General features: G+C 63.0%; 90 protein-coding genes, 1 tRNA gene, 1 pseudogene and 1 riboswitch (1 of these 93 only partly in view). Of the genes and pseudogenes, 46 read left to right on the plus strand and 46 right to left on the minus strand.

What is annotated here, in order from left to right:
- Both NKJ84_RS01765 and NKJ84_RS01770 read left to right on the plus strand, forming a co-directional pair.
- Nucleotides 1–167, plus strand: partial view of an ABC transporter ATP-binding protein/permease gene (locus NKJ84_RS01765; RefSeq protein WP_352505081.1) — the final stretch only. It extends 1,666 nt beyond the left edge of the window; 167 of the gene's 1,833 nt are visible here — the last part of the coding sequence; the start codon falls outside the window, past its left edge; its stop codon occupies nt 165–167.
- Between the two features lie 76 nt (nt 168–243).
- On the plus strand, nt 244–1,050 hold the full coding sequence (locus NKJ84_RS01770; RefSeq protein WP_352505082.1) for a DUF1194 domain-containing protein: 807 nt from the start codon (nt 244–246) through the stop codon (nt 1,048–1,050).
- A gap of 18 nt (nt 1,051–1,068) precedes the next feature.
- On the opposite strand, the gene NKJ84_RS01775 is transcribed toward NKJ84_RS01770, so the two are convergent.
- A complete protein-coding gene (locus tag NKJ84_RS01775) occupies nt 1,069–2,094 on the minus strand; it encodes an RNA polymerase subunit sigma-70 (protein ID WP_352505083.1) in 1,026 nt (341 codons plus the stop codon).
- Between the two features lie 42 nt (nt 2,095–2,136).
- On the minus strand, nt 2,137–2,883 hold the full coding sequence (locus NKJ84_RS01780) for an SDR family NAD(P)-dependent oxidoreductase (protein WP_352505084.1): 747 nt from the start codon (nt 2,881–2,883) through the stop codon (nt 2,137–2,139).
- A 345-nt stretch (nt 2,884–3,228) separates the two neighbouring features.
- Between NKJ84_RS01780 and NKJ84_RS01785 the strand changes: the two genes are divergently transcribed.
- Nucleotides 3,229–3,477, plus strand: coding sequence for a DUF1330 domain-containing protein (locus tag NKJ84_RS01785; protein ID WP_352505156.1), 249 nt, complete (start codon nt 3,229–3,231; stop codon nt 3,475–3,477).
- Nucleotides 3,478–3,502: 25 nt separating this feature from the next.
- On the opposite strand, the gene metW is transcribed toward NKJ84_RS01785, so the two are convergent.
- Both metW and metX read right to left on the minus strand, forming a co-directional pair.
- Complete coding sequence (metW, locus tag NKJ84_RS01790; protein WP_352505157.1) at nt 3,503–4,117, minus strand: methionine biosynthesis protein MetW; 615 nt, start codon at nt 4,115–4,117, stop codon at nt 3,503–3,505.
- A 115-nt stretch (nt 4,118–4,232) separates the two neighbouring features.
- The gene (gene metX / locus NKJ84_RS01795; protein ID WP_254816640.1) at nt 4,233–5,402 is read right to left on the minus strand and encodes a homoserine O-acetyltransferase MetX; all 1,170 of its coding nucleotides are present in this window, start codon (nt 5,400–5,402) and stop codon (nt 4,233–4,235) included.
- A gap of 92 nt (nt 5,403–5,494) precedes the next feature.
- Nucleotides 5,495–5,572: riboswitch (SAM riboswitch) on the minus strand.
- Nucleotides 5,573–5,710: 138 nt separating this feature from the next.
- Between metX and hisC the strand changes: the two genes are divergently transcribed.
- Together hisC and NKJ84_RS01805 are read left to right on the plus strand one after the other, a co-directional pair.
- Nucleotides 5,711–6,820, plus strand: coding sequence for a histidinol-phosphate transaminase (gene hisC / locus NKJ84_RS01800; protein WP_352505085.1), 1,110 nt, complete (start codon nt 5,711–5,713; stop codon nt 6,818–6,820).
- Between the two features lie 6 nt (nt 6,821–6,826).
- Nucleotides 6,827–7,762, plus strand: a complete 936-nt coding sequence (locus NKJ84_RS01805; RefSeq protein ID WP_352505086.1) for a prephenate/arogenate dehydrogenase family protein — start codon at nt 6,827–6,829, stop codon at nt 7,760–7,762.
- Between the two features lie 134 nt (nt 7,763–7,896).
- On the opposite strand, the gene NKJ84_RS01810 is transcribed toward NKJ84_RS01805, so the two are convergent.
- Nucleotides 7,897–8,898 carry a DUF2125 domain-containing protein gene (locus NKJ84_RS01810; RefSeq protein WP_352505087.1) on the minus strand — a complete coding sequence of 334 codons (1,002 nt, stop codon included), beginning with the start codon at nt 8,896–8,898 and terminating at the stop codon, nt 7,897–7,899.
- 114 nt (nt 8,899–9,012) lie between these two features.
- Between NKJ84_RS01810 and NKJ84_RS01815 the strand changes: the two genes are divergently transcribed.
- Nucleotides 9,013–9,546 (plus strand): gamma-glutamylcyclotransferase, encoded by a 534-nt coding sequence (locus NKJ84_RS01815; protein ID WP_352505088.1) that lies wholly within the window; start codon nt 9,013–9,015, stop codon nt 9,544–9,546.
- 20 nt (nt 9,547–9,566) lie between these two features.
- Here NKJ84_RS01815 and NKJ84_RS01820 read toward each other — a convergent pair whose 3' ends face one another.
- On the minus strand, nt 9,567–10,547 hold the full coding sequence (locus NKJ84_RS01820) for a zinc-binding dehydrogenase (protein ID WP_352505089.1): 981 nt from the start codon (nt 10,545–10,547) through the stop codon (nt 9,567–9,569).
- A 331-nt stretch (nt 10,548–10,878) separates the two neighbouring features.
- Here NKJ84_RS01820 and NKJ84_RS01825 point away from each other — a divergent pair, with 331 nt between their 5' ends.
- Together NKJ84_RS01825 and NKJ84_RS01830 are read left to right on the plus strand one after the other, a co-directional pair.
- Complete coding sequence (locus tag NKJ84_RS01825; RefSeq protein WP_352505090.1) at nt 10,879–11,826, plus strand: aldo/keto reductase; 948 nt, start codon at nt 10,879–10,881, stop codon at nt 11,824–11,826.
- A gap of 78 nt (nt 11,827–11,904) precedes the next feature.
- Nucleotides 11,905–12,525, plus strand: a complete 621-nt coding sequence (locus tag NKJ84_RS01830) for a LysE family translocator (RefSeq protein WP_352476268.1) — start codon at nt 11,905–11,907, stop codon at nt 12,523–12,525.
- 28 nt (nt 12,526–12,553) lie between these two features.
- Here the strand turns inward: NKJ84_RS01830 and NKJ84_RS01835 are convergent, their stop codons facing one another.
- Together NKJ84_RS01835 and NKJ84_RS01840 are read right to left on the minus strand one after the other, a co-directional pair.
- Complete coding sequence (locus NKJ84_RS01835) at nt 12,554–13,354, minus strand: lysophospholipid acyltransferase family protein (RefSeq protein WP_352505091.1); 801 nt, start codon at nt 13,352–13,354, stop codon at nt 12,554–12,556.
- 105 nt (nt 13,355–13,459) lie between these two features.
- Nucleotides 13,460–14,368 (minus strand): LysR family transcriptional regulator, encoded by a 909-nt coding sequence (locus tag NKJ84_RS01840; protein ID WP_352505092.1) that lies wholly within the window; start codon nt 14,366–14,368, stop codon nt 13,460–13,462.
- A gap of 132 nt (nt 14,369–14,500) precedes the next feature.
- Here NKJ84_RS01840 and NKJ84_RS01845 point away from each other — a divergent pair, with 132 nt between their 5' ends.
- A complete protein-coding gene (locus NKJ84_RS01845) occupies nt 14,501–15,121 on the plus strand; it encodes a pyridoxamine 5'-phosphate oxidase family protein (RefSeq protein WP_352476270.1) in 621 nt (206 codons plus the stop codon).
- A 30-nt stretch (nt 15,122–15,151) separates the two neighbouring features.
- On the opposite strand, the gene NKJ84_RS01850 is transcribed toward NKJ84_RS01845, so the two are convergent.
- The 3 genes from NKJ84_RS01850 to ftsE all read right to left on the minus strand — a co-directional run bounded on the left by NKJ84_RS01850 (nt 15,152) and on the right by ftsE (nt 17,652).
- Nucleotides 15,152–15,928, minus strand: a complete 777-nt coding sequence (locus NKJ84_RS01850; protein ID WP_352505093.1) for a YdcF family protein — start codon at nt 15,926–15,928, stop codon at nt 15,152–15,154.
- 88 nt (nt 15,929–16,016) lie between these two features.
- On the minus strand, nt 16,017–17,000 hold the full coding sequence (locus tag NKJ84_RS01855) for a cell division protein FtsX (protein ID WP_352505094.1): 984 nt from the start codon (nt 16,998–17,000) through the stop codon (nt 16,017–16,019).
- Nucleotides 16,993–17,652 (minus strand): cell division ATP-binding protein FtsE, encoded by a 660-nt coding sequence (gene ftsE, locus NKJ84_RS01860; RefSeq protein ID WP_023677923.1) that lies wholly within the window; start codon nt 17,650–17,652, stop codon nt 16,993–16,995. Before ftsE ends, NKJ84_RS01855 begins: the two co-directional genes overlap by 8 nt.
- 236 nt (nt 17,653–17,888) lie before the next feature.
- Between ftsE and NKJ84_RS01865 the strand changes: the two genes are divergently transcribed.
- The 3 genes from NKJ84_RS01865 (at nt 17,889) to NKJ84_RS01875 (ending at nt 19,341) form a co-directional block, all read left to right on the plus strand.
- On the plus strand, nt 17,889–18,179 hold the full coding sequence (locus tag NKJ84_RS01865; protein WP_254816653.1) for a hypothetical protein: 291 nt from the start codon (nt 17,889–17,891) through the stop codon (nt 18,177–18,179).
- 186 nt (nt 18,180–18,365) lie between these two features.
- Nucleotides 18,366–18,908, plus strand: coding sequence for a hypoxanthine phosphoribosyltransferase (gene hpt / locus NKJ84_RS01870; RefSeq protein ID WP_254816654.1), 543 nt, complete (start codon nt 18,366–18,368; stop codon nt 18,906–18,908).
- A 61-nt stretch (nt 18,909–18,969) separates the two neighbouring features.
- Nucleotides 18,970–19,341: a response regulator gene (locus NKJ84_RS01875; RefSeq protein ID WP_352505095.1), complete on the plus strand. Its 372-nt coding sequence runs from the start codon at nt 18,970–18,972 to the stop codon at nt 19,339–19,341.
- Nucleotides 19,342–19,360: 19 nt separating this feature from the next.
- Here NKJ84_RS01875 and NKJ84_RS01880 read toward each other — a convergent pair whose 3' ends face one another.
- Nucleotides 19,361–20,311: a DMT family transporter gene (locus NKJ84_RS01880; RefSeq protein ID WP_352505096.1), complete on the minus strand. Its 951-nt coding sequence runs from the start codon at nt 20,309–20,311 to the stop codon at nt 19,361–19,363.
- Nucleotides 20,312–20,534: 223 nt separating this feature from the next.
- Here NKJ84_RS01880 and NKJ84_RS01885 point away from each other — a divergent pair, with 223 nt between their 5' ends.
- The gene (locus tag NKJ84_RS01885; RefSeq protein ID WP_352505097.1) at nt 20,535–21,392 is read left to right on the plus strand and encodes a LysR family transcriptional regulator; all 858 of its coding nucleotides are present in this window, start codon (nt 20,535–20,537) and stop codon (nt 21,390–21,392) included.
- 71 nt (nt 21,393–21,463) lie between these two features.
- On the opposite strand, the gene NKJ84_RS01890 is transcribed toward NKJ84_RS01885, so the two are convergent.
- Together NKJ84_RS01890 and NKJ84_RS01895 are read right to left on the minus strand one after the other, a co-directional pair.
- The gene (locus tag NKJ84_RS01890) at nt 21,464–24,079 is read right to left on the minus strand and encodes a TIGR02302 family protein (protein ID WP_352505098.1); all 2,616 of its coding nucleotides are present in this window, start codon (nt 24,077–24,079) and stop codon (nt 21,464–21,466) included.
- A 212-nt stretch (nt 24,080–24,291) separates the two neighbouring features.
- Nucleotides 24,292–25,233, minus strand: coding sequence for a threonine/serine dehydratase (locus tag NKJ84_RS01895; protein WP_352505099.1), 942 nt, complete (start codon nt 25,231–25,233; stop codon nt 24,292–24,294).
- 63 nt (nt 25,234–25,296) lie between these two features.
- Here NKJ84_RS01895 and NKJ84_RS01900 point away from each other — a divergent pair, with 63 nt between their 5' ends.
- On the plus strand, nt 25,297–25,599 hold the full coding sequence (locus NKJ84_RS01900; protein ID WP_254816660.1) for an ArsR/SmtB family transcription factor: 303 nt from the start codon (nt 25,297–25,299) through the stop codon (nt 25,597–25,599).
- Nucleotides 25,600–25,609: 10 nt separating this feature from the next.
- On the opposite strand, the gene lysA is transcribed toward NKJ84_RS01900, so the two are convergent.
- The 3 genes from lysA to argH form a co-directional block, all read right to left on the minus strand.
- The gene (gene lysA / locus NKJ84_RS01905) at nt 25,610–26,878 is read right to left on the minus strand and encodes a diaminopimelate decarboxylase (protein WP_352505100.1); all 1,269 of its coding nucleotides are present in this window, start codon (nt 26,876–26,878) and stop codon (nt 25,610–25,612) included.
- A 17-nt stretch (nt 26,879–26,895) separates the two neighbouring features.
- Nucleotides 26,896–27,102, minus strand: a complete 207-nt coding sequence (locus NKJ84_RS01910; RefSeq protein ID WP_023677931.1) for a hypothetical protein — start codon at nt 27,100–27,102, stop codon at nt 26,896–26,898.
- A gap of 71 nt (nt 27,103–27,173) precedes the next feature.
- Complete coding sequence (gene argH / locus NKJ84_RS01915; RefSeq protein ID WP_352505101.1) at nt 27,174–28,574, minus strand: argininosuccinate lyase; 1,401 nt, start codon at nt 28,572–28,574, stop codon at nt 27,174–27,176.
- 35 nt (nt 28,575–28,609) lie between these two features.
- Between argH and tlpA the strand changes: the two genes are divergently transcribed.
- Nucleotides 28,610–29,293 (plus strand): thiol:disulfide interchange protein TlpA, encoded by a 684-nt coding sequence (gene tlpA, locus NKJ84_RS01920; protein ID WP_352505102.1) that lies wholly within the window; start codon nt 28,610–28,612, stop codon nt 29,291–29,293.
- Nucleotides 29,294–29,295: 2 nt separating this feature from the next.
- On the opposite strand, the gene NKJ84_RS01925 is transcribed toward tlpA, so the two are convergent.
- Complete coding sequence (locus NKJ84_RS01925; protein ID WP_352505103.1) at nt 29,296–31,728, minus strand: bifunctional diguanylate cyclase/phosphodiesterase; 2,433 nt, start codon at nt 31,726–31,728, stop codon at nt 29,296–29,298.
- Nucleotides 31,729–32,009: 281 nt separating this feature from the next.
- Here NKJ84_RS01925 and ugpB point away from each other — a divergent pair, with 281 nt between their 5' ends.
- The 4 genes from ugpB (at nt 32,010) to ugpC (ending at nt 36,218) form a co-directional block, all read left to right on the plus strand.
- Nucleotides 32,010–33,320: a sn-glycerol-3-phosphate ABC transporter substrate-binding protein UgpB gene (gene ugpB, locus NKJ84_RS01930; protein WP_352505104.1), complete on the plus strand. Its 1,311-nt coding sequence runs from the start codon at nt 32,010–32,012 to the stop codon at nt 33,318–33,320.
- 81 nt (nt 33,321–33,401) lie between these two features.
- Nucleotides 33,402–34,286, plus strand: a complete 885-nt coding sequence (gene ugpA, locus NKJ84_RS01935) for a sn-glycerol-3-phosphate ABC transporter permease UgpA (RefSeq protein WP_352505158.1) — start codon at nt 33,402–33,404, stop codon at nt 34,284–34,286.
- Between the two features lie 8 nt (nt 34,287–34,294).
- Complete coding sequence (gene ugpE, locus NKJ84_RS01940) at nt 34,295–35,143, plus strand: sn-glycerol-3-phosphate ABC transporter permease UgpE (RefSeq protein WP_254816666.1); 849 nt, start codon at nt 34,295–34,297, stop codon at nt 35,141–35,143.
- A gap of 7 nt (nt 35,144–35,150) precedes the next feature.
- The gene (gene ugpC, locus NKJ84_RS01945; protein WP_352505105.1) at nt 35,151–36,218 is read left to right on the plus strand and encodes a sn-glycerol-3-phosphate ABC transporter ATP-binding protein UgpC; all 1,068 of its coding nucleotides are present in this window, start codon (nt 35,151–35,153) and stop codon (nt 36,216–36,218) included.
- 22 nt (nt 36,219–36,240) lie between these two features.
- On the opposite strand, the gene NKJ84_RS01950 is transcribed toward ugpC, so the two are convergent.
- The 3 genes from NKJ84_RS01950 to NKJ84_RS01960 all read right to left on the minus strand — a co-directional run bounded on the left by NKJ84_RS01950 (nt 36,241) and on the right by NKJ84_RS01960 (nt 40,076).
- Nucleotides 36,241–37,323, minus strand: coding sequence for an ABC transporter ATP-binding protein (locus tag NKJ84_RS01950; RefSeq protein ID WP_352505106.1), 1,083 nt, complete (start codon nt 37,321–37,323; stop codon nt 36,241–36,243).
- On the minus strand, nt 37,320–38,903 hold the full coding sequence (locus NKJ84_RS01955) for an ABC transporter permease (protein ID WP_352505107.1): 1,584 nt from the start codon (nt 38,901–38,903) through the stop codon (nt 37,320–37,322). Before NKJ84_RS01955 ends, NKJ84_RS01950 begins: the two co-directional genes overlap by 4 nt.
- A gap of 165 nt (nt 38,904–39,068) precedes the next feature.
- Nucleotides 39,069–40,076 (minus strand): iron ABC transporter substrate-binding protein, encoded by a 1,008-nt coding sequence (locus NKJ84_RS01960; RefSeq protein ID WP_352505108.1) that lies wholly within the window; start codon nt 40,074–40,076, stop codon nt 39,069–39,071.
- A 201-nt stretch (nt 40,077–40,277) separates the two neighbouring features.
- Between NKJ84_RS01960 and NKJ84_RS01965 the strand changes: the two genes are divergently transcribed.
- Together NKJ84_RS01965 and NKJ84_RS01970 are read left to right on the plus strand one after the other, a co-directional pair.
- Nucleotides 40,278–40,820 carry a sigma-70 family RNA polymerase sigma factor gene (locus NKJ84_RS01965; RefSeq protein WP_352476289.1) on the plus strand — a complete coding sequence of 181 codons (543 nt, stop codon included), beginning with the start codon at nt 40,278–40,280 and terminating at the stop codon, nt 40,818–40,820.
- A gap of 2 nt (nt 40,821–40,822) precedes the next feature.
- A complete protein-coding gene (locus tag NKJ84_RS01970; protein ID WP_352505109.1) occupies nt 40,823–41,461 on the plus strand; it encodes an NrsF family protein in 639 nt (212 codons plus the stop codon).
- Between the two features lie 9 nt (nt 41,462–41,470).
- Here NKJ84_RS01970 and NKJ84_RS01975 read toward each other — a convergent pair whose 3' ends face one another.
- The 7 genes from NKJ84_RS01975 to NKJ84_RS02005 form a co-directional block, all read right to left on the minus strand.
- A complete protein-coding gene (locus tag NKJ84_RS01975) occupies nt 41,471–42,349 on the minus strand; it encodes a 3-hydroxybutyryl-CoA dehydrogenase (RefSeq protein ID WP_352505110.1) in 879 nt (292 codons plus the stop codon).
- Between the two features lie 114 nt (nt 42,350–42,463).
- A complete protein-coding gene (locus NKJ84_RS01980; RefSeq protein ID WP_352505111.1) occupies nt 42,464–43,393 on the minus strand; it encodes an electron transfer flavoprotein subunit alpha/FixB family protein in 930 nt (309 codons plus the stop codon).
- A gap of 18 nt (nt 43,394–43,411) precedes the next feature.
- Complete coding sequence (locus tag NKJ84_RS01985) at nt 43,412–44,161, minus strand: electron transfer flavoprotein subunit beta/FixA family protein (protein WP_352476294.1); 750 nt, start codon at nt 44,159–44,161, stop codon at nt 43,412–43,414.
- A 206-nt stretch (nt 44,162–44,367) separates the two neighbouring features.
- Nucleotides 44,368–45,171 (minus strand): rhomboid family intramembrane serine protease, encoded by an 804-nt coding sequence (locus NKJ84_RS01990; RefSeq protein WP_352505112.1) that lies wholly within the window; start codon nt 45,169–45,171, stop codon nt 44,368–44,370.
- A 22-nt stretch (nt 45,172–45,193) separates the two neighbouring features.
- Nucleotides 45,194–45,775, minus strand: a complete 582-nt coding sequence (locus NKJ84_RS01995; RefSeq protein WP_254816675.1) for a cob(I)yrinic acid a,c-diamide adenosyltransferase — start codon at nt 45,773–45,775, stop codon at nt 45,194–45,196.
- Nucleotides 45,776–45,800: 25 nt separating this feature from the next.
- Nucleotides 45,801–45,992: a twin transmembrane helix small protein gene (locus NKJ84_RS02000; protein ID WP_352505113.1), complete on the minus strand. Its 192-nt coding sequence runs from the start codon at nt 45,990–45,992 to the stop codon at nt 45,801–45,803.
- Nucleotides 45,993–46,015: 23 nt separating this feature from the next.
- A complete protein-coding gene (locus NKJ84_RS02005; RefSeq protein ID WP_352505114.1) occupies nt 46,016–46,882 on the minus strand; it encodes an SDR family oxidoreductase in 867 nt (288 codons plus the stop codon).
- A 57-nt stretch (nt 46,883–46,939) separates the two neighbouring features.
- Between NKJ84_RS02005 and NKJ84_RS02010 the strand changes: the two genes are divergently transcribed.
- Nucleotides 46,940–47,794: a YihY/virulence factor BrkB family protein gene (locus NKJ84_RS02010; RefSeq protein WP_352505115.1), complete on the plus strand. Its 855-nt coding sequence runs from the start codon at nt 46,940–46,942 to the stop codon at nt 47,792–47,794.
- Here NKJ84_RS02010 and NKJ84_RS02015 read toward each other — a convergent pair.
- Nucleotides 47,761–48,651 carry a DMT family transporter gene (locus NKJ84_RS02015; protein ID WP_352505116.1) on the minus strand — a complete coding sequence of 297 codons (891 nt, stop codon included), beginning with the start codon at nt 48,649–48,651 and terminating at the stop codon, nt 47,761–47,763. The genes NKJ84_RS02010 and NKJ84_RS02015 overlap by 34 nt on opposite strands.
- A gap of 149 nt (nt 48,652–48,800) precedes the next feature.
- Complete coding sequence (gene gluQRS / locus NKJ84_RS02020) at nt 48,801–49,676, minus strand: tRNA glutamyl-Q(34) synthetase GluQRS (RefSeq protein ID WP_352505117.1); 876 nt, start codon at nt 49,674–49,676, stop codon at nt 48,801–48,803.
- Nucleotides 49,677–49,799: 123 nt separating this feature from the next.
- On the opposite strand from gluQRS, the gene NKJ84_RS02025 reads away from it, so the two are divergent.
- Together NKJ84_RS02025 and NKJ84_RS02030 are read left to right on the plus strand one after the other, a co-directional pair.
- Nucleotides 49,800–50,441: a DNA-3-methyladenine glycosylase family protein gene (locus NKJ84_RS02025; protein ID WP_254816680.1), complete on the plus strand. Its 642-nt coding sequence runs from the start codon at nt 49,800–49,802 to the stop codon at nt 50,439–50,441.
- A 129-nt stretch (nt 50,442–50,570) separates the two neighbouring features.
- The gene (locus tag NKJ84_RS02030; protein ID WP_254816681.1) at nt 50,571–51,128 is read left to right on the plus strand and encodes an HNH endonuclease; all 558 of its coding nucleotides are present in this window, start codon (nt 50,571–50,573) and stop codon (nt 51,126–51,128) included.
- A 219-nt stretch (nt 51,129–51,347) separates the two neighbouring features.
- On the opposite strand, the gene NKJ84_RS02035 is transcribed toward NKJ84_RS02030, so the two are convergent.
- On the minus strand, nt 51,348–51,866 hold the full coding sequence (locus tag NKJ84_RS02035) for a disulfide bond formation protein B (RefSeq protein ID WP_352505118.1): 519 nt from the start codon (nt 51,864–51,866) through the stop codon (nt 51,348–51,350).
- A 19-nt stretch (nt 51,867–51,885) separates the two neighbouring features.
- Nucleotides 51,886–52,473: a YqaA family protein gene (locus tag NKJ84_RS02040; RefSeq protein ID WP_023721063.1), complete on the minus strand. Its 588-nt coding sequence runs from the start codon at nt 52,471–52,473 to the stop codon at nt 51,886–51,888.
- A 274-nt stretch (nt 52,474–52,747) separates the two neighbouring features.
- Here NKJ84_RS02040 and NKJ84_RS02045 point away from each other — a divergent pair.
- Together NKJ84_RS02045 and NKJ84_RS02050 are read left to right on the plus strand one after the other, a co-directional pair.
- Nucleotides 52,748–52,832, plus strand: a tRNA-Leu gene (locus NKJ84_RS02045).
- A gap of 89 nt (nt 52,833–52,921) precedes the next feature.
- The gene (locus NKJ84_RS02050) at nt 52,922–54,463 is read left to right on the plus strand and encodes a tyrosine-type recombinase/integrase (protein WP_352505119.1); all 1,542 of its coding nucleotides are present in this window, start codon (nt 52,922–52,924) and stop codon (nt 54,461–54,463) included.
- Nucleotides 54,464–54,484: 21 nt separating this feature from the next.
- Here NKJ84_RS02050 and NKJ84_RS02055 read toward each other — a convergent pair whose 3' ends face one another.
- Together NKJ84_RS02055 and NKJ84_RS02060 are read right to left on the minus strand one after the other, a co-directional pair.
- Nucleotides 54,485–55,003, minus strand: a complete 519-nt coding sequence (locus tag NKJ84_RS02055; protein ID WP_352505120.1) for a hypothetical protein — start codon at nt 55,001–55,003, stop codon at nt 54,485–54,487.
- Nucleotides 55,003–55,626, minus strand: coding sequence for a DUF5343 domain-containing protein (locus NKJ84_RS02060; protein WP_352505121.1), 624 nt, complete (start codon nt 55,624–55,626; stop codon nt 55,003–55,005). Before NKJ84_RS02060 ends, NKJ84_RS02055 begins: the two co-directional genes overlap by 1 nt.
- 358 nt (nt 55,627–55,984) lie before the next feature.
- On the opposite strand from NKJ84_RS02060, the gene NKJ84_RS02065 reads away from it, so the two are divergent.
- From NKJ84_RS02065 to NKJ84_RS02080, 4 genes are all read left to right on the plus strand, one after another.
- Nucleotides 55,985–56,647 carry a recombinase family protein gene (locus NKJ84_RS02065; RefSeq protein ID WP_352505122.1) on the plus strand — a complete coding sequence of 221 codons (663 nt, stop codon included), beginning with the start codon at nt 55,985–55,987 and terminating at the stop codon, nt 56,645–56,647.
- 330 nt (nt 56,648–56,977) lie between these two features.
- Nucleotides 56,978–57,805, plus strand: coding sequence for a ParB/RepB/Spo0J family partition protein (locus tag NKJ84_RS02070; RefSeq protein ID WP_352505123.1), 828 nt, complete (start codon nt 56,978–56,980; stop codon nt 57,803–57,805).
- Between the two features lie 91 nt (nt 57,806–57,896).
- On the plus strand, nt 57,897–58,676 hold the full coding sequence (locus NKJ84_RS02075; RefSeq protein ID WP_352505124.1) for a hypothetical protein: 780 nt from the start codon (nt 57,897–57,899) through the stop codon (nt 58,674–58,676).
- Between the two features lie 466 nt (nt 58,677–59,142).
- A complete protein-coding gene (locus tag NKJ84_RS02080) occupies nt 59,143–59,577 on the plus strand; it encodes a hypothetical protein (protein ID WP_352505125.1) in 435 nt (144 codons plus the stop codon).
- Here NKJ84_RS02080 and NKJ84_RS02085 read toward each other — a convergent pair.
- Nucleotides 59,550–59,999 (minus strand): hypothetical protein, encoded by a 450-nt coding sequence (locus NKJ84_RS02085; RefSeq protein WP_352505126.1) that lies wholly within the window; start codon nt 59,997–59,999, stop codon nt 59,550–59,552. The genes NKJ84_RS02080 and NKJ84_RS02085 overlap by 28 nt on opposite strands.
- Nucleotides 60,000–60,907: 908 nt before the next feature.
- Nucleotides 60,908–61,339, minus strand: coding sequence for a winged helix-turn-helix transcriptional regulator (locus tag NKJ84_RS02090; RefSeq protein WP_352456668.1), 432 nt, complete (start codon nt 61,337–61,339; stop codon nt 60,908–60,910).
- A 150-nt stretch (nt 61,340–61,489) separates the two neighbouring features.
- Between NKJ84_RS02090 and NKJ84_RS02095 the strand changes: the two genes are divergently transcribed.
- On the plus strand, nt 61,490–62,308 hold the full coding sequence (locus NKJ84_RS02095; RefSeq protein ID WP_352505127.1) for an antibiotic biosynthesis monooxygenase: 819 nt from the start codon (nt 61,490–61,492) through the stop codon (nt 62,306–62,308).
- A gap of 148 nt (nt 62,309–62,456) precedes the next feature.
- Entirely contained in the window at nt 62,457–63,194 is a 738-nt protein-coding gene (locus NKJ84_RS02100) for an SDR family NAD(P)-dependent oxidoreductase (RefSeq protein WP_352505128.1), read from the plus strand.
- Between the two features lie 94 nt (nt 63,195–63,288).
- Here the strand turns inward: NKJ84_RS02100 and NKJ84_RS02105 are convergent, their stop codons facing one another.
- From NKJ84_RS02105 to NKJ84_RS02125, 5 genes are all read right to left on the minus strand, one after another.
- The gene (locus NKJ84_RS02105; RefSeq protein WP_352505129.1) at nt 63,289–63,495 is read right to left on the minus strand and encodes a sugar phosphorylase; all 207 of its coding nucleotides are present in this window, start codon (nt 63,493–63,495) and stop codon (nt 63,289–63,291) included.
- A gap of 182 nt (nt 63,496–63,677) precedes the next feature.
- The gene (locus NKJ84_RS02110) at nt 63,678–64,154 is read right to left on the minus strand and encodes a hypothetical protein (RefSeq protein ID WP_352505130.1); all 477 of its coding nucleotides are present in this window, start codon (nt 64,152–64,154) and stop codon (nt 63,678–63,680) included.
- A 210-nt stretch (nt 64,155–64,364) separates the two neighbouring features.
- Nucleotides 64,365–64,973, minus strand: a complete 609-nt coding sequence (locus NKJ84_RS02115; RefSeq protein WP_352505131.1) for a hypothetical protein — start codon at nt 64,971–64,973, stop codon at nt 64,365–64,367.
- Nucleotides 64,974–65,189: 216 nt separating this feature from the next.
- The gene (locus tag NKJ84_RS02120; protein ID WP_352505132.1) at nt 65,190–66,470 is read right to left on the minus strand and encodes a GNAT family N-acetyltransferase; all 1,281 of its coding nucleotides are present in this window, start codon (nt 66,468–66,470) and stop codon (nt 65,190–65,192) included.
- On the minus strand, nt 66,470–67,870 hold the full coding sequence (locus tag NKJ84_RS02125; RefSeq protein ID WP_352505133.1) for a lipopolysaccharide biosynthesis protein: 1,401 nt from the start codon (nt 67,868–67,870) through the stop codon (nt 66,470–66,472). Before NKJ84_RS02125 ends, NKJ84_RS02120 begins: the two co-directional genes overlap by 1 nt.
- A 276-nt stretch (nt 67,871–68,146) precedes the next feature.
- On the opposite strand from NKJ84_RS02125, the gene NKJ84_RS02130 reads away from it, so the two are divergent.
- The gene (locus NKJ84_RS02130; RefSeq protein ID WP_031194557.1) at nt 68,147–68,332 is read left to right on the plus strand and encodes a hypothetical protein; all 186 of its coding nucleotides are present in this window, start codon (nt 68,147–68,149) and stop codon (nt 68,330–68,332) included.
- A gap of 340 nt (nt 68,333–68,672) precedes the next feature.
- On the opposite strand, the gene secA is transcribed toward NKJ84_RS02130, so the two are convergent.
- The gene (gene secA, locus NKJ84_RS02135; RefSeq protein WP_352505134.1) at nt 68,673–71,405 is read right to left on the minus strand and encodes a preprotein translocase subunit SecA; all 2,733 of its coding nucleotides are present in this window, start codon (nt 71,403–71,405) and stop codon (nt 68,673–68,675) included.
- 252 nt (nt 71,406–71,657) lie between these two features.
- Between secA and NKJ84_RS02140 the strand changes: the two genes are divergently transcribed.
- Nucleotides 71,658–72,575: a peptidylprolyl isomerase gene (locus NKJ84_RS02140; RefSeq protein WP_352505135.1), complete on the plus strand. Its 918-nt coding sequence runs from the start codon at nt 71,658–71,660 to the stop codon at nt 72,573–72,575.
- A gap of 43 nt (nt 72,576–72,618) precedes the next feature.
- On the opposite strand, the gene NKJ84_RS02145 is transcribed toward NKJ84_RS02140, so the two are convergent.
- Entirely contained in the window at nt 72,619–73,275 is a 657-nt protein-coding gene (locus tag NKJ84_RS02145; protein ID WP_352505136.1) for a TetR/AcrR family transcriptional regulator, read from the minus strand.
- Between the two features lie 110 nt (nt 73,276–73,385).
- Here NKJ84_RS02145 and NKJ84_RS02150 point away from each other — a divergent pair, with 110 nt between their 5' ends.
- On the plus strand, nt 73,386–73,622 hold the full coding sequence (locus tag NKJ84_RS02150; RefSeq protein ID WP_352505137.1) for a putative antibiotic biosynthesis monooxygenase: 237 nt from the start codon (nt 73,386–73,388) through the stop codon (nt 73,620–73,622).
- A gap of 3 nt (nt 73,623–73,625) precedes the next feature.
- Here the strand turns inward: NKJ84_RS02150 and NKJ84_RS02155 are convergent, their stop codons facing one another.
- Nucleotides 73,626–74,852: a caspase family protein gene (locus NKJ84_RS02155; RefSeq protein WP_352505138.1), complete on the minus strand. Its 1,227-nt coding sequence runs from the start codon at nt 74,850–74,852 to the stop codon at nt 73,626–73,628.
- A gap of 179 nt (nt 74,853–75,031) precedes the next feature.
- Between NKJ84_RS02155 and argJ the strand changes: the two genes are divergently transcribed.
- From argJ to NKJ84_RS02180, 5 genes are all read left to right on the plus strand, one after another.
- The gene (gene argJ, locus NKJ84_RS02160; protein WP_352505139.1) at nt 75,032–76,273 is read left to right on the plus strand and encodes a bifunctional glutamate N-acetyltransferase/amino-acid acetyltransferase ArgJ; all 1,242 of its coding nucleotides are present in this window, start codon (nt 75,032–75,034) and stop codon (nt 76,271–76,273) included.
- Entirely contained in the window at nt 76,273–77,052 is a 780-nt protein-coding gene (locus NKJ84_RS02165) for a GNAT family N-acetyltransferase (RefSeq protein ID WP_352505140.1), read from the plus strand. Before argJ ends, NKJ84_RS02165 begins: the two co-directional genes overlap by 1 nt.
- Complete coding sequence (locus NKJ84_RS02170; RefSeq protein WP_352491816.1) at nt 77,049–77,471, plus strand: (deoxy)nucleoside triphosphate pyrophosphohydrolase; 423 nt, start codon at nt 77,049–77,051, stop codon at nt 77,469–77,471. The genes NKJ84_RS02165 and NKJ84_RS02170 overlap by 4 nt, the downstream gene beginning before the upstream one ends.
- 125 nt (nt 77,472–77,596) lie before the next feature.
- Entirely contained in the window at nt 77,597–77,902 is a 306-nt protein-coding gene (locus NKJ84_RS02175) for a hypothetical protein (RefSeq protein ID WP_352505141.1), read from the plus strand.
- A 126-nt stretch (nt 77,903–78,028) separates the two neighbouring features.
- Nucleotides 78,029–78,208, plus strand: a complete 180-nt coding sequence (locus NKJ84_RS02180; protein ID WP_352505142.1) for a Flp family type IVb pilin — start codon at nt 78,029–78,031, stop codon at nt 78,206–78,208.
- Between the two features lie 48 nt (nt 78,209–78,256).
- On the opposite strand, the gene NKJ84_RS02185 is transcribed toward NKJ84_RS02180, so the two are convergent.
- Entirely contained in the window at nt 78,257–79,129 is an 873-nt protein-coding gene (locus NKJ84_RS02185; protein ID WP_352505143.1) for a methyltransferase domain-containing protein, read from the minus strand.
- Nucleotides 79,130–79,183: 54 nt separating this feature from the next.
- Here NKJ84_RS02185 and NKJ84_RS02190 point away from each other — a divergent pair, with 54 nt between their 5' ends.
- The 5 genes from NKJ84_RS02190 to NKJ84_RS02210 are packed head-to-tail and all read left to right on the plus strand — an operon-like array spanning nt 79,184 to nt 82,285.
- Entirely contained in the window at nt 79,184–79,984 is an 801-nt protein-coding gene (locus NKJ84_RS02190) for a ComF family protein (RefSeq protein WP_352505144.1), read from the plus strand.
- A gap of 28 nt (nt 79,985–80,012) precedes the next feature.
- Complete coding sequence (gene grxC / locus NKJ84_RS02195) at nt 80,013–80,282, plus strand: glutaredoxin 3 (protein WP_352471328.1); 270 nt, start codon at nt 80,013–80,015, stop codon at nt 80,280–80,282.
- 10 nt (nt 80,283–80,292) lie between these two features.
- Nucleotides 80,293–81,159 (plus strand): carbon-nitrogen hydrolase family protein, encoded by an 867-nt coding sequence (locus NKJ84_RS02200; RefSeq protein ID WP_352505145.1) that lies wholly within the window; start codon nt 80,293–80,295, stop codon nt 81,157–81,159.
- Complete coding sequence (locus tag NKJ84_RS02205; protein WP_352471325.1) at nt 81,156–81,581, plus strand: DUF1178 family protein; 426 nt, start codon at nt 81,156–81,158, stop codon at nt 81,579–81,581. Before NKJ84_RS02200 ends, NKJ84_RS02205 begins: the two co-directional genes overlap by 4 nt.
- 8 nt (nt 81,582–81,589) lie before the next feature.
- Complete coding sequence (locus NKJ84_RS02210) at nt 81,590–82,285, plus strand: hypothetical protein (protein WP_352505146.1); 696 nt, start codon at nt 81,590–81,592, stop codon at nt 82,283–82,285.
- A 77-nt stretch (nt 82,286–82,362) separates the two neighbouring features.
- Here NKJ84_RS02210 and NKJ84_RS02215 read toward each other — a convergent pair whose 3' ends face one another.
- On the minus strand, nt 82,363–83,145 hold the full coding sequence (locus NKJ84_RS02215) for an SDR family NAD(P)-dependent oxidoreductase (RefSeq protein ID WP_352505147.1): 783 nt from the start codon (nt 83,143–83,145) through the stop codon (nt 82,363–82,365).
- Nucleotides 83,146–83,297: 152 nt separating this feature from the next.
- Here NKJ84_RS02215 and NKJ84_RS02220 point away from each other — a divergent pair.
- Nucleotides 83,298–83,896: pseudogene (locus NKJ84_RS02220) on the plus strand (helix-turn-helix domain-containing protein); the annotation flags it as partial.

Raw genomic sequence — 83,896 nt, forward strand, 5'->3', positions numbered from 1 at the left:
ACGCCGCGATCCTCAATATCGGCCGCGGCCAGCACAATGCCCGCTTCTTCCGGCGGGCTTTGACCATCGTCAAAGATGCCGGCCAACCGCCACTCAAGCCGGCCCGTATCAGGGCAGGTGCCATCGAACCGCCCCCGGCGATCGCCTCGGCTGGCCGAAAGAAATAGAAGGCAAGCTTTATTTCGCCGCGATCGCGGCGAAAAACTGTCGCGATCGTTTCAGATGGGAACGTTCCGATCGGCCATGCTTGACGCTCTCGCCCTGCTCGCCTGCCTTGCCTGCACCCCGGCGGCACCTGCGGCCGCGCCGGCCAATCCAATTGCCGTCGATGTCGAGCTGGTGCTGGCCGTCGACATCTCGCAGTCAATGGATGAAAGGGAGTTTGCCCTGCAGCGCGCCGGCTATGTCGCGGCGCTGCGCCACCCCGACTTCATCAACGCCGTGCGTGCCGGCACCTTCGGCCGCATCGCCATCGCCTATTTCGAATGGGCCGGCACCGTCCGCGACGATGCGGTCATTGCCTGGCAGGTCGTCGACAGCAAGGAGAGCGCCAACGCTTTCGCCGACAAGATCGCGGCCCGCCCGTTCAGGAGCTTTCGCGGCACCTCGATTTCCGGTGCTGTGGCTTTCGGCGCCGAGCTTTTCAACGGCACGGCCTTCACCGGCAAACGCCGCGTCATCGACGTCTCGGGGGACGGCCCAAACAACACCGGCTTGCCGGTCACAACGGAGCGCGATGCGGCGCTGGCGAAGGGCATCGTCATCAACGGGCTGCCGATCCTGATCAGCCCGTCACCCACCTTCAGCCATCTCGACCGGTATTATGCCGAATGCGTCACCGGCGGGCCGGGCTCGTTCGTGCTGCCGATCTATGCTGCTTCCGAATTCGCCACCGCCACTCGCCGCAAACTGATCCTCGAGGTCAGCGGCATCGAGTATCCCAAGCTGGATCCGAGGACGATCCGCATCGACGCACCGATCGACTGCCTGCAAGGCGAGCGCGACCGAAGGTTTTTCTCGGACCCGTATTTCCCGGAACTTGACCGATAAGGCTGGCCCAGGGGTAGGTTAGGCTGGTGGCAGGCCGAAGACCGGGAACAGAGATGGCCCGAGCGGCCCTATGAAGATCGTCAAGGAAGCGATCCCGCCCTCGGCTGCGTCGAACACATGCAGGGAATGGGCCCGCCATTCAGGGCCATCGTGGCTGCGGGAATAAACCCCGACCGCCGGCTGGGCATTGGCCCGAGTGGCCAGCGTGCGGAAGCCGCCAAACCTCGGCCAGACGGTCTCGAAAAAACCGCGGATCGCTTCGCGGCCTTGATACCATTCGCGCCAAGGCGGCATTGTGTAGATGGCGTCCTCACGCAGCAGCTCGATCAAGCTGTCGAGATTGGCGGCCTGCCAGGCCTGCATGTAACGTTCGAGCAGCAGGCCTTCTTCGGGGCTGGGTCGTGATCGGCTGGCCGGCCGTCCCTGAGGATAGCGCGCCGCCAGCGTTGCGCGGGCGCGCTGCAACGCGCTGTTGATCGAAGCCGTCGATCCACCCAGCAAACGCGCCGTCTCGACAGCCGACCATCCCAGGACGTCGGCAAGCAGCAGCGCGGCGCGCTGCCTGGGTGGCAGATCCTGGATCGCGGCGACGAAGGCGAGCTGGACGGCCTCGCGGCTCTCGTAACGGGCTTCCGGACCTGGCTCGCTGCCGGCAATGTCTGGAAGCTCGGCGTCGGGGTAGGGCTCCAGCCAGGCGATGTCGGCTACGGGCCCGCCTATGGCCGCCCCGTGCGAGGGCGGCCGTCCGGGTTCCCGGAGAATGCGATGCGCCCTCGACCTCGCCTTGATGGCGTTGAGGCAAGCGTTGGTCGCGATCATGTAGAGCCAACCACGAACCGAACCTCGCCCGTCGAACTCCGACCTGGCACGCCAGGCGCGAAGCAACGTGTCCTGGACGAGGTCGTCGGCCTCGTGCAGCGAACCCATCATGCGATAGCAATGCAGCTTGAGCTCGCGGCGATGGGCGGCCGTGACCTTCTCGAAGGCCAGCCGATCGAGGATCGGCTGGCGTGCTGGTTCCAGGGGTGGTTGAGCGTCTGTCATGCGGGCTGTGCGGTTACGAGTGAGCTTTGCATTACGCGCGCCTCAGGCGGCCGGTGCAAGCCCGCTACCGCTGACCATGAAGGAACTGCCTTGCGGCTGGCCGGTGGCGAGCGCGACCACCGCCCGTCCGACGTCGGCCGGGGTTTGCATGTCGGTCATGGCGGCGATGAAGTCCGCCGGCTGGATGCCCATATAGGCAGCGACGCTGTCGACGCCGGCCTTGCCCACGCCGGTTTCCGGCATGATGCGCATCGGCGCGAGCGCCATGAAGCGAAGGCCGAGGCCGAGCCGGTCGGCCTCCTTCTGGCTATGACCGGCCAGGAACATCTGCATGCGTTTTGCGCCGGCATAGCCGCCGGCATTCGGTGGCCCGCCGGTTAAGGCCGCGCCGCTGGAGATCAGAACGATCCGGGTTCCCGGCTTGAGCGGACGCCGCAGAGCGGCCCGGCAAAACAGGAACGATGCCTTGACGTCCGTGTCCCAATTTGCCGAGAACGCCTTCCAGTTCTGTTCGTGCACCGGCGCGGAAGGGGCCAGCGCGCCTGCGCAGATCACCAGCACGTCCGGCTCAAGCGCGGCGAAGACCTTGTCGGGGGCGGAGTCCACCGTCGCATCGACGGCGAGCGTCGTCACGCCCGAGACCTCCCAGGCAAATTGCGCCAGGGCTTGTTTCCCGCGGGCGACGGCCAGCACCGTCGCTCTCTCCTTGAGGGCGGCCTCCGCGATGGAGCGGCCGACCCCACGGCTGCCTCCTACGACTACAACATTCTGACCTTGCAACGATCCCATGGATCACCTCTCTGTTCCCGGCCGCCGGACCATCCAGGCGCGCTCATCGATAAGGACAGCGCAGGCGTGCGGAAATCATCGGCGCCAGGCGGAAATATTTTTCAGGTGACAGCAGGGCTCGCCCACGGCCCTGTTCGGAGCAGCAACGGCAGAGGCGCGTCGGTTTTGTATTCAGTGTCATTACCGCGGCGGTAATCGACCAGTGTGCAAGGTCTCGGCAAACTGCTCCCATCAAGCCGGTTGTCCGGCTTCGACCACCAGGGGAGTACAGCCATGACCGCCTAGGCCGTCGCCCATATACGCCAGGTCACGCCGGGGCCGCAGATCATCGAGTACCTGCACAAGATCGATGCGACGCTGGAGCCGTTTGGCGGGCGCTTCATCGTGCATGGCAGCGAGGCAGAAGTCGTTGAAAACACCTGGCCGGGCCACCTCGTCATGATCGAATTTCCAGACATGCAGCAGGCGCGCGCATGGTACCGCTCGCCCGCCTATCAGGAGATATTGCCGCTGCGCACCGAGAATTCTCAGTCCGACGTGGTCCTGGTCGATGGCGTCCAGCACCCGCACAAGGCCACCGACGTTCTCGAATAAGGGGACGATCTGCGACGATTGGCTCTTATCGTTTCAGCAGAAACACCGCCTGCTGGCCGAAAAAATTCCAGAACCACCACGGCATCGAGAAGCCGATCCGCTGGCCATTGGCGTCGAGCGCGGTCGCCTTTTCCACGGTCGCGCCAAGCTCGTCGCACAGATTGACGAAATCGCGAATGGTGCAGAAATGGATGTTGGGGGTGTCATACCAGGAATAGGGCAGGTCCTTGGTCACCGGCATGCGGCCGTTGAACAGTAGCGAAAAGCGCACCCGCCAGTGGCCGAAATTCGGGAATGAGACGATGGCGCGGTTGCCGATCCTGAGCAGTTCGTCGAGCACCAATTTCGGATTGCGGGTCGCCTGCAAGGTCTGCGACAAGACGACGAAGTCGAAGCCCTTATTGGGATAGAATTGGAGATCCTTGTCGGCATCGCCCTGGATGACCGACAGGCCGCGCGCCACGCATTCGTTGACGCCGCGCTGCGACAGTTCCAGCCCGCGACCGTCGACCTTCTTGGTCGCCTGCAGCAATTCGAGCAGCAGGCCGTCGCCGGAACCGACGTCCAGCACCCGCGACTGCGGCGGGATGAGATCGGCGACGACCTCGAGGTCGACGCGCTGGGCGCGGTTGACGCTCATGGGCTCGTCACTTGCCTGGCGCGTGATCCTGATCCGAAAAGTCTGCAACTTTTCGGGGTCATGCGCTGATGCCTGGCGCATGATCCTGATCCGAACAGCCTGCAACCTTTCAGGGTCATGCGCCGAGCCCTCTGGCCCGCGCCGCCGAGGCGATGAAGCCTTTGATGGCGGCGAACAGTTCCGGCTCGTCGAGCAGGAAGGCGTCGTGGCCACGGTCGGTTTCGATCTCGACGAACGATACCGAGGCGCCGGCCGCGTTCAGCGCGTGCACGACCGAGCGGCTCTCCTCGGTCGGGAACAGCCAGTCGCTGGTGAAAGAAACCAGGCAGAAGCGCGTCTTGGTGCCGGCGAAGGCATCGGCCAGCCGGCCGCCATGGTCGGCGGCGAGATCGAAATAGTCCATCGCCCGCGTCATGTAGAGATAGGAGTTGGCATCGAAGCGATCGACGAAGGTCATGCCCTGATGGCGCAGATAGCTCTCGATCTGGAAGTCGGCATCGAAGCCGAAGGTCAGGGCTTCGCGATCCTGCAGGTTGCGGCCGAACTTGCGGTGCAGCGCTGCTTCCGACAGATAGGTGATGTGAGCCGCCATGCGCGCCACCGCCAGCCCCTTTTCCGGCCGCTTGCCGTGCTCGAAATATTTGCCGCCATGCCAGTCCGGGTCGGCCATCACTGCCTGCCTGCCGACCTCGTGGAAAGCGATGTTCTGCGAGGAATGGCGGGCGCCGGTGGCGATCGGCAGCGCGGAGAAAACGCGCTCGGGATAGCTCGAGGCCCATTGCAGCACCTGCATGCCGCCCATCGAGCCGCCCAGCACGCTGAACAGCTGTTCGATGCCGAAATGCTCGACCAGCATCAGCTGCGCGCGCACCATGTCGCGGATGGTGATGATCGGCAGGTCGAGCCCGTAGGGCTTGGCGGTGGCGGGATTGGTCGAGGCGGGGCCGGTGGAGCCGAGACAGCCGCCGATGACGTTGGACGAGATAACGAAGAAACGATCGGTGTCGATGATCTTGCCGGGGCCGATCAGCACTTCCCACCAGCCCGGCTTGCCGGTCACGGGATTGGTGTTGGCGACATGCTGGTCGCCGGTCAGCGCATGGCAGACGAGGATGGCGTTGGAGCGCTCGTCGTTGAGCGTGCCATAGGTCTGGTAGGCGATCTGGAACGGCGACAGCAGCGTGCCGGCGTCGAGCTTGAGCGGCTTGTCGGCGCCGAAACGCAACACCGGGCTCGACGGCTGGTCGGCCTCGTTGTTGGTTTTTCGCGCGCGCAAAGCGACCATCACATCTCCTTGCCCGGCCTTCAGTTGTCCACCGGTCTGGGCAACAGCCAGTCAGGGCAACAAAAAACCGGCCATGCCTTCGCAAAGCCGGTTACAAGATGCAAACGGCCCTTTAGCAAGTTGTTTAACGTGGCTGCAAGCCGACCGGCCAAATCACCACGGAACTGTCGATGCTCTTCTATGACTCGCGCGTGGGTTCGTCAACGGCAAGTTCTTGATCCCGAATTGCCGCCCCTCGACATTCCGGGCCACGGCTTGTATTTCCGCTGCGGCTTCCGGATGGAGGCATCCTCGACGGATTTCATGGAATGAGCCAGACACCGGATCAGACACGTCCAAGGCCCCGCGCCGGCATCATGGATATCGAAGCCTATGTGCCCGGCAAGAGCACGGCGCCTGAAGGTGTCGCCAAGGTCCATAAATTGTCGGCGAACGAGAACCCGCTCGGCCCTTCGCCAAAGGCGATAGAGGCCGCGCGCGCGGTCGCCGACAAGCTCGCGGTCTATCCCGACGGCAGCGCCAGGCGCCTGAGGGAAGCGATCGCCGAGGTGCACGGGCTCAACCCGGCGAACATCGTCTGCTCCAACGGCTCCGACGAGATTCTGGGCCTGCTGGCGCAGACCTACCTCGCGCCTGGCGACGAAGCCATCATCACCGAACACGGCTTCATGGTCTACAAGATCTACATACAATCGGCCGGTGCCGTCCCGGTTACGGTCAAGGAGACCGATGAACGCGCCGACATCGATGCGATCCTCGCCGCGGTGACGCCGCGCACCAGGATCATCTTCCTTGCCAATCCCAACAATCCAACCGGCACCTACGTGCCGTTCCAGGAGGTGCGCCGCCTGCATGCCGGCCTGCCGCGAAACGTGCTTCTGGTGCTGGATGCAGCTTACGCCGAATATGTCCGGCGCAACGACTATGAAGCCGGCGTCGAGTTGGTGGGCAGCGCGGAAAACGTGGTCATGACCCGCACTTTCTCCAAATTGGGCCTAGGCGGGGCGCGGATCGGCTGGATGTATGCGCCAATGCATATCATCGACGCGATCAACCGCGTGCGCGGGCCTTTCAACGTCAATGCGACTGCTATCGAGGCCGGTATCGCGGCGATCCGCGACCGCGTCCATATCGAGCGCAGCGTGGCGCATAACGAGACCTGGCTGGCATGGCTGACCGAGCAACTAAGCGGGCTTGGGCTGCGGGTGACACCGAGCGTCGGCAATTTCATCCTTATCCACTTTCCCGAGGACAAAAAGCATTCGGCGGCGGCTGCCGACGACTACCTCAGTGCGCGCGGCTACATATTGAGGCGCGTTTCCGGCTACGGCTTTCCGAACGCGCTGCGCATGAGCATCGGCACCGAAGAGGCCAATTGCGGCGTTGTCGCCGCACTCGCGACATTCCTGAAAAGCTAGAACACCATGACCTCACCGATGTTCGAAAAGATCGCGCTGGTCGGCATCGGCCTGATCGGCTCGTCGCTGGCCCGCGTCATCCGCCGTGAGGGCCTCGCCGGCCAAGTCGCGATTTCGACGCGCAGCGAAGCGACGCTGGCGCGGGCGAGCCTACTCGCCCTCGGCGACACCTACACGACGGATGCGAAAGAGGCGGTTCGCGATGCCGATCTGGTCGTCGTTTCGGTGCCGGTCGGCTCTTCGGGTACCGTCGCCGCAGAGATCGCACCGGCGTTGAAAAAAGGCGCCATCCTCACCGATGTCGGCTCGACCAAAGCATCGGTGATCGCGCAGATGCAGCCGCATGTGCCTGATGGCGTGCACTTCATTCCCGGCCATCCTTTGGCCGGCACCGAAAAGTCGGGACCGGATGCCGGTTTTGCCGAACTGTTCGAGAACCGCTGGTGCATCTTCACGCCGCTGCCCGGCACCGATCCCGCGGCACTGGAAAGGCTCTCGGAATTCTGGCGCCGCTGCGGCTCCAACATCGACACGATGGACCCGCAGCATCACGACATGACGCTGGCCATCGTTTCGCATCTGCCGCACATCATCGCCTATAACATCGTCGGTACCGCCGACGATCTGGAGTCGGTGACCAAGTCCGAGGTCATCAAATACTCGGCTTCCGGCTTTCGCGACTTCACCCGTCTCGCCGCGTCCGACCCGACCATGTGGCGTGACGTCTGCCTGCACAACAAGGATGCCATCCTCGAAATGCTGGCGCGATTCTCGGAAGATCTGTCCTCGCTGCAGCGGGCGATCCGCTGGGGCGACGGCGAAAAGCTGTTCGACCTGTTCACCCGCACCCGCGCCGTCCGCCGCTCGATCATCGAGGCCGGCCAGGACATCGACGTACCGGATTTCGGTCGCCAGGCAGTCGAACACCCGCCGAAGGGATAAGCCGCGGCAGGCCGATCGCAGGCCAGACAGGCTTGGAGCGGTTTATCGTTTCACGGAAACGCCGAACCGCTCTGTCTCTTTGTTTTCTGCGCAATTCCGGACGGAAGACCGTTCACACTTTTCCTGGAATTACTCTAATCGAGCGGCTTGATCTTGCCGAGCGGGATGAAGCCAAGCGAGGCCTTGCCCTTGACGATCTTCAGCGGCATCGACGGCTGGTTGCCGAGCATCGCCAGTCCGGCAAAGCCGGTTTGGATCTCTTTCTTCTGCTCGGGGATGGCGGTGGCAAGGATCGCCGCCACGGCCTTTGGATCATTGAGCTTGATCATCAAGTCGGCATTTATGAGACCGTCGTCATCGACCGACAGCGGTCCGGAAACGGTGACGCGCGCAGTTCCGGACGACAGATCGAGCTCGTGGATTTCGGCCGCGAGGCCGCGCAGGCTCTTCGAGTTTGCCTTGATCAGCGTCACGCCGTTCTTCAGCGTCACATCGCCGCTGCCATCGAGCGGCGGCAAGACGCGCCCGTCGATGGCCGCCGCGTCGATTTCGAGATCGGTGAAATTGCCGGCATAGTCGATGTCCGGGCCGTTTGGGCGCAATTGCCCGCTGGCAGTTCCGGCGCTGAACAGCGAGACGGGATCGGCATCGTCTGCCGGATCGGTCTGGCCGGACAGGCCTTCTGCCTGCAGCGAGAGGCGTCTCGGCAGCGGCCAGGACAGCTTTATGTCGGCCCGCAGATCATCCCAGTCGATCCACAGCGGGGTCATGCCGGGAACGGAGGTCCTGAGTGGCCCCCTGAGCTCGGCGGCAGGCGACAGAAGCCGCGTGATCTGGGTGGCAGCGTTGATCTTGCCTGTCGATGCCGCGACATTGCGGCTGTCGTCCTCGTAAGCCAGACTGTCGCAGGAAAGGGTGAAGCTGAAGGGATAGCCGCTGACCGCGAGATTGGCACAGTCGGCCTTGATGCCCTTGTCATCGAGATCGGCGACCGCCTTATCGGTGGCGCTCTCGACCAGATCCGCCAGGTAGAACCAGCCCGCGCTGTAGATGCCGAACAGCACGAGAATGAAAGCGGCAAGCCACAACAGGCGGCGACGCTGGCTGGGCGGCGGGCGCTCGTCACTTGACGTCATGCTGCGGCTTTCGTTAACGCGGGTGGCACGGGCGGGCTGTCGCTTGCGGCAACAACAGGTAGACGGACTGAAACACCACCGGTGGAGTGGTTCGTTACAATCAGGCTTGGCGATATGGGCGATTTTTGGGTTTTTGGCTACGGCTCACTGATTTGGCGGCCGGGATTTGCGCATGTCGAGACGCGGCGTGCCCGCCTGCATGGCTACCGCCGTTCGCTCTGCGTCTATTCTTTCGTGCATCGCGGCACGCGCGAACGGCCGGGCCTGGTGCTCGGACTCGACCGCGGCGGCTCCTGCATCGGGCTGGCGTTCCGGGTTCCAGGCGAGCTGCGCAACGAGGCCATCACCTATCTGCGCGAACGCGAGCTGGTCACCAACGTCTATCTCGAACGTGTGCTCAGCGTTCGCCTCGACAAGAGTGAAACGGATGGGGGCGGGACGGTCGAAGCCATCGCCTATGTCGTGGACCGCAGCCATGAGCAATATGCCGGTGCGCTCGACCCGGCCGAGGCGGCGGCCGTCGTTCGCGGCGCCGTCGGCCAGTCGGGGAGGAATGAGGATTACGTGCTCAGCACGCTGGAGCACCTCGAAGCACTGGGTATAAGCGATCACTGGCTGGAAGACGTGACGAGACGGATCGCGACGTAGCTTCGGTGTCGTGGCCTGGGCTACATCCTGAAAATCTGTTTTCCAAGATCGGCGCGATCCAGGCTGTTTGCCACGGCAAGCTTGAACTCGGTCAGCGGGTGGAGACCGCCGACAGGAACGTGGAAGCCGGGCTGGCCGAAGGTGTCGATGATCTCGCGTAGGACAGGCCGGTCGGCTTCGACAGGCGGCGAAAAGAAATAGCGATAGATATTCGCCCTGATCTCGACGCCGCTCAGCAAGACATCGAAATTGTGCAGTTCGAAGCGCTCAGCACTCATTCCGCAATTGATCACCATCTGCCCGCCGAGCGCCAGGGTGCGGATCAATTCGCCGCTGACAGGTCCGCCGACATTGTCGACAATCCCGTTCAATCCGGCGCCGCCGGTGATATCCATCACCGCTTCCCGGATACTTGCCTTCAAGTCCGAAAGGTCAAGAATGGCGGAGGCGCCAAGCGTCTTCAGGTCGAAGCTCTGGTGCGAGCGCCGCACAAGCGCGATGACGTTGATGCCGCGTCGTTGGGCGAACTGCATCACCATTGCTGAAATCGACGAATAACCGGCCGTGACAGCCAGCCACTGCCCGGGCCGGACACGGGAATCCGTCAGCAGATCCCACGCGGTAATGGGGTTCACCATCTGCCCGGCGCGTTCGACCGGATAGTCCGCAGGCAACGGGATCAGCCATTCGGCGGGAATGGCCGCGTACTCGGCCCAGCTGCCATAATAGCTGAACGCGACAAGCGTGCCCGGTTCCAGGAAGACGTTCGCGCCAACGGCTTCGACGATGCCGGCACCGTGGTTCCCCGCGATCTGCCTGGGAAAATGCGGCTTCTTCGGTTCGGGATAGAGGTCCTGGATAAACAGGAAGTCGCCCGGATTGATCGAGGCCGAGACCATCCTGACCAGCACCTCGCCGTCGCCGATGCGCGGCGTCGGCAGGTCGTCCATGTAGAGCACGTCGCGCGGCGAACCGATGGCGTCAAATACGATTGCTTTCATGCCGTTCTCCATAACAAATGATCCCAGGCCAACAGTCTGGGCCCGGCCCGACCGCGTCGGCGCGGCGGAACCTACGGTCGGCCGGCAAAAGTCAGAATTGGCAGATTTGACAATCTATGTGCCAAATTTGCCAGATCGTTTCTTCAGAGGCTGCTGGTTTGGTATCCGGGACCAGCGCCTTGAGCCGGACACGGCGCGGCGGGTCGCGGCTTTGTGAAGCGCCGGCGGGTTGGCAAAGAGGCTATGCGTTTGACGTTGCCACGGCGCGACATAGGTTAGCCCGGTCGGCGGCTCCCATCCGCCCCAGCATGAATCACCATGGAGATCAGCCTTGCAGAAACGTCGTCTCGGTCGCACCGACCTATCCATCGCGCCATTGGTTCTGGGCGGCAATGTGTTTGGCTGGACCGCCGATGAGAAAACCTCGTTCGACCTACTCGATGCCTTCACTGAGGCCGGTTTCAACGCCATCGACACGGCGGATTCCTATTCGCGCTGGATTGCCGGCCACCAGGGCGGCGAATCGGAAACCATCATCGGCAGATGGATGAAGAGCCGTGGCAACCGCGACAAGGTCGTCGTCATCACCAAGGTCGGTTCGGACATGGGGCAGGGCAAGAGGGACCTCTCCGCCGCCTATATCGAAAAGGCCATCGACGCCTCCCTGAAGCGGCTGCAGGTCGATACCGTCGATCTCTATCTGTCGCATTGGCCCGACCCGGCGACGCCGTATGAGGAAACGCTCGGCGCTTACCAGAAACTGCTCGACAAGGGCAAAATCCGCTATGCCGGTGCCTCCAACCTCGACGCCGCCCAACTGCGCGCCGCACTCGACGTAGCAAGCCTGCGCGGCCTGCCGCGCTACGACGTGCTGCAGCCGGAATACAACCTCTACGACCGCTCGTCCTTCGATGGTCCGCTGCGCGATCTGTGCGTAGCCGAGGACATTGGCGTCATCACCTATTTCAGCCTCGCCAAGGGATTTTTGAGCGGCAAGTACCGCAGCGAGTCCGACCTCGGCAAAAGCCCGCGCGGTGGCGGTGTGAAAGGCTATCTCAACACGCGCGGCATGCGCATCCTCTCAGCGCTCGATGCCGTGTCGGCCAGACATTCGGCCAAGCCGGCAGAAGTGGCGCTGGCCTGGGTGATGGCGCGGCCCGGCGTCACCGCTCCGATCGCCAGCGCGACGACGCTCGACCAGCTCTACAGCCTGGTGCGGGCCGCGTCGTTGCAGCTCAGCCCGGACGATATCGCCGAGCTCGACAAGGGCAGCGCATAGCCGCGCACGATCGTTCAAGACCGGCGCCGCTGCCTTGCCCTACCGTCCCTGCATCGTCACAGGATGCAGGGACGTCGCATGGCCGGACAGGGTCTTCTCGATCAGCAGCTATGGCAGCAATTGCTGGCGCTTGTGCTGGCATCGGCCATCGTTATGGGCAGCCCGGGGCCGGCGACGATAAGTGTCACCGCGATCGGCGCCGCGTTCGGCCTGCGCGATTCGCTCCGTTATGCCTCGGGAATCGTTGTCGGCACGGTCCTCGTGCTTTTGGTGGTGGCGACGGGCATCATGGCCGTTCTCACCGCGCTGCCGAAGCTCGCAGCGCTGTTGGCGGTCGCCTCGGCAGCCTACATCCTCTATCTGGCGTTCAAGATAGCGACGGCGCCGCCACTGGCGGCACGCGTCGGTAGGGCAGCGCTTCCCACTTTCCTTGGCGGGTTCCTTCTGGCCGTTGCCAATCCGAAAGCCTATGTGGCGATTGCCGCCGTGTTTGCCGGCGCGTCTTCCGGCACCGGCGGTCTTGCTATTTCAGCCAAGCTGGCGGTCCTCGCCTTGATGATCGTTGCCATTCATCTCTTGTGGCTTCTCGCCGGCGCGGCTTTTGCACGTTTGCTGCGCAAACCGCTGGCGTCGCGGATCATCAATCTGGTGTTTGCCGTGACGCTGATTGCAACAGCCGCCCTGGCTGTCTTGCCGTGAGCCCTTCTGGCGTTCGCGGCGGGGTGTCTCAGCCTTTCAATTCACGTTTCGCGTCCAGCTCACCAAGCCTTTTCACCGCCGTCGGCGGCATCGGCGGCGGGTTCGGCGTCTGCGACGCCTCGACGAGGAGCTGGTCGCAGGCGGCTTCCGTCTCGCCGATCAGCCGGTGCATGAATTCTTCCTTGCCGAGGCCCGGCGGAATCGGCGGCAGGAAGCGCGCCTTGATCGTACCGGGATAGCGCAGGAATTTGCGGCGCGGCCAATAGAGGCCGGCGACGTGAGCGACGGGCACCACTGGAATGCCAAGTTGCGCATAAAGTTCGACGATGCCGTATTTGTAGACCGGTTCGTCACCCGGCGCACGGCGCGTGCCCTCGGGATAGATGATGAGCTGGCGCGGATTGCGCGCCAATTCCTGTTTGGTCGCGGCGATCACCATCTTCAATGCCTTCGAGCGGCTGCCGCGATCGACCGGAATCATCCGCATCTTCAAGATGTACCAACCGAAGAACGGGATCCAGGTCAGCTCCCGCTTCAATATGTAAACGGGATCGTCGAGATACGGCAGGAAAGCGATCGTGTCCCAGAAGGACTGATGCTTCGGCGCCAGGATGAAGGAGCCTTCAGGCAGGTTTTCCTGGCCGGTGATCTCACTTCTGGTGCCGGCGACCTTGTCGTAGAGCCACATGCTGGTGCGCGACCAGAATTTCGGCACAAACCAGGCGCGATGGCGCGGCGACAGGAAATAATACGGAGTCCAGAGGATCATCTGGACGATCAAGTTGAGGTAGAAGGCGAGATTGAACGCCAGCGAGCGGAAATAGAGCATACAGCAAGTGCCCGGTGAGGAGGTGTGCGTTGGTACACCAAGCGCCGGCAAAAAGGAAACGCTGCGAGGCGGGCGATCGGCCGCTCTTGCGATGGACCGTCTTCGTCACATTTGCCACGTCGCCTGCAGCAGGCGCTGTCTCAGGCGCGGGGCGGCGAAGTCGAGGAATGCACGCAGCTTCACCGGCAGAAGCCCCTGGCCGGCATGGACGAGGCTCACCGGCCATGGGTCCGGCTCAAACTCCTGCAACACCGGGCGCAGCGTACCCGACCGGACGGCGGGGGCGATCTGGTAGGAAAGCAGCCTCGTCACGCCGACGCCGGCAATCGCCGCATCGATTGCTGCCTCAGCCGTGTTGACCCGTAACCTGGAGCGGACCGGCACGCTGAATTCAGTCTTGCCGGTGGCGAAGCTCCAACTGGCGGCGGTGAGCCCTTCGAAGGTGATTGCACTGTGTCCTGCAAGGTCTTGCGGCGTTTTCGGTGTGCCGTGCTCGGCGAGATAGGCCGGGCTCGCGCAAACGACGCGGCGGATTGAACCCAGGCGGGTGGCGATCAGGCTCGAATCGGCAAGCTCGCCGATGCGGATGGCGAGGTCGATGTGCTCTTCGACCAGCTGGGTTATCCGGTCGGCGAGTGTAAGCCGCACACTTACCTCGGGATAGACGGAGAGAAAGCCGGTGACGACCGGCAGCACATGCAGGCGGCCGAAGACGATCGGCGCAGTGACGATCAGTTCGCCGGTCGGGGCGCTGTATTCGCCGGCGGCCATTCGCTCGGCCTCGCCGATCTCATCGAGAATGCGACGACAGGCGGCGAGATAGGCGTGGCCCGCATCGGTCAGCGACAGCTGCCGCGCCGAGCGGTTCAACAGCCGTGTCTTCAGGTGCCTTTCCAGGTCCGAAACCTTGCGGCTGACCGTCGTCAGCGGAATGCCGAAGCGACGCCCGGCAGCCGAGAGGCTGCCTGTCTCCGCCGCGGCAACGAAAAGCGACATGGACTGGAGGCGATCCATAGCTCTACCGAAAATTTGCCCTTCCGAAAAACGGAAGGATAGGTTGCAGATATGGCATCTGCATCTCGAAGACGGAAGGCCCTATTCTCGTAAGCGAACAATGCAGCGCACCCGGCGCCTAAGGAGATCTTCATGAACGCTCACACCAGCGATGTCGCCTTCACCCCGACGGTGAAGGCGATCCAGGCCCGCAAGGGCTCGCGCCAGGCCTATGCCCGTGTCGAGGAGCGTGGCGGCTGGCAGGCGGCAATCACGCCCGATCTCGCCGCCTTCATCGAGGCGCAGACCAGCGTCTTTCTGTCGACCGCCAATGCGGACGGGCAGCCTTACATCCAGCATCGCGGCGGGCCTGCCGGTTTCCTCAAGGTGCTCGACGAATGGACGATCGGCTTTGCCGATTTTTCCGGCAACAGGCAGTTCATCACCCAGGGCAACCTCAGCGACAACCCACAGGCTTTCCTGTTTCTGATCGATTATGCGCACCGGCAGCGCATCAAGATCTGGGGCAAAGCGCAAGTCGTCGAGGGCGATGCCGAGCTGACGGCAAAGCTGATGCCGCAAGACTATAGGGCGCGACCCGAGCAGGTTATCCTGTTTACGGTTTCGGCTTGGGATTCAAATTGTTCGCAGCACATCCCGCAGCGTTTCGAAGCGGCCGACGTGGCGGCGGCGCTGGGCGAACGCGACAAGCGCATCGAACGGCTCGAACAGGAGATCGCACGCTTGCGATCGGATGCAGCAGCCAGGGGATAAGAGCCAGGGGATAAAAAGTGCCGGTGCCGTTCAGCTTCCGCCTGCGGCGTCGGCCAGCGCGACGCTCTCGGTTTGCTTCACCGGCATGATGCCGCGCGCCAGCGCCAGCAGGTATTTGTTATATTCGGTGAACAGTACACGCAGCGCTTCCGGCTTGGTCAGCCAGCCGCCATTCTCGAGGTTGGTGTTGACCACCGGATAGGGCTCGAGCCTTGCGCCGTGCAGCAGCCGGCCCATTTCCAGCAGGCTGCGCGGCATGTGATAATTGTTGGTGACGAGAATGACGGTGCCGTAGGCATGGTCCTCGACCCATTTGGCGCTTTCCTCGGCATTGCCGATCGTGTCGAGCGCAGCGCGGTCGATGTCGACACAGCATGAAAACAGCCTCTTGTCGCCGCCGGTCGCGGCTTGAAGCTGGCGGCGGCTGGCGGAAGGATGGACGCCGCTGATCAGCAGCCGCTCGCCCTTGCCTGACGCAAGCAGGCCCATAGCAGCGTCGAGTCGCGACTGGCCGCCGGTCAGCACGATGATAGCGTCGGCCCTTGCCGGATTGGCGGGCGTCGTCAGACGGCTGACGGTATTGGCGAACCAGCCGAAGCCGGCAACAAACAACGCCACAAGGGCGAGCAGAAGGAGAGCCGAGAGGCGCAAGGAGCGGGCTGCCAGCAGCCGCCCATGTTTGGCGGATTGATGTTTGGCGGATTGATCCGGCTTGGCAAATTCATCAGGCCCGGCGAATTCATGCGGACGCGCAACCAGCACTGGCATGCACCCAGCGGTATCGGTCGAGTCCCGAACGTCCATCATGAAATGGTTAATCCCGAAATACGGCCTTTGGTAGGAAAAAAATGCAATTTTCGTGACGATGCGTTTTCATCCGTGATCGATCTTTCCTTTAGCCGGCGTCCGGCTGGCGAATATCGATGTCGCTGAGATAGGTAACCACGGTAAAATGGGAGGTTGCCGCCGTCAGCGCGCCGATCACCAGCACCATGACAGCGACCCCGAGATAACCCGCCGAGCCGATGGCGAAATTGCCGAACAGGGCGGTCGCCTGGTCGGCCTGCGGTGTCGCCATATTGCGTGACGACCACCAGGAGAAGACGATGAAGACGAGGATCGCCGCGGCGCCGCCTGCCGCGGCGCCCTTCATGCCGGTGACCAGAAAATGCCGGCGGAATTCGCGCGCGATGAAGCGCGCCTCGGCGCCGACGAAATGCAGCACCTCGATGATGTGGCCATTGCCGGCCATGGCGCCGCGCGTCGCGAATACAACGGTCAGCACCGTCGCAGACAGCATCAGCGCCAGCACTGCGATACCGATCGTTACCGTGGTGCGGGCCATAGCAACCAGCCGGTCGACCCAGGTGCGATGATCGTCGAGCGAGGCGCTCGGCAGCTTCGGCGTGATTGCCGCACGCAGTGCGGCGAAATCGGGCGGACTGTTCTCGTCAATGGTGATGATGATCAGGCGCGGCACCGGCAGCTCATCGATGTTCAGGCCCGAGCCCAGCCAAGGCTCGAGCAGTCGGGCCGTTGCTTCGCGATCGACGATCCTGGCGCTTTTCACGCCAGGGAATTCGCCGGCGATCTGCGAGGCAAGCGCAAGTGCGGCCTCCATGTCGAGGCCGTCGACCGGCTTGATCTGGATGGTCGCTTCGCGCGAGATCTGGTTCTCCCAGACGGAGGCGGTGTCACGCACCAGCGTGACTGCGCCAAACGTCAGGCAGGACAGAAACGTCATGATGGCGATGACCAGCACCAGCGCCCGGCCGGCGATGTTCTGCGCCGGCACGATCGGCGCCATCTTGCGCTGGACGCGGGGCTTTGCCGCCGCGGCGTCCTGACCCTCGAAATGTTCGACGGAGAGCTCAGTCATAGATGTCCAGCCTTCCGCCGGCCAGGATCATTCGCCGTGCGTCGACCTGTTCCATCAGGCCGAGGTCGTGTGTGGCGATCACCACGGCGGTCCCCAGCCGGTTGAGCTCGATGAACAATCGCAGCAAGCGTCGCGCCAGCGGCGGGTCGACATTGCCGGTCGGCTCGTCGGCGAGCAGGATCTCGGGCTGCTCGATCAACGCGCGGGCGATGGCGGCGCGCTGCTTCTCGCCGCCAGACAGCACCGGCGGCAGCACATGCATGCGCTCGCCGAGGCCGACCCATTTCAGCAGCTCGGTGACGTCGGTGCGGTAGGTCGCTTCCTCGCGGCCGCGTACGCGTAGCGGCAAGGCCACGTTCTCATAGGTGGTCATATGGTCGAGCAGACGAAAATCCTGGAACACCACGCCGATGCGCCGTCTCAGATGCGGCAATTCGGTGCGCGAGATGCGCGAACGGTCCTTGCCGAAAATGGTGATCAGGCCGCGCGTCGGCTTCAGCGACATGAACAAAAGCCGCAGCAACGTCGTCTTGCCGGCGCCTGAAGGTCCGCTCAGGAACTGAAAGGAGCGCTCCGGAATGTGCAAGGAGATGTCGCGGAGAATCTCCGGACCCATGCCATAGCGGAGGCCGACATTTTCGAAGCGGATCACTTTCGACGACCTGAAATTCTTGGCGGCAAGATGCCAGCCCTTTCTGTGGTAAGACCATCGGCCGGCATGGTTAACCGACGGTTAATTTGGCGGCTTTTCGAGCGAGTCACAGGGGTTCCGGTGGGGAAGCGTTAACCATTTCCGTTTACCCAAAAGAAACGAACAGCGAACAGGTGCTGTAGTGTCAGGCCATGATGGCTGAGGATCGAACCGCGCGCCCGGTTTCCGGCGAAATCATGACCGATCCGGCCGCCGGGCCGGAACGCATCATGCATGACGTGACCGCCGACGTCATCGATGCCGACTATGAGGTGCTGCCCCGCCATTTTACACGTCCAGACTTTGCGCCGCCGCCTGCCCGCATGATTTCCACGCCTTCCATCGAAGGCATGGACATGTTGCGCAAGCCCGAAACCGCCGTCGAACGGCCGTTGTGGGTGCACGGTGGGCCGATCTTCTGGATTGTCGGCGTCGGTGCCGCCTTTGCCGCCTTCTGGATGTCGGGCGGCCATGCGCTGGTTCGTTAGAACGGCGCCGGAAAATCAACAGGTCACCAGGTAAACGATTCGCGACGCGCTGGGAGCATCAGACGGTTCGCGGGCGTCGTGCGAAAGATTTGGCCTTGCCAGCCGGCTCGACATGCCTAGAAACGGGGTTGAAGACCGTTTCGGTCGGCTTCGCCTACATGGCGATCATTTCTGGAAGGGCAGCCAATGCCAGTTGTGCGCGGCAAGGACATCGAAGTCCTGTTTTCAGCGTCCGCCATTGCGCGGCGGAACCTGGAACTTGCCAAGGAGATCGCCGGGCACGACTACCACGACCTTCTGGTAATCTCGGTGCTGAAGGGATCATTCATCTTCGCCGCCGATCTTATCCGTGCCATGCACGATGTCGGCCTGTCGCCGGAGGTCGAGTTCATCTTCATCTCCAGCTATGGCGCCGGCACGACCAGCGGTGAGGTGAGGGTGCTGCGCGACATCGACAACGAGGTCGCCGGTCGCGACGTGCTTCTCATCGACGACATTCTGGAATCCGGCAAAACGCTGAGTTTCACCCGCGACCTCATGCTGTCGCGCGGCGCCAGGAGCTGTGCCATCGCCGTGCTGCTCGACAAGCGCATGCGCCGCCAGACCACGCTCAACGCCGACTATGTCGGCTTCGACTGCCCCGATTATTTCGTCGTCGGCTATGGCATGGACGTCGCCCACGCGTTTCGCGAATTGCCGTTCGTCGGCATCGTCAAGGGCGACGCCTAGTTGGGTTGTCGCCGCTCGCGGTTCAGGAAACATCAACTTTTCCTCGCCAAATATCCTGCCCATGGCAAAGCTCCTGATTGTCGAGGACGATGAATCCGTCCGCAGCCTCGCCGCCCGTGCGCTCGAACGCGCCGGGCATAATGTCACTGTTGCCGCCGATGGCGCGCACGGTCTTTCTTTGATCGGGGCGGCGCAGGGGGGCTACGACCTTGTGCTGTCCGACATCCGCATGCCGGAGATGGACGGCATCGAGATGGCCAAGGCGGCAGCGGCGCTGTTCCCGGCGGTGAAGATCGTGCTGATGACCGGCTATGCCGACCAACGCGAGCGCGCCGAGGAATTGGACGGCATTATTCTCGACGTCGTGCAAAAACCGTTCGCGCTGGCTGAAATCCGCGCCCGCGTCGAACAGGCGCTCGCCTGCTTCGCCTAAAGCCCAAGGCCGACCGCCTTCAGGCAGGGTCGCAGGTCGCCGCAATGGCTGGCTCGCCGCTCCGGCGCCGGCCGGCATTGAGCGCAAAAAGCCCGGCGCCGATGATGAGGGCTGCGCCGGCCGCCGTCGCTGGTCGCGGCATTTCGGCAAAGAACAGAAAACCCCATAGCGGCGACCAGATGATACCGGTGTATTCGAAGGTGGCGACGCTGTTGGCGGGCGCCAGCCGGTAGGCCTGCGACAACAGGATCATTCCGGCCGAGGCAACGAAGCCGCATGCCCCCATCTTGAGGAGATCCGGCGTCGCCGGCCAGGCCCATGGCCGGACGAGGAACTCGAGGCTCGGATGCACGGCGTGGTCAATGCCTGCCAGCCAAAACAATGCCCCCACCAAGGCGGCGCCGACCAGATAGGCGCCGTTCTGATAGAACGCCATGACGGTCGAGGATTCGGTGTCTCCGATCTTGCGTGCCATCAGCTGCGAGAAACCGTAGAGCAGGGCCGAACCTAGCGACAGCAGCGCCGCCCAGTCGAACAAGCCGGCACCTGGGCGCACCATCACCAGCACCCCGAGCATGCCGACCAGGACGGTGGCGAGCGCCTGCCAGGACACGCGTTCGCCGAGATAGGGGCCGGCCAGCGCCATGATGAACAGCGGCGCCATGAAATAGAGCGCCACCGCGTCAGCCAGCGGCAGGGCGGCGATTGCCAGATAGTAGGCCGTGTAGGAGGTGAACTGGATGAAGGCGCGCATCGTCAGCATGCCGAACCGCTTCGACAGGATTGCCTGCAATCCGACATCGGCGTGGACGAGGAAAACCAGGATCGGCAAGGCGACGATCGAGCGGATCGCCATCACCTCGGTGACCGGATAGTGGCTCGACACCGCCTTGACCAGCGGGTCCTGCAGCGAAAAGACCAGTACGCCGAGACAGAGGCTGAGGATGCCGAGCACAAGCCGATTCTGCATAGGCGCTCCTGTCCCCGCGTGCGCGGCCGAACGCAGGCCTGCATCCGGGTAAAAAGAACCCGCCGCCATTTCGGGCAGCGGGTACGAGTGAGGACTTTTGATTGGTCCGCGGCCGATTTCGCGGCCGCATATCCAATGGGTAAGGCGAACTATCGTCCGCCGTTTGACATGTTGCAAACGAATTGGAATGATGCCAGCAATCAGATTTTCTTATGGCGGGCACATGCGACCCAATCTCGACAGCGACCTGTTGCGAACCTTCGTGGCGGTCGCCGACAGTGGCAATTTCACCAAGGCGGCGGAGCGGGCCGGCCGCACCCAGTCGGCGGTCTCGATGCAGATGAAGAAGCTTGAAGGCATGATCGGCGACAGCCTGTTCGAGCGCGGCTCGCGCGGTGTGGCGCTGACACGGCGCGGCGGCGAGCTCATCGCCAACGCCAGGCGCATCGTTTCACTGCTCGACGAGACGGCGGCATCGATGGTCGCGGCGCCGCTTGGCGGGCCGGTGCGCATCGGTATCCCGGAGGAATATGGCCACGCGATCCTGTCGCGCGCGCTCGGCGCCTTTGCCAAGCGCCATCCTCAGGTCGACATCACCGTCCGCTACGCGCATTCCGGTGCGCAGATCGCGGCGCTCGCCGCTGGCGAGCTCGATCTGGCGGTGGTGTTCGAATGGCAGGATCTGTTGGGCGGTGAGGTGCTGATGCATGACCCGACCGTATGGGTGACGTCAGAGCTGCATCACATGCATGAGGAGCGGCCGGTGCCGATCGCGCTCTACAACCGTGCCGGTTGGTGCAAGGATTTCGCGATAAAGTCGCTGGAACAGCGCGATCTCGCCTATCGTGTCGCCTACACCAGCGATACCAATGGCGGCCTGCGGCTCGCCGTCACCTCCGGGCTGGCGATTGCGCCGATCTCGCGCAGCAACATCCCGGCCGGCTGCCGCGAGCTTACGACCGCCGACGGGTTCGGCGACATCGATTCCTCGAACGTGGTGCTGCGGCGCAACCCGAACGCTTCCGGCGAGGCCATCGACGGCATGGAAGAGGCGATCCGCGAGGCTTTCACCAACCGTTAAAGAATGCCGCTCGGTCCGGCGGTGGCGGCCACCACGGACCGCGCGCGGCGATCTTCCGAATACAGGCAGCCTTACTTCAGCTCCAGCAGCCGCTCCAGATAGCTGCGCTCGATATCGGGGCTGAGTGCATTGCCGAGCCGCTTGCGGATCGCTTCGAGGATTTGGCGGGCACGCTGCACGTCGATCTCGTCAGGCACTCTCACCGAACTCCCGTCATCGGGACCCTCGCTGGTGCGGGGCCGCCCGAGCGGGTCACGGTCGGCATTCTGCTGTCGTCCGCCCTGGCCGTTGCCGCCCTGGTCGCCTTGCATCCCCTGCAATTGCTTCATCATGTCCTTGGCGCCCCTGCGCAAGGCTTCCAATGCGCGGCCCTGGTGGCCGACGGCCTGGTCGCCTTCGCCCTCGCCGAGCGCCTGTTCGGCATTGCCCATGGATTTGCCGGCCTCGCCAAACCCCTCATTGGGGTCGAGGCCCATGCCTTCGAGGCTCTTCCTCAATTGATCGAGCTCGCTCTGCAGCTTGCCCTGGCCTTCCTGCAACTGCTTCATCGCATCGGCGAATTCCTGCGGCGTCATCTGCCCCGGCCGGCCGAGCGGATCGCGGTCGTCGCCCAGGCCGGGCTTGCCCTGTTCGTCCATCGGGCCCGGCTCACCGTTCTCGCCGAGCTGCTCGTCGCGGTTCTGCCCGCGCTGTTGCTGGCCACGCTGCATCTGGTCCATGCGGAAGGTGTCGTTCATCATCTCCTGCTGGCGCCGCATGATCTCGCCCAGCTTATCCATCTGCTGACGCATCTCGCTGTCCTGCTGACCGCCTTGTTGCTGGCGGCCTGCCTGCAGATTGTTCATCATGTCCTGCAGCTCAGACAGCAATTGCTGCGCCTGGTCGCGATTGCCGGATTTCGCCAGGTTCTCGATCTGGTCCATCATGCGGTCGATGTCGCTCTGGCGCAGTTCCCGGCCGTTCTGCTGCATCTGTGGCGCATTCGGATTCTGCTGCGCCCGCGCCGCGAATTCCTGCAGGAACTGGTTCATCGCCTCGCGCAGTTCCTTCATCGCCTTCTCGATCTCCTGGTCGCTGGCGCCGTTCTTGATCGCATCCTGCAGCGCCTGCTGCGCCTGGCGCAGCCGCTTCTCGGCCGCCGACAGATTGCCTTCCTCGATGCCGAGCGCGATCTCCCAGAGGTAAGCGACCTCGTCGCGCAATTGATCGTCGCTGCCGGCCATCTTCAGCCGGGTGCGGGCGCTCATGATGGCGAGGTAGTGCGTCATGTTGTCGAACGTGTCTTCGGGCCTGAGCGTGATCGCATCCATCAGGTCGAGCACGCGGTCCTTGGCATAGGCGTCGAGCGCCAGCATGCGGCGCTGCTCGACCACAGCCCGCGCCAACGGGTTGGAGAATGGCCGCTCCGGCATCACCAGCGTCTTGGTTTCGCTGGTCGCCGTATGTCCGGCACCGTCGGTGGCGACAAGCGACAGCTTGACGTTGCCACCGGCCCAGACATGGTCGGTCAGGTCCTTCGTCGTCTTAGCGGCATTCGCCTTGCCGCCGCGGCGCGGCAACGTCAGCGGCATTTCCGGCGGGCCATAGAGCGGATGCGCGTTGGGCGGCTGCGGATCGGCCAATGCGAAAACCGCCTTGGCGGAGGCCGCGCCATAGTCGTCGTCGATCTGGTAGTTGAGTTCGAAGGCGCCGTTGACGGCGCGCTTCGGCTCGCCGACAAAGTGGATCTGCGGCGGCTTGTCGGGAATTATGGCGAAGGCCCAGCGGCCGAGCTCGCCGTCGCCGGACTGCAGCGTCAGCGTGCCGTCGGCCGTCAACTTGCCGCTGAACTGGCGCACGGTGGAAGGCGTTGCCGGAGCTGCCTCAGTCTTGGCGGCTTGCGGCCCGCTCGGATCGATAGCGCGGGTGTTGCCGCCGGTGTCGGCGTAACTCAGCGTTTCCTCGCCCGAACCGCCGGTGACGCGCAGCGACACATCGCTGCCCTCCGGAACGGTGAAGGTCGGCGCCGTTTGAGTGGCGTTGTTGGCAAGGACTGGGGCGTTCAGGAATATCGGCGGCCTGCCGGTATAGGCCGGCGGCGTCACCCAGGCATCAATGCGCGGCGGCACGACGTCGCGGGCGGCACGGGCAACAAAGCCGTCGCCCAGCCTGCCGCCCGACGGCCCGAAGGAGAAGGCAAAGGCAGTGACCAACAAAAGCGCGGCAACGGCGCGCAACGCCCACGGGTCGCGTTCCGGCACGCGTGTGCGCGGCACGTCGCCGCCAAGCTCGCCCAGCCGGTCCGCCATGCGGCGCTGATGCTCGCGCCACAGTGCTTGCGAAAAAATGCTTTCCTTGCCGCTCGGGCGATCGGTCTGGACCTGCACCGGGCTGTGCAGCAATCGGTTGGCCGCCTCGATGCGGCGGTCGACCTCGGCACTGGATGGCGTGCGGAAGAAACGCAGCGGATAGAGTGCGGCAAGCGCTGCGACGCCGAATGCCGTGATAAGACCGATCCGCGCCAGATCGGGCAAAAATGGGAACAGGCCGAGCCACGAAATGCTGAGGAACAGGCTGGCGACGATGATCAGCGGCAGCAGCAATGGCCAGCCGCGTTCGACGACTATCGAGACCTGCGTCCCCAGCCGGCTCAAGGCAAGGCGCCTGGCCAGACTGCGATCGCTGGTGAAAATGGGTCGTTGCGTCATCGGCCCTTCCTGGCCGGGCGGGATAGCCCAAGCCTCACGAGTCTATCGCATAGGCCCGAAAAGTCGATTTCCGGGAAGCACGATGCGAAGACCTAAAATCTTAGCGCGTACTTCGTGCGTCCAAGCGGATGCACATCGCCCTAAGGATACCAACAAACACGGCGAAGGCGAGGCGGTTCCCCAAAACGTGAACAATAATGCCCCGGATATTGTCAGAATTTCGCCGGATTGGCGTTTGCGCCGCAGACCAGTACGGCAACGCGCTCGCCTGCAGCCGGTGCGTAGCGGCCGGACAGGAGCGCCGCGAAGGCGGCCGCACCGCCTGGCTCGGAGATGATTCGCACGCGGTCCCACAGCGCCGCCTGGGCGGCGATAATGTCGTCGTCGCCGACCAGGATCGAGCGCTCGACGAATGCCTCGGCGATAGGAAACATCATTTCGCCGACACGCTTTGGCGCGAGCGAATCGGCGGCGACGCCCTCAGCCGGCGCGTCGACGGGTCGGCCCGCCGCGAACGCGCGATGAAGCGTCGGCGCACCCTCCGGCTCGACCGCGATGATCCTGATGCGGCCGGAAAACCAGGCGGCGATGCCGCCGATCAGGCCGCCGCCGCCGACAGCGACCAGCAGGGTGTCGAGCTTCGGCAGGTCGGCCTCGATTTCGAGGCCGAGCGTGCCCTGCCCGACCAGCGTCTCCTCCTGATTGAAGGCGTGGATCTGCAGGGCGCCGGATTTTTCGGCGAAGCTCTCGCTGGCGGCCAGCGCCTCGGCATAACGGGCGCCGCCGACGATCAGCTCGGCGCCGTAGCCACGGATGCGGTCCAGCTTGGCCTGCGGGCTCACTTCGGGAACAAAGATGGTCGCCTTGTGGCCGAGTCGCATGGCGGCATAGGCGACGGCGGCGCCGTGATTGCCGCCCGATGCGGCGACGACGCCGGCCGCAGGAACCGGCCGTTCGAGGAGATTGGTGAACGCACCACGCGCCTTGAACGAGCCGGAATGCTGCAAGCACTCAAGCTTCAGGTCGACCGGCAGAGCCGGGCGGCCGAAATCGGCCATGTCGACGCGCAGCACCGGCGTGTGGCGCACGAAGGGTCGGATGCGTGGTTCCATCGCCGCAATGCGCTCGCGTGTGATCGTGTGGCCGTGCAGCATGCTTTCACTCCCAGGGCTGACATTCAGAGTTGACATTACTTAGTAACTTGGCAAAGTGGCTAAATGCAAGAGGTCGACGTCTTCAAAGCGATTGCCAACGAGCGCAGGCTGCAGATCCTCGACTGGCTCAAGGACCCGCGCGCGCATTTTCCGCCGCAGGCGGACGGCGATCTGGTCGACGACGGAGTCTGCGCGCTGCTGATCGCTGAAAAGCTGGGGATCACCCAGGCGACGCTCAGCGAACATATGCGCGTGCTCACCCAGGCAGGGCTTTTGCGCAGCAAGCGCATCAAGCAGTGGACATTCTATCGCCGGAACGAGAACAGGATCGCCGAAACCAGGGCACTCATTCAGCACCGCCTGTAGCTGCAGAGTTCTACTCCAACCAGTCCGGCACCGAGTCCAGTCCGATCAGCTCGTCATAGGTCTGGCGCGGGCGCACAACGTGGAAGCGGTCGCCGTCGACCAGCACTTCCGGTACCAGCAGCCTGGTATTGTAGGTGCCGGCCTGGACGGCGCCATAGGCGCCGGCGGTGGCGACAGCGATCAGGTCACCGGATTTCAGCCGGGGCAGGTCACGGTCGAGCCCGAGATAGTCGCCGGTCTCGCAAACCGGGCCGACGACGTCGACCTTCATGCGCGGTGCTGCGGCCGGCTGCTGCGCCACCGGCTTGATGTCGTGGAAAGCGTCGTAAAGCGTCGGCCTGATCAGGTCGTTCATCGCGGCGTCGACGACGAGGAAGTTCTTGGCGTCGCCCTCCTTCACGAAGATCACCGCCGAGACCAGGATGCCAGCATTGCCGACGATCAGCCGGCCTGGCTCGAACATCACTTTCAGCCCGAGCTCGGCGACATGCTTTCTGACGATCCGGGCATAGGCATCGGGCAAAGGCGGCGGGTTGTTGTCGACGCGGTAGGGAATGCCAAGGCCGCCGCCGACATCGATGTGCTCGATGGCATGACCGTCGGAGCGCAAGGCGCCGACCAGCTCCACCAGCAGCGCAAAGGCCTCGTCGAAGGGCTGCAATTCGGTGATCTGGCTGCCGATATGGGTGTCTATGCCGGTGACCTTGATTCCCGGCAGCTCAGCCGCGCGGGCATAAACCTTTCGTGCCTGCTGCCAGGGAATGCCGAACTTGTTCTCGGCCTTCCCAGTCGAAATCTTGTTGTGCGTCCTGGCGTCGACATCCGGATTGATGCGCAGCGAGATCGGCGCGATCTTGCCCAGCGCGGTCGCGCGGGCCGACAGCAGCTCCAGCTCCGGTTCGGATTCGACGTTGAAACAGAGAATGCCGGCCGAGAGCGCAAAATCCATTTCGCGCGCGGTCTTGCCGACGCCCGAAAACAGGATCTTGCTTGCCGGAATGCCGGCCGCCAAAGCGCGGCGCAATTCGCCCTCCGAGACCACGTCGGCGCCGGCGCCGAGTCTTGCCAACACCTTCAGCACGGCCTGGTTCGAATTCGCCTTCATGGCATAGCAGACGAGGGCGTCGAGCCCGGCAAAGGCCTCTGTGAAGACGCGAAAATGCCTGGTCAGCGTCGCCGTCGAATAACAATAGAACGGCGTGCCGACGCTGGCGGCGATGTCTGATATCGCCACGTCCTCGGCATGCAGCGCGCCGTCGCGGTAGTCGAAATGGTTCACGAGATTGGTCCGAAAAATCAGAGCAGCGGGTCGAGGATGAATTTCTTGTCCTCAACAGGTTTTTCCGGCTCCGGCGGCAAAGGTTGCTTGGCCTTCTCGGCGTCCTTGCGGGCCTGCACGGCTGCTGCGTAGGGCGTATCGAGCGCAGCCTTCCTGCCGCAGGCCGCAACGGTGGCCATTGCTGCCAACAGCGTCAGCGTCACCAAAATCCTGCTTCCGGTCATCGTGCCATCCGTCCGAAACTGTTGCCCGCAGCCGCTTCTAGCCGAGTTTTGCGGCCATTGCACCCCGCGTCTTACGCCTTGGCGAGCCGCTTTTTCCAGTAGCGGATCTGCTTGCGCACCTCGGACGGCGCGGTGCCGCCGAAGCTCGTGCGGCTCTTTACAGAATTCTGCACGGCAAGGACCGAAAACACGTCGGCGCTGATACCGGGGTGAAGGGACTGCAGATCCTCCAGCGAAAGCCTGTCGAGCCCGATCTTCCTGTCCTCGGCCAGCGCCACCGCCCGGCCGGTGATATGGTGCGCCTCGCGGAACGGCAGGCCGAGCGTGCGCACCAGCCAGTCGGCGAGGTCGGTCGCAGTCGAATAGCCGGCGCCGGCCGCCTTCTTCATCGCCGCGGTGTTCACCGTCATGTCGCGCACCATGCCGGTCATTGCCGCCAGCATCAGGTCGAGCGTCTCGGCCGCGTCGAAGACGGATTCCTTGTCTTCCTGCATGTCCTTGCCATAGGTCAGCGGCATGCCCTTCATTACCGTCAGCAGACCGACCAGATGGCCGGTGACGCGGCCGGTCTTGCCGCGCACCAGTTCGGCAGCGTCGGGATTCTTCTTCTGCGGCATGATCGACGAACCCGTCGAGAAACTATCCGACAGCCTGACGAAGCCGAATTGCGGCGTCGACCAGATGATGATCTCTTCAGCCAGTCGCGACAGATGCGTCGCGCAGATCGCTGCTACGCCCAGGAACTCGAGCGCGAAATCGCGATCCGAAACGCTGTCGAGCGAATTGCGCATCGGCTCGCGGAAGCCAAGCGCCTTCGCTGTCTCGTGCCTGTCAATCGGAAAGCTGGTGCCGGCAAGGGCGGCAGCGCCGAGCGGGCTTTCATCCATATGCTCAATCGCATCGCGGACGCGAGACAGGTCGCGCGCAAACATCTCGACATAGGCCATGCAGTGATGGCCGAAGGTCACCGGCTGCGCCGCCTGCATGTGGGTGAAGCCCGGCATCACCGTTGCCGCATGCTCCTCGGCGCGATCCAGGAACGCCGTGATCAGGCCCTTCAGCGCCTCGGCGACGCGAAAGCACTCGTCCTTGACCCACAGCCTGAGGTCGACCGCCACCTGGTCATTGCGCGAGCGGGCGGTATGCAGGCGGCCAGCTGCGGGCCCGATCAAATCGGCCAGACGGGCCTCGATATTCATGTGGATGTCTTCCAGCCTGGTGGAGAACTCGAATGTGCCGGTCTCGATCTCTGCCAGGATCGTGTTCAGCCCGTGAGTGATTTTTTCTTGATCGGCCGCCGAAATAATGCCCGTTTGCGCCAGCATCTGGCAATGGGCGATCGAGCCGCGAATATCCTGCGCATAGAGTTTGCGGTCGAACGAGATCGACGCGTTGATCGCTTCCATGATTGCGGCCGGACCCGAGGCAAAACGTCCGCCCCACATCTGGTTGCTGGCCTTCTTGTCGTTCATCGCTATAACCCGTGCTCCGGAGCAGTTTTTAAAAAATGGCAGACGGCAATAGATTCTTCCCGGCTTTGCGTCTCATCCTCGCCGCTTTGGTTGCGGGCGTGCTGGCCGGCGCGGTCGCGGTATATGTCAGGGAAAGCAGTTCTGGCAACAAGGCGCCCGCGCAAGTGGCCGCCGGCGGCGGCAAGGACGACGCCGCCTGCGTCGCCAAGACCGACCGTGCCAAGAAGATCGCCGCCGCTGCTACCGGCCAGGTTGCCGCGCTTTTGCCGGCGGATCCGCCGCAATCGCTGAAAAGCCTTGCCTTCAACGGCCCCGACGGCAAGCCGACGACGATCGCCGATCATGCCGGCAAGACGGTGCTGCTCAATCTGTGGGCGACATGGTGTGCGCCTTGCCGCGCCGAAATGCCGGCGCTCGATGCGCTGCAGAAGGAGATGGGCAGCGATGCGTTTCAGGTTGTTGCCGTCAACGTCGATGCCGGCGACGATGCCAAACCGAAGAAATTCCTGGAGGACACCGGCGTCAAGTCGCTCGGCTACTATCGCGATGCCACGATGTCGCTGTTCAACGACGTCAAGACGCGCGGCCTGGCGCTAGGTCTGCCCGTCACCATGCTGATCGATGGGCAAGCCTGCCTCATCGCCCATATGAACGGCCCGGCCGAATGGTCGGGGCCGGATGCCAAGCGTCTGGTCGAGGCGGCACTTCAGCCGGGATAGGCTCAGACCGTGCGCAGGCGCGGCTTGAGCACGGCAATGCTTGCGCCGCGTCGGCTGGCTGTGCGGATTGCCGGAGCAGCCACGCCCGTCAGTTCGCCGAACGTCTCGATCGGAGCCGGTTTGCCGAGGTAATAGCCTTGCCCGATCTCGCAAGCCTCGGCGTCCAGGAACTGCAATTCACCCGGCGTCTCGATGCCCTCCGCAAGGACCGGTAGGCCGAGACCGCGTCCAAGCCCCAGAACGGCGCGGACGATCGCCGCGAACTGGGCGTTCTTGTCGACCGATTTGATGAACGACCCGTCGATCTTGATCTTGTCGAAGGGAAAGGCGCTAAGGTTGGACAGCGAAGAGTAGCCGGTGCCAAAATCGTCCATCGCTACATGCACGCCAAGCGCCTTGACCTGCCTCAAGGCCGCCAGCGCGCGGGGCATATCCTTCACCAGGGCTGTTTCGGTGATCTCCAGTTCCAGCCTGCCGGGTGTCAGGCCGGACCTCGCCAGTGCGTCATGCACCTTGCGGCTGAAGTTCGGATTGTGAAGCTGCACGGCGGAGACGTTGACAGCGACCATCAGCGGATTTGTCCAGCGAGCAGCATCGTTACAAGCCGTCGTCAGCACCCAGTCGCCGATCTGGGCGATCGCGCCACTGTCTTCGGCCACGGGGATGAAAACAGCCGGAGAAATATCACCCCGCTCAGGGTGCTGCCACCGGACCAGGGCTTCGAAGCCGATCATCCTGCCGCCACGGATTTCCTTCTGAGGCTGGTAGACGAGGTGGAACTCCTTGCGGGCGATGGCCTGGCGCAATTCATGCTCCATCACGCGCTTGTCGCGGGCCGCGGTGCCCATGGCTATCTCGAAAAACCGGTAAGTGTCCCTGCCTTCGGTTTTGGCGCGATGGAGTGCCGTGTCGGCATGGCTGATCAGGCCGGCCTGATCTTCGGCATCCAGCGGAAAGAAGGCGATGCCGATGCTGGCCGAGACGAGGCCGGAGCCGACCGAAACCCTGTTTTCCTCGCGGATCGCCGCCAGCAAGTCCTCGGCTATCCGGCCTGCGGCCAGGGGGTCGGGGAGGTTCGGAGCTATGATGGCAAATTCGTCGCCGCCGAGACGCGCGAGCATTTGTCCGTGGCGCGGAATGCCGGAAATGCAGTGCGCGAGCTTCTGCAGCATCGCGTCACCGGCGCTGTGGCCGTAGAGGTCGTTGACTTGCTTGAACCGGTCGAGGTCAAGCAGCAGGAGCGCCAGATATCCATCCTTGCCGCCACGATCCATCGAGGCGAATTCTGCTTCCAGCCGGGAAGAAAAGCTCCGCCGATTGGCAAGCCCGGTAAGCGGATCGAAATGCGCGAGGCGGAGAATCTCTTCTTCTGCCTTCTTGCGCTCACGGATGTCGCGAACGGCAAGCACCGTATGAGGCCTGCCGCAGTAGGTGATCTTCCTGGCGATCAGCTCGACAGGAATTCTCGCGCCGTCGCTGCCCCTTAATGTCGCTTCCTGCGCCTGTTCGCCGAAGCCGGACATATCGGCTGCGCTCTGTCCGTCGAAAAGCTCGCCGAGTTGCATCGTGTTCAGGGTGGCTGTCGCTGTTCCGGTCAGCTTCGCCATACTGTCATTGGCACTGACGATGCGGGTGCCATCGCAAACGATCAGACCTTCCACCGCCGCGTTGGCGAGATCGTGCATGCGATCGGCCTCGAGCTTCTGGCGGCGAAAGCGCAGGTCGATCCACAGCGCCGCACCTGACAGCACAAGGATTACAAGGCTGGCGACCGCTGCGGCAAAGGCCTGGGAAATGGGCTCGACGGAATGTTCGGATATTTCAATCGAGGAATCCGGAATGATCGACACCGCGGCCATCGCGATGAAATGCAAGCTGCAAATGGCCAGCGTCAAAAGCGCGGCGCCGCCGAGAGTCGCGACTGCTGACGGGCGGCGCAAGACGACCAGGAGCGCCAGTGCCGCAAGGGTCACTCCGGCCAGAAGCGACATCGCGACAAGGAGCAGGTTCCATACGACCCGGCCTTCGACCTCGAAAGCCGCCATGCCGATGTAGTGCATCGTCGCGATGGCGCCGCCGAGAATGGCACCACCGACGAGGAAATGGTCGATGCCGCGGCGCAAGGTGGCGACCCACATCCCAAGCGCGGTCAGGATGACGGCGGCGGCAAGCGAAAAGGCGGATAGTCCCGGATTGTACGCGTTCGGTATTCCCGGCGTAAACGCGGTCATGGCGATGAAATGCGTCGCCCATATGCCGAACCCGGTCGAAGCCGCGGCAATCATCAGCCAGACAAGCCGGTTTCGCTCGGTCGATCGGCCGACATGCTTAAGGAGATTAACCGCACAGAAACAAGAAATTCCACAGACGAGTGCGGCGAGCGCAACCAGTCTCAGGTCGTGCTGATTTACGATACAATTATAGACCGTCAGCATCCTGGTTCACTCGGTCAAAACTAACAGGGGAGGTGTGACGGATTAGCTCTTGGAGATTTTAACGAATAGTTAACCCGTGGGCCATGAGGCGGGTCTTTTCGGGGGAAAACCGATGCCGCTGCGCCGAAAAAGGCGGTGATGTCGTTTCTGACGCCCGAGTGCACTTTAGGAAGGAATGGTGTTCATTGATCGGCAACAAAACCGTTGTCCGATTGTCATCAGCGCCACATATTGGCTTTGCGGAGGTGCCCCTTTCGCCAATGACAAACGGGAGATGAAACATGAAGTTCTTCGGCTTTGCGGCCGGTATCGCCGCCACCGTGACCCTGCTTTCCACCACCTCCGCCTTCGCCGTCACGCAGATCAGCTGGTGGCACGCCATGACCGGCGCCAACGCCGAGGTCGTCGCCAAGATCTCCAAGGATTTCAACGCCAGCCAGAGCGAATATGAGCTCGTTCCGGTGTTCAAGGGCACCTATCCGGAGACGCTGAATGCCGGCATCGCTGCCTTTCGTGCCGGGCAAGCGCCCGATATCCTCCAGGTGTTCGACGTCGGCACCGGCGTGATGATGGCGGCCGAGGGTGCGATAAAGCCGGTGGCCGATGTGATGACCGGCGCCGGGATGACTTTCGACAAGAGCCAGTATCTGCCCGGCATCGCCGGCTATTATTCCAAGCCGGACGGCACCATGCTGTCCTTCCCCTACAACTCCTCCTCGCCGATCCTCTACTACAACAAGGACATCTTCCAGAAGGCGGGCCTCGACGTGAACAATCCGCCCAAGACCTGGAACGAGGTTTGGGAAGCCGCCAAGAAGATCAAAACGAGCGGCGCCGCTTCTTGCGGCTATACCTCGACCTGGCTGACCTGGATCCATCTGGAGAATTTCGCGGCGTGGAATGACGTGCCTTGGGCCACCCAGCAGAACGGCCTGGCCGGCGGCGATGTCGAACTCAAGATCAATGCGCCGATTTTCGTCAACCACTTCCAGGCGCTCGCCGACCTGGCCAAGGACGGCACGTTCAAATATGGCGGCCGCACCTCCGAAGCCAAGCAGATATTCCTCGCCGGCGAATGCGGCATCTTCACTGAATCGTCGGGCGGCCTCGGCGATATCGTCAAGTCCGGCATGAATTATGGCATCGGTCAGCTTCCCTACGACAGTGACGCCAAGGGTGCCCCGCAGAACACAACGCCGGGCGGTGCCAGCCTATGGGTGTTCGGCAACAAGTCGGACGAGGAATACAAGGGCGTTGCCGCCTTCTTTGCCTATCTGTCCAAGACCGATGTGCAGGAATACCTGCACCAGACGTCGGGATACCTGCCTGTGACGCTCGCCGCGTATGAGGCGACCAAGAAATCAGGCTTCTATGACAAGAACCCCGGCCGCGAGACACCCATCCTGCAGATGATCGGCAAGCCGCCGACCGACAATTCCAAGGGCGTGCGCCTGCCGAATCTGCCGCAGGTGCGCGATATCCAGAACGAGGAGCTGGAGAAGATGCTGGCCGGCCAGCAAACCGCCCAGCAGGCCCTCGACAATGCGGTCGCGCGCGGCAACGCCGCAATCAAGGAAGCCCTGGACAACTAACGGGATCGTCTCGGTCAGTCGGTTGGAATATCGCCCACGCGAGCGCGCGTGGGCGATGCCTGGATAGCGAGGGAAATCAGCCTGTCTCCACGCGTCGTCTTTCCCAACAAGATCCTGCCCTACCTGCTGGTGGCGCCACAGCTCGCCATCACCCTGGTTTTCTTCTACTGGCCGGCCGGTCAGGCGCTTTACCAGTCGATGCTCAGGCAAGACCCGTTCGGGCTGAAGAGCAGGTTCGTCTGGTTTGCCAATTTCCGGAAGGTGCTGGCCGATCCGGCCTATCTCAACTCGATCAAGGTTACGGTGGTGTTCTCGCTTGCGACCGCGATCGTTGCCATGGTTGCGGCCCTGCTGCTCGCGGTTATGGCCGAGAAGGCCATGCGCGGCAAAGGCCTCTACCGCACACTGTTGATATGGCCTTATGCCGTGGCGCCGGCGATTGCCGGCATGCTGTGGCTGTTTCTGTTCAACCCTTCGATAGGCTCGTTGGCCTATTTGCTGAGAAGCCTCGGCATCGCATGGGACCCACTGCTCAACGGCACCCACGCCATGATCCTGCTGGTGTCGGCGGCTGCCTGGAAGCAGATCAGCTACAATTTCCTGTTCTTCGTCGCCGGCCTGCAGGCGGTGCCGAAAACGCTGATCGAAGCGGCGGCCATGGACGGCGCCGGCGAAACCAAGCGCTTCTGGACCATCGTCTTCCCGCTGCTTGCGCCGACAACCTTTTTCCTGCTGGTCGTCAACACCGTCTATGCCCTGTTCGACACGTTCGGCATCGTTCATGCCGTCACCGGCGGCGGGCCGGGCAAGACGACCGAGACGCTGGTCTACAAGGTCTACAATGACGGCTTTGTCAATCTGATCCTGGGCGACTCGGCGGCGCAGTCGGTCATTTTGATGGCTATCGTCATCGCGCTCACAGCGATCCAGTTCCGCTATGTGGAACGCAAAGTCCACTACGGCTGAGGGCAGCGATGATCGGCCAGTCCCCGCTCCGCACCTTCATCGCCCATGCCGTGCTCATCCTCGGCATATTGATCGTGGCTTTTCCGATCTACTACACCTTCGTTGCCTCGACGCACACGCTGCAAACGATCCTCAGGCCGCCGCTGCCGCTCTTGCCGGGCGGCCAGCTATGGAACAACTACAGTGAGGCGCTGTTCGGCGGCATCGGCCGTATCGGCGGGGTCAGCGTCGGCAGGCTGCTCCTCAACACCACGATCATGGCGCTCGGCGTTGCGGTCGGAAAGATCTTCATCTCGATCCTGTCGGCCTACGCGATCGTGTTCTTTCGCTTTCCGCTGCGCATGACCTTCTTCTGGCTGATCTTCATCACCTTGATGCTTCCAGTCGAGGTGCGCATCCTGCCGACCTACAAGGTGATGGTCGATCTCGGCATGATCGACACCTATGCCGGCCTGATCGTCCCGCTGATCGCCTCAGCCACCGCAACGCTGCTGTTTCGCCAGTTCTTCATGACCATACCGGGCGAATTGGTCGAGGCGGCGCGTGTCGACGGTGCCGGGCCATGGCGCTTCTTCTTCGATATCCTCCTGCCGCTGTCGCGGACAAACATCGCCGCGCTGTTCGTGATCCTCTTTATCTATGGCTGGACGCAGTATCTTTGGCCGCTGCTCGTCACCAACAGCAACGACATGAACACCATCGTCATCGCGCTGAGAAAGATGGTTTCGTTCGCCGACGCCGACACCCAATGGCACCTCGTGATGGTCACGGCAATGCTGGCCATCGTGCCACCGATCCTCGTCGTGGTGATGATGCAACGCTGGTTCGTGCGCGGCCTGGTCGAATCCGAAAAGTGAGACTCTGATGGCGACCGTCGATCTGAAGGACGTGAAGAAGGTCTATCCCAGCGGCGTCGAAGCCGTGAAGGGCGTCTCCATCGCCATTCCCGACAAGGAGCTTTGCGTGCTGGTCGGGCCGTCAGGTTGCGGTAAGTCCACGCTGCTGAGGATGATCGCCGGGTTGGAGACCATTTCGGCCGGTACAGTCGCCATCGACGGCAAGGTGGTCAACGCCATCGGCCCGACCGAGCGCGACATCGCCATGGTGTTCCAGAATTACGCGCTCTACCCACATATGAAGGTCTATGACAACATGGCCTATGGCCTGCGCAACCGCGGCACGCCGAAGGACGAGATCGATAGCAGGGTACGCTCGACGGCCAAGGTGCTGGAGCTTTCGGCGCTGCTCGACCGGCGCCCGCGCGAGCTTTCAGGCGGTCAGCGCCAGCGCGTCGCCATGGGTCGCGCCATCGTGCGCAACCCGAAGGTCTTCCTGTTCGACGAACCACTGTCCAACCTCGATGCGAAATTGCGCGGGCAGATGCGCATCGAGATCAAGAATCTGCAGCGCTCGCTTGGCGTCACCTCGGTTTATGTCACGCACGACCAGCTTGAGGCGATGACGCTGGCCGACATCCTCGTCGTCATGAACGCCGGACTGGTCGAGCAGACCGGCGCTCCGCTTGATGTGTACGAGAAACCGGCTTCGACCTTCGTCGCTTCGTTCATAGGCGCACCGCCGATGAATCTGCTGGCGCTCACAGGGGCCTCCCCAAGCTCGGTATTGGCCGACGGTACGGTGATTGGCTTGGCGCCTCGACAGGGCAAGGTGGTGACACTAGGCTTTCGTCCGGAGGACGCCGATATCACCTTCGCGGCAGAGGCGCCGGCCGGCGCGCTCGCGCTGCCTGCGACAGTGGAAGCGGTCGACCCGGTCGGTGCCGAAAGCTTTCTCCATTGCGTGGCAGCCGGCAGCCGCATCGTGGTGCGCGTCTCAGGCCGCGCCAACGCCAAGCCAGGTGACCGATTGCGCGTCGTGGCCAGGTCCGAAACGCTGCATTGGTTCGATCAGGCGGGCAAACGGGTCGATTGAAATCGGCCTTGCGCAAAACCGTTCAGGCAAACACATGCGCCTTGCCCGACACGGTCAGCCGCACGATCTCGCCGACCGCCGGCGCGTCCATGCCCGGCTTGCGCAGGATCAATGGCGTGTTGCCGATGGCGGCCGCGTCGGGCGGATCGGGACTGTTCAAGAGACGCACGGCGATGGTGCACATCGAGCCGGCGAACTCGGATTCCGTGACCTCGCCGAACAGCATGTCCGGCGTGCCCGACATGCCTTCACGCGAGGTTCGTTTCAGCAGCACCTGCTCGGGCCGCAGCATGATGCGGGCAATGTCGCGCCGCTCGGTGCTGTCGACGGCGATGCGGCCGAGCGGCGAGGTAGCGAAGCCATCGGCGATCCTGGCCGGCAAGACGATGGCGTCGCCGAGGAACTCGGCGATCATCCTGTCCTTCGGCCTGAAATAGAGCTCGCGCGGCGTGCCGATCTGCGAGAATTTGCCGTCGCGCATCACCGCGACCTGGCTGGCGAATGACAGCGCCTCGGCCTGATCATGGGTGACCAGGATGGTGGTGATGCCGGCGGTTTCAAGGAGCTCGGCCACGGCCTTGCGCATCGAGGCGCGCAGGCCGGTGTCGAGCGCCGAGAACGGCTCGTCGAGCAGCATCAGCCGCGGCTTCATGGCCATGGCGCGGGCGAGCGCGACGCGCTGCTGCTGGCCGCCGGAGAGTTCGTGCGGACGGCGCTTCAGGATACCTTTGTCCAGCCCGACGACATAGGCGAGCTCGGCGATGCGCTCGCTGCGCTTTTCCTCGTGACGCCCCATGCCGAAGCCGATATTGGCGGCGATGCTCAGATGCGGGAACAGAGCGCCGTCCTGCGCCACCAGCCCGATGCCGCGGCGATGCGCCGGCACGGCCGTGTCGCCATCGGCCAGCATCTCGCCATCGAGCACGATGCGGCCCTGGTCCGGCGCCTCGAAGCCGGCGATCAGCCGCAGCAACGTGGTCTTGCCGCAACCGGATGGCCCGACAATTGCCGTACGGCTGCCGCTGGCCACGCTGAGGTCGACGCCGGCAAGTGCTGCGACGGGGCCGTAGTGCTTGTGGATGCCGCTCAGCTCGAGAAAGCTCATCGCCCGGCCATCCGCTTCGACTGGACGTAGAGCAGCCAGGTCAAAGGCAGCGACATCGCCACCATGATCAGGGCATAAGGCGCCGCCGACGCATAGTCGATCTCGCCGCTATAGGACCAGAACGCCATGGCCAGCGTGCGGGTGCCGTTGGGCGCCAGCATTTGGGTTGCGGTCAATTCGTTCATGATACCAAGGGCAACCAACGCCATGCCGGCTGCGGCGCCCGGCGCCGACAGGCGGATGGTCGTCGACCACAGCGCCTTGAGCGGCGACCGGCCGAGGCTGGAGGCGGCGCGTTCGAGCTCGACTGGCGCCTGTGCTATCGACGCCCTGAGGCTAATCAGGGCGCGCGGCAGGAACATCAGCGCATAGGCGACCAGGATGGTGAACAGGGTCTGGTAGAGCGGCATGGCGACACGCACGGCGATGGTGACCAGCGCCAGGGCGATGACAACGCCGGGCAACGCGCCGACGATATAGTTGCAGCCCTCCAGGACGCGTTGCAGCCGCCCCGGTGCGCGGATCGAAATCCACGCCATCGGCATTGCCGCGACGGTGGCGAGCAGCGCCCCGGCAATCGCCAGGAACAGCGTTTGGCCAAGCGCCAGGCCGATCTCGTCGAGCCGCCAGACATCGGCGCCGCCGGCCATGAGCCAGCGGCCGATGGTGGCGAACGGCACGCCGAGCGCCAGTAGCGTGGTAATGGCAGGCAGCAGCAGGCAAGGAATGGTGGCGCGCCCAAGGCTCGTGCGCTGCTGCTGGCGCGCGGCACCCGAACCGACGCGGGCATAGCGCTCTTCGCCGCGCACCAGCACCTCCAGCCCGAGCAGCACAAGGCAGCAGGTCACCAGCACGCCGGCCAGCATGTTGGCGGCGGGACCGTTGAAGGTCGACTGAAACTGGTCGACGATCGCGGTGGTGAAGGTGTCGAAGCGGATGAAGACATAGAGCCCGTATTCGGCCAGGAGGTGCAGGCCGACCAGCAGCGAGCCGCCGCAAATGGCGAGTCGGAGCTGCGGCAGCACGACACGCCGAAACACGCGCCATGGGCCAAGCCCGAGGGCCGCTGCTGCATCTTCGAGAGCGGGATCGAGCCGGCGCAAAGCTGCCGCTATCGGCAGATAGAGGAACGGGAAATAAGCGATGACGGATACAAGCACGCCGGCCCACAGGCCGTGCAGTCTGGGCGCCATGGTGATCCAGGCGTAACTGTGGACGAAGGCGGGAATGGCGAGCGGCGCCACCGACAACCAGGCCCATAGGCGGGCCCCCGGCAGATCGCTGCGCTCGGTGAGCCAGGCCAGCGCCACCGACAGCACGATCGAAATCGGCACGGTCAGCACCACCAGCAGACTGGTGTTGACCAGAAGTTCGCCGACGCGCGGCCTGAACACCAGCGCCACCACTGTTTCCCAGCCAGTCTGCACCGCCACCCAGACGATGAAGGCAAGTGGCAGCAGCGCGAAAAGCGAGACAAAGACGGCAGCCAGCGCAATCCATGAGACCGACCAACGACGTGCCCGCACGGCCGTGGTATCGGCTGGCAAGCCTGAAGGTGCGAGATCGATCGCCGACTGCATCAGATCAGACGTTGTGCCGTTTCCGCCCGAAGGCGGAAACAATCGTCGGCGAATGCGGCGAGCAGCTTGTGGTCATGGACAAATGCCATCTTGAAAACAGAGCGCTCCCGCGGAAAGCGAATTCCACAGGAGCGCAGTCGGTTGCCCTTTTAGGACGAACGCCGGCTAAAGCAAGCCGGCCGCCGTCATCAGGTCGGTCACCTTCTTCGAGTTCAGCGTCGTCGGGTCGACTTTCGGCGCCTGCAGATCGGCTAGCGGCACCAGCTTCGGATTGGACTCGGCGCCCTTGCCGACTGCGTATTCGAACGAATCGCCTGTCTTCAGTACGTCCTGGCCGCCCTTGCCGGTGACCCATTTCAGGAAAGCCTGCGCTTCCTTCGGGTGCTTGCTCGACGCCAGCACGCCACCGCCGGAAACCGAGACGAAAGCGCCGGGATCCTGGTGCTTGAAATAGTGCAGCTCGACGTTCTTGCTGTTCTCGCCGGTCTTGGCCTGATCGCCGTAATAGTAATAGTGATAGATCACGCCGCCTTCGACCTCGCCGGCATTGACCGCCTTCATCACCGTGCTGTTGCCCTTATAGGCGGTAAAATTCTCCTTCATCGCCTTTAGCCATTCGGCCGTCGCTGCCTCACCCTTGAGCTGCAGAAACGCGCTGACGATCGCCTGGAAATCGGCGCCGGAGGGCGAAGCGGCCCAACGGCCCTTCCAGCTCGGATCGGCGAGATCGAGAAGCGATTTGGGCAGCTGGTCGGCGGCCAGCTTGGTCTTGTTGTAGGCAAAGACCGTGCTGCGCGCCGCGACGCCGACCCATTTGCCGCTCGCCGGCTGGTACTCCTGCGGAACCTGGGCCAGCGTCTCGGTGTCGACCGGTGCGAACAGGCCGGCCGCCTCGACTAATGCCATGGCCGGCGAATTCTCCGTCAGGAATACATCGGCGGGCGAAGCGGTGCCTTCCGCAACGATCTGATTGGAGAAATCGCTGTCGCCGCCATTGCGGACGGTAACCTTGATGCCGGTTTCCTTGGTGAATCCCTCCGCCCAGGCCTTGGTCAGGTTTTCGTGCTGGGCGTTGTAGACGACGATGCCCTCGTCCTCTGCTATTGCCGGGCCGGCGATCAGGCTGATTGCAAGTGCTGTCGCACCGGCAAGGGCGGAAAGAGCGTATTTCATGGCGTCGTCCTCGATTTCGATGGTCGTTGGCTTGGCACGCTGCACCTACCAATACATGACTAGCGCAGTCAACATTGCTGGCCCACTCAATTGCTCAAAAGGGCAAACTTTCGTGATGCTCAGCTAATTTGCTTTGGACATTATTTCGCCGGCCCCGTAACAAATCAGCGCCGAGACGCGAATATCGGGGAGTGAACTCTTGTGAGCGGCAAGGACGAAGCCGAGCTTTCACGGCTGCTGCGGGCCGCGATCGCTGGAGACGAAAGGGCCTATGCCGACTTTCTGCACCGGATCGCCGCGCTCGTTCGTGGCTTTGCCCGGCGCAAGATCGTGCAGGGTGGGGTGGATCCCGAGGATGTCGTGCAGGAAACCTTGCTGGCCATTCATGTGAAACGACACACCTGGCGCCATAATGCGCCGGTGCTGCCTTGGGTCTATGCAATAGCCCGCTTCAAGCTGATCGACGCATTCCGGCGGCGCGGCCGGCGGATCGAGGTCGAGATCGACGAAATCGCCGAGACCTTTGCCGAGCCGGAATCGGAGACGGTGAGCGAGCGCGACGTCAACCGGGCGCTCGACAGCCTGTCGCCGGCACAGCGTTCCGTCGTCTCGGCCGTATCGGTCGAAGGCCGTTCGATCGGCGAGACGGCGGCCAAATTCGGCATCAGCGAGACGGCGGTGCGGGTGTCACTGCACCGCGGGCTTGCCGCCATTGCCAAACGGTTCGGGGCGGGGCGGGAATAAAAATGAGGACTGAAGATCTCATCAAGGCGCTCGACGCCGATGCCCGCAGCAAGGCGCTGCCGCTGGGCGCCGCCTGGTGGCTTGCCGCCGGTTCGGCCATGGTGATCGCGGCGGCGATTTTCTGGCTGACGATCGGCCCGCGCCCCGACATTGCGATCGCCATGCACACGATGCGGTTCCTGTCCAAATTCGTCTTCACGATCGCTCTTTCGGTCAGCGCCTTTGCCCTGGTGCATGCGCTGTCGACGCCCGGTGCATCGACCCGCCGAGCGGCAAGCTGGATGATCGCCGCCCCGCTGCTGGTGATTGTGGCCGTGATTCTCGAACTCTTCGCCGTGCCTGCGTCCGACTGGGGCACACGCCTGGTCGGCACGAACCTGGTCATCTGCCTGACCTTCATTCCGTTGATCGGGATCGGCCCGCTTGCCGTCTTTCTCGCGGTCCTGCGCCATGGCGCGCCGACAAGGCCGGTGCTTGCCGGTGCGGCCGCGGGCCTGCTTGCCGGCGGGCTGGCGGCGACCTTCTATGCGGCGCATTGCTTCGACGATTCGCCGCTTTTCGTCGCCACCTGGTACACGATTGCGGTCGCCATCCTTGCCGTGCTCGGGGCGCTCGGCGGACGACTTTTTGTGCGCTGGTAGCGATAAGAATCAGCGTGTCGGAACGGGATGCTCGCCGCGATAGTCGTAAAAGCCGCGCCCGGTCTTGCGTCCGAGCCAGCCGGCCTCGACATATTTGACCAGCAGCGGGCAGGGGCGGTATTTCGAATCCGACAGTCCGTCATGCAGCACCTGCATGATCGACAGGCAGGTATCGAGCCCGATGAAATCGGCAAGCTGCAGCGGCCCCATCGGATGGTTGGCGCCGAGCTTCATGGCGGTATCGATGGCGTCGACCGAGCCGACACCTTCATAGAGCGTGTAGATCGCCTCGTTGATCATCGGCAGCAGGATGCGGTTGACGATGAAGGCCGGGAAATCCTCCGAGACGGTGATCGTCTTGTCGAGCTGCTTCACATAGGTTTTTGCCGCCTCGAAGGTCTGGTCCTCGGTGGCGATGCCGCGCACCAGTTCGACCAGCTTCATCACCGGAACCGGATTCATGAAATGTATGCCGATGAAGCGTTCCGGCCGGTCGGTCTGCGAAGCCAGCCGTGTGATCGAGATCGATGATGTGTTCGTCGCCAGGATGGCCTCGGGGTTGAGCTGCGGGCAGAGCTGGGCATAAATCTTGCGCTTGACCGTCTCGTCCTCGGTCGCCGCTTCGATCACCAGATCGGCGCCCGCAAGGTCGTCCATGGCCGGCGCCGCCGAAATGCGCGCCATCGCTTCATTGCGCAGCGTTTCCTCGAGCTTGCCGGAGCCGACCTGACGGGCCATGTTGCCGCTGATCGTAGCGATGCCCTTTTCGATGCGGTCGGGCGAAATATCGTAAACCAGCACCTTATAGCCCGCCAGCGCCGACACATGGGCGATGCCGCCGCCCATCTGGCCCGCGCCGATGATGCCGATCGTCTCGATCTTGCTCATTACCCGATCCCGTCGAGGCCTTTGCGGCCCGTTTTTTGTGCAGTGCAAACTAAAAGGGCGGGGCGACTTCGTCTACCCCACCCCTCAGAATTTAATACGCTTTGGCAGAAGGCGTCAAAGCGCCTTTTGCAGTTCCGGCAGAATGACGAAAAGATCGCCGACGAGACCGTAGTCGGCGACCTGGAAGATCGGCGCCTCCTCGTCCTTGTTGATGGCAACGATCACCTTCGAATCCTTCATGCCAGCAAGGTGCTGGATGGCACCGGAGATGCCGACGGCAATATAAAGGTCGGGCGCTACCACCTTGCCGGTCTGGCCCACCTGCCAGTCGTTCGGCGCATAGCCGGCATCGACGGCGGCGCGAGATGCGCCAACCGCCGCACCGAGCTTGTCGGCGACCGGCAGGATGACCTCCTGGAACTTCTCGGAGGAGCCCAGCGCACGGCCACCCGAGATGATGATCTTGGCCGAGGTCAGCTCTGGACGGTCGGTCTCGGAGAGCTTGTTCTCGACAAAACTCGACAGGCCGGGATTGGCCGCCGCCTGAACCGTCTCGACCGGCGCGGAACCACCCTCGGGTGCTGCCTGGAAGGAAGCGGTGCGCACCGTGATAACCTTCTTAGCGTCACTCGACTGCACCGTCTGGATGGCGTTGCCGGCATAGATCGGCCGCTTGAAGGTGTCGGGCGACACGACTTCGATGATTTCCGATATCTGGGCGACATCGAGCAGCGCCGCCACGCGGGGCGCGACGTTCTTGCCCGACGAGGTCGCCGGCGCGATGATCGTCTCGTATGGCTCAGCAAGCGAAACGACTAGTGCCGCCAGCGGTTCGGCGAGACGCTCGGTCAGTTCGTCAGCGTCGGCGAGCAGCACCTTGGTAACGCCCTTGAGCTTGGCGGCTGCGTCCGCTGCCGGCTTGGCATCTTTGCCGGCAACTAGCACATGCACGTCCGAACCGATCTGCAGCGCCGCCGAAAGCGCCTTGGCGGTCTGGTCGGAAAGCGCAGCGTTGTCGTGTTCAGCAATCAGAAGAATTGTCATTTTTTATCCCTTCCTGGCCTACAGCACGCCGGCTTCGTTCTTCAGCTTGTCGACCAGTTCGGCGACGCTCTTGACCTTGACGCCCGCCTTGCGGCCGCCCGGCTCCTCGGTTTTGATCACCTTCAGCCGCGGCTTGACGTCGGCGCCGTAGTCGGCAGGGCTCTTCTCGTCGAGCGGCTTCTTCTTGGCCTTCATGATATTGGGCAGCGACGCGTAGCGTGGCTGGTTCAGGCGCAAATCGGCGGTGACGATTGCCGGCATCTTCAGTTCCAGCGTCTGCAGGCCGCCATCGACTTCGCGCGTCACCGTGGCCTTTTCACCGTCGAGCACGATCTTGGAGGCGAAGGTGCCCTGCGCCCAGCCGAGAAGTGCGGCCAGCATCTGGCCGGTTTGGTTGGAATCGTCGTCGATCGCCTGCTTGCCGAGAATGACAAGGCCGGGCTGTTCTGCCTCGACGACGCCCTTCAGCACCTTGGCGACGCCCAGCGGCTCAGTCTGCTCGTCGGTCTTGACCAGGATGGCGCGGTCGGCGCCCATGGCGAGCGCCGTGCGCAAGGTCTCCTGTGCCTGCTGCGGCCCGATCGACACGACGATGATCTCTTCGGCCTTACCAGCTTCCTTCAGCCGGATCGCCTCTTCCACCGCGATCTCGTCGAACGGGTTCATCGCCATCTTGACGTTGGCGAGTTCCACCGCCGAACCGTCCGCTTTCACCCGGACCTTGACGTTCGCATCCACAACCCGCTTCACGGGCACAAGGATCTTCATTTGCCTGTCACCTCTTTCACGATAGTCTCTCACGCGCGTCGGACGCGCTATAGCAGCGTGCACCTCTTCAGAGTTGTCGAAAGCCGACATTCCGGACGGAATTCTGGTCTTCGCCACGCCAGTAGGGTGGCGCTTGCGTAGTTGCGGCGACGCCGCGCGTCAATATCCGGGCGCACTCGGATCCTCGGCGAAGCACTCAAATCAGTTCAGTCCGGACCGGAAACGCTTCCCCGGCCCCAGCGCGGCGCCTGCTGCGCAGGTTGTGGTTCGCTTGGCGCCGGCTCTACGGCAACGGGCACATGGCCGGCGACCACCACAGTCTCTTCATCCGCAGCGGCGAGCAGCGGCACGCCGCGGCTGCGCAAGACAAGCACCAGCACGGCTCCGGCGATGATGCCGCCGATATGGCAGGCCCAGGAAACCTGATCCTCGCCTCCTTGGGCAAACATGAAGATCTGGAACAGGATCCACAGGATGAGCGGGATGAAAGCCGGGATACGCAACGGGATGCGGGCGAAGGCCAGCACCCACACCTTCACGCGCGGATAAAGGATCAGATAGGCAGCGACGACACCGGCGATGGCGCCCGACGCGCCGATCAGCGGCACTTGCGAATCCCAGGCCACCAGACCCTGGAAGAAAGCGCCGGCAATGGCGCAAAGCAGGTAGAAGATGAGGTAGCGGATGTGGCCGAGTGCATCCTCGACATTGTCGCCGAATACCCACAAGAAAAGCATGTTGCCGCCGAGGTGGAAGATATCCGCGTGCAGGAAGGAATAAGTCAGGTAGCTCAGGCTCTCGGGAATGACGACGAATTGCGGATCGAGCTCGACGCTGTCATGCACGACCGACGGGATGAAGCCGAGGCCCAGCACCGCGGCGTTGGAGAAGTCCTCACCGCCAAGCGTGGTGACAAGGTAGATCAACACATTGAGCGCGATCAGGCCGATGGTCACATATTGCAGCTTGCTGTGCCGCAGCCTGTTGGTGTCGTAAAGCGGGATGAACATCGGGTCCCCAACTCGGCGGATTTCAGCGGTTCTTGCCAGGAACCCATAGCACGTCGGCGTTTCCGTTGTCATTGACCGCGCGCGCGGCAACGAACAGGAAGTCCGAGACGCGGTTGATGTACCTTATTGCCTCGCGGTTGACGGGCTCGTTTGGGTCTTGCGACAGCGCCACCATGATGCGCTCGGCGCGGCGCGCGACCGTGCGGGCGAGGTGAAGGGCGGCGGCGGCCGGCGTGCCGCCATTGAGCACGAAGGATTTGAGCGGCTGCAGATTTTTGTTGAGGAGGTCGATGTCCTGTTCGACGCGGTCGGTCTGCGAGGCTACGATGCGCAGCGGCTCGTAGTCCAGCGGCTTGCCATTATCGGGGACTGCCAGATCGGCGCCGAGATCGAAAAGATCGTTCTGGATGCGGCCGAGCATCGCATCGATCGCCGGATTTACTGCCGCTGTATGGATGCGGGCCATGCCGATGCAGGCATTGGCCTCGTCGACCGTGCCGTAGGCGTCGATCCGAAGGTCGGATTTCAGCCGCCGCTCGCCGGAGCCGAGACCGGTGGTGCCGTCGTCGCCAGTGCGGGTGTAGATCTTGTTGAGCTTGACCACGGGGTACCTCCCGACTGGTGCTGCGTCACTTACGGGTGAAATACACCGCCAGCATGATCAGCACCAAGGCCACGAACTGCAGGAGCACGCGCGTCTGCATCAGCTTGTTGGAGGTCATGCTGGAGCCGCCGCGCATCATGTTGATGAGGCCGCGCATCAGCACGATCACCACTGCGACCATGACAAGAACGGCGAGGATGTTGAAGACGGTTGCCATGGTGTGTTCCAGTTGGATTGCGTTCAGGCGCGTTTGGCGAGCAGACGGTAGAGTGCAGATGCCGGCAGGATGCGTTTAAGGATCGCGCCGATCCTGGCCGGCACTGTTACCACATAATGCGGGCGCGGGCGCCGCGACAGAAGCGCATGGTGCAAGGCGGCATAAACCACCTCCGGCCCGGGCTTCAGCCGCGATGTGCTGCCGCCGGCCCGCAGCCGTTTGAGTTGCGCCGCATAGGCGAGGCGATGAACGGAATTCTCGTGATCGATATTCGCCAGGAACCACGCGAGGCTGTTGCTGGCGATCTTCGATTTTACCGGCCCCGGCTCGATCAGCGAAACATGGATGCCGCTACCCCGGAGTTCTTGATAGAGGGACAGCATCAGCCCTTCGATAGCGTGCTTCGATGCCGAGTAGGCGCCGCGAAAAGGCACCGGCGCGAGGCCGAGGATCGACGAGCAATGAACGAGACGACCATGGCCCTGGCGGCGCATCACCGGTACGACGCGGCGAGTGAGATCATGCCAGCCAAAGACATTGGCCTCGAACTGCTGCCGCAAAGCCTCGACCGGCAGGTCCTCGACGGCGCCGGGCTGTCCGTATGCGCCATTGTTGAAGAGCGCATCGAGCCGGCCGCCGGTCCGTTCCAGCACCGACGTCACCAGCGCCTCGATCGATCCGGGCTCGGTGTAGTCCAGATAGAAGGCCTCAATGCCGTCGGCCTCGAGCGCGGCGATATCCTCGGGCTTTCGGGCCGTTGCGAACACCCGCCAGCCTTCCTTCTTAAGAGCATGGGCGCAATAGGCGCCTATACCGGAAGAGGCACCTGTGACAATGATGGTGCGCAACTCTTCTCCGGGAGGAATGGTGGTTTGACCTAGGGTTGTCATTTACTGCAAACCCTTCCCATATTCGCGGCATCCGGACAATCGAAGGGAACGCGGTTCTTGTTGCGGAAGATCGTAGCCCTTAAACGCGTCCTCTATGACGCGCTCGGCCATTTCAACACCGACGACGGCTGGGCAATGGCCAGCCATCTGGCGATCACCGCGCTGATGGCGCTTTTTCCTTTCCTGATCTTCGCTACGACGCTGGCGAGTTTTTTCGGCGCGCAGGCCTTCGCCGACACCGCCGTGCACCTTGTGTTCGACACATGGCCCGAGCAGATCGCCAAACCGATCGCACGCGAAGTGCTCAACGTGCTTACCGTTAGGCGCAGCGACCTGTTGACGTACGGTATCGTGCTTGCCGGATACTTCGCCTCGAACGGCATCGAGGCGCTGCGCACTTCGCTCAACCGCGCCTATCGTGTCTCGGAAACTCGGGGCATCATCTACCGGCGGGTGCAGAGCATCATCTTCGTGCTGATCGCGACGGCCGGGTTTTTGGCGATCAGCGTGCTGCTGGTCTTCGCGCCGTTGCTGGCACGGCTGGCCGAGTCGCATTTCGAATGGATAAAGCCCTACATGGGCACGATCACGCTGTGGCGTTACGTCATCGCCTCGGTCGTCATCATCGGCGGCCTGTTCGCCGTGCATTTCTGGTTGCCGGCCGGCAAGCGCCGCTTCGTTTCGATCGTGCCTGGCATCATCTTCACGCTGATCGGCTGGCTTATCGGGTCGACCATCTTCGCCGCCTATCTCGATCATTTCTCGTCCTATGTGACGACCTATGCCGGCCTCGCCTCGATCATGATCGCCGTCGTATTCCTCTATATCGTCTCGGCGATCTTCATCCTCGGTGGCGAGCTCAACGCCGCGATCAGCCGCTATTTAGAGGCGCGTGCGAGAGTCGGCGGCTGAGCCGTCGCCAGCCCGACGCCGAGCGTCGCGATTGCCATGCCGGCGATCTGGAGCGGGCTCAATTGCTCACCGAACAATGCCCAGGCGATGACGGCAGTGACGGCCGGCACGAGGTAAAACAGCGAGGCGACCTTCGACATCTCGCCGTCGCGGATCATCACCATCAACAGGAAGATGGCGCCGATCGATAGCACCAGCACGAGCCAGGCCATGGCGAAGATCAGTTCGCCGTTGACGATGACCGTTCGGGTCTCGAAGGCGAGCGAGGCCAGAGCCATCACCGATGCGCCGCCGACATATTGCCAGAATGTGGCAGCCACCAGATCGCCGCCGGAGGCGAAACGCTTCTGCCAGATCGTGCCGGCGCTCATGCCGAGCACGGAGACCAGCGAGGCGCCCAATGTTTCGGCCGTCACCCCGCCGCCGAGCGCGCCGAGCTTCGGCCAGAGCACGATCACCACGCCGATCAACCCGAGGCCGAGACCGGCCCAGTGGCGCGGCAGGATGGCCTCGCCCAGAATCCGGCCGGCGAGCACTGCCGTGATCAGGGGCTGCAGGCCGACGATCAGGGCTGAAAGCCCAGCGGGCATGCCCCGGTGGATGGCCCAGAACACGCCGCCGAGATAGACCCCATGCATCAGGATGCCGGCGCCGGTCGCGTGCAGCGCCTCGTCGCGGGTGGCGCGGCTCGAACCAAGTGCGGCCATCAAAGCGACAAGCAGGATTGCGGCCAGGACAAAGCGCGCGGCCAGGAAAGTAAAGGGCTCCGCCCACGGCATGGCATAGCGCGCGCCGATGAAGCCGGTCGCCCACAGGAGGACGAAAGAGGCGGGGATGAACCGCTTGAGGCTGTGCATTTTCAGGAGGCCGCGGTGAATTCGGGTGAGGGATCGACTGCGGCGACTGCTTAATGCCGTTCGGGCCGGCAAGCAAAACCAAACGGTTGATCCATAGAGTCATTTGAATTGAAGGAGCGCCGTTGATGGCCGTCAGCTCGCCGGTCTAGCTAGAGACCGACCAGCCGCCTTACGTCGTCGGGCGAGGCGCCCGCCGCACGCTGGGCGGCAAGGCTGGCATCGCCAAGACTCTTCGACAGTTTTCGTCCGTCCGGGCCGAGGATCAGGCGATGGTGAAAATAGGCCGGCTGCGGCAGGCCAAGCAGCTGCTGAAGCAGCCGCTGCACGCTGGTCGCGGAATAAAGATCCTGGCCGCGCACGACATGGCTGACGCCCTGCAGCGCGTCGTCCATGGTGACAGCGAGGTGATAGCTGGTCGGGATTTCGCGGCGCGCCACGACCACATCGCCCCAATACTGCGGATGGGCTTCGACACGACGCGCCGCGGAGAGCGTCTCGTCCGTGTATTCGGCCCATGACAGGTCCTTGCCGGCGCGCTCTATTGCCGCATCGACGTTCAACCGCCAGGCAAATGGCACATTTTCGGCGATGCGCCGTTTGCGTTCGCTCGGCGGCAGTGCCTTGTCGGCGGCGGGATAGAGCGGCACGCCGTCCGGGTCGCGCGGCCAGTCGCGGCCGCGCTTTTCGCTGTCGGCGATGAAGGCGCGGATCTCACTTCTGCTCATGAAGGCCGGATAGACAAGCTCCGCTTCGATCAGCCGCTCGAGCATCGCCCGATATTCGGCAAAATGCTCGGACTGGCGGCGCACCGGCTCCTCCCAGCCAAGCCCCAGCCATTTCAGGTCGCGAAAAATGCCTGCCTCGAATTCCGGCGTGCAGCGCGTCGTGTCGATGTCCTCGATGCGCAGCAGCAGGCGTCCGCCCGCCGCCTTTGCCAATTTCTGATTGAGCAGCGCCGAATAGGCATGGCCGAGATGCAGTTCGCCGTTCGGGCTCGGCGCGAAGCGGAATGTCAGCAGTGTCATTGTCCGGCGGGCAATCGGGTTGTGCGGCGCTTTCGCCAATTGCTACTTTGCGCCGGCGGCGTCGTGCGTCCAGAGGGACACGTGACGAAACGTGCGGCACTTTTGATTTTGGAACAAGCAGACATGCAACGCATCGCCAGCCTCGACGACATTGCGCAAGGGCTGGATAGGCTATGCTTGCTCGACCCGCGCCTGGAAAAAGTACGCGGCATGGCTGGCGAGGTGCCGCTCAGGCTGTCGGAGCCGGGGTTCAGGAGCCTTGCTTCCATCGTCGTTTCGCAACAAGTGTCCCGCGCGAGCGCCGATGCCATCTTCGGCCGCCTGACGGAACTGCTCGATCCGCTGACGCCGCAGGCGATCCTTGCCGCCGATGAGGCGATCTTTCGCAACGCGGGACTGTCGCGGCCCAAGCAGCGCGGCCTGATTGCCGTCGCACAGGCGGTGGCCGACGGGCTCGACCTCGATCACCTCTGCCGGCTCGATGCAAGCGAGGCTATCGCGGCCATGACCAGAGTGCCGGGCATCGGCCCGTGGACGGCTGAAGTCTACCTTTTGTTTGCCGCCGGACACCCGGATATCTTTCCGGCGCGCGACGTTGCTTTGCAGAGCGCGGTCGGCCATGCGCTCGGCATCGACCCGCGTCCGCCGGAGAAAATGCTGATCCGGCTTGCCGAATCATGGAGCCCGTGGCGCGGTGTCGCATCGCGGCTTTTCTGGGCTTATTATCGAGAATTGAAGGGCAGGGATGCCGCGCCTCCGGCCTGAATCCTCAAAAAAGCATTGAAATCATGCATTTTTGAGACCGGGCATGATCGACAATCCGCTTCACATCCCTGTCATGTCGGGCTTACAGTATCCGCGTCGACCGGTTCTAGGGTGAAGGAGGTCAACGACGTGACGGTTGCCGTATCTCCGGATGGGCTTCCAGCGCTGGTGCTGAATGCGGATTACCGTCCGCTCAGCTATTACCCCTTGTCGCTCTGGTCCTGGCAGGATGCCATCAAGGCGGTGTTCCTCGAGAGGGTGAACATCGTCGCCGAATACGAACACGCCGTCTCGTCGCCGACCTTTTCGATGAAGCTGCCGAGCGTCGTCAGCCTGAAGGCTTACGTGAAGCCGTCGAGGCATCCGGCGTTTACCCGTTTCAACGTCTTCCTGCGCGACCGTTTCCAGTGCCAATATTGCGGCACGCCGGACGATCTGACGTTCGACCATGTCATTCCGCGCCATCGCGGCGGCGCCACGACCTGGGAGAATGTCGTCGCTGCCTGTTCCCCCTGCAATCTGAGGAAGGGCGGCATGATGCCGGCCCACGCCAAGATGTGGCCGCTGCAAAAGCCCTACCAGCCGACGGTGCATGATTTGCATAATAACGGCCGGCTGTTCCCGCCCAACCATCTGCACCAAAGCTGGATGGATTATCTGTACTGGGATGTCGAACTCGAACCGTAGAGTTCGGCAGAAATCCGCCATGCCGGTCGCCTGACGCGGCTTTCTGCGCTTCCGGCCTTCGCCGGCCGAAGCATTCATGAGCGGTCGTGGCGTGGTAGTTAAGGCTACGGCCGGCGTAGGCCGGTGCTCACGTAGCTTAGCACGCTCCGCTCCGGTTCTCGAAGCTACGTCATGCACTCCGGCCTGACGAATTTCTGAACGAATTCTGCGTTCTGCCACTCAGTCGCGGGCAAAGGCGCCGCGGAACGCGACGGCGGCGAGGACAAAGCTGGCGATGGCATTCCAGCCCGCCAGCGACAGGCCGAGGATGCGGACCGCCGCCTTGTCGCAGGAAGGCGGGACGAATTTGTCGAGCGCGTCGAGCACGCCCTTGCCGCCGGTGTCCACCGGCCCGGCGGCTGCGGTGCAATCGGTCGGGCCCGGCCACCACCCCCATTCGACGCCGGAGTGATAAACGCCGAGATAGACGCCGTAGAGCATCAGCAGGCCGCCAATGGCCAGCAGGCCACGGCTTACCCAGGCTGGTGCCCGAAGCGCCGACGCAAGCACCGCCAGCAGCATCAAGGGCACGCCGACGTAGTAAGGCGTGCGCTGCTCGAGGCAGAGCTTGCAGGGGATGTAGCCGCCAACATACTGGAAGGCCAGCGCCGAGCCGACGGTCGCGGCCATGGCGACGGCGAGAAACAGGGCGATGCGCAGCCGCTGGCGTCCGGTATCGGCATTCACGGTCGCTGTCATCGGGCTCAGTCCGTTCGGTTCAGACGGCGTATTTGACGACGATATAGAGCAAAATCAGGGCAGCGGCGCCGGCGCCCGCAATCTGGCCAAGGCGCTTTTCGATGAAGTGGCGGATCGGCTCGCCATAGCGGCGCAACAGCCACGCGAGAAACAGGAAGCGAGCACCGCGCGCCACGATTGCCAGCACGATGAACAGCAGCAAAGGAACACCGATGACGCCCGACAGGATCGTCACTACCTTGATCGGCGGCAGATGGGCGAGGCCGGAGGTGACCAGCATCAGGATGATGAAGCCGACACCCGATGAGACGCGCATCGCTTCGAACTCGTCATATTTGCCATAAAATTCGAGGATCGGCCGCGCCACCGCATCATAGGCATAATGGCCGATGAACCAGCCGGCGATGCCGCCCAGCACCGAGGCGACGGTGGCGACCAGCGCGTAACGATAGGCGCGATCCGGCCGCGACAGCGCCATCGGCAGATAGAGGACGTCGGCCGGCACCAGGAACACCGAACTCTCGACGAAGGCGATGAAGGCCAGCCACCATTCGGCGGATTTGCTCGCCGCCAGCGACAAGGTCCAGTCGTAAAGTCCGCGAAGCATCGGCACTCCTAATGCACGCCCAAACCAGAAGCGGTCTTGGGATCACGACATGTACAAACAAGACTTGGAAGCGCCCCGCATCAACCTCGTCGGACAAGGTGCGCTTCAATGACATGCGCCGCCTGTCTAGAAAGATTTTCCGCGCTGCACAATGGCAGCTGCTTCACGAAATCGAAAGGCTGAGGCTTGAGCGAGCCGAGATGTCGGGATTTGGCCAGTTGACGAACAGGCCTCCAACCGTATAGTCCGCGCCCATCCAGGCCGCCCGGCCTGAGCCCCTATGGCGGAATTGGTAGACGCGCTCGACTCAAAATCGAGTTCCGCAAGGAGTGCTGGTTCGATCCCGGCTAGGGGCACCACTGGACCCTCTGCGGCCAGGAAATTCAACAACATCAAGGGCTTAGAAGTCCCCTGAGGTACAACGCTAGGTACTGAGCGAGGGACAGTTATGGTCAAAGTGACGATGAAGTATTTACAAGAGCGGCAGGCCAAGAAGCGCGGGACGCTTTCCTATCGATACCGCCGCCCGGTGCCCGGGGCGCTAAAGGAGCATCTTGGAAAGGGCGAGATCGCCGTGCCGCTGGGTAAGACCCTCGCTGCCGCCACAAAGGCCTATGGGAAGGTCGACAAGGAAGTTGAGAAAGCACTGTCCGAAGCATGGGACGTGGTGAACGGCAAGGCCAAGACGCCGAAGGTTCAGCCGGCGAAGACGGCGCGAGAGCTATTCAACGATGCGATTGACCGGGCACGGGACCTTGGCGTCAATCCCTACCGCCATGAAGACAATGATAGCGACGACGCAACCGGCCACGAGGCGCGGGAGCAGATTGCCGACAGCATCGCGGAGGAATACCGCCCCAGCTACCGGGCGGCGGGCGGAGCCTACGCCACCGCTGTAGACGACAACGATGCGCATGAGCGCGGCGACTACAATGCGAGGGTCAATCCAGACGCACCGGTGGGGATCACGAAGGCCGACGCGGCGTTGCTTCGGGTGCTGATGACGCCCGACCCGAAGTCGCCGCCAGTGACCATCGTAGACGCCAAGAAGCGCTACCTTCAGGACCGCTTTGCGCTGAGCAAACCGAGCGAACTGGAGAGGAAGAAGGATGAGCAGCGCGCGGAACGGGCAGCGGACGCCATCGTTGAGGCGCTGGGTCGAGTGCCGACTGTGGCAAGCATAACGCGCGAAGAAGCCCGGAAGGTGCAATCGTACCTGAAAGGCAAGGTAGCTGCCGGGACAGTCGACCGCTATCTCAACGACATCCGGTCGATCATCAACCACGCTATTGCCGAGTTCCCTGACCTTCACGAGCTAAAGAACCATTTCACAGGGTTGCCGATCCTTGCGGGCGGTCGCTATGGCGGGCCAACGCCAGACGAGGAAGGAAGGCCGCTCACAGGCGACGAGGCGGCGGCAATCCGCGACAGGATCGAGAGGCTTTCCAGACAATCCGACCTCATCCTTATCTGGAGGATGTTGGAGGGCACCGGGTGCCGTCTTGCGGAGGTGACCGGGCTGCGGGTTGTGGACGTCGTGGCGGATGGAGCCATGCCATACCTCGACATCAAGCCCCATGATCGGCGCGGGCTCAAGACCATGGCGTCAATCCGCAGGGTGCCGCTTGTGGGTGATGCCCTTGATGCGACGCGGGCAGCGCTGAAGCTGGCCGGCGAGAACGACATGCTGTTCCCGCGCTACGGCGTTGAGGGTGGCAACACGGCAGCTTCGGCGGCGCTCATGAAGCACGTTCGGGCGATCACAGACGACAAGCTGGCGAGGGTTCACTCGCTTCGACACAACATGGCCGACAAGCTCAAGTTGGCTGGGGTGGAGGAGGCCGACCGGAACCTTGTTCTCGGTCACACGCTGGGTGGTGAAGGGAAGCGTTACGGGGGACCTGAGGCGCGGCTTGAGGTTGCGACGAGGGCGGTCAGGAAGGCCCTTGAAGCCATCAAGCCGCCCGCCTCAGAGCTCAAAGAAGACTGACGCTTTGGGTGCCCGCGAGCACTATTTTGTCAGCGCGGCTAGGAACAGAAGCTCCTGGACCACAACTCGGATTTCGGGCACCAACTGTTGCACGTCCGAAACCTGAGCAATGAACCTGCGACTGTGGGCGGACTTGTCACCGACGTCCTTGAGACGCGGCAGTGCTGCTTTGCAGTTTCGTCCGAGGTTCCACGTCTGCTCCTTCAACGTCTGATCGATCATGTCACGAAGAAACAGGAAATCTCCGGATGGCCCCTTGATCCGATCGGCGATTTGGTGTGCCTCGAACGCCTCGATGATCAGGGTCTCAATTAGCCGCCTAATCATTACCGCGCTCGCGTCGTACCAACCATGCTCGTAAGTGCCGTTGATCTGGTTCGCCACCTTCTCAATGTAGCCCCGAGTGCCCCTAACAAGTGACATCGGCACGACAAGCTGGCGTTCTGACGGGAGCCCGGTCTCGGGCGGTCCCAAAACAGCGTCAATCTCGCTTTTAATGCCCTTCGCAAGCCGGATCGAATTGGTGACGTCGGCAGCCATTAAGAGCTAGTTCCGTATAGGTGCTTTGCCATACTCGAAAAGACCTTGTCGATCTGTTCGAGGGAGGCATCGGATGAGATGTGGACCTGAATGTCGATGTGAAGGGAGGGCGAAGCCGGGTTGGGCCGCTGAGGTTGCGCCAGGGCGGCAGAAGCAGGCTGGCGCTTTGCCGGTGTATCATGGCCGGGGTGGTCTTGAGGCTCAGCCGCGTCGTCAAAATCGGCCTCCTCAACGAGCGTTTTGAACGTGCTTACGGTCTTGGAGATTGCCTGCTTTCCCACCGACGAACGCGAGGCGAAGACATTTTCCAGTTCCGCATTGCTTCTTTTGTTGGCATCCGGGTAGACGGCAAATAGTTCGGAATAGCCCGACTTAATTCCTTCGCCCAAGACCGCGCGATGCTTAGATGTTCGGTACTCGGACCATCTGGGAGTAGGGACGCTTTGGCCGTCGATCATACCGGCTACGCGCAAGACGGGGACCAGCGTTCCATCATTGCTGGAAGTGAACCCAATTCCCTTCAGCCAGTTTACAGTAACCTTTGATGGAATGCCTGTTCCTCTGATTTTTGTCAGAAGGGTTTTGATTTTTCCCGGTACTGTCGTGTAAACAATGTCAACCATTCATCCCTCCGTCCCATTCTGTTTGCACAGTTCTCTTTGTTAACACAAAAGACTGCAAGCAGGGATGATCACAATCCCCCGGGAATATTTGGTAGAAAAATGTGAGCGGGTGATCGGACAACAGGCACGCGCGCCGACCCCCGTACCGCCTCAGGTTCCACGATGAGTGGCCCGACCGGTTTCCGTGACGATGGCCGTTGCAATACCTTGAGCGGGTGACGCCGGGGCGAGCGGGTGAATAACCGGACCACTAGCACAGGGCAATGGCCTCGCGCCTGATCCTCATCGAACCCCTTGATTTCTCCTATGGCATTGACTACCGTATGGCATTGCTACTGCACAGCCATAAGGACGCGCCATGAAAGTCTTCGGATACATCCGGGTTTCCACCTTCGAGCAGGCCAATTCGGGCGAAAGCCTTGAGACCCAGAAGCGGGCGATCGAAGGCTACGCCATGATGAAGGGCTGGACGATTACGGAGACCTTCACTGAAGCGGGCGTGTCTGGGTCCATCCCATTGGCCGAACGTCCAGAGGGCCAGCGTATGGTGGCTGGAATAGGGTCAGGCGACATCATCATTACACCGAAGCTCGACCGCATGTTTCGCAATGCAACCGATGCGCTGGTGACGCTGGAGGAGTTGAAGGGCTCCAAAGTCGAGTTGCACATGCTGGACCTTGGCGGGGACGTGTGTGGCAACGGCATCTCTAAGCTGGTGTTCACGATCTTGTCAGCCGTGGCCGAGAACGAACGCGACCGCATCAGGGAACGCATCAGGGATGTGAAGCGGAGCATGGCTTCCCGGGGCCTCTACAATGGCGGCAAGCGTCCTTTTGGATTTGATGTGGTCGAGGCGGGTGGCCAGCAGAGACTGGTCCCCAACGAGGCCGAGCAAGCCACGCTTGCCCGTATGGTGGCCATGCGCGCCGAGAACCAAAGCTTCAACAAAATTGGGCAGGCGATAGGCATGGACATGAAGACCGTCAGCCGCATCCTCGCAAGGCAGGCGACCGACCAATAGGGCACCACTAGCTGCGGAAGGCGAATATGGCCTCCACAAGCACTACGGAGGCGTTTTGTCCTCCATCTGGAATAGGTTGCCCACTGGCACCTACGCAACGCAAACGCCACCCGGCACCCCCGCTCTTCTCCCAAGCTGCCCCGTGCAGTTCTCCCTGTTGCGACCGCCTCTGTTGCCCTGTTTCGCTCCTTTCGGGGTGACGGGTTGTGGCGCTTGGCGGGGCAGCTTTGGTGAGGCGCGTGTCTGCCTATCCATGCATTTCCCGGTGGACAGCCCGAAATCCATAGCTGCCGAAGTGCAGTCAATCCGCAACTATGAAAGGAGCAATGAATGAGCGCTGGAGAGCATCTCCACGAACTGACGCAAGTCTACGAGGCGAGCCTCTCCGAGCAGTTCACCGCAGGATCAGCATCAGGTGCCGCCAAGGGTCCACCGGTGGTGCGCCCTGAGGACATCGAGACGATACCCGAGTTGTTCCAGCCGAGAGGCGGGATCAGCGAGCGGCATGTGTCCGACCTGATCAAGGCGATCAAGGCAGTTGGAGCCCTCGACCCGGTTACCGTCATGGTGGTTGGGAACAGGACCGTCCTGATCGATGGACATCACCGGATTGAGGCCTACGGGGTCGCTAAGTGGGCCGCTCCGGTGCCCGTCAGGTACTTCGAGGGGACCCCTGAAGAGGCCGTCTTGGTGGCGGGTGAGGCCAACTCCAAGGCTAAGCTGCCGATGGACAATACCGACCGTCAGAACTTTGCGTGGCGTCTGGTCCTGATCGACAGGCACAGCAAGGCCGAGGTTGCCAAGGCGTCGGGCATCTCGGAAGCCCAGGTATCCATCATGCGGCGCGCCAAGAAGACCCTAGGCGAACAGGCGGGAGATTTCTCATCGTGGTTCCGGGCGCGCCTTGCGGCCAATGGAAAGGATCAAGAGCCCAACGGAGAAGATGAACGGGAGCAATGGATGCAACAGGTTGCCGAGCGATACGCCGACGAGTTGACCAAGAAGTTCTCGACCAAGCTGGCACTGAACCCCGAGATCGCCGCCATGGCGCTGGCGAACTACTTCGGGCGGAAACTGCCGGAGGTTTATGGGTTCCTTAGGGAGCATCTAGGCGAGGACGACAGAAGGGCCATTGAGGTCGACAACGAGGACTTCTGAGGCCCGCCTGTGTAATCACTAGGCTGTGCAATTTACATAGGGCGCTCTGGCAGCGGGGCGCTCTTTCCACATTCAAGGCATGAAGGAGACGATGAAACCAGATGAGAAAGCGTTGGTCACGCTGAGGTCACCGGGATGGGACCCGAACGACCACATTGACCAATACGTCACCCATGAGACCGTCACGGCGTTCATGTCGCAATACCTCGACCAGCACCCGGACGGGACCTCGACCATTAAGCATGACCCCGTGCGGGGCTGGCAGGGAATGACCAGTGAAACCGGCACTTGCGTCTACCGCCCGACAGCCTTCCAGATCATGCAGGCCCACGACTGCCCAAAGGGATTAATAGACCGGGAAGTCGTGTTCTTGGTCATGACCTCGACGGAGGCCGAGAGCTTCACCCGTGCGGATTGGGACGCCATGGTCGCGGGCAAGATTGCCGAGGCCAAGGTCCGCCAGGACGCGGACAGGCGGGGCAAGCGGCACAAACTCGACCACGACGACAGGGCCGAGCGAGGAGGCCGGGAAAGGCTGACGCTCGACCGTCTACCGGGTCAGCGGGTGATCCCTGACGAGGCCCTCTCACAGCGCGCCAAGATGCGCAGAACGAAATCACTGAAAGCAGCACAGGAGCGAAGGAAATCAAGACGAATGAAAGCGCAGGGCATCGTGGTCCAGCCAAGCAAGGATGAGTGGCGGGCGATGAACCCTGAACAAGTCAAGCAATACCACCAGACCATCGACCGGCTGGTCACGATGGGCACCCTCGATCCGTTCGCGGTGGACGAGATCGATAACCCCGAGGGTTCACCGATTGCGTATCTCTACCGGATGGGTCGAATGACCTCAAAGGGTGATCGGGCATGACACCGGATGAGATCAAGCGGCGGGACTGGGTGGTGACCTATCCGACGCGGGAAGCGGCCCTTGCCTTGGTCGAGTGGCTTAAGGCTGACGACTGGGAAACCACGACCGAGTTAGATCGGAGACTTGCGGGTGTTGGCGTCTCGTGGACCGAAGATTTCTGCGTTGCCGCCGAGCGATGCTTTGAAATCTATGGCTACCCCGAGCTTGAGGCTGGGGCTTGTGCGAGGCGGCTTGCTGAGGTGTCGATGAGACCCGCAGCGCCGCGCGGAGGGGTCGCCGGAGGCAGCGATTGTCTTTCCCGTCCCTCAACCCCAGCGGCACCCAGTGCGCTCCCTGAAGGCCCGCAGACGTTTGGCTTCACGCCACGGCGCTGACCCAGCCATCACCACCACATCAACAGCAATGAACAGGTCTCGGCGCAATGCCGTTCCGAGGCCAACACACCCTCATTGAAGGAACCATATCCATGAACTACGAACAGACCTACGAATACCAGACCGACAACACGCCACTGGCTCAGGCCATGATGCGGGCTCAGGCTGCGCAGGCCGAAGCCGACAGGGCCAAGCAAGACGCCGTGGCTGCCGAGGCGATAGAACGCGCCAAGCAGGAAGAGATCGACCGCGCGGTTGAGCTTTCTGTCAGGAACAATTCCCAACTCCAGGCCGAGCGCATGGGCATTAGGACCAATCGCGTCATCACATCGCAGAGCGCCGGGGTGATCCCCCCAATGGCAGAGGTCGAGAAGACTACGGTCAGGGTTCTCGGCGGCATTGAGGTCTCGTATCAGCAGGCCAAGGACATGGCCGAGGTCGGACAGATCACGCAGGCCGAGTTTAACAAGGCAGTGGTCGAAGGGCTGGCTGCCCGTGGCTACGCTGCGCCGAAGTCTTTCAGGTAACCGCAGCGGACGCCGAGAAGCCTCTGGCCCCAGTCGAGGGGTCGGAGGTTCCGACTGCGGATGAGAAGACCGAGGAGACCGACGACGAACCGACCGATCACGAGAAGGAGGAGAAGCAGCATGCCGAGTTTGTTCGCATGGCCGACCAGAGCCTTGACCGCTTCAGGGACACCCACAGCGAAGCCCAGCAGCAGTTCATCGTGGACGCCTTCGTGGAGACTGGAGAGATACCGACCGGGGAAGCCTTCGGGATCGAGGCCGTTGAGGTGGATGTGGTGGTGGCTGCGTTCAGCCAGCACTTGGAGCGCAATGTGCTTCGGCAGCATGGGCTGACGCTGGAGACGTACTTTGAGCATGTCGACGACGCGGACTACCCGGCGCTCCGCAAGGCTGCGGCTAAGGGCGAATGGCACGTCTTTCATGGGCATGCTCAGGCCATAGCAGCGGCGCGAAAGGCGAACGGGTTCTAATCCACGATGACCCTTTCCCGTCCCGATGCATCGCCCCAAGAGGTGTGTCGGGCCGGGGCCTTTGTGGGCTGAAATCGCTCCACTGGTGGGATGAAAATAACTGATTTGAATGGCAGATCGGGCCGCGCTAACCCTGCCCTAGCCACGGCATCGGGCCGGGCAAGCGAGAGAGGAAATGCAACGAATGCTCATCAAAACGAAGGGCCTTGAATTGGAACTGACCCGCTACACCCTGTTTATCGGGGTCACGGCCCGGAATGGCCGTTGGGAGACGTTCCGAGACTGGTCAGGACAGGGCCTGTCGGCAACGTCATGGACTGCAAAGCCCTTGACCTGAGGTACGACGATCACTACTCATTGAGGTACGACGCAGCTTAAGGACCTCAGGGGACGACTTCCCTCAAGTTGTTGAATTTACGACTGAATGCCGCGCTTTAACACCCGGTGCGATTTGGTCGACAAAGCCCGGCTAGGGGCACCATTTCCTAAAATTCCCACGCCACTTCCTGTTAAGTCCAATGGCGTGGGTGGGATCGTCCAGCGGCGCGCCCGACCGTGGCCGAATGATTGCACCTTGCCTGCTGCCGCGAGCTGCTCGAGCTTCCGCTGAACGGTGCGCGGACCAGCCCCAAGCGCAATCTGGCGTTCCTCACCGCACGCGATCAGGCGTGCCGCGGTCCCGCAAAAAGACGCTGCCGCAAAGTCGATCGCTGCCCGACGGACATGTTTCCTCCCGCGAACTACCCACCAGACCCGGCCCACGGATGCAACCTCGGGAGGTGAGATACGCGGTAACATTATGGCACGATGCGAAACAGCTTCGTCTTGGATCGTGCTGCGGGCCGGAGCCGCCGCCGTGCCTAGCGCAGGGCCGCCACGACGTCGGCGAAGTCGGCCCGCTTGCCATTGCCGGCGCGACGCAATTGCACCTCGACCGGCTTGCCGTCGGATTGGTCGCAGTAGACGATGGGTCCGGGCCGCACCCATTTGTCGCCCCACTCGGTCAGCGCGATAATGACCGTTTTGAATTCCAGCCCCTTCCGGGTCAGGACGTAGTCGGCCTGCTCGCCGGCGGCACCCGGGCGACGGTCCATCAGGCCGGCCTCGACGAAATCCTCGAGGCGCTTGGCCAGGATGTTGGTGGCGATCCCCAGGCTCTTCTGGAATTGCGAAAAGCGCGTACAGCCGCCGAATATCGCGTCGCGCAGGATCAACAGGCTCCAGCGCTCGCCGACCAGCTCCAGGGCGCGTGAGGCCGAGCAGTTTTGTTTTTCATAGAGACGACCAAGCATGGTGTGAACATACCGTATTGACTTGCATCATGCAAGTATGCATTGTGCTTGCATGATGCAAGCGACAGAGGCCGAGAGAGCGTCGCTCCACTTCATCGCCCGAGATTTCGGGTGTCCATCAACCAATCAGATCCAGACAGGAGATATGTTATGAAAAAGGAAGAAGATTACACGACGTCATTCGTCGTTAAGCAAAACCCCGAAGAGGTTTTTGCCGCGGTTGTCAATCCGCGAGCCTGGTGGTCGGAAGATATAGATGGCGATACCAACAAACTCGGTGCGATATTCTATTATCATTTCAAGGATATCCACCGCGGCACATTCAAGGTCACGGAGCTTGTGCCTGGCAAGAAGGTCGTCTGGCGCGTCGTCCAGAACTACTTCAACTTCGTCAAGGATGCGACCGAGTGGACCGGCACGAACGTGGTCTTCGAGATCGCGCCGACCGAAAAGGGGACCGAACTGCGTTTCACCCATGTCGGGCTGAAGCCGAGTGAAGAATGCTACGATGTCTGCCATGACTCCTGGCGCTTCTATGTCGCGAGTCTTCGCGACCTGATTTCGACGGGCAAGGGGCAACCCAACAAGGGCGAAGAGAACGCCAACCCAACGGTTGTGCCGCAAAACGAGGACCTCGGCGCCGCCGAGCGCAAGGCGGCAGGCGATGGCGCCGGGATGATCGTCATGACGACGGCAGCGGCGAAGCCCGGCATCGAAAGCAAGGTGCGGAATGCCCTGCGGGACGTGGCGGGGGCGGCCCGCAAGCAAAGCGGGTGCATCGACTATAGCGTCTTTCGCTCGGAGGCAGAGCCCCATGTTACCATCTGCGTCGAGCGCTGGGCATCGAAGCAGGAGCGCGACGCTTTTCTACGCTCGGCGGACGCGAAGAATTTCGTTTCGGCCATAACCGGCGCCTTCCTGGAGCGGCCTTCGCCGATCTCCTACACGACGTTGGAAGTCGGGTCCTAGTTGCAAGGTTCGCCTGGTCACGGCGCCGGCTGCCCTGGAGCAATGCAACGGGGGAGACGGCGTCCAAGCGTGGGAACAGAAAACCATAGCCTACTTGCATGATGCAAGAACGATGGCTTGCATTTATGCAAGAGGAGGAGAGATCGTCGTGCCGAAATCGATGGAAGTCACAAACAAAGCCGTTCTCGTGACCGGGGCCAACCGCGGCCTCGGCAAGGCGCTGGTCGAGGAAATATTGGGGCGGGGTGCCAAGCGCGTCTATGCCGGCGCGCGCAAACCGCTCGCCCACGCGGATCGGCGCGTCACGCCGCTGATCCTGGACGTGACCGATGCGGTGCAGATTGGGGCGGCTGTCGAGCGGATCGGGTCTCTCGATATCCTCATCAACAACGCCGGCATCGGGCTCTACGACGATCTTGGCGATCGTGCTGCGCTTGAGCGACACCTCGCCGTCAACCTGCTCGGCGTGCATGGCGTAACCCACGCATTCCTGCCGCTGCTCACGCATTCGCGCGGCGCCGTGGTCAACATCCTGTCGGAAGCGGCTCTCGTTCCCTTCCCGATTATTCCGTCTTACTCACTGTCGAAGGCCGCCGCGTTTTCCATGACGCAATCGGTACGTGCTCTCGCCGGCGCTCGTGGCGTGAGCGTTCATGCAGTCCTGTCCGGTCCCATAGACACCGACATGAGCAGAGACGCCGATATACCGAAGAGCTCCGCGGAGAGCGTCGCGAAAGGTATCCTGGACGGCATGGCGCGAGGGGAGGAGGAAATTTTCCCTGATCCAAAATCGGCATCCATGGCCGAGAGCTGGCGCGGCAGCGCGTTCAAAGCGCTCGAACGCCAAATGGCGGCTTTCGTCCAAGCCATGCCCACCAAGCCATAGGCGACCGCCGCCATCGATAGGCTGCCAGCATTTGCAATTCAGCGCCCCACAGTGGAGCGGAACGTCATGCTGTTGAACGCAACTTCCCCGGTTTTCACCAGCGGATCACGATGACTTTGTCGGTCCCGTTGGCGAGTTCGACAGCTTCGGTGCCATCCGGTTTGCGGCTTTGGATTCTGGCGCTCTCGACAGCTTCAACGCCAACAATGTTGACTGCAAAGGCTTCATCGATTTCGGCGGCACAGACCAAGGTGTCCGGCGGCAGGTCCTTTACTTGATCCAACAACTCGCGAAGCTTCATGGTCGAATCTCCTTGGCGATAGCAGGAATGAGCAGCACGCTTTCGCCGCACATTCGGAACCATGTCCCTTGAGAAAGGTTCCCGATGAGGTGGAGATGCCGCAGAATGGGACGAGCGCGGCGATCCGCCCGTCGCGATGATGTGAACGCGCCGTGCGAAGCATCTGTCTCAAATCCCTGTCCCTAATGCTGGCGGTGCAATTCCTTGTTGATCATGCCGCCCATCGCTAGACCGACCGTCATCACCACAAAAGTCGCCGCGATAGATCGCTTCGGCAGCACCGTCTCCCAACCTGGCGTCAACCGCTTCGGCACGAAGCCATAATCTGTTGCCGCGGCAATGGCCGCTGCCGCCAACGCATCGCGAAATATCAGAAGCGACGGACGCGGCGGCCTCGAGGCGAGCCATAGTTCGAAAAGGAATGCCCAGAAGATGGAGGAAGCGTGATGCGTGCCATAGCCGACGAGCGTGTGCGCCACGTCACCCCGCCGCACCGACGCGGCCTGTTCGCCGTAGAGCCAGTGGCTGGTCGCATTCGTGGGCTGCAGGGCGCCTTTGCCTTCCCGCCTTGCAAGCAGGGCCAGCGCAGCTGTCGTGGCGAAGCTGACGATCGTACCCGAAACGGCTGCGGACAATCCTGTCTGGATCAGGCTTTTCACTTGGTCCTCCGTCGTTTCGCGGTCGGCTCCTTGGAACGCCTTTTGTCAACCCGCGGCAGGGTCGAGTCGTGATTGCCAAACGGCGAAACGAGTCCGAAGGTTCCGGGAACGGGCTTTTGGTTGGACGTTATCCCAGGAGCGTCCTCCGGGATAACGCCTTTGAGGTCCGGCTGCCTTTCCTGGCAAGCTCGGATCGCAGCCCGGCCGCTATTACATCGGCCCCGGCACCATCTTGGTTGGCTGCTCCGGCATCGGAAACGGATAGTTGTCGCATTTCACGTCCGGGTTCGTCGGGCTGAACATTCCGAGCGGGTTGTCCTTGAACAGCCAGGCGTGAAGGTCGTAGTGGTGGAACTCCTTCGGGATGAGCGGGTAATGCCCCTCCATCGGCCCCTGGAATGTCTGGCCGAAGAGCTTCGGCGGCTCCTTTGTGTCCGGCGTCAAGGGCACGAGCCATTCCGCGCCGACCAGGCGCAATTCGCCGCCGACCGGCTCATAGATCAGCACATTGGGGCGCGTCGGATCCGCGGTCGGGCCGACAGTCGTGACGTTGACGAAATGGATGCCCATCGCGCCCTTCGGGTAGTCCATCGCCCCCTCTACCTTTTCGCCGCTGTAGAAGACGCATCCTACCGTCGATAGATAAAGCTCGCGAATGGCAACCTTGTAGTCTTCATACCTGGACAGCGATTTACGCAGGGCATCGATCTCGGCTTTGTCGGGTTCGGCCGCCCGAGGAGTGGCGGCGTTCAGACACGCGCCAACGAGACCTGCCAAGGTGAGGATACCGACACGCCTGAAGTGAGTTGTTTTCATCATGCATTCCTCCCAGATTTTTTTCTTCTGGCCGTGCAGGACCGAGGCGGCAGTGATGCTGGACGCGCGGCCGTAATTGATCGCCTCATCCCGGTTGGGACTGCGTCGATGCTAATCCTTTCCGCTGATCGGGAGAATTAACCCTGACGACCTAGGCCCGAGAGAGCCGACGGTGCGGAGACGGACGGCCGGGCCGGGTCCCGCTTTGGACCCCATGCACTAGCGCCGGCGCAACAGGCTCCTCATCCGGTTGCGCAGCAGGCGCGCCATGTTGCGGGTCTCGCGATAGAGGTGAAGCTGCGACGCCGCCTGGCGGGCGGGGCGGTCGGCGTCCGGCGTCAGCCCGATCACCAGCGTGCCCATCGGCCTGCGCTCCGTCCACAGCCGGCTCATCACCGGATGGTCGGGCACCGCGCAGGAATCGGTCATCATGATGTTGGGGTCGTCGAGATGCTGCCTGGTCACCTCGATCATCAGCAGCGTGCCCGGCGAATAGGCAGCGAGCGTCTCGTCATAGGCGGTCTTCCAGGTGTAGGCGACGCCGGCCTCGACGAAGACGACCAGGCAGGCGACGGTGCGGCCGTCGAGCGTCAGCGAATGGATGCGACAGAGATCCTGCTCGGCCAGCCGGTGCACCGCTTCGCGGGCGAAGGCGGCGCGGTAGCGGTCGATCGCCATGGCGGTGCGCTCGCGGCCTTTCCAGCCGGCAGCCTCCAGTGTCAGGAAATTTTCGATGGCGTGGCGGATCTCGTCAGGCCCGCGCGCCACGACATGCTCCAGCCGGCCGAGGTCGGCGAGGCGGCGCTTCAGGCGGCGGAACTCGCGATAATGGTGGGCGCGCAGCGAAGCTTTCAGATATTCCTCGCCATCGAGCGCGCTTTCGAGCACCGGTCGGTCGGCCTTGCCGGTGGTGACCAGCGTCAGGCCGCGCGTCTCGGCGACGCTGGCGAGCAGGCTCGCCACCGGGCCGTCCAGCCTTATGTCGGGCAGCACGAAGACCTTCGGCAGCTTGAGATGCGGCCTCGACAGCATCGCGAAGAAATCCTCGATGACGCCGATCGGATCGTCGCGGTCGACCAGGGGCGTGCCGATCGGGCCGAACGGGCTCGACCAGGTGCGCATGACGGGAACGCCGAGCGGCACCACCGGTCGCTCGACCGAGAACGGCACCAGCAGGCGCAGCCGGTTGCGATACTGGTCGCCGTCCCGGATGACGGCCAGCCGCACCTCACGGTCCTCGAGCCTGGGCATGGCCGGCGCCAGGAAGCGCGGATTGAAGAAGACGTTGGGCTCGATCGTGCGGGTACAGAGATAGTCGAGCTCCTCGACCAGGTCGAAGCCGGCGGAGGCCGGATAGATGGCAAGCTTGCGCTCGGGCCGGTTGTTGGCGAGGATCTCGACATGGGCGGGATCGGCTTCGCGGGCAAGCCCGGCAAGGCCGGACACCATGGCGCCGGCCGGGCCGCCGCTGGTTTCCTCGAGCAAGGGGACGGCAGCCATCAGGCGGCTCCTTTGGCGGGCACGAAAATGACCATGGCGATGCCGAGCTTGCGCCAGACCGTAAAGGACAGCGCGCCGGCCTCGAAGATCATGGCGAAGACGGTGGCCATCGCCGCGCCCCACAGGCCGAAGAGCGGGATCAGCACGACGCTAAGCGCGATGTTGAAGGCCAGCGTCATGGCGTAGACGGCAGCACAGATGTTCTGGTTGCCGCTCATGGTGAGCAGGCTTTCGCAAGGGCCGACGGCGGCCCGCGCGACGACGCCGAACACCAGCAGGAACAGCAGCGGATAGCCGGCGGAAAATTCCGGGCCGAACAGGGTCAGCATCGGCTCGCCCAGGGCCAGCACGAGCAGCGCCATCGCCAGCGACGGCCAGAAGGTCCACGACACGGTTTCGCGGGCGAAGGCGGCGAGCTTGTGCGGCTCGCCATGGGTGAACTGCGCATAGCGCTGGGCGACGCCGGCCTTGACGGCGAAATAGACGAAATGCACCAGCGCCAGCGTCTTGACGGTGGCGAAATAGACGGCGACGTCGTTGGGATCGAGGTAGGCGCCGACCATCAGCACGTCGGCATTGGTGAGCAGGAAGAAGAAGCTCTCGACCAGGAAGATCGGCAGCGACACGATGAACCATTGGCCGAGATGCAATTTCATCGGCCCGGCCGGGATCCTTCTGTCCATGCGCGACGTCACGCCGATGAGCTGACCGAGCGTGGTGGCGTAGGTGGCGGCGATCGCGGCGAAGATCGCCGTTCTGGCGTCCGGCGCATAGCCCGCCAGCAGCATCAACGCCATGAACGCCAGGATCAGCAGCGGCCGCACCAGAAAGGTCGGCGACAGCGCAAACAGCGCCCAGGAATTGGCCCGCGCCAGCCCTTGCAGAAGGTCGGACATGGCGATCATCGGCAGGCAGATGATGCCGAGGATGAACGGCACGACATAGTAGTTTTCGATATAGGCCGACAGCAGCCAGACGCCGAGCGCGCCGAGGCCGGCGATCGCAGTCGAGGCAATCAGCACGAACAGCCGGCTGGCCCGCACGATGCCGCGCAATTCGGCCATCATGCCGCGCGCGCGATATTCGGGGATGAAGCGGATGACAGAGGTGTGGAAGCCGAGGCAGGCGAGATTGCCGACGATGACCATGGTCACCCAGACGAGGACGAAAATGCCGTACTCGAACGAGCCCATCCAGCGCGCCATCAGGATCTGGCTGACGAAGGCGATGACGGCGCTGACGATGCGGACCGAAAAGGCGATCAGCGACATGCGGCCGGCTTCGCCGCGCTCGCCGGCGGTGAACAGCACGGCATCGATCAGGCCAAGCAGCGGCCTTATGCGCAGCGCAAGGCGCTGCGGCAGGAACCGCCCGGCTGTCGTCGCCGCGGAAAAGCGCACCCAATACTCTCCGTTTTCCCGCCAATTTACAGGGGCTTGGTGTAGCGGAGACACATTAAGAAACGGTTGGGTGGGAAGTTCCCTTCGCCCCGTCTCTATACGGGGAGAAGCTGCCGGCAGGCGGATGAGGCGCGGCGCTGGCTGCTTCATATTCATCATTCGCGCAACCCTTCAACCTGCTCGGGAGTGTCTCAGTTTGAAATCCGCGGAAACGCCTATCCCGTTTGCCCCATATGCGAAACGCCTATATGCTGAGCGGAACGCACGGCAGCAACAATGGTCTACACTGTCATCTGGTATGGAAGGCAGGGCATCGTCGACAAGGTGATCTTCGACGACGAGAAGACCGCGAAAGATCATGCAACCTCCATGTTTCAAACCCGAAAGGGTGACGATGGAATCGTGTCCGTTGAAGTTCGTAAGGACAACGGCGCTGTCGTCTTTAGCCATGCCGAGAACTAGGAATGCCAACCGGACCTGAAGCCAGAAGCGTCCTGCCGACGTGATCGGCAATGCCGCCCGCGTCATGCGTATTGCTACAGGCGAGGACTCCGATGACGTGGTTGACGACGGTAAAGACCTGCCGCGAAAGCGCTGGGCGCGAAAGGCGGCACGAAGCGGGCCGAGAATATGACGCCAGAGCGTCGCCCTAAGATCGCCAAAAAGGCTGAGCGCCCCCCTCTGGCCTGCCGGCCATCTCCCCCTCAGGTGGGGAGATTGGCTAATTGCCAACGCCTCCGCCGCCCCTCATTCGCCCTTCGGACACCTTCTCCCCGTGAACGGGGCGAAGCAAAGCAATGCCTTACGCAAACGCCCCGTGGCAATGCTTGTACTTTTTCCCTGACCCACAGGGGCAGGCTTCGTTGCGGCCGATCTTGCCCCAGGTCGCCGGGTTCTTCGGGTCGCGGTCTTCGGGGGCGACGATTGCATTGGTCTCCTGGCGGACCAGGACGGCCGTCTCGCCGCCTTCGAAGTCGTCTTCGCCGGTCGAGCCGTCGATATGGCTGCCGAACATGTCGGGCGCCTCTGGCGGCGGCGCTTCCGCCGCCTGGCGGACCAGTTCGACGCGCATCAGCTGCGCCGTTACGGCCTGGCGCAGATTGCCCAGCATCGCCTGGAACAGCTCGAACGCCTCGCTCTTGTACTCCTGCAGCGGATCGCGCTGGGCGTAGCCGCGGAAGCCGACGACCGAGCGCAGATGGTCGAGATTGACGATGTGCTCGCGCCACAGATGGTCGAGCGTCTGCAGCACCACGGAACGCTCGACATAGGTCATCACGTCGGGGCCGAAGCGCTCGGCGCGCTCCTTGGCGGCGGCGTCGGCGGCCTGGCTGATGCGCTCGCGGACGTCGTCCTCGGCAATGCCTTCTTCCTTGACCCAGTCTTCGACCGGCAGGTCGAGGTTGAGGAATTCGGCGATCTCGGCCTTGAGCCCGGCGACGTTCCACTGCTCGGCATAGGCGTTTTCGGGAATGTTCTTGGCGACGATCTCCTCGATGACGCCTTCGCGCATCTCGGTGATGGTCTCGGACAGGCCTTCGCCGTCCATCAATTCGAGGCGCTGCTCGAACACCACCTTGCGTTGGTCGTTGGAGACGTCGTCATATTTCAACAGGTTCTTGCGGATGTCGAAGTTGCGCGCCTCGACCTTCTTTTGCGCCTTTTCCAGCGCCTTGTTGATCCAGGGATGGATGATCGCCTCGTCTTCCTTGAGGCCGAGCTTCTGCAGCATGCCGTCCATGCGCTCGGAACCGAAGATGCGCATCAGATCGTCCTGCAGCGACAGGAAGAACTTTGACCGCCCGGGATCGCCCTGACGGCCTGAGCGGCCGCGCAACTGGTTGTCGATGCGGCGCGATTCATGGCGTTCGGTGGCCAGCACGTAGAGGCCGCCGGCGGCAAGCGCCTTTTCCTTCAGCCGGGCGATGTCGTCGCGGATTTCCTTTTCCCGGGCCTCGCGCTCGGGGCCGGCCGGCATGTCGCCAAGCTCCTCGGCGATGCGCATGTCGGCATTGCCGCCGAGCTGGATGTCGGTGCCGCGGCCGGCCATGTTGGTGGCGATGGTGATGGCGCCGGGTTTGCCGGCCTGGGCGACGATCGCCGCCTCGCGCTCGTGATGGCGGGCGTTCAGCACCTCGAAATCCTTGAAACCTTCCTTGCGCAGGCGCTCGGCCAGTTGCTCGGATTTCTCGATCGAGGTGGTGCCGACCAGCGTCGGCTGACCCTTGGCGCGGGCTTCCTTGATCTCCTTGACGATCGCCTTGTATTTCTCCTCGACCGTCCGGTAGACCTCGTCGTCTTCGTCAATGCGGATGACCGGCAGGTTGGTCGGGATCTCGGTGACGTCGAGATTGTAGATGTTGGCGAATTCTTCGGCCTCGGTCAGCGCCGTGCCGGTCATGCCGGCGAGCTTCTTGTAGAGGCGGAAATAGTTCTGGAAGGTGACCGAGGCGAGCGTCTGGTTCTCCGGCTGGATCGCCACATGCTCCTTGGCCTCGAGCGCCTGGTGCAGGCCCTCCGAATAGCGGCGGCCGGGCATCATGCGGCCGGTGAACTCGTCGATGATGACGATCTCGCCGTTGCGGACAATATAGTCCTTGTCCTTCTGGAACAGCCGGTGCGCCTTCAGCGCGTTGTTGACGTGGTGGACGATGGCGACGTTCTCGACGTCATAGAGCGACTCGCCCTTGAGCAGGCCGGCGTCGCGCAGCATGTTCTCCAGCTTCTCGGTGCCTTCCTCGGTGAAGATCGAGGTCTTCTGCTTCTCGTCGATCTCGTAGTCCTGCGGCTGCAGCTGGACGATGAAGGTATCGATGGTGTTGTACATTTCCGAACGGTCCTCGAGCGGACCGGAAATGATCAGCGGCGTGCGGGCTTCGTCGACCAGGATCGAATCGACCTCGTCGACAATGGCGTAGCTATGGCCGCGCTGCACCATCTGGGCGCGCTCGTATTTCATGTTGTCGCGCAGATAGTCGAAGCCGAGCTCGTTGTTTGTGGCGTAGGTGACGTCGGCGGCGTAGGCGACGCGACGCTCCTCGTCGGACAGGCCATGGACGATGACGCCGACCTTAAGGCCGAGGAATTTGTAGACGCGGCCCATCCATTCGGAGTCGCGCGTGGCCAGATAATCGTTGACGGTGACGACATGGACGCCATTGCCGGCGAGCGCGTTGAGATAGACCGGCAGCGTCGCCACCAGCGTCTTGCCTTCACCGGTCCGCATCTCGGCAATACCGCCATTGTGCAGCACCATGCCGCCGATCAGCTGCACGTCGAACGGGCGCATGCCGAGCACGCGGCGGGCGGCCTCGCGGACGGTCGCGAAGGCCGGCACCAGAAGGTCGTCGAGGCTGGCGCCGTTGGCGATGTCCTGGCGGAATTTGTCGGTGCGGGCCTGAAGCTCGGCGTCGGAGAGCGCCCGCATCTCGTTTTCCATGGCATTGATCGCCTCGACGCGGGGCCGGGTCGATTTGACCCGACGATCGTTGGAGGAGCCGAAAACCTTACGGGCGAGACCGCCGAGACTGACCATCCAATGGCCCTTTCGATAGCATTCCAAGTCGTTGCGACAGGCGCCGGCTGGCCCCATCAAATCCACGTGAACGCGGACAAACGCAAAAAGCGCCCGGAAAACGGTTCTGGACGCAAAGTCGTTGGACAGATAAGAGGGGGCTCATTCGATGTCAACGCCGCGCTCGCCCTGTCGACCGCGCCAAATTCCGCCACAATCCTGCTGGTCTGGAAGCCATTCCGCTCTAGCTACCCCGCTTTGGAGATAATCGTAATGTCCTTGTTGTTCCGCCGTGCGTCGCTCGCCAGCCTTGGTCTGGCATTCGGCCTGTCGGCCCTCTCGCTGTCGCCGCTGATGGCACAGGAAGCCGCCCCTGCCCAGCCGGCAACACCCGCCCCGGCGGCCAAGCCGGTCGATCCGAACGCCGTGGTCGCCACCATCAACGGCCAGACGCTGACCGAGGCAGACCTTGGGCTTGCCGAGGGCGAGCTGTCGCAGCAGTTCGCGCAGCTTCCGCCCGAGCAGCGCCGCGCCGCGGCACTGTCGGCGGCGATCGAAATCCGCGTCATGGCGGCTCAGGCAGTGACCACCGGCCTCGACAAGGATCCCGACTTCCAGCGCCGCATGGCCTTCCTGCAGCAGCGCGCGCTGCATGGCGAAATGGTCGAGAAGGGCGTCATCGACAAGGTTACCGATGCCGAGGTCCGCGCCCGCTACGACCAGGAAATCGCCAACACGCCGCCCACCAACGAGGTGCACGCCCGTCACATCCTCGTGAAGACGAAGGAAGAGGCCGACGCCATCATCAAGCAGCTCGACGGCGGCGCCGACTTCCAGAAACTCGCCAACGAGCACACCAGCGATCCGAGCGGCAAGACCAGCGGAGGCGATCTCGGCTGGTTCGGACCTGGCCAGATGGTGCCGGAGTTCGACAAGGCGGCGTTTGCGCTGGCGGTCGGCAAATACACCGAGCAGCCGGTGCAGTCGCAGTTCGGCTGGCATGTCATCAAGGTTGAGGACAAGCGCACCAAGCAGCCGCCGGCGTTCGACCAGGTCAAGGACCAGGCACGCCAGGCGGTCATCCGCGACAAGTATTTCGCGCTGGTCAAGTCGCTGCGTGCCAACGCCAAGGTCGACATCCCGGATGCGAACCTGAAGAAGACGGTCGACGCGTTGGAAAGCGCCAAATAAGCCAGGTTGGGCTACGACAGGGCGCGCTGCCGCCCTGTCGCTTCTATTTGGTAGGGCGAGCGAGGATGCGTCGACGCCGCCGCCGGACCGCCGTGGCGTCGCCGGCATACTCAGCGACGATGCCCTTCAAGATATAGCCGACCGCCCTGCGTAAGATCGCCTCGTCCTCGTCCAGGCGGTCTGTCAGAAGGTGCGCCCAGGCAAACGACGCGACCAGGTCGGCGACGACAGTGGCATCGACATCGGCTGCCACCTCTCCCCTTGCCTTGGCGCGTTCGACCATCTGGCCGGTGTGGATGCGACGCCCTCTCGCGTATTCGGCAAGGGCGGCGGCGGCTTTTTCGTCCGACTGCGCCTCGGCGATCAGCGATCTGAACACGCTGCCCGACGATGTGTCGCGCCAGTGCGCGAACAAGCTCTTCAGGAAGCCGACGAGATCCTCCGCAAGGTTCCCGGTATCGGGATTGTCGACGCGCTTTTGCCGCTGGTAAACGTCGAGCAGCAAGGCGGCCTTGCTTGGCCACCAGCGATAGATCGTCGGTTTTCCGGCACGCGCGCGGCGCGCCACCGCCTCGATCGAGAAGCCGGAATAGCCGGCCTCGACCAGCACCGCCTCGGCGGCATCGAGAATGGCATCGGCGCTTTCGGGGCTGCGCCGTGCGCCGGCCGACTTGCGCCCGGGATCGGTGATTTCGCCCATTTCTTTGTCCTTGCCCGCGATTTCAGCAGCCATCATATACAACTCTCGACGAAACGAAACGATCCGTTTCATACGTAACGGAACGTTCCGTTACGATAAGGAAGACAGCAATGACTTCGACCGTCGCCACATGTTTTTCGCGCCTGCGCTTCGCCCTGCTGGTGCTGCTCGGCGTCTATCCGCTGATCACTGCCATTCTGTACGTGGTTTTTCCGCTGACGCAGGAATGGCAGATCTGGCAGCGTACACTGGTCATCGCGCCGCTGATGGTCTCGATCATGATTTGGGGACTGATTCCGGGCGTGCAGCGGATGTTTCGTGGCTTCCTCAACCCGACCGTCCGGTGACGGTCATTCCAGCGCTTGCGACGTTTCCGACGCAACGCGCCATTCGCCGTCGGCCAGCACGAGTTCCAGCATCACCCGCGCCTTGCCGGTCAGGCGCTGCGCCGATTTGTCTTTCGGCACATAGTCGTAGCTCATGGCGAAAACCACGTCGGCACGATCCTTGCCGTGCGGCGTCACCTCGAGGCTGCCGGGCTCGAGACCGAACGACCACGACGCCCATTGCGCGAACCAGTCGGTCTTGACCTTGACGATGGCCTCGCTGTCGTAACGCGTGCCGTAGATGGTGGCCGACGAACCGTAAAGCCGCTTGACGGTTTCGCGCATTCTCCTGGCATCAGGCGCCAGATAGTTTTCGCGTAGAAACTGCTCGATGGCGCTCTTGTCGCCGACGGAGCGTTCGAGCGCAGCCACCTGCGACGCGGAAGCCGGGCTGACGGCCGGTTTCGGTTGCTGGGCAGTGCGTCCGCCCGGAACGAATTCGAAACGCTCGAGCAGCGACCCCTGCTCCCAGGGACGCTGCGCCTCGCGCGTTGCGGAAACGACGTCGCGGCGCACCGCGATCATCATGTCGTTGATGCTCTGTCCGGGCTCCGCCATGTGCCGCAAAAGCGCCGCGGCAAAGGGCGAGTTGCGCCCCGTCCCGTCCATTGCGACGGCGCCGGGCGCCGTCGAGAAGGCGATGAAGGAGCCGCGTGTCGACTCGAACTGGGCAAGGCCGGCGAGAGCCGTCGCCGAGCGCGTCGTGGCGCTGCGGCTGAGACTTCGGGCAAACGGGTTGTTGCGGCAGGCATCGAGGAAGACCAGGCTGACCTTGGTCTGCTGCTCCATGATGTCGAGAACCTCGTCGATCGGCACCGCCTCGAGCTGCAGCTTGACCGGCATGTCCAGCCGGGCGTCGACCGGCACGATGAAGTTGCGCCCGTCGACCTGCAGGCCGTGGCCGGCATAGTAGAACAGCCCGGCACCGGCACCTTGCAGCGCATCTGAGAATTCGCCGATCTTGCGTTCGAGCTCGCGCTTGCCGAGATCGTTGCCTTCGATCACCTCGAAACCGATGGCGCGCAGCTTGTCGGCGATGTCGAGCGCATCGTTGACGGGATTGGCCAGCGTGCCGGCTTCGGCGTAGCTGCCGTTGCCGACCACAAGCGCCACGCGCCGCGCCGTCTGCGCATCGGCGCGCAGCAGCAGAAAGCCCAGAAACGCCAGTGCCAAGACCACAAGCCTGCCCATGGGGCAGGATCATAGCGCTATCGGTCGCAGCGACACCAACAAATTTGCAACAGCCTGCTTGCGGCATGAGGCGGTGTCAGGCTTCCGGTACCCATAACGGCTGTGAAAACGCCTTGCGCCGGCGCGTGCTATCGGGCAAACCGGCGTTCCTTTCGCGATTTTCCCGCCCGGGGTCTTCCATGTCCACACAGGTTTCGCCGCTCGCGCCGAAGAAATATGCCAAGATGCCGGCCATCGAGGGCGTGCGCATCGCCACCGCCGAGGCCGGCATAAAATACAAGAACCGCACCGACTTGCTGGCCATGGTGTTCGACGCCGGCACCACCGTCGCCGGCGTGTTCACCAGGTCGAAATGCCCGTCGGCGCCAGTTGATTTCTGCCGGCAGAACCTCGTGGCTGGCAAAGCACGCGTGCTGGTCGTCAATTCCGGCAACGCCAATGCCTTTACCGGCCAGAAGGGCCGCGCCTCGACCGCACTCACGGGCGAGGTGGCGGCGAAGGCGGCCGGCTGCACAGCGGGCGAGGTATTCCTGGCCTCGACCGGCGTCATCGGCGAACCGCTCGACGCCGGCAAGTTCAGCCATCTGCTGGCCGGTCTGGTCAAGGACGGCAAGCCGGAATTGTGGACCGAAGCCGCCAAGGCGATCATGACCACCGACACCTATCCCAAACTGGCGACCGCGACGGTCAAGCTCGGCGATGCCGACGTCACCATCAACGGTATCGCCAAGGGCGCCGGGATGATCGCGCCCGACATGGCGACGATGCTTTCCTTCATCGCCACCGATGCGCCGATCGCAGCACCCGTGCTGCAGGACCTCCTGTCGCGGGGTACGGCCAAGACCTTCAACGCGGTTACCGTCGATAGTGACACCTCGACCAGCGACACGCTGCTGATGTTCGCCACGGGTGCTGCCGCCAGGCGCGGCGCGCCGGCAATTTCCGACCCCAAGGATGCGCGCCTCGGCGCCTTTCGCCGTGCCCTCGGCAAGGTGCTGAAATCGCTGGCACTGCAGGTGGTGCGCGACGGCGAGGGCGCCCGCAAGCAGGTCGAGGTCACCGTCACCGGGGCCAAATCGGCCCGCTCGGCCAAGCGCATCGCGCTGTCGATCGCCAATTCGCCGCTGGTCAAGACGGCAGTCGCCGGCGAGGACGCCAATTGGGGCCGCGTCGTCATGGCCGTCGGCAAGGCCGGCGAACCGGCCGACCGCGACCTTCTGTCGATCTGGTTCGGCGACAACCGCCTGGCCTATCAGGGCGAGCGCGACGCCGCCTATTCCGAGGAGGCGACTTCGGCGTATATGAAGCGCGACGAGATCCGCATCCGCGCCGATATCGGCATCGGCCGCGGCAAGGCGACGGTGTGGACCTGCGATCTCACCAAGGAATATGTCGCCATAAACGGCGATTATCGGAGCTGATGGCGTTGGCTTCCAGACATCCGGCAAGCGTGTTGGCGATCGTGCGCCGCTATGAGGCGGCCGGCTTTCGCGCCTGGCCGGCGGCCGCCGTCCATTATGACGGTACCTGGGTGGTGCGGCTGACGGCCGGCCACCCGGCCAAGCGGCTGAATTCGGTCAATCCGCTCGATCCGGGCGACATCCAGCACATTGCTGAGCGCATCGGTCGCGCCAGCCGCCGCTTCGACGCCTATGGCAGGCCGCTGACCTTTCGCATCTCGCCGCTGTCGGGCCCGGATCTTTCAAAGTACCTCGACAGCGAGGGCTGGAGCATATTCGCCGAATCGCTGGTCATGCGGCTGCCGCTGGCGGACGCCACGCTCGACGACGCCATGGACCAGATTCCGTTGAAGGACATCAGCCGTTTCATCGGTGCCGCACTCAAGGTGAGCGGCTCGGATGTGTCGCTGCGGCCGGGCCTGTCGGAGATCATCGGCGCCATCCAGCCGGAGGCCGGACTGTTTGCGCTGGAGGCCGGCAGCGAGCCGCTGGCAACGTTGATCTGCGTACATGACGGCGATCTTGCCGGCCTGTTTGAGATTGCCACCGACAGATCGGTGCGCAACCAGGGCCATGGCCGCCATCTCATCCGGTCGGCGCTGAAATGGGCGCGGCTGCGCGGGGCGCGGGAAGCCTGGCTGCAGGTCGAGGCGGACAACGCGCCGGCGCTGGCGCTCTACCGTTCGCTCGGATTCGACGAAGTCTATCGCTATCACTATCGCCGGCCACAAGGCGCATGAGCGGCTTGGATACGGTCGGCAAACGCCTGCTCCTGGTCGCGGCCTGCGCGCTGGTCGATGCCGACGGGCGCGTGCTGTTGGCGCAGCGGCCCGAAGGCAAGCAACTCGCCGGCCTGTGGGAGTTTCCAGGCGGCAAGGTCGAGCCCGGTGAGACGCCGGAACAATGCCTGATCCGCGAATTGTACGAGGAGATCGGCATCGAGACCGACATCCCTTGTCTGGCGCCGCTCACCTTCGCCAGCCATTCCTACGATGATTTTCACCTGCTGATGCCGCTGTTCGTCTGCCGTCGATTCCGCGGCATTGCCCAGCCGAAGGAAGGCCAGGTGCTGAAATGGGTGCGGCCGCGCCAGATGCGCGATTTTCCAATGCCGCCGGCCGATGCCCCCCTGATCCAGTTCCTCATCGATCTGCTCTAACGGCCGACCTCCGTAAGCGGGCAGCGCCGCAACGCTGGCAGCAGGCGTTAATGAAAGATTTATCTAGCCGTGAAAAATTGACGCTAGGCGGTTACGCCGATTCCACCGCTGGGGAGCGATTTTGCATGAGCCTCGACAAGGACTGGGACTCGCCTTGGCCCGACCGCCTTCCTGGTGCCGCCAATGCCGGCATGGGAATATTGCGCATCGCCCTTTTGTTCGGCTCGGCCGCGGTGGCTCTGGCCTTGATCGCGACGCCCTACCTCGACAGCCGGACCCGCTCGCAGTTTGCCCGCGACGGGCTTGATACGATGAGCACCGGCTCGATCGGCCAGCGCGATAGCTATACGCTACGCAAGAGCGTGCTGCAGCCGCTGCCCAGTTCGGTCTGCGTTATACGGGCCGATGGCAGAAGCAGCGGCGACTGCTGACTCCTCAACAAATATCTAGGATTCGGCTGTTTCCTAGAATGCGGCTGGTTCACCGCGCGTTAAGCCTGTCGCGTTAACCTTTCTTAACGGGTCGGCGCTAGGTTCGGGCAAGAGGGATGGGCGCCCATGAAAATCTTGCTGCAACGATTTTTAGAAGACGAGAGGGGTGCGACGGCTATCGAATATGGTTTGATCGTTGCCGTGCTGTCGCTTGCCATTGTCGCTGGTGTCGGCCGGGCTGCCGATGCGATTCAGTGGCTGTTCAGCGACAACAGCAGCAGGCTTGCCAACGCTTTTGCGCAGTGACCCGCTTAGCTTTGATGGGATACGCTTAGCTTTTGCGCAAGGATACGCTCAGGGGCCGCCGGGGTTTTCCAGGATTGTCTTCAGCGATATTTTTGCGGAGCCCGGCTTCAGCGGCTTTTGCTGAGAGGCATCGGGCGCCCAGCCTGACATCCAGACCACCGAGAAACTCGCCCTGACGCGGCCATCGGCATCCGAAAACCGCTCCGCATAGATTTCGGCGGCGCGCGCGAACAGCGCTCGCGTGCCCGGCCGCCTGCTGCGGTCGACAAGCGCGCTGGTCTCGCCCATGGCGCGCAGGTCGGCGACCAGGCCAAATAGCGAATCGTAGCGCACCGTGATCGTCTCGACGTCGGCCACCGGCAGTGCCAGGCCGGCGCGCTGCAGCAGCGCGCCGGCGTCGCGGACGTCGGTGAACGGGATCACACGCGGGCTAGCGCCGCCATAGAGCTCGGTCTCGGCGGCAAGCAGGCTTTCGCGCAGTTCGGAGAGCGTGCCTGTGCCGGCGAAGGCGCCGAGGAAAAGCCCGTCCGGCTTCAGCGCCCGGCGGATCTGCACCAGCATGCCGGGAATGTCGTTCATCGCCTGCAGCGACAGCAGCGAGACTGCGAGGTCGAGGCTTTCCGGTTCGAATGGCACGGTTTCCAACGGCGCTACCACTCCTGGCTGGCCGGCCAGGAAAGCGGCGTCGGCCTCGACGCGCACGTTTTCCGTCACCTTGCCGCTTTCAGCGAGCACCTCTGCTGCTGCCGGCGTCTGGCAAAACAATGAGGCCGTCTTGCCGAACCTGCGTTCGACGGCGTCGAGCCGGTCGGCAAGATCCTCGGCCGCCCGCCGCATGAGGAAATCCGCGCCGACGATGGGACGGGCAAGTGCCCGGCGCTTGCGCGCCAGCCAGAGCGAGGTGTCGATTACAGGCTGCAATGGGCAGGTCCTTGTGCTTCGCTCTCTGATATAGTGATGCGAAGGACCAACCACGTGGCCGATCCCATGCCAGAGATCAAGCGTATTGCGATCAAGAGCATTGCCCGCAAGGCATTGGGCTGGCCAGCGCGCCTCTTGTTCCCGCCGGTCTGCGCCGGCTGCCGCCGCCATGTCTCGCAGCCCGGCGTGTTGTGCGGCGCCTGCTGGCCGAAACTCAGGCTGCTGGAACGGCCGTGGTGCCCGGTGATGGGCACGCCGTTCACCCACAGTATGGGTGAGGGTTTCCTGTCGGCGGAGGCGATAGCCGACCCGCCGCCGTTCGAACGCGCGCGAGCGGCGGTTGCCTATTCCGGCGTTGCCCGCCAGATGGTGCAAGGGCTGAAATACCAGGACCGCACCGATCTGGCGCCGTGGATGGCGCGCTGGATGCTTCGCGCCGGTGCCGAGCTCATCGCCGAGGCCGACGTGGTCGTGCCGGTGCCGCTGCACTGGCGGCGTTTCTTCCGACGGCAGTTCAACCAGTCCGCGGAACTGGCGCGGGCGGTGGCGCAGCTCGGGGAGCGGCCTTTCGCGCCATCAGCCATCAAGCGCGTCAAACTCACGCGCCAGCAAGTCGGGCTGGAGCGGCGGGAACGCGAGGAAAATGTTCGCGCCGCATTCAAAGTGCCTGATGAGGCGGAGATCGAAATCGCCGGCCGCCGGGTGCTGCTGATCGACGATGTCTACACCACCGGCGCCACCGTCCGCGCGGTCGCCAAGGCGTTGAAGAAGGGCGGCGCCGGCGCGGTCGACGTACTGACCTTCGCGCGTGTGCTGCCGGGGGACTTTCGGGCCGACGAATCGGCGCCTATATAGCCTAGGAACGAGGCAGGATTGCTGACCGATGGTCGATGTGACGATCTACACGCGGATGATGTGCGGCTATTGCACCGCGGCCAAGCGGCTGCTCGACAGGAAGGGTGTGACCTACACCGAGCACGACGCCTCCTTCTCGCCAGAGCTGCGCCAGGAGATGATTTCCCGGGCCCATGGCCGTTCCACCTTTCCGCAGATATTCATCGGCGACACGCATGTCGGCGGCTCCGACGATCTCCACGAATTGGAGGCGGAAGGACGGCTGGACACATTGCTCGCCAACGGCTCGGCCAGATAAGGACATGACTATGGGTGGTTTCAAGGCGGCGGCGATCCAGATGCGTTCGGGAACCAGCCCGGAGCGCAATGCGGTCGATCTGGAACGGCTGGTGCGCGAGGCGGCAGGCCTTGGCGCGACCTATATCCAGACGCCGGAAATGACCGGCGCGCTGATCCGCGACAGCCAGGCACGGGCCGCTTCCTTCACCTCCGAGGACAAGGACATCGTCGTCTCGACGTCGCGGCGGCTGGCCAAGGAGCTCGGCATTTTCCTGCATATCGGCTCGACCGCCATTCTGCGCGACGACGGCAAGCTTGCCAACCGCGCCCTTCTGTTCGGGCCGGACGGCGCCACGATTGCCACCTACGACAAGATCCACATGTTCGACGTCGATCTCGACAATGGCGAGAGCTGGCGCGAATCCGCCGCCTATGAGCCTGGCACCGAGGCCGTCGTCGCCGAAGTCAATGGCGCGAAGCTCGGCTTTGCCGTCTGCTACGATCTGCGCTTTCCGCAGCTGTTCCGTGCCGAGGCGCTGGCCGGCGCCGATCTGCTTTCGGTGCCCGCCGCCTTCACCCGCCAGACCGGCGAAGCGCATTGGCACGTGCTGCTCAGGGCGCGAGCCATCGAGAACGGCGCCTATGTGGTTGCCGCCGCGCAAGGCGGCGTGCACGAGGACGGCCGCGAAACCTATGGCCATTCGCTGATCGTCGATCCCTGGGGCCGCATCGTCGCCGAAGCTGCGCATGACGAGCCGGCGGTGATCGTCGCCGAGATCGACCCGGCGCAGTCAGTCGCTGCGCGCAAAAAGATACCGAATCTCAAAAACGCACGCGATTTTGCCGTAAACGCCGGTTCGGCGGAGGCAATTCCGCTCAGGGGTGCCGCCTCTTGATCCGCTTTTCCCTGATCTGCGAGCACGAGCACGAATTCGAGGCCTGGTTCCGCAGCAACGACGATTTCGACACCCAGAAGAGGCGCGGTTTCGTCGATTGCCCGGCCTGCGGCTCGCATAAGGTCGACAAGGCGCTGATGGCGCCTGCCGTCTCCACCGGGCGCAAGCGCGAAAGCATCGCGCTGGCCATGGGCGAGGCGCAGAAGCAGGCGCTGGCGCAGCTCAAGGCGCTGGCCGACAAAGTGCGCGAGAATGCCGACTATGTCGGCGACAAATTTGCCGAGGAAGCGCGCAAGATCCATTTCGGCGAAAGCGATCCGCGCGGCATCTATGGCGAGGCGACGCTGGACGAGGCCAAGAGCCTCGCCGAAGACGGCGTCGAGTTCATGCCTATTCCAAGCTTCCCCGACGACCGCAACTGAGGAAAGTCTTGCCCCATCCGGAGAAGACTGAAAAGCGGCGTGGTTCAGAGGTAGTGATCCGTGTTTTCAGCTGGTTGGCTATAAAGTCGATCGATAAGAGGACGATCGATGGGTTGCCAGTTTTCTATAATGGCGAGAGCGGTGGGAAAGATGCAGATAAGGTTGCCGCCGCGCTGCGGTTGATTCAAGAATTTGACCCTATTCGATACAGCCGTCTGGTCCGCGATCTCAAACGGATCTGGATTACAATCAATCTAGGTGCCGCTGCGCAATTTGTGAAATCGACTTCGACTTGCGAGCTTGATCTGCGATTTGTTCTAGGCGAGCACACGCTGACCGACCAGATCGCCAGCGCGATAGTGCATGAGGCGACGCATGCGCGTCTCCATCAGCGAGGCATTGGCTATGAGGAGGAATTGCGCCACCGGGTGGAGTGGGTTTGCATGAGACGTGAACTGGCTTTTGCGGCGAAACTGCCGGACTGGGCGAGTATTCGTCAATGGGTCGAAGCTCGACAAACGGAACCCTCGGATTTTTCCAATGTAGCGATGAATGGTCGGCAAATTGATAGCGCGCGTGATGCCTTGCTCCATCTCAATGCTCCAGGTTGGCTAGCAGACTTGATCGTCTTTTTCGCCCGGCGGCGATATCAGAGGCGTATCAGGCGACAAGAAGCTGAAGCGCATTTCGACAAGCGAAAATGATGCTCCGTTTCGCTTGTGGGGATTCGCTTCCGCCCAGAGCGGCGATGCCGCCGCCCCCTGCACAAGCGTCCGCAATTTCAGGCCGAGCAGCAAGGATGGGGCTCGCGGGCAATCGTTTCGCTGCTTCTTTCATGCCCACCACTTGACGGAGTTGCTTCCGCATAGGCTGCAAACTGGCGTTCAAGCGCCTTGACTGCACTGCTGCGCCAGCCCTCCGCCAGGGATTCCGACATGGGATCGGGGAAGATTTCCTCTTCGCCGTTCTCCACTCCGTCCAGGATCGCCCGCGCGACAGACTCCGGAGAGGCTTTCGCGATGTCCAGGCCCCGTGTCATGTCCGTGTCCACCGGGCCGGGAAGGACCCTGTGGACGCTGACACCCCGTCCGGCCAAAAGGGTGCGCAACGACTGCGACAGCGAGAACGAGGCCGCCTTCGAGATGGAGTAAGCCGGACTGAACGGCACGGCGGCAATCGAGGCCAGCGACAGAATGTTGACGATGGCTCCCCGCGACCGGGCGAGCAACGGCAGCAGAGCCTGGGTAACGTCGTACGAGCCGAAGAGGTTTACGGCGAGCTGTTGTTCGAGCACACGACGGTCGCTGAGGTCATCGATGGGCGATACGCCGGCGTTGTTGATGAGGATATCGAGAGCATCGATCTTCTCGACGGCCTCCCGGATCTGCGCAGCGTTGGTCACATCCATGGTCAGGGACGTCACACGCCGGTCCGGATGAGCCATCGGTTGGCGGGTTGCGGCATTGACGCGCTTTACGCCTCTGCTCAGGGCTTCCTCGACCAGTGCCCGACCGATGCCCCGATTGGCGCCAGTCACCAGGATGGTTGTACCTTCGATCTTCATTGCGTCTCTCCTAATGCTTATCGTTGTGTTCGAGCGTTGGCGCGCCGCAACTCAGGTTGGCTACAGTCGCCGTTGTCGATACGACTGGTTGGTGAGATGGACTTAGCGCCGGGCATCGAAGCCATAGGAGTGACAAGTGTGACGGGATTCCGATGGACTCGCTGATCACGGCCGCGGCGCATGCGCTTGCGGCGGGCGATCCGCTCGGCGCCTTGAAGCGGGTTGCGCTGCGCGACGATGCGCCGGCACTGGCGTTGCGCGGTATCGCGATGGCGCAGCTTGGCGACCTGAATAGGGCGAAGGTTCTCCTCAAGAGGGCGGCGCACGCATTCAGCCCGAGGGAGGCCGTGGCCCGCGCGCGGTGTATCGTCGCCGAGGCCGAGATCGCGCTCGTCTCGCGCGACCTTACCTGGCCGGCCAAGGCACTCGACGCCGCACGGGCGACGCTTGAAAAGCATGGCGACCGCATCAACGCCGCGCATGCGCGCAACCTCGAAGTTCGGCGCCTGCTGCTGATCGGCCATCTCGACGAAGCCGGGCGCAGGCTGGACGGCTTCGATCCCTCGCCGCTGCCGCCGGCATCGCGGGCCGCCCACGAGCTGACTGTCGCCGGCATTGCCATCCGTCGCTTGCGGACCGGCCCTGGGGCCGGCGCCCCCACCGCCCGGCCCGCGCCCGGGGGGGCCCGCGCGGCCGCCCCCCCACGCCAGCGCCGGGGGGGGCGGGGTGGAGGTTCACAAATACCACAGAC

Origin of the sequence: Mesorhizobium sp. M0048 (assembly GCF_040323405.1) — a bacterium.
Classification (GTDB): Bacteria; Pseudomonadota; Alphaproteobacteria; order Rhizobiales; family Rhizobiaceae; genus Mesorhizobium.

What these genes read in the sequence shown, in the direction of transcription:
- NKJ84_RS02215 (WP_352505147.1), bottom strand. Translation starts at nt 83,145, where the DNA reads ATGAAGATCGAAGGTACAACCATCCTGGTGACTGGCGCCAATCGGGGC.
- NKJ84_RS01990 (WP_352505112.1), bottom strand. Translation starts at nt 45,171, where the DNA reads ATGTTCATCCCGCTTTACGACACCAACAGGCTGCGGCACAGCAAGCTG.
- NKJ84_RS02180 (WP_352505142.1), top strand. Translation starts at nt 78,029, where the DNA reads ATGAAAATCTTGCTGCAACGATTTTTAGAAGACGAGAGGGGTGCGACG.
- NKJ84_RS02015 (WP_352505116.1), bottom strand. Translation starts at nt 48,651, where the DNA reads ATGCACAGCCTCAAGCGGTTCATCCCCGCCTCTTTCGTCCTCCTGTGG.
- NKJ84_RS01985 (WP_352476294.1), bottom strand. Translation starts at nt 44,161, where the DNA reads ATGAAGATCCTTGTGCCCGTGAAGCGGGTTGTGGATGCGAACGTCAAG.
- NKJ84_RS01875 (WP_352505095.1), top strand. Translation starts at nt 18,970, where the DNA reads ATGGCAAAGCTCCTGATTGTCGAGGACGATGAATCCGTCCGCAGCCTC.
- NKJ84_RS02095 (WP_352505127.1), top strand. Translation starts at nt 61,490, where the DNA reads ATGAAAAAGGAAGAAGATTACACGACGTCATTCGTCGTTAAGCAAAAC.
- NKJ84_RS02085 (WP_352505126.1), bottom strand. Translation starts at nt 59,999, where the DNA reads ATGAAAGACGTGCCATTCGCCCTTAGCCGCAGCCTTGCGGAGCGCCGG.
- NKJ84_RS01885 (WP_352505097.1), top strand. Translation starts at nt 20,535, where the DNA reads ATGCGACCCAATCTCGACAGCGACCTGTTGCGAACCTTCGTGGCGGTC.
- NKJ84_RS02090 (WP_352456668.1), bottom strand. Translation starts at nt 61,339, where the DNA reads ATGCTTGGTCGTCTCTATGAAAAACAAAACTGCTCGGCCTCACGCGCC.
- NKJ84_RS01780 (WP_352505084.1), bottom strand. Translation starts at nt 2,883, where the DNA reads ATGGGATCGTTGCAAGGTCAGAATGTTGTAGTCGTAGGAGGCAGCCGT.
- NKJ84_RS02120 (WP_352505132.1), bottom strand. Translation starts at nt 66,470, where the DNA reads ATGGCTGCCGTCCCCTTGCTCGAGGAAACCAGCGGCGGCCCGGCCGGC.
- NKJ84_RS01855 (WP_352505094.1), bottom strand. Translation starts at nt 17,000, where the DNA reads ATGACTGAGCTCTCCGTCGAACATTTCGAGGGTCAGGACGCCGCGGCG.
- NKJ84_RS02130 (WP_031194557.1), top strand. Translation starts at nt 68,147, where the DNA reads ATGGTCTACACTGTCATCTGGTATGGAAGGCAGGGCATCGTCGACAAG.
- NKJ84_RS01815 (WP_352505088.1), top strand. Translation starts at nt 9,013, where the DNA reads ATGGGCGATTTTTGGGTTTTTGGCTACGGCTCACTGATTTGGCGGCCG.
- NKJ84_RS01810 (WP_352505087.1), bottom strand. Translation starts at nt 8,898, where the DNA reads ATGACGTCAAGTGACGAGCGCCCGCCGCCCAGCCAGCGTCGCCGCCTG.
- NKJ84_RS02155 (WP_352505138.1), bottom strand. Translation starts at nt 74,852, where the DNA reads ATGGGCAGGCTTGTGGTCTTGGCACTGGCGTTTCTGGGCTTTCTGCTG.
- NKJ84_RS01880 (WP_352505096.1), bottom strand. Translation starts at nt 20,311, where the DNA reads ATGCAGAATCGGCTTGTGCTCGGCATCCTCAGCCTCTGTCTCGGCGTA.
- NKJ84_RS01850 (WP_352505093.1), bottom strand. Translation starts at nt 15,928, where the DNA reads ATGATGGACGTTCGGGACTCGACCGATACCGCTGGGTGCATGCCAGTG.
- NKJ84_RS02040 (WP_023721063.1), bottom strand. Translation starts at nt 52,473, where the DNA reads ATGCTTCGCGGACTTTACGACTGGACCTTGTCGCTGGCGGCGAGCAAA.
- gluQRS (WP_352505117.1), bottom strand. Translation starts at nt 49,676, where the DNA reads ATGACACTGCTGACATTCCGCTTCGCGCCGAGCCCGAACGGCGAACTG.
- NKJ84_RS01830 (WP_352476268.1), top strand. Translation starts at nt 11,905, where the DNA reads ATGGCCGGACAGGGTCTTCTCGATCAGCAGCTATGGCAGCAATTGCTG.
- NKJ84_RS01955 (WP_352505107.1), bottom strand. Translation starts at nt 38,903, where the DNA reads ATGCAGTCGGCGATCGATCTCGCACCTTCAGGCTTGCCAGCCGATACC.
- NKJ84_RS02060 (WP_352505121.1), bottom strand. Translation starts at nt 55,626, where the DNA reads ATGGTTGACATTGTTTACACGACAGTACCGGGAAAAATCAAAACCCTT.
- NKJ84_RS01970 (WP_352505109.1), top strand. Translation starts at nt 40,823, where the DNA reads ATGAGGACTGAAGATCTCATCAAGGCGCTCGACGCCGATGCCCGCAGC.
- metX (WP_254816640.1), bottom strand. Translation starts at nt 5,402, where the DNA reads ATGGTCGCTTTGCGCGCGCGAAAAACCAACAACGAGGCCGACCAGCCG.
- NKJ84_RS02140 (WP_352505135.1), top strand. Translation starts at nt 71,658, where the DNA reads ATGTCCTTGTTGTTCCGCCGTGCGTCGCTCGCCAGCCTTGGTCTGGCA.
- grxC (WP_352471328.1), top strand. Translation starts at nt 80,013, where the DNA reads ATGGTCGATGTGACGATCTACACGCGGATGATGTGCGGCTATTGCACC.
- NKJ84_RS02065 (WP_352505122.1), top strand. Translation starts at nt 55,985, where the DNA reads ATGAAAGTCTTCGGATACATCCGGGTTTCCACCTTCGAGCAGGCCAAT.
- NKJ84_RS01950 (WP_352505106.1), bottom strand. Translation starts at nt 37,323, where the DNA reads ATGAGCTTTCTCGAGCTGAGCGGCATCCACAAGCACTACGGCCCCGTC.
- NKJ84_RS01865 (WP_254816653.1), top strand. Translation starts at nt 17,889, where the DNA reads ATGACCGATCCGGCCGCCGGGCCGGAACGCATCATGCATGACGTGACC.
- ugpB (WP_352505104.1), top strand. Translation starts at nt 32,010, where the DNA reads ATGAAGTTCTTCGGCTTTGCGGCCGGTATCGCCGCCACCGTGACCCTG.
- NKJ84_RS02080 (WP_352505125.1), top strand. Translation starts at nt 59,143, where the DNA reads ATGAACTACGAACAGACCTACGAATACCAGACCGACAACACGCCACTG.
- NKJ84_RS01770 (WP_352505082.1), top strand. Translation starts at nt 244, where the DNA reads ATGCTTGACGCTCTCGCCCTGCTCGCCTGCCTTGCCTGCACCCCGGCG.
- NKJ84_RS02070 (WP_352505123.1), top strand. Translation starts at nt 56,978, where the DNA reads ATGAGCGCTGGAGAGCATCTCCACGAACTGACGCAAGTCTACGAGGCG.
- ugpC (WP_352505105.1), top strand. Translation starts at nt 35,151, where the DNA reads ATGGCGACCGTCGATCTGAAGGACGTGAAGAAGGTCTATCCCAGCGGC.
- argH (WP_352505101.1), bottom strand. Translation starts at nt 28,574, where the DNA reads ATGAACGACAAGAAGGCCAGCAACCAGATGTGGGGCGGACGTTTTGCC.
- NKJ84_RS01820 (WP_352505089.1), bottom strand. Translation starts at nt 10,547, where the DNA reads ATGAAAGCAATCGTATTTGACGCCATCGGTTCGCCGCGCGACGTGCTC.
- NKJ84_RS01895 (WP_352505099.1), bottom strand. Translation starts at nt 25,233, where the DNA reads ATGCTGCACGGCCACACGATCACACGCGAGCGCATTGCGGCGATGGAA.
- hisC (WP_352505085.1), top strand. Translation starts at nt 5,711, where the DNA reads ATGAGCCAGACACCGGATCAGACACGTCCAAGGCCCCGCGCCGGCATC.
- metW (WP_352505157.1), bottom strand. Translation starts at nt 4,117, where the DNA reads ATGAGCGTCAACCGCGCCCAGCGCGTCGACCTCGAGGTCGTCGCCGAT.
- NKJ84_RS01980 (WP_352505111.1), bottom strand. Translation starts at nt 43,393, where the DNA reads ATGACAATTCTTCTGATTGCTGAACACGACAACGCTGCGCTTTCCGAC.
- NKJ84_RS02050 (WP_352505119.1), top strand. Translation starts at nt 52,922, where the DNA reads ATGGTCAAAGTGACGATGAAGTATTTACAAGAGCGGCAGGCCAAGAAG.
- argJ (WP_352505139.1), top strand. Translation starts at nt 75,032, where the DNA reads ATGTCCACACAGGTTTCGCCGCTCGCGCCGAAGAAATATGCCAAGATG.
- NKJ84_RS02005 (WP_352505114.1), bottom strand. Translation starts at nt 46,882, where the DNA reads ATGACAACCCTAGGTCAAACCACCATTCCTCCCGGAGAAGAGTTGCGC.
- NKJ84_RS02145 (WP_352505136.1), bottom strand. Translation starts at nt 73,275, where the DNA reads ATGGGCGAAATCACCGATCCCGGGCGCAAGTCGGCCGGCGCACGGCGC.
- NKJ84_RS02200 (WP_352505145.1), top strand. Translation starts at nt 80,293, where the DNA reads ATGGGTGGTTTCAAGGCGGCGGCGATCCAGATGCGTTCGGGAACCAGC.
- tlpA (WP_352505102.1), top strand. Translation starts at nt 28,610, where the DNA reads ATGGCAGACGGCAATAGATTCTTCCCGGCTTTGCGTCTCATCCTCGCC.
- NKJ84_RS02055 (WP_352505120.1), bottom strand. Translation starts at nt 55,003, where the DNA reads ATGGCTGCCGACGTCACCAATTCGATCCGGCTTGCGAAGGGCATTAAA.
- NKJ84_RS01890 (WP_352505098.1), bottom strand. Translation starts at nt 24,079, where the DNA reads ATGACGCAACGACCCATTTTCACCAGCGATCGCAGTCTGGCCAGGCGC.
- NKJ84_RS01775 (WP_352505083.1), bottom strand. Translation starts at nt 2,094, where the DNA reads ATGACAGACGCTCAACCACCCCTGGAACCAGCACGCCAGCCGATCCTC.
- NKJ84_RS01910 (WP_023677931.1), bottom strand. Translation starts at nt 27,102, where the DNA reads ATGACCGGAAGCAGGATTTTGGTGACGCTGACGCTGTTGGCAGCAATG.
- hpt (WP_254816654.1), top strand. Translation starts at nt 18,366, where the DNA reads ATGCCAGTTGTGCGCGGCAAGGACATCGAAGTCCTGTTTTCAGCGTCC.
- NKJ84_RS01840 (WP_352505092.1), bottom strand. Translation starts at nt 14,368, where the DNA reads ATGGATCGCCTCCAGTCCATGTCGCTTTTCGTTGCCGCGGCGGAGACA.
- ugpE (WP_254816666.1), top strand. Translation starts at nt 34,295, where the DNA reads ATGATCGGCCAGTCCCCGCTCCGCACCTTCATCGCCCATGCCGTGCTC.
- NKJ84_RS01960 (WP_352505108.1), bottom strand. Translation starts at nt 40,076, where the DNA reads ATGAAATACGCTCTTTCCGCCCTTGCCGGTGCGACAGCACTTGCAATC.
- NKJ84_RS02075 (WP_352505124.1), top strand. Translation starts at nt 57,897, where the DNA reads ATGAAACCAGATGAGAAAGCGTTGGTCACGCTGAGGTCACCGGGATGG.
- NKJ84_RS02000 (WP_352505113.1), bottom strand. Translation starts at nt 45,992, where the DNA reads ATGGCAACCGTCTTCAACATCCTCGCCGTTCTTGTCATGGTCGCAGTG.
- NKJ84_RS01835 (WP_352505091.1), bottom strand. Translation starts at nt 13,354, where the DNA reads ATGCTCTATTTCCGCTCGCTGGCGTTCAATCTCGCCTTCTACCTCAAC.
- NKJ84_RS02035 (WP_352505118.1), bottom strand. Translation starts at nt 51,866, where the DNA reads ATGACAGCGACCGTGAATGCCGATACCGGACGCCAGCGGCTGCGCATC.
- NKJ84_RS01975 (WP_352505110.1), bottom strand. Translation starts at nt 42,349, where the DNA reads ATGAGCAAGATCGAGACGATCGGCATCATCGGCGCGGGCCAGATGGGC.
- NKJ84_RS02115 (WP_352505131.1), bottom strand. Translation starts at nt 64,973, where the DNA reads ATGATGAAAACAACTCACTTCAGGCGTGTCGGTATCCTCACCTTGGCA.
- NKJ84_RS02170 (WP_352491816.1), top strand. Translation starts at nt 77,049, where the DNA reads ATGAGCGGCTTGGATACGGTCGGCAAACGCCTGCTCCTGGTCGCGGCC.
- NKJ84_RS01845 (WP_352476270.1), top strand. Translation starts at nt 14,501, where the DNA reads ATGAACGCTCACACCAGCGATGTCGCCTTCACCCCGACGGTGAAGGCG.
- NKJ84_RS02150 (WP_352505137.1), top strand. Translation starts at nt 73,386, where the DNA reads ATGACTTCGACCGTCGCCACATGTTTTTCGCGCCTGCGCTTCGCCCTG.
- NKJ84_RS02105 (WP_352505129.1), bottom strand. Translation starts at nt 63,495, where the DNA reads ATGAAGCTTCGCGAGTTGTTGGATCAAGTAAAGGACCTGCCGCCGGAC.
- secA (WP_352505134.1), bottom strand. Translation starts at nt 71,405, where the DNA reads ATGGTCAGTCTCGGCGGTCTCGCCCGTAAGGTTTTCGGCTCCTCCAAC.
- NKJ84_RS01925 (WP_352505103.1), bottom strand. Translation starts at nt 31,728, where the DNA reads ATGCTGACGGTCTATAATTGTATCGTAAATCAGCACGACCTGAGACTG.
- NKJ84_RS01900 (WP_254816660.1), top strand. Translation starts at nt 25,297, where the DNA reads ATGCAAGAGGTCGACGTCTTCAAAGCGATTGCCAACGAGCGCAGGCTG.
- NKJ84_RS02165 (WP_352505140.1), top strand. Translation starts at nt 76,273, where the DNA reads ATGGCGTTGGCTTCCAGACATCCGGCAAGCGTGTTGGCGATCGTGCGC.
- NKJ84_RS02025 (WP_254816680.1), top strand. Translation starts at nt 49,800, where the DNA reads ATGCAACGCATCGCCAGCCTCGACGACATTGCGCAAGGGCTGGATAGG.
- NKJ84_RS01805 (WP_352505086.1), top strand. Translation starts at nt 6,827, where the DNA reads ATGACCTCACCGATGTTCGAAAAGATCGCGCTGGTCGGCATCGGCCTG.
- NKJ84_RS02175 (WP_352505141.1), top strand. Translation starts at nt 77,597, where the DNA reads ATGAGCCTCGACAAGGACTGGGACTCGCCTTGGCCCGACCGCCTTCCT.